At 67.6% G+C, this 115,343-nt stretch carries 99 protein-coding genes and 3 tRNA genes (1 of these 102 running past the window's edge); 52 read left to right on the top strand and 50 right to left on the bottom strand.

Going from position 1 to position 115,343, the window contains the following annotated elements:
* The 3 genes from panB to IEY70_RS07495 form a co-directional block, all read right to left on the bottom strand.
* A protein-coding gene (panB, locus tag IEY70_RS07505; protein WP_189064385.1) for a 3-methyl-2-oxobutanoate hydroxymethyltransferase crosses the window boundary here: on the bottom strand, positions 1-326 show its start. The gene continues 496 nt to the left of window position 1, outside the view; 326 of the gene's 822 nt are visible here — the first part of the coding sequence; its start codon is at positions 324-326; its stop codon lies off the left edge, out of view.
* Positions 327-443: 117 nt separating this feature from the next.
* The gene (locus tag IEY70_RS07500) at positions 444-1,688 is read right to left on the bottom strand and encodes an MFS transporter (protein ID WP_229777732.1); all 1,245 of its coding nucleotides are present in this window, start codon (positions 1,686-1,688) and stop codon (positions 444-446) included.
* A gap of 140 nt (positions 1,689-1,828) precedes the next feature.
* Positions 1,829-2,311, bottom strand: coding sequence for a DUF420 domain-containing protein (locus IEY70_RS07495; protein WP_189064384.1), 483 nt, complete (start codon positions 2,309-2,311; stop codon positions 1,829-1,831).
* Positions 2,312-2,519: 208 nt separating this feature from the next.
* Between IEY70_RS07495 and IEY70_RS07490 the strand changes: the two genes are divergently transcribed.
* From IEY70_RS07490 to IEY70_RS07455, 8 genes are all read left to right on the top strand, one after another.
* Positions 2,520-3,539 carry a COX15/CtaA family protein gene (locus IEY70_RS07490; RefSeq protein WP_189064383.1) on the top strand — a complete coding sequence of 340 codons (1,020 nt, stop codon included), beginning with the start codon at positions 2,520-2,522 and terminating at the stop codon, positions 3,537-3,539.
* Positions 3,536-4,471: a heme o synthase gene (locus IEY70_RS07485; protein WP_189064382.1), complete on the top strand. Its 936-nt coding sequence runs from the start codon at positions 3,536-3,538 to the stop codon at positions 4,469-4,471. Before IEY70_RS07490 ends, IEY70_RS07485 begins: the two co-directional genes overlap by 4 nt.
* A 470-nt stretch (positions 4,472-4,941) precedes the next feature.
* A complete protein-coding gene (gene coxB, locus IEY70_RS07480) occupies positions 4,942-6,174 on the top strand; it encodes a cytochrome c oxidase subunit II (protein WP_229777731.1) in 1,233 nt (410 codons plus the stop codon).
* Positions 6,171-8,627 (top strand): cbb3-type cytochrome c oxidase subunit I, encoded by a 2,457-nt coding sequence (locus IEY70_RS07475; RefSeq protein WP_189064380.1) that lies wholly within the window; start codon positions 6,171-6,173, stop codon positions 8,625-8,627. Before coxB ends, IEY70_RS07475 begins: the two co-directional genes overlap by 4 nt.
* A 153-nt stretch (positions 8,628-8,780) precedes the next feature.
* Positions 8,781-9,476 (top strand): SCO family protein, encoded by a 696-nt coding sequence (locus IEY70_RS07470; protein ID WP_189064379.1) that lies wholly within the window; start codon positions 8,781-8,783, stop codon positions 9,474-9,476.
* A gap of 76 nt (positions 9,477-9,552) precedes the next feature.
* Positions 9,553-10,548, top strand: coding sequence for a Holliday junction branch migration DNA helicase RuvB (gene ruvB / locus IEY70_RS07465; protein ID WP_189064378.1), 996 nt, complete (start codon positions 9,553-9,555; stop codon positions 10,546-10,548).
* Positions 10,549-10,570: 22 nt separating this feature from the next.
* Positions 10,571-10,930, top strand: a complete 360-nt coding sequence (locus tag IEY70_RS07460; RefSeq protein WP_189064377.1) for an ArsC/Spx/MgsR family protein — start codon at positions 10,571-10,573, stop codon at positions 10,928-10,930.
* On the top strand, positions 10,927-11,307 hold the full coding sequence (locus IEY70_RS07455) for a DUF1801 domain-containing protein (RefSeq protein ID WP_229777730.1): 381 nt from the start codon (positions 10,927-10,929) through the stop codon (positions 11,305-11,307). The genes IEY70_RS07460 and IEY70_RS07455 overlap by 4 nt, the downstream gene beginning before the upstream one ends.
* On the opposite strand, the gene IEY70_RS07450 is transcribed toward IEY70_RS07455, so the two are convergent.
* From IEY70_RS07450 to IEY70_RS07415, 8 genes are all read right to left on the bottom strand, one after another.
* Positions 11,304-11,846: a dihydrofolate reductase family protein gene (locus IEY70_RS07450; protein WP_189064376.1), complete on the bottom strand. Its 543-nt coding sequence runs from the start codon at positions 11,844-11,846 to the stop codon at positions 11,304-11,306. The two genes, IEY70_RS07455 and IEY70_RS07450, sit on opposite strands and share 4 nt — an antisense overlap.
* A gap of 11 nt (positions 11,847-11,857) precedes the next feature.
* Entirely contained in the window at positions 11,858-13,903 is a 2,046-nt protein-coding gene (locus IEY70_RS07445) for a molybdopterin oxidoreductase family protein (RefSeq protein WP_189064375.1), read from the bottom strand.
* A 72-nt stretch (positions 13,904-13,975) separates the two neighbouring features.
* A complete protein-coding gene (locus IEY70_RS07440; RefSeq protein WP_189064374.1) occupies positions 13,976-14,641 on the bottom strand; it encodes a Type 1 glutamine amidotransferase-like domain-containing protein in 666 nt (221 codons plus the stop codon).
* Complete coding sequence (locus IEY70_RS07435; RefSeq protein WP_189064373.1) at positions 14,638-15,018, bottom strand: VOC family protein; 381 nt, start codon at positions 15,016-15,018, stop codon at positions 14,638-14,640. Before IEY70_RS07435 ends, IEY70_RS07440 begins: the two co-directional genes overlap by 4 nt.
* Positions 15,018-15,425, bottom strand: coding sequence for a VOC family protein (locus IEY70_RS07430; protein ID WP_189064372.1), 408 nt, complete (start codon positions 15,423-15,425; stop codon positions 15,018-15,020). The genes IEY70_RS07435 and IEY70_RS07430 overlap by 1 nt, the downstream gene beginning before the upstream one ends.
* Before the next feature lie 295 nt (positions 15,426-15,720).
* Positions 15,721-16,830, bottom strand: a complete 1,110-nt coding sequence (locus tag IEY70_RS07425) for an oxidoreductase (RefSeq protein ID WP_189064371.1) — start codon at positions 16,828-16,830, stop codon at positions 15,721-15,723.
* A gap of 251 nt (positions 16,831-17,081) precedes the next feature.
* The gene (dkgB, locus tag IEY70_RS07420; RefSeq protein ID WP_189064370.1) at positions 17,082-17,909 is read right to left on the bottom strand and encodes a 2,5-didehydrogluconate reductase DkgB; all 828 of its coding nucleotides are present in this window, start codon (positions 17,907-17,909) and stop codon (positions 17,082-17,084) included.
* An 82-nt stretch (positions 17,910-17,991) separates the two neighbouring features.
* On the bottom strand, positions 17,992-18,192 hold the full coding sequence (locus IEY70_RS07415; RefSeq protein WP_189064369.1) for a hypothetical protein: 201 nt from the start codon (positions 18,190-18,192) through the stop codon (positions 17,992-17,994).
* 87 nt (positions 18,193-18,279) lie between these two features.
* On the opposite strand from IEY70_RS07415, the gene pnp reads away from it, so the two are divergent.
* Positions 18,280-20,445 carry a polyribonucleotide nucleotidyltransferase gene (gene pnp, locus IEY70_RS07410; RefSeq protein WP_189064368.1) on the top strand — a complete coding sequence of 722 codons (2,166 nt, stop codon included), beginning with the start codon at positions 18,280-18,282 and terminating at the stop codon, positions 20,443-20,445.
* Positions 20,446-20,532: 87 nt separating this feature from the next.
* Here the strand turns inward: pnp and IEY70_RS07405 are convergent, their stop codons facing one another.
* The 4 genes from IEY70_RS07405 to IEY70_RS07390 all read right to left on the bottom strand — a co-directional run bounded on the left by IEY70_RS07405 (position 20,533) and on the right by IEY70_RS07390 (position 29,999).
* Positions 20,533-20,772 (bottom strand): hypothetical protein, encoded by a 240-nt coding sequence (locus IEY70_RS07405; RefSeq protein WP_189064367.1) that lies wholly within the window; start codon positions 20,770-20,772, stop codon positions 20,533-20,535.
* Between the two features lie 28 nt (positions 20,773-20,800).
* Complete coding sequence (locus IEY70_RS07400) at positions 20,801-24,526, bottom strand: GEVED domain-containing protein (RefSeq protein ID WP_189064366.1); 3,726 nt, start codon at positions 24,524-24,526, stop codon at positions 20,801-20,803.
* Positions 24,527-24,584: 58 nt separating this feature from the next.
* Positions 24,585-26,885: a hypothetical protein gene (locus IEY70_RS07395; RefSeq protein WP_189064365.1), complete on the bottom strand. Its 2,301-nt coding sequence runs from the start codon at positions 26,883-26,885 to the stop codon at positions 24,585-24,587.
* Positions 26,886-27,530: 645 nt separating this feature from the next.
* Entirely contained in the window at positions 27,531-29,999 is a 2,469-nt protein-coding gene (locus tag IEY70_RS07390; protein ID WP_189064364.1) for a transglycosylase domain-containing protein, read from the bottom strand.
* A gap of 294 nt (positions 30,000-30,293) precedes the next feature.
* Here IEY70_RS07390 and ttcA point away from each other — a divergent pair, with 294 nt between their 5' ends.
* The 3 genes from ttcA to IEY70_RS07375 are packed head-to-tail and all read left to right on the top strand — an operon-like array spanning position 30,294 to position 32,879.
* Positions 30,294-31,205, top strand: a complete 912-nt coding sequence (ttcA, locus tag IEY70_RS07385; RefSeq protein WP_189064363.1) for a tRNA 2-thiocytidine(32) synthetase TtcA — start codon at positions 30,294-30,296, stop codon at positions 31,203-31,205.
* 37 nt (positions 31,206-31,242) lie between these two features.
* Positions 31,243-32,187, top strand: a complete 945-nt coding sequence (locus tag IEY70_RS07380; protein ID WP_189064362.1) for a WD40 repeat domain-containing protein — start codon at positions 31,243-31,245, stop codon at positions 32,185-32,187.
* Entirely contained in the window at positions 32,184-32,879 is a 696-nt protein-coding gene (locus IEY70_RS07375) for an HAD family hydrolase (RefSeq protein WP_189064361.1), read from the top strand. The genes IEY70_RS07380 and IEY70_RS07375 overlap by 4 nt, the downstream gene beginning before the upstream one ends.
* Here IEY70_RS07375 and IEY70_RS07370 read toward each other — a convergent pair.
* The 4 genes from IEY70_RS07370 to IEY70_RS07355 form a co-directional block, all read right to left on the bottom strand.
* Complete coding sequence (locus IEY70_RS07370; RefSeq protein WP_189064360.1) at positions 32,874-33,509, bottom strand: LysE family translocator; 636 nt, start codon at positions 33,507-33,509, stop codon at positions 32,874-32,876. The two genes, IEY70_RS07375 and IEY70_RS07370, sit on opposite strands and share 6 nt — an antisense overlap.
* Positions 33,510-33,587: 78 nt before the next feature.
* Complete coding sequence (locus IEY70_RS07365) at positions 33,588-34,562, bottom strand: acetyl-CoA carboxylase carboxyltransferase subunit alpha (protein ID WP_189064359.1); 975 nt, start codon at positions 34,560-34,562, stop codon at positions 33,588-33,590.
* Positions 34,559-35,413, bottom strand: a complete 855-nt coding sequence (gene accD / locus IEY70_RS07360) for an acetyl-CoA carboxylase, carboxyltransferase subunit beta (protein ID WP_189064358.1) — start codon at positions 35,411-35,413, stop codon at positions 34,559-34,561. The genes IEY70_RS07365 and accD overlap by 4 nt, the downstream gene beginning before the upstream one ends.
* A 158-nt stretch (positions 35,414-35,571) precedes the next feature.
* Positions 35,572-36,021 carry a LapA family protein gene (locus tag IEY70_RS07355; RefSeq protein WP_189064357.1) on the bottom strand — a complete coding sequence of 150 codons (450 nt, stop codon included), beginning with the start codon at positions 36,019-36,021 and terminating at the stop codon, positions 35,572-35,574.
* A gap of 141 nt (positions 36,022-36,162) precedes the next feature.
* On the opposite strand from IEY70_RS07355, the gene cutA reads away from it, so the two are divergent.
* Positions 36,163-36,486: a divalent-cation tolerance protein CutA gene (gene cutA / locus IEY70_RS07350; RefSeq protein WP_189064356.1), complete on the top strand. Its 324-nt coding sequence runs from the start codon at positions 36,163-36,165 to the stop codon at positions 36,484-36,486.
* A 365-nt stretch (positions 36,487-36,851) separates the two neighbouring features.
* Here the strand turns inward: cutA and IEY70_RS07345 are convergent.
* Positions 36,852-36,927: transfer RNA gene (locus IEY70_RS07345), tRNA-Trp, on the bottom strand.
* A 93-nt stretch (positions 36,928-37,020) separates the two neighbouring features.
* Complete coding sequence (locus IEY70_RS07340; protein ID WP_189064355.1) at positions 37,021-37,242, bottom strand: hypothetical protein; 222 nt, start codon at positions 37,240-37,242, stop codon at positions 37,021-37,023.
* Between the two features lie 87 nt (positions 37,243-37,329).
* Here IEY70_RS07340 and nth point away from each other — a divergent pair, with 87 nt between their 5' ends.
* The 4 genes from nth to IEY70_RS07320 all read left to right on the top strand — a co-directional run bounded on the left by nth (position 37,330) and on the right by IEY70_RS07320 (position 40,466).
* Positions 37,330-38,004, top strand: coding sequence for an endonuclease III (gene nth / locus IEY70_RS07335; RefSeq protein ID WP_189064354.1), 675 nt, complete (start codon positions 37,330-37,332; stop codon positions 38,002-38,004).
* A complete protein-coding gene (locus IEY70_RS07330; RefSeq protein ID WP_189064353.1) occupies positions 38,001-39,251 on the top strand; it encodes an MFS transporter in 1,251 nt (416 codons plus the stop codon). The genes nth and IEY70_RS07330 overlap by 4 nt, the downstream gene beginning before the upstream one ends.
* 35 nt (positions 39,252-39,286) lie before the next feature.
* Complete coding sequence (locus IEY70_RS07325) at positions 39,287-40,009, top strand: zinc ribbon domain-containing protein (RefSeq protein WP_078301875.1); 723 nt, start codon at positions 39,287-39,289, stop codon at positions 40,007-40,009.
* A gap of 211 nt (positions 40,010-40,220) precedes the next feature.
* Entirely contained in the window at positions 40,221-40,466 is a 246-nt protein-coding gene (locus IEY70_RS07320) for a hypothetical protein (protein WP_189064352.1), read from the top strand.
* Here the strand turns inward: IEY70_RS07320 and IEY70_RS07315 are convergent.
* The 3 genes from IEY70_RS07315 to hemC all read right to left on the bottom strand — a co-directional run bounded on the left by IEY70_RS07315 (position 40,463) and on the right by hemC (position 42,636).
* Positions 40,463-41,428: an asparaginase gene (locus IEY70_RS07315; protein WP_189064351.1), complete on the bottom strand. Its 966-nt coding sequence runs from the start codon at positions 41,426-41,428 to the stop codon at positions 40,463-40,465. The genes IEY70_RS07320 and IEY70_RS07315 overlap by 4 nt on opposite strands.
* Positions 41,429-41,525: 97 nt before the next feature.
* On the bottom strand, positions 41,526-41,705 hold the full coding sequence (locus IEY70_RS07310) for a hypothetical protein (RefSeq protein WP_189064350.1): 180 nt from the start codon (positions 41,703-41,705) through the stop codon (positions 41,526-41,528).
* A 1-nt stretch (position 41,706) separates the two neighbouring features.
* On the bottom strand, positions 41,707-42,636 hold the full coding sequence (hemC, locus tag IEY70_RS07305) for a hydroxymethylbilane synthase (RefSeq protein WP_189064349.1): 930 nt from the start codon (positions 42,634-42,636) through the stop codon (positions 41,707-41,709).
* Between the two features lie 244 nt (positions 42,637-42,880).
* Between hemC and IEY70_RS07300 the strand changes: the two genes are divergently transcribed.
* Together IEY70_RS07300 and IEY70_RS07295 are read left to right on the top strand one after the other, a co-directional pair.
* Positions 42,881-44,713: an ABC transporter ATP-binding protein gene (locus tag IEY70_RS07300; RefSeq protein WP_189064348.1), complete on the top strand. Its 1,833-nt coding sequence runs from the start codon at positions 42,881-42,883 to the stop codon at positions 44,711-44,713.
* A gap of 61 nt (positions 44,714-44,774) precedes the next feature.
* Positions 44,775-46,589, top strand: coding sequence for an ATP-binding cassette domain-containing protein (locus tag IEY70_RS07295; protein ID WP_189064347.1), 1,815 nt, complete (start codon positions 44,775-44,777; stop codon positions 46,587-46,589).
* Positions 46,590-46,857: 268 nt separating this feature from the next.
* On the opposite strand, the gene pyrE is transcribed toward IEY70_RS07295, so the two are convergent.
* A complete protein-coding gene (gene pyrE / locus IEY70_RS07290; protein ID WP_189064346.1) occupies positions 46,858-47,418 on the bottom strand; it encodes an orotate phosphoribosyltransferase in 561 nt (186 codons plus the stop codon).
* A gap of 92 nt (positions 47,419-47,510) precedes the next feature.
* On the opposite strand from pyrE, the gene IEY70_RS07285 reads away from it, so the two are divergent.
* The 3 genes from IEY70_RS07285 (at position 47,511) to IEY70_RS07275 (ending at position 51,189) form a co-directional block, all read left to right on the top strand.
* Positions 47,511-47,714: a helix-turn-helix domain-containing protein gene (locus tag IEY70_RS07285; protein WP_189064345.1), complete on the top strand. Its 204-nt coding sequence runs from the start codon at positions 47,511-47,513 to the stop codon at positions 47,712-47,714.
* A gap of 148 nt (positions 47,715-47,862) precedes the next feature.
* Positions 47,863-48,615, top strand: a complete 753-nt coding sequence (locus IEY70_RS07280; protein ID WP_189064344.1) for a ribonuclease H family protein — start codon at positions 47,863-47,865, stop codon at positions 48,613-48,615.
* Between the two features lie 108 nt (positions 48,616-48,723).
* The gene (locus IEY70_RS07275) at positions 48,724-51,189 is read left to right on the top strand and encodes a glycoside hydrolase family 31 protein (RefSeq protein ID WP_189064343.1); all 2,466 of its coding nucleotides are present in this window, start codon (positions 48,724-48,726) and stop codon (positions 51,187-51,189) included.
* A 208-nt stretch (positions 51,190-51,397) separates the two neighbouring features.
* On the opposite strand, the gene IEY70_RS07270 is transcribed toward IEY70_RS07275, so the two are convergent.
* The 6 genes from IEY70_RS07270 to IEY70_RS07245 form a co-directional block, all read right to left on the bottom strand.
* Complete coding sequence (locus IEY70_RS07270; RefSeq protein ID WP_189064342.1) at positions 51,398-51,952, bottom strand: VUT family protein; 555 nt, start codon at positions 51,950-51,952, stop codon at positions 51,398-51,400.
* A gap of 179 nt (positions 51,953-52,131) precedes the next feature.
* On the bottom strand, positions 52,132-52,644 hold the full coding sequence (locus IEY70_RS07265; protein ID WP_189064341.1) for a hypothetical protein: 513 nt from the start codon (positions 52,642-52,644) through the stop codon (positions 52,132-52,134).
* A 297-nt stretch (positions 52,645-52,941) separates the two neighbouring features.
* Positions 52,942-53,619 (bottom strand): arginase, encoded by a 678-nt coding sequence (locus IEY70_RS07260; RefSeq protein WP_189064340.1) that lies wholly within the window; start codon positions 53,617-53,619, stop codon positions 52,942-52,944.
* A gap of 111 nt (positions 53,620-53,730) precedes the next feature.
* Positions 53,731-54,687, bottom strand: a complete 957-nt coding sequence (locus IEY70_RS07255; RefSeq protein ID WP_189064339.1) for a GNAT family N-acetyltransferase — start codon at positions 54,685-54,687, stop codon at positions 53,731-53,733.
* The gene (locus IEY70_RS07250; protein ID WP_189064338.1) at positions 54,684-55,670 is read right to left on the bottom strand and encodes a GNAT family N-acetyltransferase; all 987 of its coding nucleotides are present in this window, start codon (positions 55,668-55,670) and stop codon (positions 54,684-54,686) included. The genes IEY70_RS07255 and IEY70_RS07250 overlap by 4 nt, the downstream gene beginning before the upstream one ends.
* Complete coding sequence (locus tag IEY70_RS07245; RefSeq protein ID WP_189064337.1) at positions 55,667-56,704, bottom strand: GNAT family N-acetyltransferase; 1,038 nt, start codon at positions 56,702-56,704, stop codon at positions 55,667-55,669. The genes IEY70_RS07250 and IEY70_RS07245 overlap by 4 nt, the downstream gene beginning before the upstream one ends.
* 266 nt (positions 56,705-56,970) lie before the next feature.
* On the opposite strand from IEY70_RS07245, the gene IEY70_RS07240 reads away from it, so the two are divergent.
* Entirely contained in the window at positions 56,971-57,636 is a 666-nt protein-coding gene (locus IEY70_RS07240; RefSeq protein ID WP_189064336.1) for a PIG-L deacetylase family protein, read from the top strand.
* A 170-nt stretch (positions 57,637-57,806) separates the two neighbouring features.
* Here the strand turns inward: IEY70_RS07240 and IEY70_RS07235 are convergent, their stop codons facing one another.
* Positions 57,807-58,103 carry a hypothetical protein gene (locus tag IEY70_RS07235; protein ID WP_189064335.1) on the bottom strand — a complete coding sequence of 99 codons (297 nt, stop codon included), beginning with the start codon at positions 58,101-58,103 and terminating at the stop codon, positions 57,807-57,809.
* A gap of 193 nt (positions 58,104-58,296) precedes the next feature.
* Between IEY70_RS07235 and IEY70_RS07230 the strand changes: the two genes are divergently transcribed.
* Positions 58,297-60,216: a putative bifunctional diguanylate cyclase/phosphodiesterase gene (locus IEY70_RS07230; protein ID WP_189064334.1), complete on the top strand. Its 1,920-nt coding sequence runs from the start codon at positions 58,297-58,299 to the stop codon at positions 60,214-60,216.
* Positions 60,217-60,244: 28 nt separating this feature from the next.
* On the opposite strand, the gene IEY70_RS07225 is transcribed toward IEY70_RS07230, so the two are convergent.
* Positions 60,245-61,408: a M20 family metallopeptidase gene (locus tag IEY70_RS07225; protein ID WP_189064333.1), complete on the bottom strand. Its 1,164-nt coding sequence runs from the start codon at positions 61,406-61,408 to the stop codon at positions 60,245-60,247.
* Between the two features lie 109 nt (positions 61,409-61,517).
* Positions 61,518-61,709, bottom strand: a complete 192-nt coding sequence (locus IEY70_RS07220) for a hypothetical protein (protein WP_189064332.1) — start codon at positions 61,707-61,709, stop codon at positions 61,518-61,520.
* Between the two features lie 353 nt (positions 61,710-62,062).
* On the opposite strand from IEY70_RS07220, the gene IEY70_RS07215 reads away from it, so the two are divergent.
* The gene (locus IEY70_RS07215) at positions 62,063-64,069 is read left to right on the top strand and encodes a S9 family peptidase (RefSeq protein ID WP_189064331.1); all 2,007 of its coding nucleotides are present in this window, start codon (positions 62,063-62,065) and stop codon (positions 64,067-64,069) included.
* Between the two features lie 58 nt (positions 64,070-64,127).
* Here the strand turns inward: IEY70_RS07215 and IEY70_RS07210 are convergent, their stop codons facing one another.
* The 4 genes from IEY70_RS07210 to IEY70_RS07195 form a co-directional block, all read right to left on the bottom strand.
* Positions 64,128-66,092 (bottom strand): beta strand repeat-containing protein, encoded by a 1,965-nt coding sequence (locus tag IEY70_RS07210; protein ID WP_189064330.1) that lies wholly within the window; start codon positions 66,090-66,092, stop codon positions 64,128-64,130.
* Between the two features lie 173 nt (positions 66,093-66,265).
* Positions 66,266-68,167, bottom strand: a complete 1,902-nt coding sequence (locus IEY70_RS07205) for a beta strand repeat-containing protein (protein WP_189064329.1) — start codon at positions 68,165-68,167, stop codon at positions 66,266-66,268.
* Between the two features lie 183 nt (positions 68,168-68,350).
* Entirely contained in the window at positions 68,351-69,202 is an 852-nt protein-coding gene (locus IEY70_RS07200) for a hypothetical protein (RefSeq protein ID WP_189064328.1), read from the bottom strand.
* A gap of 164 nt (positions 69,203-69,366) precedes the next feature.
* The gene (locus IEY70_RS07195; protein WP_189064327.1) at positions 69,367-69,570 is read right to left on the bottom strand and encodes a hypothetical protein; all 204 of its coding nucleotides are present in this window, start codon (positions 69,568-69,570) and stop codon (positions 69,367-69,369) included.
* A gap of 97 nt (positions 69,571-69,667) precedes the next feature.
* Between IEY70_RS07195 and IEY70_RS07190 the strand changes: the two genes are divergently transcribed.
* The 6 genes from IEY70_RS07190 to IEY70_RS07165 all read left to right on the top strand — a co-directional run bounded on the left by IEY70_RS07190 (position 69,668) and on the right by IEY70_RS07165 (position 76,067).
* A complete protein-coding gene (locus IEY70_RS07190; protein ID WP_189064326.1) occupies positions 69,668-70,615 on the top strand; it encodes an ABC transporter substrate-binding protein in 948 nt (315 codons plus the stop codon).
* 461 nt (positions 70,616-71,076) lie between these two features.
* Positions 71,077-72,003 carry an RIO1 family regulatory kinase/ATPase domain-containing protein gene (locus IEY70_RS07185; RefSeq protein ID WP_189064325.1) on the top strand — a complete coding sequence of 309 codons (927 nt, stop codon included), beginning with the start codon at positions 71,077-71,079 and terminating at the stop codon, positions 72,001-72,003.
* A gap of 10 nt (positions 72,004-72,013) precedes the next feature.
* Positions 72,014-72,424, top strand: a complete 411-nt coding sequence (locus tag IEY70_RS07180) for a VOC family protein (protein ID WP_189064324.1) — start codon at positions 72,014-72,016, stop codon at positions 72,422-72,424.
* A 97-nt stretch (positions 72,425-72,521) separates the two neighbouring features.
* Positions 72,522-73,358, top strand: coding sequence for an HpcH/HpaI aldolase/citrate lyase family protein (locus tag IEY70_RS07175; RefSeq protein WP_189064323.1), 837 nt, complete (start codon positions 72,522-72,524; stop codon positions 73,356-73,358).
* Between the two features lie 566 nt (positions 73,359-73,924).
* Positions 73,925-75,055 carry a carbohydrate kinase gene (locus IEY70_RS07170; protein WP_189064322.1) on the top strand — a complete coding sequence of 377 codons (1,131 nt, stop codon included), beginning with the start codon at positions 73,925-73,927 and terminating at the stop codon, positions 75,053-75,055.
* Positions 75,056-75,128: 73 nt separating this feature from the next.
* Positions 75,129-76,067 carry a pseudouridine-5'-phosphate glycosidase gene (locus tag IEY70_RS07165; RefSeq protein ID WP_189064321.1) on the top strand — a complete coding sequence of 313 codons (939 nt, stop codon included), beginning with the start codon at positions 75,129-75,131 and terminating at the stop codon, positions 76,065-76,067.
* Positions 76,068-76,133: 66 nt separating this feature from the next.
* Here the strand turns inward: IEY70_RS07165 and IEY70_RS07160 are convergent, their stop codons facing one another.
* The gene (locus tag IEY70_RS07160; protein WP_189064320.1) at positions 76,134-77,462 is read right to left on the bottom strand and encodes a dicarboxylate/amino acid:cation symporter; all 1,329 of its coding nucleotides are present in this window, start codon (positions 77,460-77,462) and stop codon (positions 76,134-76,136) included.
* A 446-nt stretch (positions 77,463-77,908) separates the two neighbouring features.
* Here IEY70_RS07160 and IEY70_RS07155 point away from each other — a divergent pair, with 446 nt between their 5' ends.
* The 16 genes from IEY70_RS07155 to IEY70_RS07080 all read left to right on the top strand — a co-directional run bounded on the left by IEY70_RS07155 (position 77,909) and on the right by IEY70_RS07080 (position 96,120).
* Positions 77,909-79,528 (top strand): ATP-binding protein, encoded by a 1,620-nt coding sequence (locus tag IEY70_RS07155; RefSeq protein WP_229777728.1) that lies wholly within the window; start codon positions 77,909-77,911, stop codon positions 79,526-79,528.
* Between the two features lie 5 nt (positions 79,529-79,533).
* A complete protein-coding gene (locus tag IEY70_RS07150; RefSeq protein ID WP_229777727.1) occupies positions 79,534-80,199 on the top strand; it encodes a response regulator in 666 nt (221 codons plus the stop codon).
* Positions 80,200-80,350: 151 nt separating this feature from the next.
* Positions 80,351-81,757: a dihydrolipoyl dehydrogenase gene (lpdA, locus tag IEY70_RS07145; RefSeq protein WP_189064319.1), complete on the top strand. Its 1,407-nt coding sequence runs from the start codon at positions 80,351-80,353 to the stop codon at positions 81,755-81,757.
* A gap of 173 nt (positions 81,758-81,930) precedes the next feature.
* Positions 81,931-82,005 (top strand) — tRNA-Glu (locus tag IEY70_RS07140).
* Positions 82,006-82,197: 192 nt separating this feature from the next.
* Positions 82,198-83,520, top strand: coding sequence for a nucleotide sugar dehydrogenase (locus tag IEY70_RS07135; protein WP_189064318.1), 1,323 nt, complete (start codon positions 82,198-82,200; stop codon positions 83,518-83,520).
* Positions 83,517-84,470, top strand: a complete 954-nt coding sequence (locus IEY70_RS07130) for a Gfo/Idh/MocA family oxidoreductase (protein WP_229777725.1) — start codon at positions 83,517-83,519, stop codon at positions 84,468-84,470. The genes IEY70_RS07135 and IEY70_RS07130 overlap by 4 nt, the downstream gene beginning before the upstream one ends.
* Complete coding sequence (locus IEY70_RS07125) at positions 84,467-85,054, top strand: acyltransferase (RefSeq protein ID WP_189064317.1); 588 nt, start codon at positions 84,467-84,469, stop codon at positions 85,052-85,054. The genes IEY70_RS07130 and IEY70_RS07125 overlap by 4 nt, the downstream gene beginning before the upstream one ends.
* Entirely contained in the window at positions 85,051-86,157 is a 1,107-nt protein-coding gene (locus tag IEY70_RS07120) for a DegT/DnrJ/EryC1/StrS family aminotransferase (protein WP_189064316.1), read from the top strand. The genes IEY70_RS07125 and IEY70_RS07120 overlap by 4 nt, the downstream gene beginning before the upstream one ends.
* 2 nt (positions 86,158-86,159) lie before the next feature.
* A complete protein-coding gene (locus IEY70_RS07115; RefSeq protein ID WP_189064315.1) occupies positions 86,160-87,416 on the top strand; it encodes a lipopolysaccharide biosynthesis protein in 1,257 nt (418 codons plus the stop codon).
* A 328-nt stretch (positions 87,417-87,744) separates the two neighbouring features.
* Complete coding sequence (locus IEY70_RS07110; RefSeq protein WP_189064314.1) at positions 87,745-88,707, top strand: O-antigen polymerase; 963 nt, start codon at positions 87,745-87,747, stop codon at positions 88,705-88,707.
* Positions 88,708-88,848: 141 nt separating this feature from the next.
* A complete protein-coding gene (locus tag IEY70_RS07105; protein WP_189064313.1) occupies positions 88,849-89,967 on the top strand; it encodes a glycosyltransferase family 4 protein in 1,119 nt (372 codons plus the stop codon).
* Positions 89,964-91,040, top strand: a complete 1,077-nt coding sequence (gene wecB, locus IEY70_RS07100) for a non-hydrolyzing UDP-N-acetylglucosamine 2-epimerase (protein ID WP_189064312.1) — start codon at positions 89,964-89,966, stop codon at positions 91,038-91,040. The genes IEY70_RS07105 and wecB overlap by 4 nt, the downstream gene beginning before the upstream one ends.
* The gene (locus IEY70_RS07095; protein WP_189064311.1) at positions 91,037-92,257 is read left to right on the top strand and encodes a glycosyltransferase family 4 protein; all 1,221 of its coding nucleotides are present in this window, start codon (positions 91,037-91,039) and stop codon (positions 92,255-92,257) included. Before wecB ends, IEY70_RS07095 begins: the two co-directional genes overlap by 4 nt.
* A 94-nt stretch (positions 92,258-92,351) precedes the next feature.
* On the top strand, positions 92,352-93,965 hold the full coding sequence (locus IEY70_RS07090; RefSeq protein WP_189064310.1) for a P-loop NTPase: 1,614 nt from the start codon (positions 92,352-92,354) through the stop codon (positions 93,963-93,965).
* A gap of 114 nt (positions 93,966-94,079) precedes the next feature.
* Complete coding sequence (locus IEY70_RS07085; RefSeq protein WP_189064309.1) at positions 94,080-95,603, top strand: O-antigen ligase family protein; 1,524 nt, start codon at positions 94,080-94,082, stop codon at positions 95,601-95,603.
* Complete coding sequence (locus tag IEY70_RS07080) at positions 95,593-96,120, top strand: hypothetical protein (RefSeq protein WP_189064308.1); 528 nt, start codon at positions 95,593-95,595, stop codon at positions 96,118-96,120. The genes IEY70_RS07085 and IEY70_RS07080 overlap by 11 nt, the downstream gene beginning before the upstream one ends.
* 224 nt (positions 96,121-96,344) lie before the next feature.
* On the opposite strand, the gene IEY70_RS07075 is transcribed toward IEY70_RS07080, so the two are convergent.
* From IEY70_RS07075 to IEY70_RS07060, 4 genes are all read right to left on the bottom strand, one after another.
* Positions 96,345-98,174, bottom strand: coding sequence for a polysaccharide biosynthesis protein (locus tag IEY70_RS07075; RefSeq protein ID WP_308425291.1), 1,830 nt, complete (start codon positions 98,172-98,174; stop codon positions 96,345-96,347).
* Positions 98,171-99,373 (bottom strand): DegT/DnrJ/EryC1/StrS family aminotransferase, encoded by a 1,203-nt coding sequence (locus IEY70_RS07070; protein ID WP_189064307.1) that lies wholly within the window; start codon positions 99,371-99,373, stop codon positions 98,171-98,173. Before IEY70_RS07070 ends, IEY70_RS07075 begins: the two co-directional genes overlap by 4 nt.
* 225 nt (positions 99,374-99,598) lie before the next feature.
* Positions 99,599-100,237 carry an acetyltransferase gene (locus IEY70_RS07065; RefSeq protein ID WP_229777724.1) on the bottom strand — a complete coding sequence of 213 codons (639 nt, stop codon included), beginning with the start codon at positions 100,235-100,237 and terminating at the stop codon, positions 99,599-99,601.
* Positions 100,227-100,880, bottom strand: a complete 654-nt coding sequence (locus IEY70_RS07060) for a sugar transferase (RefSeq protein WP_308425292.1) — start codon at positions 100,878-100,880, stop codon at positions 100,227-100,229. The genes IEY70_RS07065 and IEY70_RS07060 overlap by 11 nt, the downstream gene beginning before the upstream one ends.
* Before the next feature lie 69 nt (positions 100,881-100,949).
* On the opposite strand from IEY70_RS07060, the gene IEY70_RS07055 reads away from it, so the two are divergent.
* The 4 genes from IEY70_RS07055 (at position 100,950) to IEY70_RS07040 (ending at position 105,125) form a co-directional block, all read left to right on the top strand.
* Entirely contained in the window at positions 100,950-102,008 is a 1,059-nt protein-coding gene (locus tag IEY70_RS07055) for a glucose-1-phosphate thymidylyltransferase (protein WP_189064306.1), read from the top strand.
* A gap of 133 nt (positions 102,009-102,141) precedes the next feature.
* Entirely contained in the window at positions 102,142-102,747 is a 606-nt protein-coding gene (locus IEY70_RS07050; RefSeq protein WP_189064305.1) for a DUF177 domain-containing protein, read from the top strand.
* Position 102,748: 1 nt separating this feature from the next.
* The gene (gene moaC / locus IEY70_RS07045) at positions 102,749-103,234 is read left to right on the top strand and encodes a cyclic pyranopterin monophosphate synthase MoaC (protein ID WP_189064304.1); all 486 of its coding nucleotides are present in this window, start codon (positions 102,749-102,751) and stop codon (positions 103,232-103,234) included.
* 73 nt (positions 103,235-103,307) lie between these two features.
* The gene (locus IEY70_RS07040; protein ID WP_229777723.1) at positions 103,308-105,125 is read left to right on the top strand and encodes a polymer-forming cytoskeletal protein; all 1,818 of its coding nucleotides are present in this window, start codon (positions 103,308-103,310) and stop codon (positions 105,123-105,125) included.
* A gap of 83 nt (positions 105,126-105,208) precedes the next feature.
* Here the strand turns inward: IEY70_RS07040 and IEY70_RS07035 are convergent, their stop codons facing one another.
* Positions 105,209-105,598 carry a helix-turn-helix domain-containing protein gene (locus tag IEY70_RS07035; RefSeq protein WP_189064303.1) on the bottom strand — a complete coding sequence of 130 codons (390 nt, stop codon included), beginning with the start codon at positions 105,596-105,598 and terminating at the stop codon, positions 105,209-105,211.
* A gap of 365 nt (positions 105,599-105,963) precedes the next feature.
* Here IEY70_RS07035 and IEY70_RS07030 point away from each other — a divergent pair, with 365 nt between their 5' ends.
* On the top strand, positions 105,964-106,215 hold the full coding sequence (locus IEY70_RS07030; protein ID WP_189064302.1) for a hypothetical protein: 252 nt from the start codon (positions 105,964-105,966) through the stop codon (positions 106,213-106,215).
* Positions 106,216-106,278: 63 nt separating this feature from the next.
* On the opposite strand, the gene IEY70_RS07025 is transcribed toward IEY70_RS07030, so the two are convergent.
* From IEY70_RS07025 to IEY70_RS07000, 6 genes are all read right to left on the bottom strand, one after another.
* Positions 106,279-107,814 carry a carboxypeptidase M32 gene (locus tag IEY70_RS07025; RefSeq protein WP_373290763.1) on the bottom strand — a complete coding sequence of 512 codons (1,536 nt, stop codon included), beginning with the start codon at positions 107,812-107,814 and terminating at the stop codon, positions 106,279-106,281.
* A gap of 63 nt (positions 107,815-107,877) precedes the next feature.
* Positions 107,878-109,173, bottom strand: coding sequence for a bifunctional folylpolyglutamate synthase/dihydrofolate synthase (locus IEY70_RS07020; protein ID WP_189064301.1), 1,296 nt, complete (start codon positions 109,171-109,173; stop codon positions 107,878-107,880).
* A 226-nt stretch (positions 109,174-109,399) separates the two neighbouring features.
* A complete protein-coding gene (locus IEY70_RS07015) occupies positions 109,400-110,344 on the bottom strand; it encodes a manganese-dependent inorganic pyrophosphatase (protein ID WP_189064300.1) in 945 nt (314 codons plus the stop codon).
* Positions 110,345-110,479: 135 nt separating this feature from the next.
* The gene (locus IEY70_RS20960) at positions 110,480-113,485 is read right to left on the bottom strand and encodes an S-layer homology domain-containing protein (protein WP_229777721.1); all 3,006 of its coding nucleotides are present in this window, start codon (positions 113,483-113,485) and stop codon (positions 110,480-110,482) included.
* 360 nt (positions 113,486-113,845) lie between these two features.
* Complete coding sequence (tgt, locus tag IEY70_RS07005) at positions 113,846-115,015, bottom strand: tRNA guanosine(34) transglycosylase Tgt (protein ID WP_189064299.1); 1,170 nt, start codon at positions 115,013-115,015, stop codon at positions 113,846-113,848.
* A gap of 165 nt (positions 115,016-115,180) precedes the next feature.
* Positions 115,181-115,256 (bottom strand) — tRNA-Gly (locus IEY70_RS07000).
* Positions 115,257-115,343: the final 87 nt, after the last annotated feature.

The following is a 115,343-nucleotide window of genomic DNA, read 5'->3' as shown; positions in this document are numbered from 1 at the left end:
ATGGCGTCCGCGCCGGTCTCCTGAATGACCCGCACGGCGCTGCGCATGGCGTCCTGCACGCCCGTGTGGTACGTGCCGAACGGCAGGTCCACGACCATGAACGTGCCGGGCGCGCCGCGCCGCACCGCGCGGGCGTGGTGGATCATGTCGCCCAGCGTGACGGGCGCGGTGCTGTCGTAGCCCAGCACCACGTTGCCCAGGCTGTCGCCCACCAGGATCAGGTCCACGCCGGCCGCCTCGGCGTGCCGCCCGCCAGGGTAATCGTAGGCGGTGACCATCACCAGCGGCGCGGCGGAGTGCTGTAACTCCGGAATGCTGCGTTTCATGCGGGCAGGGTAGCAGGTCACGCCGCACGCTTCTGGACTGCGCCCCGCTGGCGGCGAGGGCGCGGCATACGGACTCCGATTGAATGGCTTTTGCAGTCCATTCAACCGGCGTCCGTGTCAGTCCTCGATGTCCGCGAGGTTCATGGCGCGCAGTTCGGGGGCCAGGGCGGCCGTGACGGCCACGACAATCAGCGTGACCACGCCACCCACCCACACGCTGCGGCCCGTGCCGAGCAGCCGGGCGGCGACGCCACTCTCGAACGCGCCGAGTTCGTTGCTGGCCCCGATGAACATGCCGCTGACGGCGTTCACGCGGCCGCGCATGTGGTCCGGGGTTTTCAGTTGCAGGGTGGCGCTGCGGATGACCATGCTGATCCCGTCGAACAGCCCGGCGGCGACCAGCGCGGCCACACTGAGCGCGAAGTTCTGTGACAGGCCGAACACCAGCATGCACACGCCGAAGCCCGCCACGGCCAGCAGCAGGGTGCGTCCGGCCCCCACGCCGGGCGGGCGGCGGGTGGCGTACAGCATGACGGCCAGGGCGCCCACGCTGGGCGCGGCGACCAGCACACCCAGCCCGGTCGGCCCGACCCGCAGGATGTCGCTGGCGAACACCGGCAGCAGGGCGACGGCGCCGCCGAACAGCACGCTGAACAGGTCCAGCGCCATGCTGCCCACCAGCACCTGCCGACCCAGCACGAAGGCCAGTCCGGCCTTGATGCTGTCCACGAACGGTTCGCCGGGCGTGAAGGCCGGGCGGGGTTTGGGTTTCACGTACGCCACGCACGCCAGCGAGACCCCCAGCAGCGCGGCCGCGAAGGCGTACGCTCCGGCCGGGCCGACCGACGCGTACAGCACGCCGCCCAGTGCGGGGCCGATGATCGCGGCGGCCTGCCACGCACTGGACCGCCACGCGCTGGCCCGCAGCAGCAGTTCACGCGGCACGACCTGCGCCTGGAACGCCGGGAGGGCCGGGTCGGAAAAGCCGCGCGCGACCCCCAGCGTGAAGATCAGTGCCAGCAGCGGCCAGATGCCGTGCTGCGCGGCGTGCGGGGCGTACAGCGTGAACAGCGCGGCGCACAGCACTTCTGCGCTGATGGTGGCCAGCAGGATGCGGCGGCGGTCGTTGCGGTCGGCGACCACGCCGCCCAGCAGCGCGAGGCTCAGGGCGGGGATCGCCTCGACCAGTCCCAGCACCCCCAGCGTCAGGGGGTCTTTCGTCAACTGGTACAGCTGGTACGCGACGGTCAGGGCAACGGCGCGGCTGGCCAGGGTGCTGGTCACGGCGGCGAGCAGCATGGCGCGGAATTCCGGCAGGTGCAGCACGTTGGCGGGCGGGGTTGGAGTGGGCGCGGACGTCACGGCCCGCAGTGTAGGCCCGCCCCGGAACGCGGCCGGCCGGCGTTCCGGGGGTGTCCGGTCCAGCGGAACAACAGCAGTGGCCACCACAGCAGAGCGGCACCCGGCGCCCGAAGGTTCCAGGTGCCGGAATGCGCCGGGGCCTACGCGCCCTTGATGACCTCGCCGTAACTGTGCAGCACGAGGTAGATGATCCAGCCGGTCACGGCCACGTACAGCCACACCGGCACCGTCCAGCGCACCCAGGCGCGGTGCTTGTTGAAGTACCCGCGCGCCGCCGGAGCGTCGATGTTGCCCAGGTTCCCGGCGGCCTGCAGACCCTTGACGGCGTTCCACAGGGCGCCCACGGCCAGCGGCAGGTTCGCGGCGGCCAGGATGATGTGGCTGATCAGCAGCACGAAGTACGCCGTGCGCCACTCCTCGGGTCCGGCGTACTTCTTCTCGTAGCCCAGGCCCAGGCGGGTCAGGTACAGCACTAGGAAGATGGTCGCCAGGGTCACGGCGACGGTCATGGCGCGCATGTGCGCTTCACGCATGCCGCGCCGGATGAGGTACACGCCCACGCACAGGGCCAGGCCGCTCAGGACGATCGTGATGACCGCCCACTGGTTGATCGTTTCCGCCATATCGGCCCCAGTGTACGGGGGTGGGTGCAGGGCAGGTGTCTCCCCTTCCCCCGGCGGGTGCAGGTGCGGGCGGCTCCTGCCGGGAAGAGCCAGCGGCGCCAGGGGCAGGCGGGAGCGGGGGGACAATCGGCTGCCAGGGGGGGCGGGTAGAATGCGAGGCGCTGACCGCCGCCCCGCCAGGGTGCTCTGGCGGCGAGGAAGGTGAAACATGAGTGGAACGCTGACAGTTCCCCGCGCGGCTGCGGGCGCTTGGCTCCCCCGGCTGGCCTGGGCGGCGCTGATCTACAACGTGCTGGTGATCCTGTGGGGCGCGGTCGTGCGCATCACGGGGGCCGGGGCCGGGTGCGGGGATCACTGGCCGCTGTGTAACGGCGTGGTCATCCCGCAGAGTCCGACGCTGCACACGGTCATCGAATACAGTCACCGCCTGACCAGTGGGGCCAGCGGACTGCTGGCGATCGCACTGGTGGCGCTGGCGTTCCGTTCCACGGGACGCGGGCACCCGGCGCGGTTCGGGGCGGTCCTGAGCCTGGGCCTGATCATCCTGGAAGGACTGGTGGGCGGCGTGCAGGTGCTGCTGGGCCTGACCGCCGACAGCACCGACCCGGCGCGCGGGTTCGTGCAGGGTATTCACCTGGCGAACACGTTCCTGCTGCTGGGCGCGCTGCTGCTCACGGCGCTGTGGGCGTCCGGCGCGCCGGGCCTGCGACTGCGGCGGCAGGGACTGGTCGGCGCCTGGAGTTACGTGGGCCTGGGCCTGCTGCTGGTGCTGGGCATGGCGGGCGCCGTCACGGCGCTGGGTGACCTGCTGTTCGCCCCGGCAGCCAGCAGCACGCCCATCGAGACGGTCAAGCGGGACTTCGGCGTGACGGCCAGCGTGATCGAGAACCTGCGCGTCGTGCATCCCATGCTGGCGGTGCTGACCAGCGCGTTCCTGGTATGGCTGGGCGTGTTCCTGCGCCGTGAACGACCGGGCGCCGGGACGAACCGCTGGAGCGCGGCCGTGTGGGCGCTGCTGGGCGCGCAGATGGTGGCGGGCTTCGCGAACGTGGCCCTGAAAGCACCGGGCTGGATGCAACTGACGCACCTGCTGCTGGCGTGCGCGCTGTGGCTGGCGACGGTTATGCTGGTGTACCGCGCCCTGAGCGCGCTGCGGGTGCAGCCCCGCGCGGCAGGCCGGAGTACCCCGGACGCCACGCCGAACCGATCAAGGGAAGTGAACGTATGACGACCGAATCCATCCCGGCGAACGCCGGAGCCCCGCAGGTGCGCGCCACGTGGCGTGATTACCTCGCGCTGACCAAACCGAAGGTCATCAGCCTGCTGCTGTGGACGACCGTGACGGCCATGTTCATGGCCGAGCGCGGCTGGCCCGGCGGGTGGCTGCTGCTGGTGGTCAGCGTGGCCGGGTACGCGTCGGCCGGGTCGGCGGGCGTGTTCAACATGATCATCGACCGCGACATCGACCTGAAGATGGCCCGCACGGCCAAGCGCCCCACCAGCAGCGGCCTGATCAGCACGCGCAGCGCCGCGATCTTCGGCGCCACGTTGCAGGTGCTGTCGTTCGCCATGCTGTGGGTGTGGGGCACGCCGCTGGCCGCCTGGATGAGCCTGGCGGGCTTCCTGACATACGTGGTGGTGTACACGCAACTGCTCAAGCGCAACACCTGGCACAACATCGTGCTGGGCGGCGCGGCCGGGTGCTTCCCGCCGCTGGTGGGCTGGGCGGCCGTGACGGGCGACCTGAACCTGTTCGCGTGGTTCCTGTTCGCGATCATCTTCTTCTGGACGCCCGTGCACTTCTGGGCGCTGGCCCTGATGATCAAGGACGAGTACCGCGAGGTCGGGATTCCCATGCTGCCCGTGGTGCACGGCGACCGGCTGACGGTCGCGCAGATCGGCCTGTACGCCATCTACACGGTGGTGCTGTCGGTGATGCCGGTGTTCTTCCGCGAGGTCGGCGCGATCTACTTCGTGGCGGCGGCCGGGCTGGGCGGGTGGCTGCTGGTGCTGTCGTGGCGGCTGTACCGGCACGTGATGGCCGGGAACAAGGTCGAGCGGCGCGTGGCCGTGCCGCTGTACCTGTACTCGATGCTGTACCTGGCGCTGCTGTTCGTGGCGGGCGCGGCGGACCGCATGGTGTTCGCGCACCTGCTGTAACCACACTGGTGCGCCGTGCAGGCCTCGCCGTTCTCCCGGCGGGGCCTGCCTCATACGGACTCCGATTGAATGGGCTGCAAAGACCATTCAATCCGAGCGGATGCGAGAAGGAGCAAAACGGGTTCCGGACGTGGAGTTGGCAACCCGGTGCTGTTCCGGGTTGTTAACGAAACAAACGGAATCCGTATCATTGGTGCTTCATGGTGGACGATGTGGGCGGGGGTTGCTGCGTCCCTCATGCACGGCGCGCGGCGGCTGGGCATGATAGCGGGGTTCGGAAGGCGCGTCCGCCGGGCCGACTGGCAGGCCATCAGGACACTTGCCCGTTCCTCATGGTGTCTCATGGGGGGTATGCCTGACCGGTCGGTAGAATTCGGGGCGTGTGTTGTGCTCTGGCAGGACGCATGTGGGCGTTCCGTGTGACGCGCACAACCCCGTATGACGCTTTAGACTGCAAGCAGAGGAAAGGAGTGAAGTTGAACACCACCAAACACCGCCACAGCGGCACACGGAGGCGACCCATCACGCGGCCCATCGCGGCGGCGGCGCTGGGCGCCACACTGCTCACCGGCTGTCAGCAGGCCAACCAATCCCTGTTCATCGGGGACATGTCGTCTGCTTACAACCGCGAAATCTGGTGGATGAGCGTCTGGGCGATTGTCCTGTCGATCATCATCTTCGTCGGCGTGTCGTACGCGCTGTTCTACACCGTGCAGAAGTTCCGCGAGGACAGGCACGACGCGCCCCCCGCGCAGTTCCACGGGAACAACCGCCTGGAGGTCATCCTGGTGGCCGTGCCCGTGGTGATCGTGTTCGGCCTGAGCATCCTGACGGTGCGCTCCATGGCGATCCTGAACCCCACGCCCGAGCAGGCCACCAAGATCGACGTGCTGGGCAAGCAGTTCTGGTGGAACTTCGCGTACCCCGAAACCACCAGTGACGCGGGCGGCGTGGTCACCAACGGCAACGAGTTCATCATGCCGACCAAGCAGCCGGTCGCGCTGACCATCACCAGCGGCGACGTCATCCACGGCTTCTGGGCGCCGAACATCGGTGGCCAGCGCGCCGCGATGCCCGCCGTCAAGAAAACCTGGCAGGTGGACACGGAACGCGCCGGGGTGTACCAGGGCAACTGCTCGCAGCTGTGCGGCGGTTCGCACGCCAACATGCGGTACAAGGTCATCGCGCTCGATCAGGACCGCTACGACGCGACCCTGGCCGCCATGAAGGCCTACCGCGCCCCCGAACCCGACCCCGGCAGCGCCGAGGCTCGCGGGTACGCGCTGTTCATGCAGGGCAAGGCCAGCACGGCCGCCGTGGCCTGCGCCGCCTGCCACCGCGTGCAGGGCACGCCCGCCGCCGGTGTGGCCGGGCCGGACCTGAGCTTCTTCGGCACGCGCCGCACCCTGGGTGCCGGCATGTGGGAAGCCATGAGCGCCGCGCAGTGGACCGAGCCCAAGGCCAAAGAGCAGCTGCACGAGTGGATCAAGCACAGCCCCACCGTGAAACCCGGCAGCCTGATGCCCTCCTACGACGGCAGCGAGTACCTCAGCAAGGGCCAGAAACTCAAGGGCGGCGTCCTGACCGACGACGAGATTGACGATATCGCCGCGTACCTGCGCAGCCTGAAACTGCCCGAGGAAGCGGACTACTGGCGGGAAACGCCGGTCATCGGCGCGAACGCCAGCGGAGGCACCCAGTGACCGTTCAGCACGCACCCCTTCAGGAGTCCAGCGCCCGCCCCGGCGTGTGGGCGGTCCTGAAGGACTACATGATGACCACCGATCACAAGAAGATCGGAACGCTCTACATCCTGACCAGCATCATCGGGTTCGCCATCGCGGGCCTGCTGGCCGTGGGCATCCGCCTGCAGCTGGCCGTGCCGGACAACACCTTCCTGGTCGGGAACACCTACAACCAGGTGCTGACCCTGCACGCCGCGCTGATGATCTTCTTCTTCCTGATTCCGATCGGTCTGTTCGGCTTCGGGAACTGGTTCCTGCCGCTGCAACTCGGTATCCGTGACGTGGCGCTGCCGCGCATCAACACGTTCGCGGTGTGGCTGTTCATCTTCAGCCTGGTTCTGGTCATCACGGGCCTCGCCAACGGCGGCGCGCCCGGCGTCGGCTGGACCTTCTACTACCCCCTGAGCGTGGACGCCAACCAGACCGGCGTGGCCGTCCTGATGGTCGCACTGACCCTGAACGGCATCGCGTCGCTGCTGGGCAGCGCGAACTTCGCGGCGACCATCGTGAACATGCGCGCCCCCGGCATGAGCCTGTGGAAGATGCCCATCTTCGTGTGGAGCATCTTTGCGACCTCGATCCTGCAGCTGATCTCGCTGGGCGGCCTGACCGCCGCGGCGCTCGTCACGTACCTGGAACTGAAGCTGGGCCTGAGCATGTTCAACCCCGGCATCGGCGGCGTGCCCGTCATGTTCCAGCAGTTCTTCTGGTTCTACTCTCACCCGGCTGTGTACGTGATGCTGCTGCCGTACCTGGGCATCGGCGCGGAGATCGCCAGCACCATGGCCCGCAAGCCGCTGTTCGGGTACCGCGTGATGGTGTACTCGATCCTGGCGATCGTGCTGGTCAGCCTGCTGGTGTGGGTGCACCACATGTTCGCCGTGGGCCTGCCCGACGCCTGGCAGATCGCGTTCATGATCGCCACGCTGATCGTGGCCGTCCCGACCGGCGTGAAGATCTTCAACCTGATCGGCACCCTGTGGGGCGGGCGGATCGTCATGAAGAGCCCCACGTACTGGCTGGTGGGCTTCATCTTCAACTTCCTGATCGGCGGGATCACCGGCGTGAGCCTGGGCATGATTCCCTTCGATTACCAGGTCACCATGTCGTACTACGTCGTGGCGCACTTCCATAACGTGATGATGTTCGGCACGGCGTTCCTGGCGATGGGCGGCCTGTACTACTGGTGGCCCAAGATGACCGGCCGCTTCATGAGCGAGAAGCTGGGCCTGTGGCACTTCTGGCTGTTCATGATCGGCTCGTGGATGACCTTCCTGCCGCAGTACATCCTGGGTCTGCTGGGCATGCCGCGCCGTTACTACACCTACCCCGAAGGGAACTTCGCCTGGAGCGAACTGAACCTGATCAGCACGCTGGGCGCCCTCACGCTGCTGGCCGGCGGGATCGTGTGGGTGTGGAACATGCTGCAGAGCTTCCGCGCGCCCGCCACGGCCTCCCCCAACCCCTGGGGCGGTTTCACGCTGGAATGGACGGCGGCCAGCCCGCCCGCCGCGTACAACTTCGCGCACGAGTTCCCCACCAACTTCCCCACCGAACGCCCCCTGTACGACTGGGAGCAGAGCGGTGAGACCCTGACCCCCGTGGACCCCAAGAGCATTCACCTGCCCGTGGACAGCTGGGGCCCCTTCCTGACGGCCGCCGCGCTGCTGCTGATGGGCTACGGCCTGAGCTTCGGTTGGTTCACCAACTACACGCCCACCGGCGGCCTGAAGCCCTTCTTCGACGCCGCGCCCGGCCACGTGTTCGCGTCCATCGTGCTGTACCTGAGCATCCCGCTGTTCCTGTTCGCGATGTTCAAGTGGGCCGGTACGCGCGAGTACGACGTGCCCGTCGCGCACCACCACCTGACCAAGTACGACAACGGCTTCATGGGCATGAGCTGGTTCATCATCAGCGAAGTCGGTCTGTTCGGCGTGCTGATCGCCGGGTACGTGTACCTGCGCGTGATCGGGGCCGCCGAGCCGCCCGCGCTGCGCCCGAACATCTGGCTGGCCGCGCTGAACACCCTGGTGCTCGTCACGAGTTCCTTCGTGATTCACCGCGCCGAGCAGGACAACCACCACGGCAAGCTGACCCGCTTCCGCCTGGGCCTGTTCATCACGCTGATCCTGGGCGCCGTGTTCATGATCTTCCAGGTGTACGAGTTCACGCTGTTCGGCGTGGAAAGCGACTGGAAACAGAACCTGTGGCAGGCGTGCTTCTTCACCATCGTCGGCCTGCACGGTCTGCACATCCTGATCGGCGGCACCGGCGTGGCCCTGCCCTTCTACCAGGCCATGACCGGCAAGATGGACAAGTACAACCACGGTTCCATCACGCCCGCCAGCCTGTACTGGCACCTGGTGGACGTCGTGTGGCTGCTGATCGTCGCGATCTTCTACGCCTGGTAACCACAGACCGTAGGAGCGAAAGGGGGACGCCTGAGAGGGCGTCCCTTTCGCGTTGTGTGGGAGGCATCGTGTGGGCGGCAGGTCGGCGCTGCCTGCGTCCTGCTCCCCCGCCGTGGGACACGCCACCCCGCGCCTCTCCCCTACCCTGCGGGCATGACGGTTTCGCGTTGGTTGACGGCAGTGCTTCTGGTGGTGGCGGCGGCGCTGGCGGGACTGCTGGTGTACCGGCAGGTGACACCGGGCGTGCTGGGCGGGGACGCGCTGGACGTGCCGCTGGCCCTGCCCGCCCTGCCGCTGGTGGATGACCGGGGGGCGACGACGACGCTGGCCGCGTCGGACGGGCGGGTGCGGCTGGTGTTCTACGGGTTCGTGCGCTGCCCGGACGTGTGCCCGGTGACGCTGGCCAGCCTGAAGAACAGCCTCGCGGCGCTGTCGCCGGAGCAGCGCGGGCGGGTGCAGGTGCAGTTCGTCACGGTGGACCCGGCGTTCGACACGCCGGACGTGGTGCGGGCGTACCTGGACCGCTTTGATCCGGCGTTCACGGGCCTGACCGGGAAGGCGGCCACCATCGACGAGGCGGCGCGGGTGATGTTCGTGGCGAACGTGGCGCCCATGCCGGCCGGGGATCACAGCGCGCACATGGGCGGCGCGGCGCAGGGCGCGGGGGGAGCGCAGAACGCGGCGGCGGTCGGTGCGGGTGCGTCGGCGGCGGCGCGGCTGCACGGGGATCAGGTGAGCGTGGTGGACGGCCGGGGGCGGTTCGTGCGGGTGTACGGGAACGGGGCGGTAGTGGACGGCACGCTGGACCGTGACCTGCCGGGCCTGATCCGCGAGTACGCAACCCCGTGACGCGCGGCCGGGACGCGGCCGCCCGGCTGAAAAGACCGTATTCCGCTAGCAGCGAAGTTGCGATACACTCTCTGTTATGACCGAACCGCTCGACGCTGCCCTGCGTCCCAAGACCCTGACCGAGTACGTGGGCCAGGAGAAACTCAAGGACAAACTCGGCGTGTACCTGCAGGCCGCGCGGGGCCGCAAGGAAGCGCTGGACCACACCCTGCTGTTCGGGCCGCCCGGACTGGGCAAGACCACCCTGGCGCACATCATCGCCGCCGAACTGGGCGTGAACATCCGCGTGACCTCCGGCCCTGCCATCGAGAAACCCGGTGATCTGGCCGCCATCCTCACGAACAGCCTGGAGGAAGGCGACGTGCTGTTCATCGACGAGATCCACCGCCTGGGCCGCGTGGCCGAGGAACACCTGTACCCCGCCATGGAGGACTTCAAGCTGGACATCGTGCTGGGCCAGGGACCGGCGGCGCGCACCATCGAGCTGCCGCTGCCGCGCTTCACGCTGGTCGGCGCGACCACCCGCCCCGGCCTGATCAGCGCGCCCATGCGCAGCCGCTTCGGGATCATCGAACACCTGGAGTACTACACGCCCGAGGAAATCGCCCAGAACCTGACCCGTGACGCGCGCCTGCTGGGCTTCGGCCTGAGCGACGACGCCGCGCTGGAAGTCGGGGCACGCTCACGCGGCACCATGCGCATCGCCAAGCGCCTGCTGAGGCGCGTGCGCGACTACGCCGACGTGGCAGGCGAGACCACCATTGAACTGGGCCGCGCGCAGGACGCCCTGGACCGCCTGGGCCTGGACAGCGCCGGCCTGGACGACCGCGACAAGAAGTACCTGGAAACCCTGATTCACCGCTTCGCGGGCGGCCCGGTCGGCGTGGACACCCTGGCCACCGCCATCAGCGAGGACGCCCTGACCCTGGAAGACGTGTACGAACCGTACCTGATCCAGCTGGGCTTCATCAAACGCACGCCACGCGGCCGGGTGGCGACCGCGCACGCCTACGACCACCTGGGCCTGCCCGTCAGTGGCGCGGACGGCGACCTGGGCTTCTACACCAACTGAACGCCTCCCCTACACTTGAGGCATGAGTGAGTTGCAGGTACAGGTGTTCGGCACCCGCAAGAGCAAGGAGACGCGCGCCGCCGAGCGGTTCTTCAAGGAACGCAAGATCAAGATTCACTTCGTGGACCTGAACGAGCGGCCCATCGCGAAGGGCGAGCTCGGCCGGTTCGTGCAGAAGTTCGGCCTGAACGCCCTGCTGGACCTGACCGGCAAGGCGTACGAGCGCAGCAACCTCGCGTACCTGCGCACCACCGAGGACGGCGTGATCGCCAAGGTGATCGAGGACCCGGCGCTGCTGCGCCTGCCACTGGTGCGGGCCGGGAAGCACCTGACCGTCGGAGAGGACCTGGAAGGCTGGAAGGCCATGCTGGCCGGATCGTGACCCACCCCGACCCGGTGACAACCGACTGGCGGGGCGACACCCTGCGCCACGTGCGGGGGCTGATCCGGGAAGCGCTGCCCGGCGTGCAGGAGAGCGTGAAGTGGGCCAAACCCACCTCGCCCGGCGTGCCGGTCTGGGAGCACGCAGGGATCCTCTGCACGGGCGAGAGTTACGCGCGGGCCGTGAAACTCACGTTCCCGCGCGGGGCCAGCCTGCCCGACCCGGCGGGGCTGTTCAACGCCAGCCTGGACGGAAAGGTGCGCCGCGCCATCGACCTGCACGAAGGGGCCGCCCTGGACGACACTGCGTTCCGCGACCTGATCCGCGCTGCCGCCGCCGCGAACGAGCAGGCGCAGGCGGCGCGCAAACGCCGTTAGCCGTCCGGCGCGGCCGTCGGCCCGTACGTGAGGAGCAGCACGCCCGCGCCCAGTGAGCGGGTCTCCAGCAGGGTCAGGGGCAGGTGTTCCAGCGTGTCGAGAAGGCGCTTGCCGCGCCCCAGCACGACCGGGAAGACCATCAGGCGCAGTTCGTCCACCAGCCCACGGCGCAGGAGCGTCTGGGCGAGGGTGCCGCTGCCGTACACCAGCAGCGGGCCGCCCGGCTGCGCCTTGAGCGCCTGCACGTCTGCCAGCACGTCCGGCCCGAGTGAAGTGGCGTTCCACGCCAGCGGGCCGGGGCGGGTGGTCGCCACGTACTTCGGCAGGGCGTTCATGCGGTCCGCGAACGCGCCCGTCGCGGTCGGCCAGTACACGGCGAATTCCTCGTAGGTGGTGCGGCCCAGCAGCAGCGCGCCGCTGGCGAACAGTTCGTCGCGTTTGAACGGCCCGTCGTCCGGGTCGTACGGGGCGCGCCACGGCGAGTGTTCCTCGTAGACGCCGTCCAGGGACACGAACTCGGTGACGATCAGGGGACGCATGCGGTCTCCCCTCAGCCCTGCGCGGGCTCGATGCGGATACGGGTGTTGTGGAAGGTGCTCCCGCCGCCCAGGTCGGTGAGGGTCTGCGCGGTGAGCTCGTTGATGCTGCGCCCGTCCGGCGCGCTGAGGCCCCACCACGTGCCCTCCAGGATGGCCGCGCCGGGCTGCGCGGCGTCCGTGACCTTCACGCGGCGCTGCACGCTGCCGGTCTCGCTGGTCAGCGTGGCGAGCGCCCCGTCAGTCACGCCGGACGCCTGCGCGTCACTTGGGTGCAGCAGCAGGTGCGGTTCACCACCCTCGGCGCGGTTCAGGTTCGCCAGGTTGCCGTACGTGCTGTTCAGGAAGTGATGCGCGGGCGGCGTGAGCAGCCGCACCGGGTACTCGGCACTCAACGCCGCCAGGGGTTCACGGTGGGCGGGCGCGGGGCTGAGCTGCACCCGCCCGCTGGGCGTCTCCGCGCCGTGCGCGTACGGCAGGAACCCCTCGGGGAGGTTCAGGCGGACGCTGCCCTCGGCCTTCAACCTCTCGGGCGTGATGCCCGCCACGAGGGGGTGGTCGGTGGTCAGCAGCTCGGCCAGCAGGTCGTCCACCGTCCAGTACACGCTGGGCTCGGTGACGCCCAGGCGGCGCGCGAGTTCCTGGAACACCCAGGAGTTCGGGCGCGCCTCGCCGGGGGCGTCCAGCGTGGCGGGGTTGTAGCCCAGCCAGTGGTGCCCGTAGCTGGTGTACACGTCGGCGTGCTCGGCGAAGGTCGTGGCGGGCAGCAGGTAGTCGGCCAGCCGCGCCGTCTCAGTCATCGCCTGTTCCAGCACGACGACCAGCAGGTCATCGCGTTGCAGGCCCGCGCGGACCCGCCCGGCATCCGGGGCGACGACCGCCGGGTTGCAGTTGTAGATGAACGTCGCCCCGAAGCCCCGGTCCGGGTGCAGGGCGGCGGCGTACTCGTTCATGTTCACGCGCGCCGCGTCCGGGCGGATCAGGTGCGCGGCCCCCAGGCGGGCGCGGTTCAGCCGGAACGCGCCGCTGGTGCTCAGGGTGCAGCCTCCACCCCGATGCCGCCAGTCGCCGGTCAGGGCGGGGATCAGCGTCACGGCGCGGAGGTTCGTGCCGCCGTGCTCGTGGCGGGTCATGCCGTACCCCACCCGGAAGTACGTGGGCCGCGTCGTGCCGACCGCGCGGGCGAACGCACGGATCACGTCCGCGTCCAGCCCAGTCACCTGCGCGGTGCGCTCGGGGGTCCACTCGCGGGCCGCCTCACGCAGCTCCTCCACGCCGGTGGTCGCCTCGGCGATGTACGCCTCGTCCGTCCAGCCGTGCGCGAACAGTTCGTGCATCACGCCCAGCGCCAGCGCGGCGTCCGTGCCGGGCCGGATCTTCAGGTGCTCGTCCGCGAACGCCGCCGTGCGGTTGCGGTACGGATCCACGCACACGATCCGCGCCCCGGCCTTGCGGGCCGCCGTCAGGTGCGGCGTCAGGTGACTGTTCGTGCTCAGGGAATTGATGCCCCACAGCACGATCAGCCGCGCGTGCGCCACGTCCGCCGGGTCCACCCCGAAGCGCGTGCCGTAGCCCAGGCTCCAGGCCTCGGTGCCCGCCGTGGCGCAGATCGTCTCGTCCAGTTCCGGGGCGCCCAGCGCGCGGAACAGCGCGTGCACGTGCGTGCCCTCCATCAGGCCCATGGTCCCGGCGTAGTTGTAGCGCAGGATGCTGCCCGGCCCACGCGTGTCCAGCAGGGTGCGCAGACGCGCGGCGATGTCGTCCAGCGCCTCGTCCCAGGTCACGCGCGCCCAGACCGGCTCGGCGTCCGTCTTGGCGTTCACGCGTTTCAGGGGGTACAGCGGCCGGTCCGGGTGGTTCGCGCGGGCCGGGTAATGCACGGTCTTGGCGCACGCGAAGCCCTTCGTGACCGGGTGCGCGGCGTCCCCCGTCACCTTCAGCATCCGCTCCGGCCCGCCCGGCGCGGCGCGGCCCACCGTCACCTTCAGGCGGCAGGCGTCCGGGCAGTCCAGCGGGCAGGTGAGCAACACATCACGCGAAAGGGAATCGGGCGCGGTCATACCGGGAGAATACGCGCCCCCGCACCAAGTCGGGAGGGCCGGTTCAGGCGGACGGAGGCGGTGAGGTGGCGATCACGGGAACGCCCGCCACTCCCCTTCCGAGATGACCTGGGTGACGCCGTCCACGATCCGCAGGGCGCTCTGGTCGTCCAGGGCGTAGGCGGGCCCGCCGATCTGCGCGGCCCAGGCCTCGGCGTTGGGCATGCGGTTGTCGGGGAAGTCCGGGTAGTTCAGGTGCGGGAAGATCGAGACGTCCACGAGGCCCAGCCCGCGGTCGTCACCGTCCGCCCCGGCCCACGAGACGAACTGCGAACCGACGCGGGGCGTCAGGGCCATGCTGCCCGCACTGACGCCCACCCAGACGGTGTCCTTGAGCTCGGGGAGCAGGTCGGCCAGCCCGGACTGGCGCAGCCAGTGGGTCAGGAAGGTCGCGTCGCCGCCGTCCACGAGCAGCACGTCGGCGGCGCGCACCCACGCCTCCCACTGCTCGCGGGGGCGGTGCGGCAGCGCCAGGAGTTCCAGCAGGCCCACGCTGGCCCAGCCCAGGTCCACCATCGGGGCGGGGCTGCGTCCGGCGACGAAACGCCACGCGGTGTCGGGCGTGCACCAGGGGTGGCCGTGCTGCGCGGTGGGAATGCACAGCGCCCGGCACTCGGCGATGGGTCTGCTCAGCATCTCCACGAGCGCGGCGTGAATGCTGGCGTTCGTGACCCCACCGGAGGTCAGCAGCAGCTTCATGGGGAGCGGGGCAGGTTCACCTGCCAGGACACGCCGTGCGGGTCGTTCAGCCACGCGAAGCGGGTGCTGAAGCCGTAGTCGTCCGGGGGCATCAGGTACGCGCCGCCCGCCCCGAGCGTGTCGCACACCCGGTCGAATTCCTCGCAGGTGTCGCAGTCGAGGAACAGGGACGTGGACGGCGTGAACGTGAAGGCGTGCGGGATGGGCGAGTCGGTGATGCGCACGCGCTGCCCGCTCAGTTCCAGTTCGGCCATCTGCACGCGCCCGTCTGGGGTGTCCTGGCGGTGCAGGAGGCGCGCGCCGGGCAGGGTGAGGTACAGCGCCAGGGCGGGCGTGGCCTCACCCTGAAACATCAGGAAGGGCGTGACGGCCCGCATCAGCGGGTGGCGGGGAGGACGTTCATCATCCAGTGGTGCCCGTAGCGGTCGGTCAGCTGCCCGAAGGTCCCTTCCCAGAACGAGGGGCTCAGGGGGTGCGTGACCGTGCCGCCCTGCGCCAGCGCGTCGAAGACCTGCCGGGCGTGTTCGAGGTCGTGGCTGGTCAGGGCCAGGGTGACGCTGTGGGTGCGGCCCACGTCCTCGGTCATGTCCGAGGCACTCAGGGTCAGGGCGCCGCTGGTGAGGCTGCCGTGCAGGATGCGGTTCTGCTTGTCAGGGGGGAAGTGCGCGGCGACCGGGGATTCCGCGATGGTCATGAGGTCCAGGGTGCCGCCCAGGCAGGACCGGTAGAACTCCAGGGCCTCACGGGCCTGTCCGTCAAAGCCGAGGTAGGGGTGCAGCTGCATGGGTGACCTCCCGGCGGGAGGACGTCCCGCCTGAATGTGGTGAATCTGACGATGCAGGATTAGCCTAGAACAGAATCAGCCTGATCGCAAGCGGTGACAGCAAACTGGGAGAGAAGCCCGCGCCGCCTCTCCCCAGCCTCATACGGACTCCGTTTATTTCGCCCTCCACCCGGAAGGGCGCCGGGTTGCCAACTCCACGTCCGGAACCCGCTTTTCTCCTACTCGCTCTTCTACGAAGCTCTACGAGTCCGCTCATATTGAATAGGCTGCAAAGCCCATTCAACCGGAATCCGTGTCAGACCGTGAAGGTCACGCCGGTCAGGCGTTCGGACAGCGCCCAGAGGTTCGCGGCGTCCTGCGTGTCGTGCGAGCGGGCGTTCGAGTCGACCTGCTGAGGGTTCCCGCCGAGTTGCAGCAGGCCGCTGGGGCCGTAGTACGCGCCGCCCGTCACGTCCGGGGCGGTCGCGGCGTACAGGCTGGGCAGTGCGCCCATCGCCTGCGGCTGCGCGAACAGGCGGTTGGCGAGATTCGAGCCCTGGCTGTCGCCCTGCAACCCGGTGGCGGCCCAGCCGGGGTGTGCGGCGACGGCCAGCACGTCCTTCCCGGTGGCGTTCAGGCGGCGTTGCAGTTCGTGCGTGAACAGCAGGTTCGCCAGTTTGCTCTGCCCGTAGGCGGGCATGGGTACGTAGGGCCGGGCATGCCAGTTGGCGTCCGCGAGGTTCAGCTCCCCGAAGCGGTGCGCCATGGAACTGACGGTCACGACCCGTGCGCCCGCCGTGCGCTCCAGCGTGGGCATCAGCTGCGCGGTCAGGGCGAAGTGGCCCAGGTGGTTCACGCCGAACTGCGTCTCGAACCCCTGCGCGGTGCGGCCCAGGGGGGGCACCATGATCCCGGCGTTGTTCACCAGGATGTCCAGCCGGTCGTACCGCGCCCGGAAGGCGTCCGCGAAGGCCTTCACGGAGTCCAGGTCACCCAGGTCCAGGGGCATCAGGACAACCTCGCCCTTCGGGTTCAGGGCGCGGATACCGGCGGCGGCCTTCTCTGCTTTCTGGGCGCTCCGGCAGGCCATGATCACGGTCGCGCCGCGCAGGGCCAGTGCACGCGAGGTTTCCAGGCCCAGGCCGCTGTTCGCGCCGGTCACGATCACGACCCGGCCGGTCTGGTCCGGCACGTCGGCTTCCGTCCACGCGCTGCCGGTCCGGCCCTTCAGGAGGTACGCGAGCGGCCCCAGCGTGTTCACGAACAGGCCCGCGCGCCACGCCGCCTTGCTGCCGCGCACGGCGTCCGGGCGGCGCAGGTTCAGGTCGGTCCACGCGGCGGCGAACAGGCCTGCCTGCACCAGTCCGGCCGTGATCAGGCCTGCTTTCTGAGAGGTGGAGAGGTCATTGAATCGCTTGATGGGCATGCCCGGCATCCTGGCAGGGTCAGATGAAGGCGTGGGTGCCGTTCACCTGAAGGAACGCTGGGAATCCGGGGATGCCCTTCCCGGCGGCGCGGTCATACGGACTGCCGTTTATTTCGCCCGCAGATCGGAACACCACCGATCTGCCAACTCCACGTCCGGAATCCGTTTCTCTCCTACTCTGCGGAGCAGCTCTACGAGTCGCATCCACTCGGACCCAGCGGGCTTTGCAGCCCATTCAATCGGAGTCCGTATCAGTCCCAGACCGGCCGGGCGCTCTCGGGGTTGGCGAGGCGCGCGGACTCGCCCTGCTCCAGCCCGGCGATGCGCGTCATGTCCTCGTCGGTCAGGCGCAGGGTCAGGGCGCCCAGGTTGCTCTGCAGGTTCTTGCGTTTGGTGCTGGACGGAATCACCGAGTACTCCTGCGCCAGCGCCCAGGCGAGCGCCACCTGCGCGGGCGTGGCGCGGTGCGCGCGGGCGATGTCCTGCATGACCGGGTCGTCCATGACCTTCCCGACCGCCAGCGTCATGTACGACGTCAGGTGAATGCCCTCGCCCCGCGCGAACTCCGCCAGTCGGCGGTTCTGGAGGTACGGGTGGATCTCCACCTGGTTCGTGGCGATGGGCACGTCACCCAGGATGGCGCGCGCCTGCTTCAGGCCCTCGATGTTGAAGTTCGACACGCCGATCTGCCGCGTCAGGCCCTGATCCAGCCCGTCCGCCAGGGCTTTCAGGTACTCCTCGGGTTTCACCGGGCCGTTCGGGACGGGCCAGTGGATCAGGGTCAGGTCCACCGATTCCACGCCCAGTTTCTCCACGCTGTCCTGCAGGCTGGCGACCAGACTGCTGCGGCTGTAATTGTCGGGTTTGATCTTGGTGGTCAGAAAGAGTTCGTCACGGTGAATGCCGCTCTCGGCCAGCACCTCGCCGATCTCGGCCTCGTTACCGTAGCCCTGCGCGGTGTCGATGGCGCGGTACCCCACGTCCAGCGCGGCGCGCACGGAATCCATCACGACCTGATTCTTCAGGCGGAACGTGCCCAGACCGAACTTCGGAACGGAACCAAACTTGTCGGTGCTCATACGGCGCACTATCCACCTGTGCGGGCCGGGAACTCAAGGTGCGCGCCGCGTGCATGAAGGGAGCGTGACGGGAGGCCTCCGGTCAGCGGTCACGCAACCGCCACAGCAACCGCAGCGAGAACAGCAGTCCGCCCACGACACTGACGGCGTCCCGGTGCAGCAGCAGTCCGGCCAGCAGCGCCAGCGGCCCGACCAGCCAGCCGGTCAGCCACACCCACGTCCGCCAGGGCAGCCGGACGCTGCCCAGCAGCTCGAACAGACCGTCGGTCAGCAGATCCCACATGGTAATCAGTACGCAGCGGCGGGCGGCCGAGTTGCGGGGCCGCGCCGCCCCGGTTCTCGCGTGTCCGGGCGGGATAGACTGCCCCCTATGATCGGAAAGACTTACAAGACGATGCTGGGTGACCGGGAACTGAGCATCGAGACGGGCAAACTGGCCAAGCTGGTCAGTGGCAGCGTGACCCTGCGCTACGGGGACACCATGCTGCTGGTGACGGCGCAGGCGCGCGAGGAGCGCAGCACGCTGGACTTCCTGCCGCTGACCGTGGAGTTCGAGGAGCGTCACTACGCGGTCGGGAAGATCCCCGGTAGTTTCCACCGCCGTGAGGGTCGCCCCGGCGAGAAGGCGATCCTGTCGGCGCGCATCACGGACCGGCAGATCCGCCCGCTGTTCCCCAAGGGTTACCGTCACGAGACGCAGGTGATCATCACGGTCATCAGCGCCGATCAGCAGAACCTGCCGGACGTGCTGGGGCCGATCGGGGCGTCGGCGGCGCTGAGCATCAGCGATATTCCCTGGGCGGGGCCGACCGCCTGCGTGCGTGTGGGGCAACTGGACGGTCAGTTCGTGCTGAACCCCACCGCCGATCAGCTGGAGCGCAGCACCCTGGATCTCGTGGTGGCGGGCACGCGTGAGGCCGTGATGATGGTCGAGGCGGGCGCACAGGGGGCCAGCGAGGAGGACCTCGTGGCGGCCATCGAGTTCGCGCACGCGGGCATGCAGGGTGTCATCGACCTGATCGAGACGATGCGCGCCGAGCTGGGTCAGGAGAAGTTCAACATTCTGGCCGAGGGTGACCTGAGCACCGACCTGGTGCCCGAGGTGGCTGAGGCCGCCCGCGCCGCCGGTCTGCGCGACGCGCTGCTGACCGTGAAGAAGAAAGACCGCAGCGCCCGCACGAAGGCCGTGCGTGACGCCGTGATCGCCGCGCGCGTGCCGAACCCCGACGCCGAGGGCGCCGCCGAGCAGACCGCGGCCCTGAAGGCGGCGTTCGGGAAGGTCGAGAAGCAGGAACTGCGCCGCCTGATCCTGGAAGACGACCTGCGCGCCGACGGCCGCAACAGCCGGACCGTGCGGCCCATCTGGATCGAGGCCCGCCCCCTGCCCCGCGCGCACGGCAGCGCGATCTTCACGCGCGGCGAGACGCAGGTGCTGGGCGTGGCGACACTGGGCACCGAGCGTGACAACCTGCTGGTGGACGACCTGACCACCGACGAGAACGACAAGTTCCTGCTGCACTACAACTTCCCGCCGTACTCCACGGGCGAGGTCAAGCGCATGGGCGGGCAGTCCCGCCGCGAGATCGGGCACGGGAACCTCGCCAAGCGCGCCATCCGCGCGGTCCTCCCGACCTTCGAGGAGTTCCCGTACGTGATCCGACTGGTGGGCGAGGTGCTGGAATCCAACGGCAGCAGCAGCATGGCGACCGTGTGCGCCGGAACGCTGGCCCTGATGGACGCCGGCGTGCCCATCAAGGCGCCGGTGGCGGGCGTGGCGATGGGCCTCGTGATGGAAGGCGAGAAGTACCGCGTCCTGACCGACATCCTGGGCCTGGAAGACGCGCTGGGCGACATGGACTTCAAGGTCTGCGGCACCGCCGAGGGCGTCACGGCCCTGCAGATGGACATCAAGGTGGGCGGCATCACCCCGCAGGTCATGCGTGAGGCGCTCGCGCAGGCCCGCGACGGCCGCCTGCACATCCTGGGCAAGATGGCCGAGGTGCTGGCCGCGCCCCGCACGGAACTCAGCCCGACCGCGCCGCGCATCGTGAGCCTCAAGATCAACCCGGAACTGATCGGGAAGGTCATCGGGCCCGGCGGCAAGCAGATCCGCGAACTGGAGGCCATGGGCGCCCAGGTCACGGTCGAGGAAGACGGCACCGTGCGCATCTTCAGCGCCGACGGCAGCGCCGCCGAGGCCGTGAAGGCGAAGATCGAGAGCATCACCCGCGAGGCGAAAGTCGGCGAGGAATTCGACGGCACCGTCGTGAAGACCGCGCCGTTCGGGGCGTTCGTGAACCTGTACCCCGGCCAGGACGGCATGCTGCACATCAGCCAGATGAGCGAGGAACGCATCAATGCCGTCGAGGACGTCCTGAACGTCGGCGACAAACTGCGCGTCAAGATCGCCGGAATCGACGACCGGGGCAAGATCGACCTGATCCGCCCGGAACTCGAAGGGAAGATCGCGCCCCGCGAACCCCGCGCGCCCCGCCCCGGCGGGGACCGTGGCGGCCGCCCGCCCCGCCGCGACTGAGGTTCATGGTTGAACGTTGATGGTTGATGGACGGGGGGCTGCGGCTCCCCGTTCTTCCATGACTAGCTTCTGTGGCCTGCTGCCGCCTCAGCGTTTCAGCAGGCGGCCCAGGACCAGCGCGGTGCCCAGGCCACCCGCGAGCAGCACCGCCAGCAGGGCGTACAGCGGCGCGCCCTGGGTCAGCAGCACGCCCATCAGCGCGAAGGTCAGCAGTTCGCCTGCCACGCCGGGCCAGGACACGCGCGGCAGGCTGCGGCCCAGCAGGATCACGCTGCTGAACGCCAGGGCGGCGGCCAGCAGCGTGATCAGCCAGTGCAGGAAGCTCATGCGCCCAGTGTAGCGGGGGTGGGGGGCGTCAGCGGATGGTGGTCTGGAAGCAGGTGGTGACGGTCTCTCCGGCGGTCAGGACGCCCAGGTTCACGCTGAGCGCGCCGCTTCCGAAGGTGCCACCCACGCCGGTCAGGGTGGCCGCGTCACTCTTCAGGTAGCTGGTGAGGGCGCCGCGCGTGAGCTTCACGCCGAAGCCGGTGTCGGTGCCGGGCTCGTCGGCGTCGTAGCCGTCCAGGCGGGCGGCGACGTTCCCCGGCACGGCGTCCTTCACGACGTACCCGGTCGGGGCGCCCAGGTCCGCGCCGCCCAGGTTGCGGGTGGTCAGGCAGTACTCCAGGATCTCGCCGGGCTTGCCGCCGCCGCTGGTGCCGAACGCCGTTCCCGTGCTGACGTTCCGCACTTCCTTGCTGACGCTGGTCAGGATCAGGCGGGTGTCGGTGGGGGCCGAGGTGTTGTTCCCCAGGACCGTCTCGCCGGGCAGGGCGACGCTGGCCGTGTTCTGCACGCTGGTCAGGCCGCCCGTGACCTGCGCCTCGCCGGGCGCGGCGGCCGTGACAGTCAGGGTCTGCTGGGCACTCCCGGCCAGGGACAGCAGGGACCACGTGACGGTGCGGGTGGCGCTGTCGTACGTGCCGCCGTTACTGGCGCTGGCGAAGGTCAGTCCGGTGGGCAGCGTGTCGGTCACGGTGTACGCGGCGGCAGGCAACCCCAGGAGGTTCGTGACCGTGATCGTGAACGTCAGGGCCTCGCCGGGCACGGCGAAGGCAGGGCCGGTCTTCGTGACGCTCAGGTCCGTGATGGAGGACACGGGCACGGTGTACGTGGCGGGCGTGAGGTCGGTCGCCCCGTTGTTGTCGGTGGCAGTGAAGGTGAACGTGGCGTTCCCGGAGAAACCGGGGGTGGGCCGGAAGGTCAGCGTGGAGGCCTGCGCGGGCGTCAGGACGGCCCCAGCGGTCACGGGGGTCAGGCCGTCCGCGAACAGCAGCGTGCCCTGCGTCGCCAGAGGCAGCGTGGAGACCGTGAACGACTGGATGGTGCCGCCCGCGACGTCCGAGGCGCTCAGCGGGGCGATGCTGGCCGCGCCGGTGCCGGTCAGGGCCGCGTTCGTCACGTCGAGCGCCGTGGGCGGCACGTTGCAGCCCTTGGCTTTCAGCATGAAGTCGTCGAACAGGACCATGTCGCCCGGGTAGGGGGTGCCGTTGTCGTAGCCGGTCGCGCCCGGTGCGTAGGGATACACGCGCACGTAGTAGGTGGTGGCGGGTTGCAGCGCGATCAGGTTGTCGGCATTCCAGTGCAGGAACGTCTGCGCGTAGTTGCCCTGGTTCGAGTACGACGCGGCGTCGGCGGTGCTGGCCAGTCCGTTGTCGAAGCTGATGGCGGCCCTGAGGACCGTGGGGCCTGTGAAGGCGGCGTTCGTGGCGATCTCCAGGCGGACGCGGTACGCGCCGGTTGCCTGCACGTTGCTGGGGCTGCTGTAAACCATGGCGCCCAGGCCGTACAGTTCGACGTACTGCCCGCCGAAGTTGGAGGTGGTCGTGAAGGCGTACTGGAGGTACTTGCCGGTGTTCACGCCAGCGTCCAGGGTGCTGCGCCGCAGGTTCAGGTCGTAGGAGTTGATGGCGGCGGTGACGCCCGTGACGGCCTCGTTCGCGGCGGACGCGCCGACCGCGCCGGCCGGGTTGTTCACGGCGGGTTCGATGACCCCGGCCGGGCTGGTGCCGCCGCTGCCGTTGTGGTCCCAGCGGGCGAAGATGTCGGCGTAGGCGTTCGTGCCGGGGTTCGGGCGGCACAGGCTGGCCGGGAAGGGGTCGGTGGGTGTGGGGTTCACGGTGTTGGTGTCGGTGGCGCTGTTGTTGCCGGGGGTGGGGTCCACGGTTCCGCTGGGCGCGGTGATGGTGGCGACGTTCGAGACGCTGCCGGTGGCCGTCACGTTGGTGGTCAGGGTCAGCTCGTAGAACTGCCCGCTGTTCAGGGTGGGCAGCGCGTACCCGGCCTGCAACTGGGCGGTGGTGGGGGTCGTGCCGGACGTGCACTGGCCCGGCGTGCCGGAGCAGGTCAGGTTCAGGACCGTCAGGCCGCTCACGGCCGCATCCCGCAGGACGGCGCCGGTCACGCTGCTGGGGCCGTTGTTCGTGACCCGGATGGTGTAACTGGTGGGGGTGTTCGCGTTCACGCTGGTCACGCCGTCGGTCTTGGTGACGCTCAGGTCGGCGGCGGGCGTGATGGTCAGGCGGTAATCCTCGACCTCGCCGCTGTCCAGGCGGCCGGTGGGGTCCTGCACGCCGGTCGTGTCGTAACTGGCGCGCAGGCGCACGTAGTTCGTGCCGGCGCTCAGGCCGCTCAGGCCCGACCAGTTCAGGGTGACGCTGGTCGCGCCGGACGCGAACGCCGCGCAGGCCCGCTCGCCCGTGTCGAAGGTGCCGCCCCGGTCGAAGTCGATCCAGCCGCACACCTGCCCGGCGGCGCTGGCCCCGCTGATCGGGACGGTCAGGGCGTAACTGGTGGCGCTGGCATTGATGGCTGGGAATGTCGTGACCGCGTCCTCGTCGGCGCCGTCGCCGTTCGTACCAGTGTTGTCTGCGCCTGCCGTCACGGCGCTGGGGCTGGGCGTGACGGCCGTCCCACCGTTCAGGGTGTCGGGATTCTCGGCGTCGATGGTCGCGCCCAGTTTCAGGTCGCCCAGCACGTGGCTGGCGGCGGCCACCGGGTCGTAACTGGCGGGCGCATCCCCGAAGTCCTCGGAGACGCTGACCGCGAAGTTGGTGGCGTCGGCGCCGATGCTGGCGTTGCGGGTCGATCCGGCCGCGTAATTGACACTGTCGTACCCGGGGATGGGGTACACGCGGCTGGCCGTGCCGCTCAGGACGCGCACGATGGTCATGGACACGTCGAAGTTCAGCTGGGTGTACGTGCCGTTCACCTGCACGCTGCCGCACCCGGCGGCCAGTCCGGTGGCGGGCGTGCAGGTGCCCTGGATGTAGTCGCTGCCGGAGCGGAACGCGGCGGCTCCCAGTTGCGGCTGTCCTCCGACGGTGGTGATCGCCAGGTTGGCGGGCGTGCCGAGCAGGGTCATGCTGCCCCCGGCGTTCGTCAGGCGGAAGTTCGTGGCGATCCCCCAGGCGTCCACCGTTCCGACAGAGGAGTTCCCGCCCAGGCCGGACAGGTGCAGCACGGGGTTGGTGACGGGCCGCGTGAACGTGACGGTCAGTTTGCCCCGGTCGCAGGTGGCGGCGCTGTCGAGCGCACTGCTGCCGGGGTAGCAGGTCGTGTCGGCGTAGAAGCGGATGTACTGCACCTGCGACGTGTTGTTCGGGTTGGTGACGGAGTACGTGCTGAACGATCCGTTCTGGCGGGTGTCGCGGGTCAGCAGCGCCACGCCGTCCACGTCACTGGTCGTGAAGTTCGGCGAGTACCCCGTGTACGTTCCGGCGCGTGCACTGATTGCGGTCTTGATGGCGCCTGCGCCGTCGTTCACGTACAGGGAGTTCTGGTTGGCGGCCGTGTCCCTGGCAGCCGTGAAGGTGGTGCCCAGGCCCGAACGGAAGGTTGCGGAGGCCGTCCCGCCGGTGTAGTTGCTGGCGGTCGTCTGGAAGGTGCCGGCCGTGCCGCTCCAGGTGGTGGCCGTGGGGCTCAGGTCGCCGACGATCTGGTAGGCCCCGGCAAGGCTGGTTACGGTCAGGGCGGCGGCGGTCAGCAGGGTGCGCCAGACTGGGCGGCGGGCCGGGCGGGTGGGTGAGGGTGTCGTCGTCACGGGCCACTTCCTTGCGTGCTGGGAATGTGAGGGTCACGGGCAGGGGCGTGCGGGCGGTTCACTGCACAGTTACCACGAAGTCGGCCGTGAGGGTAGTGCCGGGTGCGACCGGGTCGGGCAGGTTGTTGCTGTCGGTGTCGGGGGCGATGTCGATGATGGTTCCGGCGGGCAGTCCGGCGGCGGGGGGCGTGGCCGTCCAGGTGCCGGTGTTGCCGCCGACGCGGTAGATGGTGCGGGTGGGCAGCGGGTTGACGCTGAAGCTTTTCAGGGTGGTGTTGGTGGGGACGGTGTCGCGCAGGAACAGCGGGACGGGGGTGTTGTAGTTGTTCTTGGCGATGATGCGGTACGCGATGTCTTCCTGGGTGCGGGCGCCGGTCAGGCCGGTGGCGGTGTACCCGGCGGGGTTGTCGATGCCGTTGCGGGGGTCGCTGCCGGCCGTGACGCCGGTCTTCGCGGCGAATTTGGCGACGGCGACGTTCCCGGTGGGCGTGACGCGGATCAGGTCGTTGGGGTCGGTGACGCTGGTCTGGCTGTAGTTGCCGGTGGCGGTCTGCGTGACGGTGTAGTCGGCGGCCCGCGTACCGGCGGGGATGGTCACGGCGGCCACGAAGGTGCTCTCGCTGCCGGCGGCCAGGACGGGCGTGATGAAGGTGTTGTAGTCGGGGCTGGCGGGGTTGGTGTTCAGGCGGGGCAGCAGTGTGGTGCCGTCGGCGGCGTAGTACTGGATGGGCAGGGTGGTCGTGGCGCCCGTGACGGCGTCGGTGACGGTCACGCTGCCGCTCAGGGCGTAGCTGTCGTTGTACTGGCCGTTGTTCACGACGTCCATGGGGAAGGCGGCGGTGGCGTCGGTGCTGACGCTGCTGCTGCCGTCGGTGGCGGCGCCGCTGGGGTCCACGGTCTGCACGGGGGTGGGGGTGGCGACCGCGCCGAGGGTGGGGGTGGTGTCTCCGAACTGCGCGGCGGGCGGCACGACCGTGTCGCGGGTGGAGTTGTTCGAGGTGAGGTCGGCGTCGTTCAGGGAGTCCGCGCCGATCAGGACGCTGTACGAGGGGATGGCGGCGCTGTCGTCGGGGTCGGGGAAGGTGACCTCGGTGCGGTACACGGACTGGGTGCCGCTGGGGACGATCAGGGTGGGATACGTGGCGACCGTGGGGTTGGCAGGGTCGGTGGAGGGCAGGATGACGCTGCCGGTCACGGGGTCCAGGAAGCGGACGGTCACGCCGGTCGTGGTGTTCGTGAAGGTGCCGGTGGCGGCGTCGAAGGTGTAGGCGGGGTCGGCGGTGCCGTCGGCCAGCGCAGGGAACAGTTGCACGCGGTCTTCGAGGATGCCGCCGTTGGACAGGGTGTTCGTGAACACGACGGTGTCGGCGGTGGTGTTGGTGTCGGCCTGCGGGTACGCGATCTGCTCGTCGCCGGAGATCCGGGCGATGGGCGTGCCGCCGGGGGTGGGGTCGGTGGTGGGCGTGCCGGGCGTCACGTAGCCGCTGCTGGGCAGGACCGGGTCGGGCGTGTCGGCGGTACCGGCGGTGACGGTGGGCACCGTGACGCTGCTGATGGGCGGCAGCAGGGCCGGGTTGCTGATGGGCGTGCCGACCGAGTCGACGGGCGTGGTCGCGCCGCCGCCAGCGGTGTTGTCGAGACTGGGGGTGTACACGGTGACGCGCGTGAATTGCAGGTCGGTGTTCACCGTCTTGCTCTCTTCCTGGTTGGTGGTGCCGCTGGCGTAGCCGTTGCCGGGCGTGACGAGCGGGTCGGCCCCGGCAGTGCCGAGCACGGTGCCTTCGGGGGACGCGCCGAACACGCTGTCCTTGTTGATCTGGCTGGGGCTGGTGGGCAGGGTGATGACCTGCACGATCCGCACGCGGCCCTCGTCGGTGCCGCTGGTGGCGGGGTTGTCGGCGGGAACGGTCACGGCGCTGCCCAGGGTGATCTCGCTGCCCCGGGTGCCGTCGGCGTTCAGGCGGTAGTACTGGACGGTCGCGCCGGTGTCGCTGCCGGTGGTGTCGGCGTTCAGGATGATGTTCAGCGGGACGTTCCCGTTGTTCAGCAGGGCGTAGTCGGTGGTGATGACCTGTCCGGGAACGGCGTTGGCGGTGACGACGGTGGTGGTGCCCAGCACGGTCTGCGTGCCGCCGTCGGTGGCGCCGCTCAGGTAGGTCACGTCGAAGTCGGGTCGGGGCAGCACGACGGTCGAGACGGTGTTCGAGGCGCTGCTCAGTTGCGTGGCGGTATTGCGGGGGTCGGGGAATTCGGCGGTGGCGGTGTTGGTGATGGTCGTGCCGGCCAGGGTGCCGGCGGCGTGCGCAGAACCGGCGGCCAGGGCGGCCAACAGGGCGAGGATTCGGGGAGTGTGTTGCATGGTGTTCCTCCGGTTCTGCGGCGCGGGTGTCTGAGGGTGGAGCCAGCAGGGTGTGGGGTCTGCCTGGGCAGTGAGTGGGCGGCGAGGGGGGCGGTGGGTTCCGGGCGGGGGGGGCGCGCAGTCGGGGCCTGGGGGCCGGGCGGCCGGTGGGCGGCGGTGTGGCCGCGCGTCTCATGAAGGGTAGGCCAGTGGTTCTTACCTCTGAGTTGCGGGCCGGGCTGCATGAAGGCGGCGTCCGCACGGGAGGCCGAATCCGTTTTTCTGCGTCCCAGTGGGCGCCCGGCACCTTCATTCCGGTTTTGTAAGACGGACTGACAGACGGATGAAGACCGCCTTCATGGTGGGCTGGCCTGATCTGGCACGCAGGTGGTGGCGGCCTGTCAGGTCGCCCATTCCGCTGTTTTTTTGATCCGGTTCAAACAACGCCGCCCTGGTCGGTGCCGGGCGCCTGCCTCTCTCATGAACGCCCGTCTGGCCCACCCCGGGGGGGGTGGGGGGTATAGGGGGTATTGGCCCAGCAGGGCCGCCCCCAGGCCATCCTGTGAACACGGGGAATGGGGGGTATCCCGCCCGACGTGGGGGCAAAGAAGAGGGCGTCACCGCAGACGTGGTCCACGGTGACGCCCACCCGCAGGGGCGCGGTGATCAGTTCAGGGGTTGAATCTCGTCCGGTGAGGGGGCAGGCGTGCCGGGCAGGGGGGTCAGTTCATCCGGGTCCGGCAACGGTTCCGGCGGCGCGGGGTCCGGGATCGCGGCAGGCAGGTCGGAATCCGGCAGCGGTTCCGGCGGGGCGGGGTCCGGGAAGGGCTGGGGCGCGCCGTCCTGACCGGCACCGCTCCGACCCGCAGCGTCCTGTGCGCCCCCGTTCTGGGCAGCGCCGTCCTGGGCACTGCCGTCCTGTCCGCCGTCCGGTAGGGCAGGAATGTCCTGCACGCCGACCTCTGTGGACGGGTCGTCCGGCAGGGCGCTGTCCGGTTGCGTGTCGGGCGGCGTGTCCGGCGTGGCAAGGTCCTGACCGCGCGTGTCCTGGCCGGGCGTGTCCTGCACCTGCGGGGCGGGTGCCTGCGCGGGGGTGTTGCGGCGCGGGAAGAACCCGCTGCGCGTTCCGCCGCTGCCGTCGCGGGCCACGGGTTCCTGATCGGCCTGATCGGCACGGAAGGCCATGTTCACCTGCCGCACCACGCGGTACGTGATGCCCGGCGGTTCCCGGAACGAGACGGGCGACTGCCCCTGGAGCGCCCCGGCGACCGCCTGTTGCCAGATGGGCGTGGGAATCTCGCCGCTGTACGCCCAGGCGGGCAGTGACCCGCCCTCCTGACGACCCACCCAGACGGCCCCGGCGACGGTGGGGGTCACCCCGGCGAACCACAGGTCCTTGATGTCGTTGGTGGTGCCGGTCTTCCCGCCGACCGGCCAGCCCGGAATCTGCGCGCGGGTGGCCAGGCCTCCCTGGGCGGGCGTCAGGTCGTTCACGACGCCGCGCAGCATGTCCAGGCCCAGCCAGGCGGTCTGGGCGTCCCAGACGCGGCGGGGCGTGGGGGCGGGGCGGGCGTACAGGACCTTGCCGCGCGGGTCCTCGACCCGGCGGACCAGGCTGGGCGCGTAGTACAGGCCGCCGTTCGCGAAGGTGGCGTACGCGGCGGCCATCTGCAGCGGGCTGGCTTCCAGCGTGCCGATGGTCAGGGACAGGCCCCCGTCGGCGGGCGGCGTGAGGCCCAGTTCACGCAGTTTCGCCTCGAAGGTCGGCACGCCGAGTTCCTGCCCGATCCGCACGGTGGGCAGGTTCAGGCTGTGATCCAGCGAGTACCGCATGGTCACGTAGCGGCCGGTCCAGCGGCGGTCGTAGTTCATGGGCTGGTACGTGCCGCTGATGGGTGCGTCGAGGACCGTGTCGCTCTGCTTCCAGCCTTTTTGCAGGGCCAGGGTGTACAGCAGCGGCTTGATGGAACTGCCCACCTGCCGCCGGGCCTGCGTGGCATTGTTCCAGTCGCCGGGGCGGCCGTCCGTGAGTTTCTGCCCGACCAGCGCCAGCACCTCGCCGCTGTCCGGGCGGACCAGGGCGGCGCCCAGGGTGGCACCGTCCGGCAGGTCGGCGCTCCGGCTGGCCTGCTCGGCCGCCGCCTGCGCCTGGGCACTCATGCCGGTGTAGATGCGCCCCCCGGCGTACAGGGCCTTGCGGCCGATGATGGGCAGCAGTTCCTTCTCGACGGCCTGCAGGTAGTACTGGTTCGGGTAGCGGCGCACGCCCTCCAGCAGCGTCAGGTTCTCCCCGAGGCGGGAGGGGCGTTCCAGCACGGCCGAGCGCAACGTGCCGTCGTCGTTCCAGCCGATGCGCCACCCGGCCGGGTAGATGGGGGTCTTCCAGGCGGCGTTCGCCTCGGCCTGCGTGATCTGGCCGTCCTCGACCATGCGCGACAGCAGGTCCTTCATCAGGGGCCGGTACGCCTGGAAGCTCTTGTAGCGGCTGTTCGGCGCGGGAATCAGGGTGGTCAGGTACACGCTCTCGGCGAGGTTCAGTTCGCTGGCTTCCTTGCGGAAGTACGCGTGCGCCGCGCCGCCCGCCCCGATGATGTCGCTGCTGCCGCCGTCCCCCCAGTAGATGACGTTCAGGTACGCGTTCAGGATCTGGTCCTTGTTGAAGTTGCGTTCCAGCTGGAAGGCCAGGATCGCCTCCTTGAACTTGCGTTCCGGGGTGCGGGCGCCCTGAAGGTCGGCCAGCAGGGTGTTCTTCACGACCTGCTGCGTGATGGAGCTGCCGCCCTCCAGGTCGTTTTTCAGGACGCCCTTGACCAGCCCGCGCGCAATGCCGATGTAATCCACGCCGTGATGCTGGTAGAAGCGGCGGTCCTCGCTGGTCACCACGGCCTTCTGGAGCCACGGGCTGATCTGCGAGGCTTTCAGCAGGTTCCGGTTCACGCTGCCGCCGCTGCTGAGACTGGGCGACAGCGTGCCCACCAGACTGCCCGCCCGGTCGTACACGCGGGTCTGCCCGCTGTACTCCAGCACGTCCAGGTCCGACACGCTGGGCAGGTCGCGGCCCCAGGCGTACCACACGCCGCCCACCCCCGCCGCGCCGATCAGCAGGACGCCACCCAGGACATTGAAGAACTTCATCCGGCCCACTCTAGCGGCTGCGGCCGGGTGGCCGCCGGACGCAGGTCACGCTGCGGCGCGTCGGGAGCGGGGCGGGCGGCGGGGGCCGTCATGCCGGGCAGTATGCCGCCCGCCCCGGCCCCGCCACGTCCTCCCAAAGCATGAGCAGCCCAGAGCATAAGCGGCCCAGAGGATGAGCGGCGCCCGCACGGCGGCGGGAAGCGGGTACACCCCCGGGCGCCCGGCAGCGTTTACCATGCTGGCACGGACCTGCGGGCACCCCACCGCGAAGCGACACGGACCACGACACGCACCATGACCCACACTGCCTCCCCCACTCCTGCCAGCACGCCCGACACGGGCACCGCCCCCGCAACGGCCCGCCTGCTGCAACCGATCGTCCGGGCAGCCGGGCAGGCCATCAGCGACTACCGCATGATCGAGAGCGGCGACCGCGTCATGGTCTGCCTGTCCGGCGGCAAGGACAGTTACACGCTGCTGGACGTGCTGCTGCACCTGCAACGCAAGGCGCCCATTCCGTTCGAGATCATCGCCGTGAACCTCGACCAGGGCCAGCCGGGCTTCCCGACCGACGTGCTGCCCCGCTACCTGACCGAGCGGGGCGTGCCGCACAGCCTGATCCGGCAGGACACGTACAGCGTGGTCCAGGAGAAGACGCGGCCCGGCAAGACCACCTGCGCGCTGTGCAGCCGCCTGCGCCGGGGCGCGCTGTACCGGCACGCCCGCGAGATCGGCGCCACGAAGATCGCGCTGGGCCACCACCGCGACGACATCCTGGAAACGCTGTTCATGAACCTGTTCTTCGGCGCGCGCCTGAAGGCCATGCCGCCCAAACTCCAGAGCGACGACGGCACGAACGTCGTGATCCGCCCCCTGGCGTACGTGCCCGAGGCCGACATCATCCGCTACGCGCAGGCCCGCGCCTTCCCGATCATTCCCTGCAACCTCTGCGGCAGCCAGGAGAACCTTCAGCGCAAGGTCGTGGGCGAGATGCTCGAAGGCTGGGAGCGGGAGCATCCGGGTCGCCTGACGAACATCGCCCGCGCCCTGACCCGCGTGACGCCCAGCCACCTGATGGACCGCACCCTGTTCGACTTCGCGTCCCTGAGCGTCACACCCGCCGAGGGTGACCGCGGTTTCGACCCGGACGAGTACCCGCAGCGCGAGTTCCTGAGCGGCGTGCAGGAACTCGACATGCTCGGCTGAGGCGGCACGCACGAGGTGGGGCGGGTAGGCTGACTCCATGCGAATCTGCCTGCTGATCCTGGGTCTGCTGTGTCAGGCCGGTGCGGCCCGCTGGAGTCTGCCGGTGTCCCTGCTCGGGTTCGACGCGCAGGGACACGCGGTCACCACCAGCACCAGCGATGGGGTGACGCGGCTGGAGGTACGGGACACCGGCACCGGTCAGCTGCTGCGCGCCGCGCCAGTGGACGATCCGGGGCCGGGCGTGGCGTTCAGCGCGGACGTGACCGTCGCCGCGTGGGTCCGGGCGGACACCCTGCACGTGTGGAGGGCCGGGCAGGATGTGGCGGTGCCCGCCGCGCAGAACGGGCTGGCCGGGACGCAGGTGCTGGCCCTCAGCCCAGACGGGACGCAGCTGTACGCCGGGAATTTCAGCGGGTACGTGCAGGTCTGGAACACGCAGACCGCCACGCGCGAACGTACACTCCCGCAGCGGACGTGGGGCGTGAACCGCCTGCGGGTCAGCCCTGACGGCCAGCGGCTGTTCGTGGGCACCCAGGGTGGGGACAGCCGCGTGTACGACACGCGCGAATGGTCGTTCACGGCCCTGCCGGACGTGTTCGCGAAGACCGTCCATTCGGTGGCGTTCAGCCCGGACGGCACGCAACTGGCGGTGGCCGACGGGGTGGACCCCGCGCGGCTGCTGAACCTGCGTGACCCGGCGCAGTCACGGACGCTGCCGCGCCCCACCGCGCCGTGCGACGTGACGGTCTGGCGGGGCCGCTGCGCGACTGGCCCGGTCACCCTGAACTTCAGCGCGGACGGGCAGACGCTGCTGATCGCGCACATGAACGGCCTCGCGGTGCTGTATGACGTGCAGACGGGCCGACCCCGCACGCAGGTGTCCGGGACCGAACCCGGCCAGACCCTGCTGAGCCCGGACGGCCGCACCGTGCTGTCCGGCGGCATCTGGCACCCACCGCTGCGCGCCCTGAACGTCCCGTGACCGCAGGCCCCCTGCGCTTCCTGGCCTTCGATTTCGACGGCACGCTGACAGATTTCGTCGCGGCGGACATTCACGCGCTGGACACGCTGCGGCGCACGGCGTGCACGGACGTGCCGCAGGCAGCGTTCGAGGAACGCGCGGTCGAGGAGATCATGGCCTTCCACGCGCGGGTGGAGGCCGGACTGGACGATCCGCTGCGGCAGGACACCGAGCGGCTGGGGCGGACGCTCGCGGCGTACGGTGTGACGCTGACGGAGGACCACCTGAGCCTGTACACGCGGGCGCTGGTCGCGGCGACGGTGCCCATGCCCGGCGCGGCGAAGCTGCTGCGCGACCTGCGGGGGGCGGGGGTGCGGCTGGCTCTCCTGTCGAACGCGTACGACGGCCCGGCGCAGCGGGCGCGGGTGCAGGCCTGCTTCCCGGACGTGTTCGAGGTGGTGGTCATCGCGGGCGAGGTCGGGGCGTTGAAACCCGATCCCCTGCCCTTCCGGGTGCTGCTGGACGCCCTGGGTCTGCCTGCCGGGTCGGGGGCGTACGTGGGGGACAGTCCGGAGCATGACGTGCGCGGCGCGGTCGCGGCGGGCCTGAGCGCGTGGCACGTTCACGCGCACCCGCGCGTGCGCGAGCGGGCGCTGGCGGGTGGCGCGGCGCTCAGCGTGGCGGCGCTGGCGGACCTGCCCCGACCCTCATGACCCGTGGGGGATCAGGGCGGTACCCACGCCCAGCGCGAGGTACACCCCGCCGGACACCTGCTGCTGCCGCCGGGCGAAGGTGTGACTTCCCTGCCAGCGCTGTCCCAGGCTGCCTGCCAGCAGGGCGTATGCGCCGTCACTCAACGTGGCGAGGCCCAGGAACACCAGCCCTAGCATGAGCGTCTGCGCCCACACCGGCCCGTGACCGGGGTGCACGAACTGCGGCAGGAACGCCAGGAAGAACAGCGCGGTCTTGGGGTTCAGGGCGTTCACGACCGCGCCCTGCCGGTAGATCCGCGTCAGGGGCGGCGCGTCCGGCACGGTGACGGTCAGGGCCTCCGGGGTGGGGGCGCGCAGGGTGCGGAGGCCCAGCACGATCAGGTACGCGGCCCCCGCCCATTTCAGGACGCTGAACAGCAGCGCGCTGGACAGCACGAGCGCGGAGACGCCCAGCGTGGCGGCCAGGACGTGCACCAGTCCGCCGGTCTGCACGCCCAGCGCGGACACCAGTCCGGCGCGCCGGCCCTGGTGGAGGCTGCGCGCCACGATGTACAGCACGCTGGGGCCGGGAATGACGATGAGGGCCAGTGCCGCGACGCTGAAGGCGAGCAGGGTGGGCAGGTCAGGCATGCCCGAGCATAGCCGCGCCCTGCCAGAACAAACGCGGACCGCCCGGTCAGGGGCGGGTCCGCGCCGGGCGGGAGTGGGTCAGGTCGTTTCGGTGTAGGCGCCCAGGCGGCGGAAGCGGGCGGCGCGGCCGGATTTCAGGTCGGTGGGCGCCTGCTGCATCAGGTCGCGCAGGTGGCGGGTCACGGCCTCACCGACTGCGTGGGCGGCCTGCTGGGGGTTCAGGTGCGCGCCGCCCTCGGGTTCCGGGATGACTTCCTCGACGATCCCGAGTTCCAGCAGGTCCGGGGCGGTCAGGCGCAGCGCCTCGGCGGCCAGGGGGGCCTTGCTGGCGTCCTTCCAGATGATGCTGGCCGCACCCTCGGGCGAGATCACGGAGTACCAGGCGTTCTCCTGGATCAGCACGCGGTTGCCCACGCCGATGGCAAGCGCGCCGCCGGAACCGCCCTCGCCGATCACGACGTTCACGACCGGCACGCGCAGGTTCAGCATGCGGCGGATGCTCTCGGCAATCGCCCAGCCCTGGCCGCGTTCCTCGGCTTCCAGCCCGGGGTAGGCGCCCTGGGTGTCCACGAGCGCCACGACGGGCAGCCCGAACTTGTCCGCGAGGTCCATCAGGCGCACGGCCTTGCGGTACCCTTCGGGGTTGGCGCTGCCGAAGCGGCGTTTGATCTTGCTTTTCGTGTCGCGGCCCTTCTGTTGCAGCAGCAGCATGACGGGCACGCCCTGCCAGCGGGCCGGGCCGCCGATCAGGGCGGGGTCGTCGCCGTAACGGCGGTCGCCGTGCAGTTCCGTGAACTCGGTGCACAGGTGCTCCACGTAATCCAGCGCGGTGGGGCGGCCGGGCGCGCGGGCCAGTTGCACCCGTTCCCAGCGGGTCGGGGCGGCTTTCGGGGCGGGTGGCTGCGCCGGGTTCTGGGCGGCGCGCAGGCGGTCCACCTCGGCGCGCAGCGGGGTGATGGCCGCGTCGAGGTTCTGCCCGGTGCGCTGCGCGGTGACTTCCAGGTCACGCACGCGCGCCTCCAGTTCCTTCAGGGTATCGATGGGAGCGGTCACGCGCTCACCTCCCGGCGGGTCAGCAGCCCCAGCAGCGACGCGAGGTACTCGCGCTGCTCGCGGCGGTCCACGACGGCGTCCACCATGCCGTGCGACAGCAGGAACTCGGCCCGCTGGAAGCCTTCGGGGAGGCTCTGGCGGATGGTCTGCTGAATCACGCGCGGTCCCGCGAAGCCGATCAGCGCGCCGGGCTCGGCGAGGATCACGTCGGCGATGGTGGCGAAGCTGGCGGTCACGCCGCCGGTGGTCGGGTCGGTCAGGACGCTCACGTACGGCAGGCCCTGCTCGGCCAGCGTTTCGAGGGCGACGGTGGTCTTGGCCATCTGCATCAGCGACAGCGCACTTTCCTGCATGCGGGCGCCGCCGCTGGCGGTCACGATGACCAGCGGCAGGCCGTGCCGGGCGGCGTGCTCTGCGGCGCGGGCAATTTCCTCACCGACGACGCTGCCCATGCTGCCGCCAGAGAAGGCGAAGTCCATGACGGCCAGCGTGAGCGGCACGCCCAGGACGGCGCCGGTGCCGGTCAGGATCGCGTCCGGGCGTCCGGTTTTCTTCTGCGCGCGTTTCAGGCGCTCGGGGTAACTTTCGGTGTCCTGGAAGGCCAGGGCGTCGGTGGGGTGCACCGCGCCGGACAGCTGCACGAAGCTGCCGTCGTCCAGCAGCACCTGTACGCGCTGCGAGGCGTCCAGGCGCAGGTGGTGGCCGCACTTGGGGCAGACGAAGGCACTGGCCTCCAGGTCACGGTTGTACAGCCCTTCCTTGCAGTTGGGGCACTGGGTCCACAGGTCGGGCACGTCCGCGCCGGTCTGCTGCTGTGGGCGGCGGCGGCGGAAAAATCGGTCAAGCGCCATTCGGTGAGTCCTCCCGGATAAACATCCTTACCCGCGCATTCTAGTAGTCCCCCCCGCAAGAGTTTGCACCGGGTCCAACGGAATGCGGTGCAGCAGGCGGCACCCGGCCCGTCCAGGCCGAATCCGGCTCGGCCGAATCGGTGTCAGCCGAGTCCGTGTCAGCCGAGTTTGCTTTTCAGGTAATCGTCCATCTGCGCCAGTTGCAGGTTCATGTCCTTCTGCAGGGCGTCCACCCGGCCAGTCAGGGCACTCACGTCCGCGCCCGCCCCGCCACGCGCCGCTTCCAGCGCCCGGAACCGCTCGTCCAGATGCGACTGCAGCAGCGCGAACCGGTTGCCTTCCTGCTGATCCAGACTCACGCGCAGGGCCTCCATGTCACGCAGCAGCTTGGCGCTGTCCGCCTGCGCCCGCAGGCCCGTCAGGCCCGCCCAGAAGTAGAACACCAGGGTGCACACGACCGCCACGATCAGCAGGATCAGCCCGATCGGCACCTCGCGGTACGTCACGAAACCCAGGCTCAGCGTGTGGGGAAACATCAATGAATTGGTGTTCAGCATGGCAAAAATCGCCAGCAGCACCAGCACGATGATCAGGACAATGGTCCGCATGTCCCCACCCTAACACCCGCCCCTCATGAGAGCCTGCGCGGCAGGTTGCGGGAATATTCACGCACGTACCCCCACCCGCCCCCCCAACCGGGCGCGCCCGGGGGCCGGAGTGTGCTGAGGGCCGGAGTATGCTGAGGCCCTATGTCACTCGTCGTTCTGGTCACCCTTCCCCCCGAACGGGCGCATGACCTGGCCCGCACCCTCGTCTCCGAGCACCTCGCCGGTTGCGTGAACGTCGTGCCCGGCCTGCTCAGCGTGTACCGCTGGCAGGGCGAGGTCGCCGAGGACCCCGAGAGCCTGCTGCTGATCAAGACCAGCGGCGAACAGTACCCGGCCCTGGAGGCACGCATCAAGGCCCTGCACCCCTACGAAGTGCCGGAGATCATCGCCCTGCAATACGACCGCGCCCTGCCGGAATTCCAGGCGTGGCTGCGAGACGCCCTGACCACCCCCCCCAGAGGCTGAGCGGCGCACACCCCCGGCCCGCACAGACAGGCAAAGCCGCAGCGCCGCCCCTGCATGTGGGCGGCGCTGCCGTCAGAGAGAACGTGTCGGCGGGATGTTCAGCTGAAGTTCGAGAGGATGACCTTCACGCCGCTCAACTTGAAGGACATGGTGCAGTGCAAGATTCCTCTGATACCGACTCCGATTGAATAGCTTACAAAGCCGCTGGGTCCGAACGGATGCGAGTAGGAGCAGGGCGCCCCTCCGGACGTGGAGTTGGCAATCCGGCGTTCTCCCGGGTTGTCAACGAAACAGACGGAATCCGTGTCAGGGTGCTCCGTTCCGACACAATGAACACGCCCCCGCACGTGGCGGGGGCGTTTCTGTGGCGGGCCCTGAAGGACTTGAACCTACGACCCTCGGTTTTGGAGACCGATGCTCTACCAACTGAGCTAAGGACCCTGGGACTGCGTGCGCGGGGCACGAGCGCATGCAGAGTAGCAGAGCTTTCCGGGGGGCGCAAGTGCGCGCAGGGGGTTCGGGGTGGGCCGGATCTCAGATCAGGCCGCCGCCCAGCATCAGGCGTAGCGCCCCGAGCAGCGCGACGACGGCGTTCAGGGTGATCGCACCCCGGTCGCGGGCGAGGGAACCGAGGATCAGGCCCAGCACGGCGGGCGGCAGCACCAGCAGCCAGTTCAGCCAGCCGAGCAGCGGCAGGAAGCCGACCAGCAGGCCGATGGCGGCGAGGATGCCCAGGATCAGGGAAGCGAGTCTCATACCTGTTCATACGCGCCCTGACCGGCGGGGGTTGCGTGTCTGTTCCGCGCGGACGGGCGTGGGGGGTGGGGTGTAGCTTGGGCTGCGATGACTCTCAAACCTTCCAGATCGACTCCGGCGCGGTTGCCGGCAGGCGCGCGGGCACGGGCGCCGCTGGTGCTGGGCGCGCTGGAGACGCTGTACCCGGACGCCCGCACGGAACTGGAATTCCGCACGCCGTTCGAGCTGCTGGTGGCGACGGTCCTGAGTGCGCAGGCGACGGACGTGAGCGTGAACGCGGCGACGCCCGCCCTGTTCGCGGCGTACCCGGACGCGCAGGCCATGAGTGCGGCGCAGCCGGAGGACATCGAGCCGTTCATCCGCCGGATCGGGCTGTTCCGGGGGAAGGCCCGCAACCTTGCGGCGCTGGCGCGGCTGCTGGTCGAGCGGCACGGGGGCGAGGTGCCGAACGATTTCGGGGCGGTCGTGGCGCTGCCCGGCGCGGGCCGCAAGACCGCGAACGTGGTCCTGAGTAACGCGTTCGGGTACCCGGCCATCGCGGTGGATACGCACGTGGGACGGCTGGCGCGGCGACTGGCCCTGAGCGTGCAGACCAACCCGGATAAGGTGGAGGCGGACCTTCAGAAGCTGTTCCCGCGCGGGCGGTGGGTGTTCCTGCACCACGCGCTGATCCTGCATGGGCGGCGGGTGTGTGCGGCGCGCAACCCGGCGTGCGGGGCGTGCGTGATGGCTGACTTCTGTCCGAAAGTTGGCGTGGAGTGAGCGGGCCGGGTCGGGGGCAGTCGTGGCGGTTCTCGCGGCAGGTGTGGTTGTTCCTGGCGGCGGTGTTCTCGTTCGGGCTGTCGCAGGCGTTCACGGGGCTGTTCCTGAACTTCTACCTGCGGGCGCTGGGCCTGGGCCCCGAGTGGCAGGGCGTCCTGAACGCACTTCCGGCCGTGACGCTGGCCGCCCTGAGCCTGCCGGCGGTGGCACTGGCGCGGCGGATCAGCAACGCGCACACCCTGAAGGTCGGGGCGGTCCTGAGTCTCGCGGGGACCGTGCTGCTGGCCGCGGCGGGCGGGCCGGTGCTGGTGATCGCCGGGGCGCTGGTGCAGGGGGCAGGCGCGGCGCTGACGGTCGTGGCGTCCTCTCCGTTCATGGCGAACAACAGCGACGAACGTAACCGCGTGACGCTGTTCAGCGTGCAGAACGCCCTGATGACCGGCGCGGGCTTCCTGGGGAACCTGCTGGGCGGGCAGGTGCCGGGCCTGTACGCCGCCTGGACCGGCACGCCCGCCGACGGGCTGGGCGCGCTGCGCACGGCGCTGCTGGTCGCGGCGGCCCTGCAGCTGGCCGGGCTGCTGCCGGTGCTGGGCCTGAAACCCAGCGGCAAGACAACCCGCGAGGGCCGCAGCTTCAGCATTCAGGACAGGAGCACCATGGCGCGGCTGGTCGCGCCGAACATCCTGGTGGGCCTGGGGGCCGGGGCGACCATTCCGTTCCTGAACGTGTTCATCGAGGGGAAATTCCAGATCAGTTACGCGGGCCTGGGCACCCTGTTCGCCTGGACGAGCCTCGCCACGGCCGCCACGGCGCTGCTGCAACCGCTGCTGGTGCGGCGCCTGGGACCACTCCAGGCGGTGCTGGTCGTGCAGGCCAGTTCGCTGCCGTTCCTGGCGGCGCTGGGCTTCGCGCCGAGCCTGTGGCTGGTCACGGCGGCGCTGTTCACGCGCGGCGCCCTGATGAACGCCGCCGGGCCGGTGTACAGCGCGTACGCCATGAGCGCCCTGCCGGAACGCGACCGGCCCATGTACTCGGCCGTGAACGTGATCGCCTGGGACCTCGGATGGGCGCTCAGCAGCGTCCTGTCGGGCGTGGTGCGCGGCGCGCTGCCGTTCACGCTGGCGTTCAACCTGCTGTTCGCCTGGACGCTCCTGATGTACGCCGGGAGCGTGCTGGCCATCTACCTGGGCCTGTACCGCCCCGCCCGCATGAACGCCGCCGTAACCTCACGTCCACCGGCCGCGTGAACCTCCCTCACGGTTCGGGGGGTAGACTGCCAGTGATGAGTGACTCCTCCCCCCTTCGCCGCCTGCACCACGTTCAGGAACTGGATCTGAACCTTGATCGCCTGCGCGACGAGGAAAGCAACATTCCTGACGAGCTGCGCGCCGCCCGCGCCGAGCAGGAACGCCTGAACAACGAACTCGAGGACACCGAGATCACCCTCGAAGGCATCGACAAGCGCGTGCGCCAGCAGGAACTCGACCTGGCCGGCACCCGCGAGCAGATCGCCCGCGCCGAGGAGGAACAGGAGAAGAACGCCTTCGACGCCCGCGCGCAGTCCCAGTACGGCAGCCGCATCCAGATGCTCAGCGAACGCGCCGACGAGATGGAAGAAGACCTCGTGCCGCTGCGCGAGCGTCAGCGCGAACTGAACGAACGCGCCGCCGACCTGCGCGCCCAGCACCGCGCCCTGCGCCCCAACCTGAACACCCTGGAAGAACAGGACGACGCCCGCGTGCAGGACCTGCGTGCCCAGGGCGAAGCGGACCGCCAGGAACGCGCCCGCCTTGCCGGGGAACTCGACACCCGTACCGTGCGCGAGTACGACATGATCCGCCGCGCCAAGAAGGGCCTGGGCGTCGTGGAGATCAAGGCCGGACGCTGCAGCGGCTGCAACGTCATGCTGCCCGTCAACGTGCAGCAGAAAGCCGCGCTGGGCAAGCTGCCCCCCGTGAAGTGCCCCAGCTGCGGCCGCTTCCTGATCCGCCTCGACCTCGCGTAAACCGTTCGATGCGCCCCCCACCCAGGCCAGAGCGGCGGGTGGGGGGCGTTTTTGGCTGTGATACGGACTGCCGTTTGTTTCGCCGACAATCCGGGACACCACCGATCTGACAACTCCACGTCCGGAACCCGTTTTTCTCCTACTCGCTTCGCTCGGATTGAACGGCTTTGTAAGCCATTCAATCGGAGTCCGTGTGTTCTATGCTTCAGGCATGTCCATTGAACAGTTCCAGGGAATGAAGGCGCAGGGAGCCGATCCGCTGGAAGTGGCGCGAGCAGCTCGGGCTCAGGGGGCGGGGCCGGTCGAGATCATCCGACTTCTCCGGTCCCTGTTTGAGCTGCCCTTCGCGGAAGCGAAAGAGCTGGCGACCAGGGTGGTGTTTGGCCTGACGCTGGATCAGTACCAGCAGAGGTTCATCGCGCCTCTACTGGAGGAACTGGAGCGGGAAGGTCTCTAGAACTCGTCGCGTTCGAACACCGCGCGGATCTGCTCTCGCGTCAGGCCCTGTCCCAGCAGGATCAGCAGCAGCAGGCGGGCCTTGTGGGCGTTCAGGAAACTGGCGGGGATCGCGCCGGCCCCCACCAGGGTCGCGCCGCCGCCCGCGTAGCCGTACACGGGCAGGACCGGCCCGGCGTGCGTGCGGGTGGCGATGATCACGGGTTTGTCTGTCGCGTGGATCAGGGGCAGCAGTTCGGCCGGGAGGTTCCCGGTGCCCAGGGCCGCGATGACCAGCCCGTCGGCACGCGCCTCGGCCTCGGCGTAGCCTTCGCCGGTCCAGCCGGCGTAGGCGTACAGGATTTCCACGCGGGCGTTCAGGTGCGCGGGGCGGTACGTGGCGCGGGGTTCGGGCCGCGCGAAGTAGTGCAGGCGGGGCGTGCGGCCCTCGCGGTCGATGCGGCCGATGGGGCCGGGGTACCCGCCGAAGGCGTCCACGGCGGTCGTGTGGATCTTGGTGACGGTGCGTGCGTCGAAGATGTCCCCGCCGATCACGACGAGCGGCCCGCGCTCGCGGCTGCTGGGGTGCAGGGCGACGTGCGCGGCGTCCAGCAGGTTGGCGGGGCCGTCCCAGCTGACTTCCTCGGCGTGGCGCATGCTGCCGGTCAGGACGACCGGGACGGGCACGTTCAGGGTCAGGTGCAGCGCGAACGCCGTTTCTTCCAGGGTGTCGGTGCCGTGCGTGACCACGATGCCGTCGTGGTCGGGGGCGAGCGTCTCGATCAGCGCGGCCAGTTGCCCCATGTGCGCGGGGGTCATGTGCGGGCTGGGCAGGCTGAAGGGCTGCACGTCATGGACCTGCACGCCGTCCAGGCCGGGCACGCTGGGCGCCTGCTGCGGCGTCAGGCCGCGCCCGTCGGGGCTGGGGCGGCTGGCGATGGTGCCGCCCGTGTGAATGACCGCGAGTCTGGGTGGGGTGGGCATGCCCGTGATGCTAGAGCAACCGCGCCCCGCCGCTCCCCGGTCTGTGCGGACGGGGGCGGCGGGGCGCAGTCTACGGGGTCCGGTTCCGGGGGCCGGGTCAGCGGCGGCGCAGTCTGGCCCACACGAACGACAGCCCGAACACGGCCAGCGTCAGGGGCAGTTCGGCGATCAGGGCGGCGTTCAGGGGCGTACCGGCGGCCGTGCGTTGCCACAGGCCGATGCCCAGCCACAGCAGCGCGGCAGCCAGCGCGATGGCCAGCGGGGGCAGGCGGTTCACGTCAGCTGTGGGCGGCGTCGATCAGGGCCTGGGCGCCCTGGGCGAGCATGTCGCTGGCCAGTTCGGCGCCCATGTCGGCGCACTCACCCGGGTCGCCCTGCGTGGTGGCGCGGATGACCTGCGAGCCGTCCAGGGCCGCGACCCAGCCTTCGAGGGTCAGGATGCCGCCCTTGACGCTGGCGTGCGCGCCGACCGGGGCCATGCAGCCCGCGCCGAGGCCCGCGAGGAATTCGCGTTCGGCGGTGATGCGGTCGTCGGTGGTGTGGTCGTGAATGGCGTACGCGACCTCGATGGTCAGGTCGTCGTCCGAGCGGGTTTCCAGGGCCAGGGCGCCCTGGCCGGGGGCGGGCAGCATGATGTCGGGTTCCACGAACTCGTCGATGCGGTGGCGCATCTCGGTGCGGATCAGTCCGGCGGCCGCGAGGATGATGGCGTCGTACTCGTCACTGGCGAGCGCGGCGAGGCGCGTGTCGATGTTGCCGCGCAGGTCCACGACCTGCAGGTCCGGGCGGTACGAGAGCAGGAACGCCTTGCGGCGCACGCTGCTGGTGCCGATGCGCGCGCCGTGCGGCAGGTCCGCGAGGCGTTTACGGCCTTCCTTGCCGATCAGGACGTCGCGGGCGTCCACGCGGCGCGGAATGGAACTGATTTCCAGGCCTTCGGGCTGCTCGGTGGGCAGGTCCTTGAGAGAGTGCACGGCAATATCGATGCGTTTTGCCGTCAGGGCCTCCTCGATCTCGGTGATCCAGAAGCCCTTGTCGCCCTTCTGGGCCATGGCCGCGAGACTGCCGCGGTTGCGGTCGCCTTTCGTGCTGATGGTCTGAATGCGGAAGTCTGTGTCCGGCCATTCTTCCTTCAGGCGGCCAACCACCCACTGGGTCTGTGCGAGCGCGAGAGTACTGCCGCGCGTTCCTACCGTCACCATCCGCATAACCCGCACATTATACGGGTTGAGGGGTGAGGGGCGTCCCGGATGCACCGGACATGAAGGTCGCGGGGCAGGCGCCGCCCGGAACGGCGCAGGCACTGGGGGTGCCCGGAGGCGTGCTGGACGGCGCCAGCCGGGCCTGACAGCCTGAACGGACTGAATGGGGAGGGGGGGGCGGGGCGGTCATGGCCGCACATGCGCCACTCGGCGGATGCGTCCGCCCGTGCGTTCGGCCTAGCCTGTGAGCATGACGGCGTCTGCCTCCCCTTCCCCCCTGCAACCGGACGCACCGCAACCGGACGCCCCCCGGCCCGAACGGCCCTCGACGGCGCTGGGCGTGCTCGCCACGTACCTTGGCCCCCTGAAATGGCAGGTGATGGCCCTGGCGGCGCTGCTGCTGACCGGCACGGCCCTGAACCTGAGCCTGCCGCAACTGCTGCGGCAGTTCGTGGACAACGCCAAACTGGGCGGCGCGGCCGATCCGGGCCTGCTGGCGCGGCTGGCGGGCCTGTACATCGCGCTGGCGGTCGGCGTGCAGGTCATGACGGCCGGAGCGACGTACGTGGGCGCGCGGGTCGGCTGGACCGCCACGAACCGCCTGCGCGCCGACCTGATGGACCACCTGCTGTCGCTGGACATGCGCGAACACAAGGAACGCACGCCGGGCGAGATGATCGAACGCATCGACGGGGACGTGACGGCGCTGAGTAACTTCTTCTCGCAGTTCGCGGTGCGGGTGTTCGGGGCGGCGCTGCTGCTGACGGGCGCGCTGATCATGTTCTTCCGCGAGGACTGGCGCGTAGGCCTGGGCGTGACGACCTTCACGCTGATCACGCTGATCGCCATGAACCGCGTGCGGAAACTGGGCGTGGAACCCACCCGCCTGGAACGCGAGAGCAGCGCCCGCCTGTTCGGGTTCGTGGAGGAACGCCTGACCGGCCTGGAGGACATCCGCAGCCTGGGTGCCGGCGGCCACCACCTGAACCGCTTTCTGAGCGTGCAGCGCGAGTTCTTCACGCGGTCCATCAATTCCTGGCGGCGGCGCAGCGTGGTGTGGCAACTGAGCATGCTGCTGTTCGCCGTGGGGTACGTGGCCGTCCTGAGCACCGCCGTCGGCCTGTACGCCGCCGGGACGATCACGCTCGGCACGGCGTTCCTGATGTACCAGTACATGACGCTGGTGGAAGAACCCATCGATCAGCTCACGCAGCAGCTTCAGGACCTCCAGAAGGCCGGGGCGAGCATCGGGCGCGTGTCGGAACTGCTGGCCCTGCGCACCGCCGTCACGGGCGGCGACACGCCGCTGCCCGCCGGGCCGCTGGCGCTGGACTTCCGGGACGTGTCGTTCACGTACGCGCCCGAGGACCCCGAGGCGCGCGGCGTGCTGAGCGGCGTGACCTTCCACCTGCCCGCCGGGCAGACCGTGGGCCTGCTGGGCCGCACCGGCAGCGGCAAGACCACCCTGACCCGCCTGATCTCGCGCCTGTACGACGCCACCGCCGGAGAGATCACGCTGGGCGGCGTGAACATCACCCACGTGCCCCTGAAGGAACTGCGCCGCCGCGTGGCCGTCGTCACGCAGGACGTGCAGCTGTTCCAGGCGAGCGTGCGCGACAACCTGAGTTTCTTCGACCCGACCGTCACGGACGCGCAGGTCGAGGCGGCCCTGCACGAGGTCGGCCTGGGCCTGTGGCTCTCGCGGCTGGAACAGGGCGTGCGCACCCCGCTGCCCACCGGCAGCCTCTCGGCCGGGGAGGCGCAACTGCTGGCGTTCGCGCGCGTCATGCTGCGCGACCCGAGCGTCATCATTCTCGACGAACCCAGCAGCCGCCTCGACCCCGCCACCGAGGCCCTGCTGACCGCCGCCATGACCCGCCTGCTGAGCGGCCGCACCGCCATCATCATCGCGCACCGCCTCGACACGGTTGCCCGCGCCGACCGCATCCTGGTCCTGGGGGGCGGCGAGGTGCTGGAAGACGGCCCGCGCGCCGACCTGGCCCGCGACCCCAGCAGCCACTACGCCGCCCTGCTGCGCGCCGGAACCCTGAGCGAGGACGCGCCGGAAGGAGTGCTGGCATGACGGTCCCCTCGGCCTGCCCACTGCCCGCCCACCGCCCACCACGCACCCCCTGGAGTCCCGCATGACCACCTCTCCCCTGCCACCCGCACCCGCGAAGGAACGCACGTTCGCGCTGTCACGGGAACTGTTCCGGTACAAACCCGGCCTGTTCGCGTTCAACCTGCTGATGTGGGGCATGGTGCACGCCAGCCCTGCCCTGCTGACCCTGGCCGTCAGCGGCGTGTTCCGCCACCTGGAAGAAGCCGACGCCCTGAAGACCGGCGGGCAACCCCTGAACCCCGCCATTGCGGCCGCGTGGGTGGCGCTGGCGTGGTTCGCGTTCGTGCGCCTCAGCCGCTTCGGGATCTTCTACGGCGCGTTCCGCGCGTGGATTCAGCTGTGGTACACGCTGGACGCCCTGGTGCGCCGCAACCTGCTGGGCTACCTGCTCACCGCCCGCCGCTCCCGCCGCCTGCCCGACACGCCCGCCGAGGCCGTCAGCCGCTTCAGGGACGACGTGGACGACGTGGCCGGGTACACGGAAGTCTGGGTGGACGGCGCGGGCTTCGTCGCGTACTCCCTGATCGCCATCACCCTGATGGCCCGCGTGGACCCCCTGATCACGCTGCTCGTGTGCGCGCCACTGCTGCTGATGATCGCGTTCGTGCAGCGCCTCTCCCCCACCATCCGCACGTACCGCCGCCGCATGCGCGAGGCGACCGCCCGCGTCACGGACTTCATCGGCGAGACCTTCGGAGCAGTCAGCGCCGTGAAACTCGCCGCGCAGGAAGACCGCATGGTCACCCACCTGCGCTCCTTAGGCGAAACGCGCCGCCACGCCGCGCTGCGCGACGTGCTGCTGACCGAACTAATCCGCGGCGTGAACACCAACATGGTCAACCTCGCCGTGGGCCTCGTGCTGCTGCTCGGCGCGAACAAGGTCCGGGGCGGCGCGCTCGACGTGGCCGACTTCGTGCTGTTCATCGGCCTGCTGCCCCGCCTGACCGGAAGCATGGGCTTCTTCGGCGACGCCATCGCCCGCCACCGCCGCACCGGCGTCAGCTACGACCGCATGACCCGCCTGCTGCAGGACGCCCCGGACACCACCATCGTCGCCCACCACGACGTGCACCTGAACGCCGACCCGCCCGCCCCCGACCCCGCCCCACCCCACATCCCCCTGCAGGAACTGCGCGTGGAAGGCCTGAACGCCACGCACCCCAGCGGCCTCGGCGTTCACGACATCAGCTTCAGCGTGACGCGCGGCGAGTTCATCGTCATCACCGGCCGCATCGGCAGCGGCAAAAGCACCCTGCTACGCGCCCTGCTCGGCCTGATCCCCACCCAGAGCGGCCACACCTACTGGAACGGCCAGCCCATCGACGACCCCGCCACCTTCCTCGTCCCCCCCCGCAGTGCCTACACCGCCCAGATCCCCAACCTGTTCAGCGACACCCTCCAGGAAAACATCACCAGCGGCAGCCCCGACACCAACCTCAGCCGCGCCGTGAAACTCGCCGTCCTCGAACCCGACCTGCACACCCTCGGCAGCGGCCTGAGTACCCCCGTCGGCGCGCGCGGCGTGAAACTCAGCGGCGGACAGATCCAGCGCGCCGCCGTCGCCCGCATGCTCGCCCGAGACGCCGACCTCCTCGTCTTCGACGACGTCAGCAGCGCCCTCGACGCCCGCACCGAAGCGCAACTCTGGCAGGGCCTCGCCAGCACCGACGCCACCTGCCTCGTCGTCAGCCACCGCCGCGCCGCCCTCCTGCGCGCCGACCGCATCCTCCTCCTCCAGAACGGCACCCTCACCGACCACGGCACCCTCCCCGAACTCCTGGAACGCAACGAAGAAATGCGCGCCCTCTGGCACGACGACGCGGCAGAGGGAGAGTAGGAAGGGCGACCCCTCAGTCAGCTTCGCTGACAGCTCCCCTCAAGGGGAGCCTTGAGAGCGAACGTCGTGACCACCGAGCCCGTCGTGCGCGCAGCGCGCGGGGCGCACGCGGCGGGGGCGGAGGATGGCGTCCAAGAAGTGGCCGTCCCCGCCCACTTCCACCACTAACGCCCGAGAAATACCTGCCCAGTGCAACGCTGCTCCCCCTGCCCCCCTGGGGTAGGGGGCTGGGGGGTGGGGCAGCACACGGGAAGCCCGTCAGGAACTCTCAGATCTCCTGCAAGGGAATGGCCGCCAGCCACGCGGGCACCTCGTCCGGGGCGTACGTGTCGAACACGAGCCGAGTGAGGGACACGAGCGGGTAGCCCTCCAGATCGCCTTCGACGGGGCGGCGGTCGACGATGCAGGCGATGGCGGCGCAGTGGCCTCCGGCGGCTTCGGCGGCGCGGACGGCCTTCAGGACGCTGCCGCCGGTGGTGAGGACGTCCTCGACGGCGATGAAGGTCTCGCCGGGGTTGATGGTGAAGGCTTCGCGGATTTTCATGCCGCCGTGGCCGTCTTTCTCGGCGAAGATGGCGCGGGTGCCGTAGTGGCGGGCGGTTTCGTAGGCGAGGACGACGCCGCCCATGGCGGGGCCGATGAGCAGGTCGGCGTGGACGCCTGTTTCCTTGAGGCGCTGGGCGAGGGCCTGTCCGATCTGTTCGGTGAGGTGGGGGTGCTGGAGGAGGGTGGTGCTCTGGAGGAATTTGGGGCTGTGGCGGCCGGAGGCGAGGAGGAAGTGGCCTTCGTGGTACGCGCCGGCCTGCTGGTAGAGATCCAGGACGTTCATGGGGGTCAGTATTTCATCCTGGGCGGCCGGAGCGGTGCCGGTTGGGGGGCTGGGTTCCATTGCGCGGGGGTGGGGTGGGGGCATGATGGTGCATGGATTCAGTGACTTTTCCGGGGGCGGTGACGGTGGGGGCGCGGCGGCGTCTGCTGGGGATTTCGCTGGTGGCGTTGGCGCGGGAGGCGGGCGTGTCGCCGGAGGTGCTGCGGTTGCTGGAGGCCGGTGAGTACGATCCGCGCAGTCTGCACGTGCTGGCGCGGCGGGTGCTGGCGCACCGGCTGGACATCACGCTGGAGTGACTGGCGGGGTGGGCGTAGGCGTGCTGGCCGATGCGCGGCCCCGGCGTGGCGCGCTTGAATGGCGTGTGAAGGAAACGTGGGGCGCAGGCTGGGCCTTCGCCGTGAAGAATGACGGTCAGCGCGCGGTGCGTGTGGGGGGTGGTGCGGCGTGAATCAGGCGTTCGTGGATGCCAGCTGGAATGAGGGACCGGACGCCGAGGGGCGGCTGGTGGGCGTGGGCGGCTGGGGGCTGGTGCTGATCGTGCCGGGGCAACTGCCGGCGCGGTTTCAGGGGCAGCTGCGCGCCCCGGACAACAACGCGGCCGAGGTGCGCGCGGTGCTGGAGGCCGTGCGGGCCGCGCCGGTCGGCGAGGCGCTGACGGTGCATACGGATAACGAGGCGGTGATCGCGTCGGTGGGGCGCGGGCGCGGGCCGGAGGTGCTGACGGACGCGGCCCGCGAGGTGCTGGAGGAGGTCGCGGCGCGGGGCGTGGGGCTGCGCGTGCGGTACGCGCCGCGCACGCGGCGGCACATGCTCACGGCGCACGAGCTGGCGAACGACGCGCGGCGGGGCCTGGGCACGCCTGGCCTGACCGCCACCCGGTCGGACGTGCTGATCGAGCAACGCGCGGCGGGCGACGAGGCCCGCGTGAGCCTGCGCCGCCCCGGAGAGCGCGTGACGGCGCACGTGCCGCTGGACGTGATGTCCGAGGTCCCGCCGAGCGCGCAGGCGCTGCTGGCCGCCGTGGGGCTGGCCCTGCCGGGCGAGGTCCTGGTGGTGCGGCGCGCCAGCCGGGTCGCGCAGGCCCTGTGGCACCGGCCCGAGCGGGCGCTGCGGGCAGGCGCGCAGGCGACGCTGCAACTCGCGCGCCGCGCCGCCGACGAGAACGGCGTGCAGGTCGAATTCCTGGGCGTCGGCTGAAGGGCACGGTGATGGTTGAAGGTTGATAGTCGATGGAGCCGCGCTTCTTCTGACTGTCAACCATCAACTTTCAACCATTGACTCCCGGCGCGCTACGCTGGGTTCATCATGAGGTTCTCTTCGTTCGCGGTGGAAAGTGGTGGGGTGGCGGCGGCTGGTGGGCAGGGGTCCGAGGTGCGCGTGTGGGGCGAGTCGGATGTGCTGGTGGTGTCGGCGCCGCTGCCTGGGGTGCTGCGGGTGCGGTTGATGCCGGAGGCGCGGGCGAACTCGCTGGGCTTTCCGCGTGCGCCGGTCAAGCAGAGTTTCGCGGTGCGGCCGGACCTGCCGGGGGGCCTGAGCCTGAACGCGGCGGACCTGGATGACGAGTTGCTGGTGATCGGGGGTGGGTTGTCGTTCCGGCTGGACCGCGTGTCGGGGGCGTGGCAGGTGCTGACGGGAAGTGGTGCGTCGGCGCGGGTGCTGGTGTCGGCGCCCGTCTGGAGCGGCGAGGCGCCCACGCAGCGGCCGGCGCTGGATGCCGAGCGGTTCAACCTGCGCCGCTCGCGCCTGAGTCTGGAGGCTCCGGAGGGCGCGGCGTTCCTGGGGTTCGGGGAGCGGGTCGGGCCGATCGATAAGCGCGGCATGCACCTGACGTTCTGGAACACGGACTGCTTCCCGCACCATACCGAGACGGACCCGCTGTACGTGTCGGTGCCGTTCACGACGGTGCTGCATGAGGGCCGGGCGCACGGGGTGTTCGTGGACGAGTCGTGGCGGATGGAGGTGGACGTGGCGCGCGCGCATCCGCAGGAGGTGCGGTGGGCGTCGGCGGGGCCGGAGCTGGACGTGTACGTGCTGTCCGGGCCGCGTCCGGCGGATGTGCTGCGGCGCTACGCGGACCTGACGGGGTACGCGCCGATGCCGCCGCTGTGGGCGCTGGGGGCCGGTCAGAGCCGCTGGGGGTACCGTTCGGCGGAGGACCTGCGGGCCGTGATTCAGGGCTACCGGGACCGGAACCTGCCGCTGGACAGCGTGTACGTGGACATTGATTACATGGATGCGTACAAGGTGTGGACGGTGCAGCGCGCGAACTTCCCGGACCTGCGGGCGTTCGTGCGCGAGGCGGGCGCGCAGGGCGTGAAGCTGGTGCCGATCATCGATCCGGGCGTGAAGGTGGAGGCCGGGTACGACGTGTACGAGGAGGCCGCGCGTGGGGATCATCTGGTCCGCACGGCGCGCGGGGACGTGCTGGTCGGCGAGGTCTGGCCGGACCCGGCGGTGTTCCCGGATTTCACGCGGCCCGAGGTGGTGAACTGGTGGGCGGGGCGGCACAGGTTCTTCGCGGACATGGGCATTCAGGGGCAGTGGAACGACATGAACGAACCCGCGTGCTTCAGCCTGCGCGAGCCGCGTGAAACCGAGGGCAAGACCCTGCCGTACGACGCGCGGCACGGGAACCGCTCGCACCTGGAGGTGCATAACGCGTACGCGAACGGCATGAGCGAGGCCAGCCGCGCCGGGTACGCGAAGTTCAGTCCGCAGGTCCGCCCGTGGATTCTCACGCGGGCCGGGTACGCCGGGATTCAGCGGCACGCGACCGTCTGGACCGGGGATAACACGGCCACGTGGTCGCACCTGTCCCTGAGCCTCCCCATGATCCAGGGGCTGGGGTTAAGTGGCATTCCGTTCGCCGGGGCGGACGTGGGCGGCTTCGGCGGGGACACGACCGGGGAACTGCTGGCCCGCTGGTACCAGGCGGCGGTCGGGTACGCGTTCCTGCGCAACCACTCGGCGCTGGGCACGGCGGATCAGGAACCCTGGCGGTTCGGGGACACCTTCACGGACGTGATCCGCGCGGCGCTGGAACTGCGTTACCGGCTGCTGCCGCACCTGTACACGCTGGCGCAGGCGGCGACCCGCACGGCCCTGCCGGTCATGCGGCCGCTGGCGCTGCACTGGCCGGCCGACGAGGACGCCGTGCGTGAGGACACGCAGTACCTGCTGGGCGAGGGCCTGATGGTCGCGCCGGTCCTGCGGGCCGGGCACCGGCGCCGACTGGTGTACCTCCCGGCGGGCCGCTGGGCGGAGGTGTTCAACCTCTCGGAGTTCGGGGCGGTGCACGCGGGCGAGCAGCACGTCGTGGCGAACGCGCCGCTGCACACGCTGCCCATGTACCTGCGGGCCGGTGAGGCCATCCCGGTCACGGAACCCGCGCCGCACACCACCTCGGCCCGCTGGGAGCGGCTGTCGTGGCTGGTGCACGCGGGCCGCGACGGCTTCATCGGGCAGCTGTTCGAGGACGCCGGGGACGGCCCGGCCGGGGGTCGCCTGACCCGACTGGTCGGGGAGCGGCAGGGCGCGCGCCTCGTCATCCGCCGCGAGGCCGAGGGGGACACCCCCTCCTTCGAGCAGCGTGAGGCGCTGCACATCCTGGGCCTGTCGCACGTGCGCGAGGTGCAGGGCGCGGCCAGTTTCGCGTACGAGGACGGCGTGCTGCGCCTGACCCTCCCGGCCCGCTGGCAGAGCGTGACGCTGCACCTCGAAGAGGAAGACGACGACGAGGCGCTGCCCGGCGACCTGCTGCCCATCGACTGATCCGATCAGAGCAGCACCCCGCCGACTGAACTGGCGGGGCGCTCTGCTGGACTGAGCTGGACTGATGAGGTCATACGGACTGCCGTTTATTTCGTTGACAACCCGGAAGGGCGCCGGGTTGCCAACTCCATGTCCGGAACCCGCTTCTCTCCTTCTCGCATCCGCTCGGACCCAGTGGTCTTTGCAGTCCATTCAATCGGAGTCTGTATCAGGTGGCGTTGCGGGTGGCGTGCCGGAACCGGAAGGCGAACAGCGCGGCGATCAGGTACTTCGCGAGGATGTCCGCGAAGATGATCTGCGTGATCTGCGCGGGCGGCATGTCGCCCCAGAAGGCCAGCAGGTTGAACAGGACGCTGTCCAGCGGGACGCTCACGGCGTTGCTGGCCAGCACCCGCGTCCACCAGCTGCGCTGGATCAGGCGCTGGTACACGGCAGTGTCGGCCAGTTCGCCGGCCAGGATCGCCAGGAAGCTCGCGCCGATGAACCGCCACGGGGTGCCCGTGATCAGGGCGACGGCGGTGTTCACGATCAGCGCGGCGGCAATGGCTACGTACACGGCGTTCAGGCCGCCCGCGCGGTGAATGCGGTCACGCAGCGTGAACACCGCCGCGAAGAAGATCGTGCCGACGCTCAGCAGGCCGTACAGCGGCAGCGGAATGAAGGTGTTCAGCGTCAGGTTCGCCAGCAGGATGCTCAGGGCGTACAGGGCGATCAGCAGCAGGGGCAGCGGGGCGAGCAGGCTCCGCGCGGGGGGGGATTTCATAGGGGTGACCTCCGGCCGCAGCGACAGCACAGGTCACGGGCCGCCCCAGAGCGTACCGCATTCCCGCGTACCGGCGCGCCCCCGGCGTGTGGGTTCACCGGGGGCAGACTGGGCAGGATCACCGGGCCGCGCCAGCGCCCATTCGGGTCAGCGCCCGTTCAGGTCAGCGCCCGTTCGGGTCAGCGGCGGCGGCCGAAGCGAAGGCGTGACGGAGCAGGTTCGGCGGGCGCGGCGGCACCCTGGGTGGTTTCGAATTCGCGGACGGCGGCGGCCAGCCACTCGGGGTACGCGCCCGCTTCCAGCAGCTCACGCTGCGGAATCCAGTCGGCGGCCGTGATCAGGTCCGGGTCGGGCGCCAGGATGCCCGCGCTGTACTCGGTGCCGAAAATCATGTTCAGGCGGGCGTCCGCGCCGCTGTCCTGCGGTCCGCGCGACGCGTGCGACCCGATGAGCTTCAGGTCGCTGACGACCAGTTTCACCTGTTCGCGGATCACGCGGCGCAGGTTCATCTCGACGAGGTTCTGGCCGCTGCTCAGGCCCAGCAGCAGGCCCGGCAGGCCGTGATCCCCGCCGGGCAGCAGCGGCTCGTGCGGCCGGACGATCAGGTACGCGCCCTGGTGGCGGATCAGGGCGAACACACCCAGTTGAAAGGTGGCGGGCGCGGTCTGGTCTGCGGTGTGGATGCTGGTCACGGGAACTCCTGTACTGCCCGGAGGCGGGGCGTGGTGATGCCGGCGCCCGGTGCTGCGCCCATTGTAGTGGCTGCCTGCCGCGCCTGCCGACTGACCTGCCGGGGGGGGGAGGGAGGGTCGCGGGGCCTCCAGGCGTGACTCATACGGACTCCGATTGAATGGACTGCAACGGCCACCGGGTCCGAGCGGATGCGGGTAGGAGAAAAACGCCCCTCCGGACGTGGAGCTGGCAGGGGCGGTGTGAGGGCGGATTGTCAGCGAAACACACGGATCATGCGGACTCCGATTGAGTCCGTATCAGGAGCGGTTCAGGGGCGGAACGATGGGAGCAGCGTTCAGTGTACAGGCCAGTTCACTGAACGCGGTGTCATGCGCGGGGTTCGTCCAGGCGGGGGACTGCACCAGCAGCACGCTGGTCACGCGGGCCGGGTCGGGCAGGGCCGCGCCGGGCCGGGCCTGCCGGGTCAGGGTCACGCGGTCCAGCAGCGCGGGCGGCAGCAGGTCGCGGATCTCGCCGCGCGTGCGGTCCAGATCGTGCCCCTCCGCGACCGGCAGGTCCGCGTGCCAGTCCGGGTACAGCGTCGTGACGGTGCGGATCAGGCCGCGCGCCAGCCCCAGCCCCGCCCAGTTGCCGGGCCGCACCCGCGCGGGGTCGCCGCTGCGGCTGCCCAGGTCATGGTGCGAGTCGATGTTCAGGACATCCAGGCCCGGGTACCGTTCCAGCCACCTCCACGCGTCCGCGTGACTGAGCGTCACGAACGCCGGAACGCACGCGTACGCACGCAGGGCCTCCCAGCCGGGGTACAGCGGGAAATCGGCTTCCAGCGCTGTCCAGGCGTCCCCGCCACGCTTCCGGACCCGCGCGGTCCAGGCGTCCAGGCGATCCTCCTCCCGGTCGCGGGTGCCCCAGATGGGCGCGTCGAACACCAGTTCACGCGTCCCCGAGAAGGCGTCCCAGTCGATACTCAGCAGCACATTCCCAGCTTACGCGGATGGCGGATGGCGGATGGCGGATGGTCAACAGCGTGTGCGCGGCGTACCCGCTCAGGTCAAGCCGACCCACTGTCCACAATCCACTCCCCTCCTTCACCCGAAGCGGATCACGTACGACACGCTGGCGGGGTCGCGTTTGAAGCCCAGGCGGTCGTTGATGGCGAGCATGGGGGCGTTGTCGCTGGCGTTGTCGGTGCGGATGGTGGTGGCGCCCAGGGTGCGGGCGGCGCGGATCGCGGCGAGTTTCAGGCCGGTGGCGATCCCCTGCCCGCGCCAGGGGCGGGTGACGCCGGTCAGGCCGGTCAGGAGGTCGGGGCTGGCGTCGCTGCGGAACAGGACCGTTTGACCGATCCACTGCCCGTCTGCCTCGGCGATCAGGTACGCGTCCTCGATCAGGCCGGGGTCGCCGAGGATGGCGTCCTCGAACACCTCTCGGCTCAGGGGCGTGGCGGGTTCGGCGCGCGGGACGTCCTGCCGCACGTCGCTCATCAGGGCGTGCAGCCGCCGCGCGAGGTCCGGTGTACCTGCGGCACGTAACTCGGCGAGGCTGCGGATGCGGACGCCCTGGTCGTGCAGGCGGCCTTCCAGCGCGGCGTACGGGGCGGGGTCGAAGTCCGGGACGTGCAGGGCGGACATGAAGTACCGTTTGTCGCCGTTGAAGCCCCGGCGGGTCAGGAAACCGGGCGCGACCGGGTGGTCCTCGCGGGCGAGGATGCGGGCGGATTCGGCGTTCCGGGCGCGCAGGGCGGCGTCCAGGGCCGTCCAGAGGGCCGCGCCCGCGCCCCGACTCTGTGCGTGCGGCGCGACGGCGAGGTCCAGCGTGTAGCGGTCTGGGTGGAACGCGCCGGGATTCTGGTAGTACAGGGCCACGCCCACCACATCGGTGGCGTCGTGGGCGACGAGCACGGCCCAGCCGTAGCCCCAGTCCTGCTGTTCACGCATCTGGCGGCGCAGGTCCTCGCCGGTCAGCGGGTCGTTCGGGTTCGCGCCGGTCAGGATGGCGGCGGCGGCGTCCCACTCGTGTTCGGCGATGGGCGTGACAGTGATCATACGTCCACCTGACCGCGCTGCATCTCGACCCACGCGACGCGCGGGCGGAAGCCCAGGCGGTCGTTCAGGGTCAGCATGGGCGCGTTGGTGGTGGCGTTCCCGGTCCAGACCTCGCGGGCACCCAGGTCCCGCGCGACGCGCAGCGCGGCGACCTTCAGCGCCAGCGCCAGCCCCTGCCGTCGCCACGCGCGGGTGGTACCGGTCAGGCCGGTGTTCAGCCGCTGCGGGTCGTGCAGGTCGCGGTGCAGTTCGGACAGGGCCGCGACCTCGCCCGCCGGGGTGACGGCCAGCAACGTCCCGTGGGGCAGGTGTTCCGGGCGGTCCAGGCGCGTCAGGAAGTCCTCGAAGGCGACCGGGGTCGCGGGGGCGGTGCGGGGCACGTCCTCCCGCGCGGCCAGCCAGCCCGCGTAGAACGCGCGCCGGGCGGCGTCCTCGCCCAGTTCGGCGCTGAGGTCGGCCAGGGTCACGGCTCGCAGCCCGTCAGGCAGGGGCGCCCGGTCCGTCCAGGCGTCCGCGTCGAAGTCGGCCATGTCGAGCACGTTGTCGAAGAACCGCATGACCTCCCGGAACCCCCGCGCCGTCAGGAAGTGCAGGCTGAGCGGTTCGTCCTCGTACGCCCCGGCCAGCACCTCACGCGCGCCCCGCTCCTCCAGGTGCGCGGTGACGTGCGCCGCGAGCGCCGCGCCGACTCCCTGGCCGCGCGCGTCGGGATGCACCGCCACCTCGGCGTGGTAGCGGTCCGGGTGGTACATCCCGCCGAACTGCAACGCCGACGCCGCGCCCAGCAGCGTCCCGTCCGGGATGTGCGCCACCCACTGCGCGACGTGCAGCCCCAGCGGGTGCGCCCGCAGCGAGTGCAGGTCGTGCGCCAGCGACTCGGCGGTCTGCGGATGGCGGGGATTCACGGCACTCAGCAGGTCCGCAAGGGCGCCCAGGTCGGCGTCCGCAGCGGGCCGCAGCGCGAAGGGTCGCGGGGCGGTCACGTCAGCTCCGAAGGCACGGGCACGGGGCGCCGTTCGCCGGTCACGGGGTCCAGGTGCAGTTCGTAGCGGCTGCGGGTCGGGCCGCGCCGGAAGCCCAGCGCGCGGTTCATGCCCAGCATGGCCTTGTTGGGCGGGTCGTTGAAGGTGCGGATCTCACCGCCCCCGGCGGCGGCCAGGGCGCGCATCGCGGCGACCTTCAGGGCCTTCGCCACGCCGCGCCCGCGGTCCTCGCGGCGCACGCCGGTCATGCCGATGACAAAGAAGCCTGCCGGGTTGCTCATCAGGGTGCTGTAGCCCACGTACGGGCCGGTTTCCGGGTCGTTCACGTCGGGGCGCACGGCGACGAAGGACAGCTCGTGGCTGAAGGTCGGGTCGTCCAGTTCCTGCTTCACCCACGCCTCAAAGGGTCGCCGGGTGAGCGTCTGTCCCATCGGCACGTCCTGAAACAGGCGCCAGTCGAGTTCCCACAGGCGCCGGTTCCGCTCCGGATCGCCCGCCAGTTCCGCGATGGACCGCAGCTGCACGCCGTCCTGCTCCACGGCGTTCATCAGGTCGTCGAAGGCGCTCAGGTCCACCTCGTCCGTGTGAATGCGGGACTCGAAGCGGTCCCAGGTCTTCGTGAAGCCCCGCGCCGCCAGGAACGCCCGGCCCGGCGCGTCGTGGTCCTGATCGCTGAGCATGGAGCGGATGTCCTGCGCGCCCCGCTCCCGCAGCCGCGCCATCAGTGCGTCGTACAGCGCCGTCCCGACCCCCTGCCCGCGCGCGTCCGGGTGAACGGTCAGCCCCCCGAAGTACCGCCACTCCTCGAACGCGAAATCGTCGTGCCCGACGTTCCCCACGCCCACGATCCGCCCGCCCTGCTCGGCCAGCAGTTCAAGGCGGTACAGCGCCGGGTCGTGCGCCTCGTCCCAGGTGACCAGCATCTCGGCCGTGACCGGCCACTCGGGATCGGCGGCGCTCAGCAGGGCCGCGATCTCGGCGAAATCGTCGGGTTTGCGCACCTCGCGGAGCGTGAAGGGCTGTGGGTCGGTCATGCGCCCATCATGCGGGCCGCGCGGCCGCAGATGCATCCGCCAGCACGCCTACGCCCACCCCACCCGGTGGGCGGCGTGCCCCACGCGGTGACGGGCGGGCAGGCCTATGCTGGGTGGATGAGCAAGGGACTGAACAGGACTCCGGTGGAATGGCTGGTCCAGGCCATTCCATCCGAGCGGATGCGAGTGGGAGAAGAGCGGGCGCCGGGCGCGGAGTGGGCAGATCGGTGGTGTTCCGATCTGTTCACGCAGCAGACGGAGTCCGCATGAAACTGCTGCTGATCGTGCCGCACCCGGACGACGAGGTGTACGGCGCGTCCGGGACGCTGATGGGCCACCTGGAGGCCGGGGAGGCCTGCGGGCTGGTCACGCTGACGCGCGGTGAGGCGGGCCGCACGCTGGGCCTGTGCGACACGCCGGAGGAACTGGCGCGGATGCGTGAGGTGGAACTCGCGGCTTGCCTGGACGTGATCGGCCTGACGGGCGAGGAAGCGCGGGCGAACGGGAGCGTGTTCGAGCATCACCGCTTCCCGGACAAGTACCTGAAGGACCAGCCGCTCTCGGCGCTGACCGAGGTGGCGCGCGAGGCGATGGTGCGCCTGCGGCCCGAGGTGGTCCTGACCTTCCCGCCGAACGGCAGCAACGGGCACCCGGACCACGTGACCACGCACCGCGCCGTGAAGGCCGCCTGGGACGCCCTGCCGGACGGCGAGCGGCCCCGCCTGTGGTACTACGCCAGCGACGTGCCGCCGGAGAACGAGGCGCTGCGGGCCGAGTGGCTGCCGCCGAACGTGCGCCACGACGTGACGCGCTTCATCGTGCGCAAGTTGCAGGCGATCGCGTGTCACCGCACGCAGGCGCTGAGCACCGTGGATTTCATCCGCAAGTTCCCGGACCGCGTGACCGAGGAGACCTTTCACGAGGTGAGGTGATACGGATTCCGTTTGTTTCGCCGACAATCCGGAAGTTCACCGGATTGCCAGCTCCACGTCCGGAACCCGTTTCTCTCCTTCTCGCATCCGCTCGGACCCAGCGGGCTTTGCAGCCCATTCAATCGGAGTCCGTATGAGGGCGCGGGGAGTGCTCCCCGCCTCTCCCGCTCCTATTCCCAGTCGCTGACGGGGATGAAGTCGACGTTCTCGCCGTCGGTGGCGGTGACGCGGTAGCTGCGGTCGAAGCGGACGATCAGTTCGCCCCGGTCGAAGTGCTGGGGGCTGACGACGGGTTTGCGGTACAGGTAGCCGCCGTCGTCGTCCACGCCGATGTGCGCGCCTTTCGTGAAGCGGAACTCGACGACCTCGGCGTGCGGGCGGGTGCGGACGCGGACGCGGTACGTCTGCGCGTCGTCCTGTTTCACGTTCGGGTTGGCGGGTGGCTTCTTGCTGAACAGGTTGAACATCTGACCCGCAGCATACCGCACGCCCGGCGCATGTTCCGGCGCGTTCCCGGCGTGCCCGTGATCCGGCAGGCAGGTTCGGGAGCGTGCTGGACGGCGTGAACCGGGTTGCGTGCCGGGGCGGTGGCCTGACCGGGTTCTGAAGCTGGACGGCCGGTATGAAAACTGTGTGGAAACGGTTCCTACACTGACTGGGATGAGCACCGCCGACCATCCGACTGCCGCTGAACAGCCACTCGCGTGGCGGACGGCGGCGTTGCTGGCGTTGCCGCTGGTCATGCTGGGGGTGTACGGCGCGCAGTCCTACTCCCGGCATGACCTGTGGGACCGGGTGTACGACCCGGCGCTGTACCTGGGCCTGAACCTCGTCGTGCTGTTCTGCTGGGTGGGCACGCTGCTGGGCCGCCTGACCATCCAGCAGCTGAGCCTGATCGTCCTGACCGGCAGTACCGTGTTCCTGACCCTGAAACTGACGTTGCTGGGCGTGGTCGTGAACGACCCGCAGGTGCTGCTTCAGGAGTTCATGGAGAGCATGGTCTGGCTCTCGCCCATCCTGGTGTGGCGGATCATCACGCAACTGTCCCGCGCGGCGCGGTTGACGCTGAACGCCCTGCTGCTGAGCATGCTGCTGGGCGGGGTGTTCGTGGCACTCAAACCGCTGCTGACCGGGGGGCCGCTCCAGCCGGTCGTGCTGATGACGCTGCTGCAACTGACGCTGACTTCCGGCGTGATTCTGCTGATCACGTCCGTGTTTCAGCGGTACGCCTCCCAGAGCAGTCAGGTGGCGGGCGAACAGGCCGCGCTGCGGAAACTGACGTTCACGGACATCCTGACCGGCCTGCCGGGACGCGCGCGCCTGCAGGAGCAACTGCATGAACTGACGCAGGGAACCGCGCCGTTCGCGCTGCTGTACGTGGACGTGGACGGCTTCAAGGTCGTGAACGCCACCCTGGGTCACGCGGCCGGGGACGAGTTGCTGCGCGTCCTGGCGGGGGAACTGCGGCGACTCAGCGGCCCGGACTCCCAGGTGTACCGGCTGAGCAGTGACGAGTTCGTGGTCCTGCTGCCCGGCGCGGACGACAGTCAGGCCGAGTGGACCGGGCAGGTGCTGCTGCACGAGGCGGCCATCGAACCGAGCGCGCGGGTGGGCGTGGAGACCACCCTGAGCCTGGGCCTGAGCCTGTACCCGCAGGACTCCACGGACGGCGCCGAACTGATGCGGCACGCGGACAGCGCCCTGGCCGCCGTGAAACGCGCCGGTCGCCGTCAGTTACGCCGCTACCACCCCGAACAGGACGCCGTCACGGAACGCGAGCAACTCCTGGCCCGCGAACTGGGGCACGCGCTGCCCCGCCAGGAACTGACGCTGGCGTTCCAGCCGGTCCTGCGCCTGCACGACAGCCGGATCGTGAAGGCCGAGGCGCTGCTGCGCTGGACGCACCCGGCGCTGGGCCGCGTCTCGCCCGCCGAGTTCATTCCGGTGGCGGAACGCAGCGGCCTGATCAACCCCATCGGGTCGTGGGTGCTGCGCGAGGCGTGCCGCGAGGCGCTGGCCTGGCCGGACCTGATCATCAGCGTGAACGTCAGCGCGGTGCAACTGCTGCAGTTCGAGTTCCGCGCGACCGTGCACGACGCCCTGACCCGCACGGGCCTGAACGCCAGCCGCCTGGAACTGGAACTGACGGAAACGGCGGTGCTGTACGAGGATGAACGCGCCGCCCGCACGCTGCAGGAACTGCGGGACCTGGGCGTGCTGGTCAGCATCGACGATTTCGGGTCCGGGTACTCGAACCTGATGCGCCTGCGGACCCTGCCCATCACGGGCGTGAAGATGGACCGCTCGATCACGTCGGACCTGACCAGTCCGCAGGCGGGGCAGTTCGCGCGGGCCCTGACGCTGGCCGTGCGCGGCATCACCCGCAACCTGGGCGTGGACCTGACCGCCGAGGGCATCGAGACGCCCGAGCACCTGCGGGCCGTGCAGGACCTCGGCTGCCAGCTGGGACAGGGCTACGGGCTGGCGATGCCCATGACCGCCGGGCAGCTCACGGCGCGGCTGGCACGGCCCGCCACCTGCCCGGACGACCAGGGCGCGCCCCGCCACGCCTCCCACTGAACCGCCTCCCACTGAACCGGAGTCCGGTTCAGATTTCGCGCAGCAGGCGGGCCAGCAGGCGCACGTGGTCGGCCCAGCGGTCCAGGCGGACGTGTTCGTGCTGGGCGTGCGCGCCGTCGCCCGGGGCGCCCAGGCCGTCCAGGGTGGGGACGATGGGGGCCGTGAAGTTCCCGTCGCTGCCGCCGCCCACGACGGCGTGCGTGAGGTCGAAGCCGAGGTCCCGGGCAATCTCGCGGGCCTGCGCGTACAGGGCCAGGGTGCCCTCGCTCTGCTCGAAGGGGGGGCGGTTAAGACCGCCCGTGACCTGCACGGTCACGCGGGGGTCGCTGGGCGTCCAGGCGCGCACGGCGGCGTCCACCCGGTCGGCTTCCGCCAGGGTGCTGACGCGCAGGTCGATCTCCAGGGTGGCGTGCGCGGGGATGACGTTCACGGCGCTGCCGCCACGGATCAGGCCGACGCTGACGGTGGTGCCCAGGTCCGGGCGGGCGAGGGCCTGAAGGTCCAGGGTGGCCTGCGCGGCGGCCGTGACGGCACTGGCGCCTTCTTCCGGTTTGTTTCCGGCGTGGCTGGCGACGCCCGTGAAGGTCAGAAGGTAACTGCCGGTGCCTTTGCGGCCGGTTTTCAGGGCGTGGGTGTCCGCGACGGGCGGTTCGACGACCAGCGCCACGCGGGCGCAGCGGGCAGCGTTCTCGATGTGCGCGCGGCTGCTGAGGCTGCCGGTCTCCTCGTCCGGGGACAGCAGGACCTGCACGCCGCCCTGCGGCCACTCGCCGCGCAGGGACCGCAGCGCGTGGAACAGGCCCACGATTCCGGCTTTCATGTCGTACGTGCCGGGGCCGTACAGGCGCACGCCGTCCTCGCGCAGCGGCATGTGCTCCAGCGTGCCGTGCGGCCAGACGGTGTCGGCGTGCGTGAGGACCAGCACGGGGCGGCGGTGGCCCTGCAGGCCGGGCGTGGTCTGCCCGTGCGCGGAGCCGCCGGCGCCCGCGCTGTCCACACCGAAGTTGAACAGGCGGGTGCCGCCGCCCAGGGCGTGCGTGTCGGCGCCCAGGTCGCGCGCCCAGCCTTCCACGACGTCCATCACGCGGGCGATGGCGGCCGGGTCGGTGGACGGCGATTCGATGCGGGCCAGGGCGTGCAGGTCGGCCTGCATGGCCTTCAGGTCAGGAGTGAAGTCAGGCATGAGCGTCATGCTACGCCCCGCAGCGTGAGGAGCCCGTCCCGGCACAGGCGTTCGTCCGCCCCGCACGGATGGCGGTGGCGGACGAACGGCAGCGGACAAACGGGATCAGCGGAGTGGGTCAGCCGAGCAGGGCGACCTGACTGGCATCGACCTTCAGTTTGGCGCTGCCCTTGAGGTACAGGTCATGCAGCGCCTGCGGGCCGAACAGGCGCGTGACGCGCGTGGCAGTCATCTCGACGGTCTGACCGGCGACTTTCAGGCGGACGATATCGAAGGTTCCAGGAACCCAGGTGCAGGACAGTTCTTGCATGACAGACCTCCAGAAGAAAAAGAGCGGGCGGTGAACGGTACAGAAACCCACGGAAGAAGGACAGGTCCGGCGCGCTGACGAACAGGACAGTTCAGTATTCAGTTGACCACAGAGAAAAAAACCTCAACCAACCCGGCGGTTCGTTGACGATGGTTTTTTATCTCTTGGCCTGCTGGGCCGGTGTACACAGAATAAGTCGGGAACCTGTACGAAACGGGAGAAATCACCCCTTTGTGCGTTAAGCCAGTCATCATGAACGCCGTGCTCACCGGGCCGCGCGATGTTCACCGTGCCCGGACGCCGCCTACCACCCCGGCACCCATACCGCGCGCCCATGTGCTTGACTGGAGTGCATGACACAACCCAGCCCAGACGCACGCCCCGGCCCCGACTCGCTGCTGCCGCTGGTGTTCCCGTCGGACCCGCAGGTCAGCCCGGACGGCAAGCGCGCCGCGTTCGTCCTGACCCGCATCGAGGAGGACGACCCCCACAAGCCTGACGCGGCGTTCGCCAAACCCCGTTACAAATCGCAGATCTGGCTGTCGGACGCGCAGGGTACGCGCGTCCTGACGCGCGGCGAGGGCCGCGACGCCACTCCCCGCTGGTCCCCGGACGGGCAGACCCTGGCCTTCACCCGCAAGGCTGGCGAGGGCGCGCAACTGCACCTGCTGCCCCTCGCGGGCGGCGAGGCGCAGGTCATGACCCGCTTCCGGAACGGCGTCTCGGACATCCAGTGGAGCCCGGACGGGCAGTACGTCGCGTTCATGACGACCGCCGACGACGAGGACAAGCGCGACGAGCGCGGCGAGGCCCGCGTCATCACCAAGCCCCGCTACCGCTTCAACGGCCGCGACTGGCTGCCCGAGCGCGCCGCGCGCCTCTACCGCCTGCACGTCCCCAGCGGCGAGCTGCGCGAGTGGCACGCGCCGGAGATCGAACTGGGCGGCGTGACCTGGCTGCCCGACAGCAGCGGCGTGCTGTTCATCGCCGCGACCGACGAACTGAGCGGCGCGCACTGGCAGCAGGAGGTCTGGCACCTGTCCCTGCACGGCACGCCCCGGCAGGTCACCCGCTGGGCGTCCGCCGTCAGCGCCGTCATCCCCCACCCGGACGGACAGCACTTCGCGCTGGTGGGCCGCCCCGCCGGGCAGGGCAACACCGAGCACACCCACCTGTACCTCCTGTCCCTGGAAGGCGACGCGGCCCCAGTACGCCTGGACGCCGGGCACGACCACCCGGTCGGGAACGGCGTGGGCGGCGACTGCCACGTGGGCGCCATGCCCGAGAAACCCGCGTGGCTGGACGACCGTACCCTGCTGTTCAGCAGCACCGTGCGCGGCAGCTGCGGCCTGTTCACCGCCACCCTGACCGCCGACGGGCAGTCCGGTTCGGTGCAGGCCCACACGCACGACCCGCAGGGCGTCATCCCCGCATTCACCGCGCGCGGCGGCGGCCTCGCCCTGATCCGCGAACGGGCCGACCAGTTCCCCGAGGTGATCCTGAACGGCCAGCCGGTCACCGACCTGCACGCGAACCTCCCCTTCACGCCCCGCACCCCGGTCCGCGTGCCCTTCCCCACCGAACTCGGCGAGGGCGAAGGCTGGATCATCCTCCCCGACGGCACCCACTCCGTCCCCGCCCTGCTCAGCATCCACGGCGGCCCCCACACCGACTACGGGCACGCCTTCACGCACGAATTCCAGCTGTACGCCGCGCGCGGACAGGCCATCTGCTACAGCAACCCCCGCGGCAGCCTCGGCTACGGACAGGCCTGGGTGGACGCCATCCATGGCCGCTGGGGCACCGTCGACGCCAGCGACCTCCTGACCTTCTTCGACGCCTGCCTGGACGCACAGCCCCGCCTGGACCGTGCCCGCACCGCCGTCATGGGCGGCAGTTACGGCGGCTTCATGACCAACTGGCTCACCGCGCACACCACCCGCTTCCAGGCCGCCATCACCGACCGCAGCATCTGCAACCTCCTGTCGTTCGGCGGGACCAGCGACATCGGCCTGCGCTTCTGGGACGACGAACTCGGCCTGAACTTCCACCGCCGCGCCGACACCCTGAAACTCTGGGACATGAGCCCCCTCCAGTACGTCGAGAACGTCCGGACCCCCACCCTGATCGTCCACTCGGTCCTCGACCACCGCTGCCCCATCGAACAGGCCGAACAGTGGTACGCCGCCCTCACCCTCCACGGCGTACCGGTGCGCTTCGTGCGCTTCCCCGGCGAGGACCACGAACTGTCCCGCTCCGGCCGCCCCGACCGCCGCCTCACCCGCCTGACCGAATACCTGAACTGGCTCGACCGGCACCTCGCGCCCAGCACCGCACCCGCCGAAACCGTCACCGCCTGATCCAGGCAGCACAGCGGGGCGGAGGTTCACGGCGAACCTCCGCCCCGTGTCATGGCACTCAGGGCACGTTGTACACGTTGTCCGGGTTGTTCCCCGACACACTCCCACCCGTCTGCGAGTACAGACCGATCCGCGTGTTGTACACCCCCGCCCCCACACGCGCCGTGTTCCCCGTCACGCTCCCCGCCGTGATGCTCAACGACCCGTCATTCCAGAAGCCACCCGCCACGTTGTTGTCATCCGCCCGGTTCCCACTGACCGTCGCGCCCGACAGCACGAACGTCGACCGCCCCGACTGCTGGTACGGACCGTCCAGCTTCACGCCACTGCCATACCACGCCACGTTGTTGCTGATCGTCCCACCACTGGCCGTCATGCTCGCCCCCGCGTACAGCCGCACACCCCCACCACTGCCGTCCTGCCTGTCGATCCGGTTGGTCACGGTGTTCCCCGTGATGCTCCCGCCGGTCATCTCGACCCGGGCTCCGCTCCCCACCACGATCCCACCACCCGTCGTGACGACGGTATTCCCCGTGATCGAGCCGCTCACCAGCTTCAGCACCGAGCCGGTCCACACCGCCACGCCACCGCCCGCCACCTGCGCCGTGTTCCCCTGAACGGTCGCGCCCTGAATGACATGCGTGCCGACACCCTGATCCGCCGAACCGATCGACACACCCCCACCACGGTCCGCGCGGTTGTTCCGGATGACCAGCGTGCCCCCCAGCGTGACCGTGGGCTGCGTGCCGGACTGCGCGTACGTGGCGATGCCACCCCCGACACCCGGCGTGGTGTTGTCCTCGATCACGCCGCCCGTCAGGGACATGGTCGCGTCACTGTTGATCCCACCACCCGCCAGTGTGGCGCTGTTGCCCCGGATGGTCCCGCCGGTCATGGTGAAGCCCTTGGCAGTCGAGGACAGGGTGAGTGCGCCGCCATACCGCGTGGCCGTGTTCCCTTCGAAGGTCCCACCTGTGATCTTCAACGTCCCGTCCGTGTAGAGGTTGATGACCCCGCCATTATCGGCGGTGTTCCCGGAGAAGGTTCCTCCACTGATGTTCAGCGTTCCTCCGTTGTACGTGTTGATGGCCCCGCCGTTGGCAGCGGTATTCCCGGAGAACGTGCCCCCGGCGATGTTCACCGTTGCCGTTCCACCCAGGCGAATGACTCCGCCTCCACCCGAGGGGTTCGTGGCGTTCTTCGAGAACGTCCCCCCCGTGATGGTCGTCTGGCCCTCGTACGCGACGAGTACGCCACCACTGCACCCGGTGAGGGGATTCGTGCAGGTGTTGGAATCGAACGTGCCCCCCTTGATGGTCAGGGTGCCCCCGGTCTGGCGGATGACCCCGCCGGTGTACACGGCACTGTTGTTCTTGAAGGTGCCGCCATCGATGGTGAGCGTGCCGTCGTTGGCGATCGCGCCGCCCGAGCCGGTGCTCTCGTTGTCCAGGTCCGGTGTGGGGATGGTGGCGCGGTTGCCGGTCATGGTGACGTTCTTCAGGGTCAGGGTCGCGCCGGGCACGTTGAAGATGCCGCCCCCGTTGAACGCCTGCCCGTTCTGGATGGTCACGCCGTCCAGGGTCAGCGTGCCGGAGTTGATCAGGTTGCCACCCCAGGTGCCAGCCGTCGCGGCGGCCGGCGCGAGGGTGAAAATCGCCGTATCGACAGTGCCGCCCGTCCCGCCGGTGATCGTGCCGCCCTGCATGGTGACGGTGGCGCCCTTTGCGATGTCCAGTGCCCGTCCCTTCCCGGCGGCGTCGATGGTCACACCCGTCGCGATGATCGTCACATTCTTGTCGATACTCAGCGGACTGGCCAGTGTCAGCGTTCCCGTGCCGGTCAGGCGCAGCGTGTCGCCACTCTTCGCGGCGGCCAGCGTGTCCCGCAGGCTCCCCGCCCCGCTGTCCGCGAGACTCGTCACGGGCGTCCCGACGGGCGTGGGCGTTCCTGTTCCACCTCCTCCGCAGGCGGCCAGTGTCAGGGTCAGCAGCAGCAGGGCGGGCATCCGGGCATTCATGGTCATGGTCTTCCCTCCATGCCCCCAGGGCGGCCGGGCGGAGGGAATGAGGCCCGCCCGCGCGCTGAAGGTAAACGGAGTGTGCTGGGCGGGCAGTGACCGCACCGTGACCGCTCAGAATCAGGGCACAGCAGAGCGGGGCGGAGGTTCGCGGCGAACCTCCGCCCCGCTTCATGCATTTACTGGGAGTTGAACACGTTGTCCGGGTTGTTCCCAGTAACGCTCCCGCCCGGCTGGGCATACACGCTGCCACTGGTGTTGAATACTCCACCACCGTTCCGTGTGGTCGTATTACCCGTCACGCTACCTGAGATGATGGTCAGTTTCCCACGATTGAGGAATCCTCCCCCGTCCCGACCGTCGGCACGGTTCCCGGTGATCGTCGCGCCCGAGAGGATAAACGTGGACATCGGAGCAGTCTGATTTCCAGCGTTGGTTTCCACCCCACCACCCAGCCACGCGGTATTCCCACTGATCGTCCCACCGCTAGCGGTCATGCTGCCACCCGAGTACAGTGTCACGCCGCCGCCGCCTCCACCCTGTCCACTGGTGCGGTTTGTCACGGTGTTCCCGGTGATGCTGCCGCCTGTCATGTTCATCGTCCCGTCCATAGCAACTCCACCCCCCGATTTCACAGTAGTGTTGCTTTTAATTTCCCCGCCAGCCAAGGTGAAGACCGTTCCCGTGAGTACCCGGACGCCGCCGCCGCCGTCTGCGGTGCCGGTCACGCTGTTCCCGCTGATGCTCCCCCCATCCATGGTGACCTGTGCGTTCTGCACGATGGTCACGCCGCCGCCGGACCCTGTGGCGGTGTTGCCGCTGATCTGGGCCGTGCCGCCGATGCGGTAGGTGCGGCCGGGCCGGACGAAGATGATGCCGCCGCCGCTGGCGGTGGCGGTGTTCTTCTCGATCGTGCCGCCGGTGATGGTCAGGTCACGCCACGTGTCGATGCCACCGCCGTACATGCTGCTGTTCCCACGGATCGTGCCGCCGCTGATGGTGGATTTGGCGTTCAGCCACAGGCCGCCGCCGCCGTTATCAACCTTGCCGGTGGTCCGGTTGTTCTCGACAGTGCCGCCGGTCATGGTGAAGGTGGGCGTGATGATCGTGGTGCATTCGGTGCCAACGCAGCTGGAGAGGACGACGGCGCCACCCCCGAAATGCGTGGCGGTGTTTCCGGAGATGCTGGCACTGCCGAGGGTCAGGTCACCTGCCGTGTACAGGCCGCCGCCCGCGCAGCCGGCGGCGTCGGCGTTGGTGGTGCCGGTCAGGGGGCGCGTGCAGGCGTTGTCGTTCACGCTGCCCGAGGTGAGGGTCGTGACGCTGCCCACCTCTCCGAAGATGCCGCCGCCGCTCCAGGTGGCCCTGTTCCCGTCGATGCGTCCTCCTGCGAGGGTCAGGGTGCCCTTGTTGAAGACGCCGCCGCCGCGGCCCTGGTCGAAGGTGTCGACGTCGCTGTTCAGGGCGGTCGCCTCGTTGCCGGTGACGTTCGTGTTGCCCTTCAGGGTGAGGGTCGCGCCTTCGGTGTTGTAGATGCCGCCGCCCGAGTTTGCTTTCCCGCCCGTGACGGTCACGCCGTCCAGGGTCAGGGTGCCCGCGTTGCTGAGCACGCCACCGTAGGTCAGGGGGGTGGCCTGGGGGTTCAGGTTCGCTGTCTGCAGGCGTGCGCGGGCCGCCTTGTTCATGTGTTCGGGCAGGGCTGCGCTGCGGAGGCTGGCGGGCAGCGCCCCTCCGGTGCCACCCTTGAGCGTGCCGCCCTGCATGGTGACGGTGGCGCCCTTGTCGATGTCCAGCGCGCGTCCCTTCCCGGCGGCGTCGATGGTCACGCCCGTCGCGATGATCGTCACGTTCTTGTCGATGCTCAGTGGACTGGCCAGTGTCAGCGTTCCTGTACCCGTCAGGCGCAGCGTGTCGCCACTCTTCGCGGCGGCCAGCGTGTCCCGCAGGCTCCCCGCCCCGCTGTCCGCGAGACTCGTCACGGGCGTCCCGACGGGCGTGGGCGTTCCTGTTCCACCTCCTCCGCAGGCGGCCAGTGTCAGGGTCAGCAGCAGCAGGGCGGGCATCCGGGCATTCATGGTCATGGTCTTCCCTCCATCCCTTCAGGGCGGCCGGGCGGAGGGAATGAGGCCCGCCCGCGCGCTGAAGGTAAACGGAGTGTCCGAAATGGGCAGTGACCGCACCGTGACCGGCTGAATGCGGGGCAAACGAGAAGGGCCGGACGCTGTGGCCCGGCCCCCTTCAGATGTGGGTGTTACTTGTCTGCGTTACTCGTCGTCGCGGCGGTTGTTCCAGCCGCGGTCCGCGCGGGCGCGGGGGCGGTCGGGGGTCGCGTCGGGCGCGGCGCTTTCGCGGGGGCGGAAGCCGCCTTCGCTGGGGCCGCGGTCGTCACGGGGACGGAAGGCGGGGCGGTCGCCACGGTCGTCGCGGGGGCGGAAGCCGCCACGGTCACCGCCACCCTGGTAGCCGCCACGGTCGCCGCCGCGGTCGTCACGGGGACGGAAGCCACCACGGTCGCCGCCGCCCTGGAAGCCGCCACGGTCGCCGCCGCGGTCGTCACGGGGACGGAAGCCGCCGCGGTCGCCGCCACCCTGGTAGCCGCCGCGGTCTTCGCGGGGACGGAAGCCGCCACGGTCGCCGCCGCCCTGGTAGCCGCCGCGGTCCTCGCGGGGACGGAAGCCGCCACGGTCGCCGCCGCCCTGGTAGCCGCCGCGGTCCTCGCGGGGACGGAAGCCGCCGCGGTCGCCGCCACCCTGGTAGCCGCCACGGTCTTCGCGGGGGGCGGGTGCGGGGCGCTGCTCGCCGCTGCGCAGGCCGCCCTGGCCCTGGGCTTCGCGCATTTCGCGCATCTCGCGGCGCAGGCCACGGATTTCCTTGCCCTGAGCTTCGAGCAGTTCTTTCAGTTCGGCCAGGACGCCGAGCAGTTCGTCGGCGTCGATGTACTCTTCTTCCTCTTCGCCTTCGGCTCCGTCGGCGCTGACGCCGCCTTCGGTTTCAGTTTCGGCTTCCTGGGCGTCCAGCACGGCGTCCTCGTCGGGTTCGCCTTCCAGCTGGGGGATAATGTCGCGCAGTTCTTCTGGCGTCTGCTCACCGGGGCGCAGCTCGTTGTTGTCCGTCATCTGGTTTGCTCCTTTTTCCTGCATCTGGCCCGTCTCTTGCGGGCGCTGCTCCGGACACCGGTGGGGGTCACCGTGTGCGGGCGTGCCCCCGAGTGTACCACCCGTACCGCCCGGAACCGTTCTGCGGGCGTTCACGGTTCGGGGGCGGAGCGGGCCTGCGCGGGTCAGCGGCGCAGCAGGCGGCGCAGCAGTGCGAACGCGGCGGCCCACACGATCACGCCGGTCAGGACGGCGGTCAGCAGGGCCAGCAGCGGGTGCCACGCGGCGCCCAGCCACAGGGCCATCAGGCTGAACATGGCCGCGCCCACCGCGATCAGGGTGGCGAGGCGGCGGGCGTTGTCCACGGGTGTCCAGGATTCCAGGTCCATGCGGCCAGCATGACACGGCAGGGCGGGCGCAGATGCCCCGGCGCGGCGTGCGGCAGGCGTCACAGACGCGTCATGCAGGCCGCCTATACTCGTTCTCATGAAACGCGCTTTCCTTCTGCTGCTGGGCCTGATGGCGACCTCCGCGTCCGCGCAGCGCACCGTGAATATCGGCCTGGGGTACAACCCGGACGTGCAGTTCACGCCGTTCTACGTGGCCGACAAGCTCGGGTACTTCGGCGCGGAGGGCCTGAAGGTCAACTACCAGCACGGGTACGTGTCGCAACTGCTGCCGCTGCTGCTGCAGGGCAAACTGGATTTCGTGGTGGGTGACCCCGAGGACGCCATCTTCGCCCGGAACCAGGGCGCGGACGTGCGGTACGTGATGACCATGTACCAGAAGAACCCGGTGACGGTGTTCAGCCTCTCGCCCCTGAACGGCGCGGCCAGCCTGAAGGGCAAGTCGGTGGGCATTCCCGGGCCGTTCGGCAGTTCGTACCACGCCATCCAGGCGCTGCTGGACAGCGCGGACCTAACCGAGGGCCGGGACGTGCGCCTGAACTTGATCGGGTTCACGCAGGTGGACGCCGTGCGCGCCGGACGCGTGGACGCCGCCGTGGGGTACTCGAACAACGACGTGCTGCAACTGGCCCGCACGAGCGGCAAGCGGGTGTACACGCTGGACATCAGCGGCGCGTACCCGATGGTCGGCGTGGGCCTGATCGGCACCGGCAAGAGCCTGAGCGGCGACCTGGCGAAGAAGGTCGTGCGGGCCAGTCAGCGCGGCCTGAAATTCACGGTCGCGGACCCCGCCCGCGCGTTCAAGCTGGCGCAGCCGGTGTTCGGCGCGAGCGGCAACCTGGACGTCCTGAAGGCCAGCACGCCCCTGATGACCGGCGCGTACAGCCGCGCCAACGGCATCGGCGCCATGGACCCCGCCGCGTGGACGAAAGCGGTCGCGGCCCTCGTGAAGCAGGGCAAACTGCCGGCCGGAGCGAAAGCCACCGATTACTACACGAACGCGTTCATCAGCAAGACGCTGAAGTAATACGGACTCCGATTGAATGGGCTGCAAAGCCCGTTCGATCCGAGCGAAGCGAGTGGGAGCAAAACGGGTTCCGGACGTGGAGCCGGCAATCCGGTGAAGTTCCGGATTGTTGGCGAAACAAACGGCAGTCCGTATAAGGACGCGCACAGGGGGGAGGCGGGGCTCAGTGCGGGCTCCGCCTCCCGCTTTTATTTGCCTTCTGTTGTCAGGGGCGTGCGCATCGGCCGGGTGTGCTAGGCGTGATGGCCTACCGCGCCCGGAGTTCGTGACACGCGCCGCTTTTGGCTGCTACGCTGAGGGTCAATCACCGAAAGGAGGTGCCTGTTATGACCAACATCACTGATGTCCAGACCGCCGCACACGGAGTCTTCGTTCCTGCAACCTGGAGTGATTTTGACGCACCAACACCGGCCACCTCTGCCTTCGGGCTGGCCTCCCTGCACTGACCGAACGGGGCGCCCATGAGCGCCCGCACCCACACCGACTGGCCCCACGACGACTGGCCCCACGACGACTGGACTGACACATCCTGGGACGACGAACGCTGGGATACCCCGCCGCCCCGACGCCGTGAGAAGCGCAGTCCGACTGGCCGTCGCCAGCTGGCCCACCTGACCGCCAGCGACCCCGAGGACGTGCAGGACGACGTGATCCGCCGCCTGACCGACCGCGGGTACATCACCGAGGTCGTCGCGGAACTCAAGAGCGGCAAGGAAGCCACCGCGTACGTCGCGCGCGGCCCGCGCGGCAGCGTCCTCGTGAAGCTCTACCGCGACCTGCAGGCCCGGTCGTTCAGGAACGATCAGGTGTACCGCGAGGGGCAGGTCATCCTCGACGTCCGCGCCGCGAAGGCCATGCAGAACCGCACCCGCCTGGGCCTGGAAATGCTTCAGCAGGACTGGGTCCTGAGCGAGTACGCGCACCTGTGGACCCTCTGGAAAGCCGGACTGACCGTCCCGGAACCCCTGGCCGGGCCGCACCCGACCGCGTACGCCGAAACCGTTCCCGCCGTCGTCATGCGCCTGATCGGCACCGAGGATCACGTCGCCCCGCGCCTCAGTGACGCCGCCCTGACCCCCGCGCAGGCCCAGCGCGCCTGGGAGCAGAGCCTTCAGGGCATGGCCGACCTGCTCCGGCTCGGGTACGCGCACGGCGACTACAGCACCTACAACCTTCTCTGGTCGGAGGACACCGTGACCATCATCGACTTTCCGCAACTCACCACCCGTCAGAACCCCAACTTCCAGACCCTGCTGGCCCGCGACGCGCAGAGCCTCGCCACCAGCTTCCGCAAGCACGGCATCCAGACCGACGGGCAGAGCGTCCTGCGGGACGTGCAACGCCGCGCGCTGGGTCCCGCACCGGAACCCCGCCTGCTGCTCCCGTAAACTGCCGAGCATGCGCGTCCTGGAAACCTGCCTGTACGTGGACGACCTCGACCGGGCCGAGCAGTTCTACACCCAGGTGCTCGGCCTGACCCTGCACAGCCGCGTGCCGGGTAGGCACCTGTTCTACCGGCTGGACGGCAGCATGCTCCTGATCTTCGACCCGCGCGCCAGCGCCCAGCCGGGCGACGTACCCCCGCACGCCGGAGCGCCCGGCGCGCACGCCTGCCTGACCCTGCACCCCAGCCAGACGGACGCCTGGGAAGCCCGCCTGCGTGCCGCCGGCCTGACCGTCACCCGTTACGCCTGGGGCGACCGGGGGGAGAGCCTGTACTTTCACGACCCGGCCGGGAACGTCCTGGAACTCGCCCCGCCCCGCATCTGGGGACTCGATGCGGGGCGGCGTACTACCGTGAACGCATGACCCGCACCCTGCCCCGCGCGCTGCGCTTCATCGCGGCGCTGCTGCCGTTCCTGCTCGCCACCAGCGCCGCCCGCTCCCGCACCCGCAGGCGGCCCGCATGAACCCCCTGCGCTCCGGGCTGCCCCTGCGCTCCGTGCTGTACGTGCCGGGCGATAAACCCCGCGCCATCGAGAAAGCCCGCACCCTGCGCCCCGACGCCATCATCCTCGACCTCGAAGACGCCGTCGCCCCCGAACACAAAGTCCAGGCCCGGCAGCACGTCCGGGACGCCCTGCGCACCCCCTGGACCGTCCCCGTCCTGATCCGCGTCAACAGCCTGAACACCCCCTGGGAACACGACGACCGCGAACTCGCCCTCACCGCAGGCGCCGCCGGCATCGTCCTGCCCAAAGTCGAGGACGCCCGCACCGCACGCGACCTCAGCCTCGGCCTGCCCCTCTGGGCCATGATCGAAACGCCCCAGGGCATCCTGAACGCCCCCAGCATCGCTGCCGTGCCCGGCGTCACCGCCCTCCTCGTCGGCGCGAACGACCTCGCCCGCGCCCTGCGCACCCGCCCCCACCCTGACCGCACGCCCCTGCTGCACGCCCTGAGCAGCGTCGTCCTCGCCGCCCGCGCCCACGGCAAAACCCCCCTGGACGCCGTCTACAACGACATCCGCAACCCCGACGGCTTCCAGCGCGAATGCCAGCAGGGCCGCACTCTCGGCTTCACCGGCAAGACCGTCATCCACCCCGACCAGATCGAAGGCGCCAACACCACCTTCGGCGTCACCGCCGCAGAAGCCGGAGCGGCGCGGGAACTGATCGCCGCGTGGGAACAGGCCCGCCGCGAAGGCAAAAGCGTCGCCACGCACCGGGGCGCACTGGTCGAGCAGATGCACGTGGACGAGGCGCAGGAGGTTCTGGCTCTGTGGGGGGTTACGGAGGGGTAGGTGGGCGCCTGCGGCGGGCTGCCCCTCCCCCCAGCCCCCTACCCCAGGGGGGCAGGGGGAGCAACGTTGCACTGGGCAAGAGTTTGTTTCGGCGCGGCGGGGTTGCTGTGGGCGGTGACGGGTCCGGCCTCGACGCCATCCTCCGCCCCCCTCGCAGGCCCGCGCGCTGCGCGCACGACGGCCGGTGGTGATCTGCGGTGGCTGGCTGGGTGCCTTGCTGAACGCCGCTGATCGACTCTGAAAACCATGCTCTGGCAAAAGCCCAGAAAGTAGAACCTTCCAGCTCGCACCAAGTTGGCTGGCCCGCCCGGCGTCGTGGCAGCCGAGCCCGTCGTGCGCGCAGCGCGCGGGGCGAACGCGGCGGGGGCGGAGGATGGCGTGTGAGCCGTGGCCGTCCCCGCCGATCACCCGCCATGCAAGCCCGCAAAATACCTGCCCAGTGCCAACGTAAGCTCCCCCTGCCCCTCTGGGGTAGGGGGCTGGGGGGTGGGGCCGCACCCAGAAACCCCGCCGCAGACACCCCCACCTTGATTAATCACAGAAAACGCCTTTATCATAGAAAACAGATGCCCCTGACCGACACCGAATCCGCCCTCCTCGCCCTGATCCGCGAGACGCCGCTGGCGACCCCGGAGGAACTGGCGCGCCGCCTGGGGTCCACGCGGGCGTCCGTGAACGTGCACGTGAGCAATCTGGTGAAGAAGGGCGCGCTGCTGGGCCGGGGCTACCTGCTGCCCGAGGCGGGCGGCCCGGGCCGCGTGGTGGTGGTGGGCGGCGCGAACGTGGACGTGAAGGCGCGAACCATCCAGGCAGCCGTGCCGGGGACGAGTAATCCGGGCGTGTCGGCGCAGGCGCCGGGGGGCGTGGCGCGGAATGTCGCGGAGAATCTGGCGCGGCTGGGCGTGCCCGCGTCGCTGGTGAGTGTGGTGGGCCGGGACGCGCTGGGCGACTGGTTGCTGCGGGAGACGGAGGCGGCGGGTGTGGATGTGCGGGCGGTGCTGCGCGCGCCGGACGTGACGACGGGGACGTACACGGCGGTGCTGGATGCGAGTGGGGAGCTGCTGGTGGCGGTGGCGGCGATGGCGGCGGTGGAGGCCCTGACCCCGGCGGCGTTGCAGGAGCGGCGTGGGGTGCTGCGGGGCGCGGCGTGGGTGGTGGCGGACGGGAACCTGCCGGAGGGGTCGCTCTCTCACTTGCTGTCCCTGGCGGCCGAGGCAGGGGTGCCGGTGGTGTTCGAGCCGGTGAGCGTGCCGAAGGCGGCGCGGTTGCGTGCTGCGCTGGCGGCGGGGCTGGTGCCGCAGGTGGTGACGCCGAACGTGCCGGAACTGGGCGCCCTGCTGGGCCGGGACGTGCCGGACGAGCCGGAGGCGCTGCGCGGGGCGGCGGCCGAGTTGCACGCGCAGGGGGTGCGGCTGGTGTGGGTGCGGCGGGGCGCGGCGGGCAGCCTGCTGTCCACGCCGGAGGGCGTCACCGAACTGGCGGCCCTGCCCGCCGACGTGCGGGACGTGACGGGCGCGGGGGATGCGATGCTCGCGGCGTTCCTCGCGGCGCTCGCGTCGGGCCTGCCACCCGCCGAGGCGGCGCGGCATGGTCACGCGGCGGCGGCGATCACGGTCGAGAGTGACCACGCGGTCTCCCCCACCCTCACCCCGGCGGCCATCCAGGCGCGCCTGACGGGGGCCGCCACGACCGGCTAGCCGCACCATCCTCACTCCGTTTCACCCTCTCACCACTCATCATTCCGGGCTGACTGCCCCAGCGAGGTTTCCCATGACTCACGACATCAACCCGACCGTTGCCGCCTACCTGGACATTCACCCCGAAGTCGCCTCCGCGCTGGCGGCGGGGCGCGCGGTGGTGGCGCTGGAGAGCACGATCATCAGTCACGGCATGCCGTTCCCGCAGAACGTGGAGATGGCGCGCGGCGTGGAGGACGTCGTGCGCGCGCACGGCGCGGTGCCCGCGACGATCGCGGTGCTGGGCGGGCGCCTGAAGGTGGGCCTCACGCCCGAGGAACTGCACCTGCTGGCGACCGACAAGGGCGTGGAGAAGATCAGCACCCGTGACCTGCCGGTGACGGTGGCGCTCGGGAAGCACGGCGCGACGACGGTGGCGAGCACCATGCGCGTGGCGGCGCTGGCGGGCATCCGCGTGTTCGCCACGGGCGGCACGGGCGGCGTGCACCGGGGCGCGGAGCGCAGCATGGATGTCAGCGCGGACCTGCTGGAGCTGGCGCAGACGGACGTGTGCGTGGTCAGCGCGGGCGTGAAGAGCATCCTGGATATCGGCCTGACGCTGGAGGTCCTCGAGACGCACGGCATTCCGGCCCTGACGCTGGGCAGCGAGGAGTTCCCGGCGTTCTACTCCCGCCAGAGCGGCTTCAAAGCCCCCCTGACGGTCGCCACGCCCGAGGAGGCCGCGCGGGTCCTGAAGGCGAAGTGGGATCTGGGCGTGTCGGGTGGCGTGATGCTCGCCAACCCCATCCCCGAGGACGCCGAGATTCCCGCCGGGGAGATCAACCCGCAGATCGAGCAGGCGCTGCGTGACATGGACGCCCTGGGCCTGACCGGCAAGGACACCACCCCGTACCTGCTGGGCCGCATGGTCGAAATCACCGGGGGCCGCAGCCTGCAGGCGAACATCGCCCTCGTACGCCACAACGCCATGGTGGCCGCGCAGGTGGCCGTCGCGTACGCACAGCTGGGCTGATGGCTCAAGGCAGATGGCAGATGGCCGCGCCCTGGCCATCTGCCATCTGCCATCTGCGTCCTTCCCCTACGCGGGTTGTGCGCTGCCCAGCTTGCGGCCTTCGCCGTGTTCTTCGGCCTGGACGTCGGCGGTGGCGGGGGGGAGTTGTTCGCCGTTGAGGACGCGGGTGAGGCGGGTCATGTCGAGTGCGTTCTCGCTGCGGGCGACGACGAGGGTGGCGACGCCGTTGCCGATGATGTTGGTGATGGCGCGTCCTTCGCTCATGAAGCGGTCGATGCCGAGGATCAGGGCGAGGCCCGCGACGGGGACGGTGCCCAGGGCGGCGAGGGTGCCCGCGAGGACGACGAAGCCACTGCCGGTGACGCCCGCGGCGCCCTTGCTGGTGAGCAGGAGGATGCCGAGCAGGGCGACTTCCTGCGCGAAGCTCAGGTTGGTGTTGGTGGCCTGGGCGATGAACACGGCGGCCATGGTCAGGTAGATGCTGGTGCCGTCGAGGTTGAAGGAGTACCCGGTGGGGACGACGAGGCCGACGACGCTCTTGTTCGCTCCGGCGTGTTCGAGTTTGGCCATGAGGCGCGGCAGGGCGCTCTCGCTGGAGCTGGTGCCGAGCACGAGCAGCAGTTCTTCCTTGATGTAGCGCAGGAATTTCAGGAGGCTGAATCCGGCCAGCTTGGCGATGACGTTCAGCAGGACGAAGACGAACAGGGCGCAGGTGACGTAGAAGGTGCCCATCAGGTACGCGAGCTGCTGGAGGCTGCCGACGCCGTACTTGCCGATGGTGAAGGCCATCGCGCCGAATGCGCCGATCGGGGCGAGTTTCATGATGAAGCCCAGGATCTGGAACACCATGACGCTGACCGCGTCGATGCCTTTCAGGATGCGCTGGCCGAGGTCGCCCATGCGGATCAGGGCGAAGCCGCTCAGCAGCGCGATGAGCAGCACCTGCAGCAGGTCCCCCTCGGTGAAGGCGCTGACGAAGGTGGTGGGGATGACGTGCAGGATGAAGTCCGCGACGGTCTGCTCGCCGGCGGCGTCGGTGTACTTGGTGATGGCGCTGGTGTCGAGGGTGGCGGGGTTGATGTTCATGCCGCGTCCGGGGCCGACGAGGTTCACGACGACCAGCCCGATCAGGAGGGCGGCGGTGGTGACGACCTCGAAGTACAGCAGGGCCTTGCCGCCGACGCGGCCGATCTTCTTGGTGTCGCGCATGCTGGCGACGCCGCTGACGACGGTGCAGAAGATGATGGGGCCGATGACGACCTTGATCAGTTTGATGAAGCCGTCCCCGAGGGGCTTGAGCCCTTCCCCGACGGTGGGGAAGAAGTGGCCGACGAGCACGCCGATCACGATGGCGATCAGCACCTGCGCGTAGAGACTGCGGAACAGTTTGGGCATGGGGTGTCCTCCGGTGCGCCGCCTGCGGGCGCGGATAGGGGGGGCGCGGGTGGGGGCGCCGTGGTGGGGGGTGAGCCTGCGCGGGTGCAGGGCCGGGTGGGGGTTGTGGTGCCGCTCAGCATGCGCGCGGCGCGGGACGCCTGTCCCCGGCGGGGCGCGGCGGCGACCGGGTGAGGTGTGGCTGGAGGCCGTCCTGCCGGGCGCGCAGGGCCTGCCTGGGTGGGGTGGGGATTCGTACACCCGGTGAACACAAGGGCCGTGGAGGGTGGTTCATCAATGGTGCGGACAGGTTCATCACTTCAGGGCAGACCAGCGAGAAATACGCAGTGTTGACCCCTCCCCCTTGAGGGGGGAGGCCGGGAGGGGGTGAGCAGGAATGGCGTTACAGAAGACGTTTCAATCGGAGTCCGTATCAGGGGTCGGGGTGGGCCTACACTGCGGTCACCGTGCCCTCCCGCCTGCCTGCCCCGTCCCGCGTGCCGCCGCTGGCGCGTGAGGTGGCGCTGCCGCACACGCCGCGCCTGCTGCGGGTCGGGCCGCGGCTGTTCCTGACGACGCTGGGGGCGTTCCTGCTGCTGGGCCTGCCGGTGGCGGGGCTGGTGAGTCAGGGCGTGTCGGGCGGCATTCACCGCTCGTTCGCGGAGCGGTCGCTGCGCGAGTCGCGGCTGGTGGCGACCCTCCCGCCGGTCGTGGCGGCCCTGTCGGGGAACGCGGCCGAGCGGGCGAACCTGAACGCCCTGATGAACCGCTACCGCGATCAATTGGGCGCGGATTACGTGGTGGTCACCGACCGGGACGCGCGGCGGCTGACGCACCCGAACGCGGCGCAGGTGGGGCAGCGCATGCAGGGCGGGGACTTCACGGCGTTCCTGCGGGGCCGGAGCGTCACGGAGACGGTGCAGGGCACGCTGGGCCGCTCGGTGCGGTCGAAGGTGCCGGTCGTGGACGGCGCGGGGCGGGTGCTGGGCCTGGCGAGCGTGGGCTTCCTGCTGCCCCGGTTGCGGGACGTGTTTCTGGAGGTGCTGCGCGCGGGCCTGCCGTGGTACCTGCTGGCCCTGGGGCTGGCTCTGGCGCTGGCGCTGGGTGTGGCGCGGCGCGTGAAGACCGAGATGCTGGGCCTGGAACCCGAGCAGATCGCCGGGGGCCTGCGGCAGTACCGGGCGGTGCTGAACACCCTGGAGGAGGGCGTGCTGGTGGCCCGCGCCGGGCAGGTGTTCGTGATGAACCCCCAGGCGCGCGCGCTGCTGGGCACCCCGGACGCCGCGCTGCCGCTGCCGTGGCCGCCGGGCCTCCCGCTGCCCGTGCCGGGGGCCGGGCCGGTCACGGCCGAGGTCGGGGGCCGCCCGGTGCTGCTGGCCGCGCAGGAGGCCGGAGAGGGCGCGGTGGTGGTCACGCTGCGGGACCTGGCGCGCGTGCGGGCGCTGGCGGACGAGTTGACGCAGTCGCAGCGTTACGCCGAGCTGTTGCGGGCGCAGACGCACGAGTTCACGAACCGTCTGCACACCCTGGCGGGCCTGCTGCACCTGGGCGAGACGCGCGAGGCCCTGGCCCTGATCCACGCGCAGTCGGCGCGGCACGAGGCGCACCTGCAGGCGGTGGGGGCACTGCGGCACGTGCGGCTCTCGGCGCTGCTGCTGGGCAAGTTCGACCGCGCGGCTGAACTGGGGGTGACCCTCACCCTCGATCCGCTGTCGGCCCTGCCGGGCACGCTGCCGCCCGGCGTGCTGGACCTGCTGGAGCTCGCGGCAGGGAACCTGATCGAGAACGCGCTGGAGGCCGCGAGCGGCACACCGGACGCCGAGGTGCGCGTGCTGATCGCCACCGACCCCGAAGGCCTGATCCTGGAGGTGCGCGACACGGGCGATGGCGTGCCTCCGGCGCTGGTAGACACCCTGACCGTGCGCGGCGTGAGCAGCAAGGGTGCGGGGCGCGGCGTGGGGCTGGCACTCGTAGCGGACCGGGCGCAGGCGCTCGGCGCGACCCTCTCGCACGACCGCGTGCAGGCGGAGGGGCGGGAGTGGACGCGCTTCACGCTGGACGTGCCCCTCCCCGAGGCCGAAGAATGATGGGCGTGACCTCTCCCCCACTGCTGCGCGTGCTGATCGTCGAGGACGACCCGCAGATCGCGGCGCTGCACTGGCGGCTGCTGGAGCGCGCCGGGGGCTTCACGGTGCTGGGGCAGGCGGAGTCGCTGCGGGTGGCGCGGGCCATGCTGCGCACTCTGCACCCGGACCTGCTGCTGCTGGACGTGCACCTACCCGACGGGCGCGGCCTGGACCTGCTGCGCGAGGCGCGCGTGAATGGCGCGCGGGTGGACGCGATCCTGGTCACGGCCGCCAGTGACGCGCCCAGCGTGCAGGACGCGCTGCTGCACGGCGCGGCGGATTACCTCGTGAAGCCCGTGACGCCGGGGCGCTTCACGCTGGCGCTGGAGCGGGCGCGGGAGCGCGCGGCGCTGTGGGCGCAGGGGGACGTGCGCCAGGGGCACCTGGACGCCCTGTTCGCCCCGCCGTCCGCCCCGGACGCCGCGGGCCTGGACGGGGACACCCTGCGCCGCGTGCGCTCCGCCCTGCGTGAGGGCGGGGCGGTCAGTGCCGCCGAACTCGGCCTGAGCCTGGGCCTGAGCCGCGTGACCGCGTGGCGGTACCTCGAACACCTCGTGGCGTCCGGCGAGGCCACCGTCAGCACCGACGTCCGCACGGGCGGCAGACCCGCCAAGCGCTACCGCCGGGCGTGAAGCTGGGTCATGGGTGATGGTCGATAGACCAGCTCAGGCCTCGGCTTCAGCAGAAGCTTCTATCAACCATCCACCATCAACCATCCCCTGTCCCTGACGGGGGAACGGGTCACCCTGGGCGTTTCGGGGGGGTGGTACGCTGCAAGGTGCTATGGATTCTTTCGACGTACTGGTGATTGGTGGCGGCCCCGCGGGGTACGTGGCAGCGATTCGCGCGGCGCAGCTGGGCTTCAAGACGGCCTGCGTGGACGCCTTCGAGCGGAACGGCAAGGCCAGCCTGGGGGGCACCTGCCTGAACGTGGGCTGCATTCCCAGCAAGGCGATGCTGGACAGCAGCGAGAAGTTCGAGGTCATGCAGCATGACTTCGCCGAGCACGGCATCAACGTGCAGGGCGCGTCCCTGGACATCGCGAAGATGCTGGGCCGCAAGAACGGCGTGGTGGACAAACTGACGGGCGGCGTGGCGTACCTGTTCAAGAAGAACAAGATCACGTCGTTCTTCGGGCTGGGCAAACTGGTCCGCGCGGACGGTGACGGCTGGATCGTGGACGCCGCCGGCACCGAGGTCCGCGCCGCGCGCGTGATCGTCGCGACCGGCAGCAGCCCCCGCGCCCTGCCGCTCGCCCCGTTCGGCGGGCACATCGTGGAGAACAGCGGCGCGCTGGAATTCACGGCCGTCCCGGAGAAACTCGGCGTGATCGGCGCGGGCGTCATCGGCCTGGAACTCGGCAGCGTCTGGCGCCGCCTGGGCGCCGACGTGACGGTGCTGGAAGCCATGCCCGGCTTCCTGATGGCCGCCGACGACGCCATCGCCAAGGAGGGCCTCAAGCTCTTCAAGAAGCAGGGCCTGGACTTCCACTTCGGCGTGAACATCACCGCCGTCGAGCAGGACGACAGCGGCGTCAGCGTCACGTACACCGAGCAGGACAGGGAAGTCACCGCCCGTTTCGACAAGCTGATCGTGTCCATCGGCCGCGTGCCGCACACGCAGGGCCTCGGGGCCGACGCGGTGGGCCTCGCGCTCGATGAACGCGGTTTCGTGAAAGTCGACCAGCACTACCGCACCAACCTCCAGAACGTGTATGCCATCGGCGATGTGATCGGCGGCGCCATGCTGGCCCACAAGGCCGAGGAGGAAGGCGTGGCCCTCGCCGAGATGCTGGCCGGGCAGGCCGGGCACGTGAACTACGACGTGATCCCCTGGGTGATCTACACCAGCCCCGAGATCGCCTGGGCCGGCCTGACCGAGAAGCAGGCCAAAGAGAAGGGCCTGAGCATCAAGACCGGGCAGTTCCCGTTCAGCGCCAACGGACGCGCCCTGGGCCACGGCGACACGCGCGGCTTCGTGAAGATCATCGCCGACGCGCAGACTGACAAACTGCTGGGCGTGCACATGATCGGCGGCGGCGTCAGCGAACTGATCGGCGAGGTCGTGGCGATCATGGAATTCGGCGGCAGCAGCGAGGACCTCGCCCGCACCGTCCACGCCCACCCCACCCTCAGTGAAGTCGTCAAGGAAGCCGCCCTGGCCACCGACAAACGCGCCCTGCACATGTAAAAACCGCACTCCGGGCGGGGCGTGACCAGCGAGGTCCGCCCCGCCCTTCATATGCGCCGCGCAGACCACTTGACGAATTCACGCCAACCCTGTATCTTTCTGTGCGTGCCGGAAACGGCGCCCCTTGAAAGGCAGAAAGCGAAGGCGAAAGCCAACGACAACTGAAGTGGTGTGGCCCCATCGTCTAACGGTTAGGACACTACCCTTTCAAGGTAGCGATACGGGTTCGAATCCCGTTGGGGTCACCAGAAAGAACGCCTCCGTTCACGCGGAGGCGTTCTTTATTTTTACTCACCTCTGTATTACATGCAGGGTATGATGCCTGGACGCACCGCAGTGCGGAGCACAATCTCCCACTCATGAGCACGCGATATAGAACAGCTTAGTGCTCTGCTCCTGCTCATCACGGGCGGCCATTCCACTCTCACTCAGAGGATCCAATGACAGAAACCACCGTTCAGTCCACCCCACTTGAGCAGCAGATCCTGACCCGCGAGGCACGCATCGGCGTGGTGGGTCTCGGGTACGTCGGCCTGCCCTTCCTGGTCGAGAAGGCCAAGGTCGGATTCCACGTGACCGGCTTTGACCGGAACGAACAGCGCGCCCAGCAGGTCCGCACCGGGCAGAACTACATCAGCGACGTCAAGGATGAGGAATTGCGTGACGTCGTGGAACGCGGTCTGGTCGACGCGACCACCGACATGGCCCGCCTGGCTGACATGGATGTCATCGTGATCTGCGTGCCCACGCCGCTGGATCAGAACCTCTCGCCCGATCTGAGTTTCGTGCGCAGCGTCACCGAGGAGATCGCGCGGCACATCCGCCCCGGACAGCTGATCAGCCTGGAAAGCACCACTTACCCCGGCACGACCGAGGACGTCCTTAAACCCATCCTGGAACGCAGCGGCCTCAAGGCCGGGCAGGACTTCTACCTGGCGCACTCCCCCGAACGGGTGGATCCGGGTAACAAGCGTTACAGCACCAAGAACACCAACAAGGTCGTGGGCGGGAACGATCCCGAGAGTCTGCGTGTCGCCGTCACCTTCTACCAGCAGGCCATTGAGCACATCGTTCCGGTCAGCAGTGCCAAGGCCGCCGAGATGGTCAAGGTGTACGAGAACACCTTCCGCGCCGTGAACATCGCCCTGGCGAACGAGATCGCCCTGCTGTGCGACCGCATGGGCCTGAACGTCTGGGAAGTCCTGGACGCTGCGTTCACCAAACCCTTCGGCATCATGCCCTTCTACCCCGGCCCTGGCGTCGGCGGGCACTGCATTCCCCTGGACCCGCACTACCTGGAATGGAAAGCCCGCGAGTACAACTTCCAGACGCACTTCATCGCGCTGGCTGGCGAAACCAACCGCAAGATGCCCGAATTCGTCGTAGAGAAAGCCGCCCGCGTCCTGAACATGGACCGCAAGGCCCTGAACGGCAGCCGCGTCCTGCTGCTCGGCATGGCCTACAAGGGCGATCTGGACGACTACCGCGAGAGTCCCGCCATTCACATCTACCGCCTGCTTCAGGAGGCCAGCGCCGACGTCATCTTCCATGACACCTGGACTCCGGAAGTCAACGAGCACGGCGTCGTGGCCAGCAGTGTCGACCTGACCGACGACCTGCTCGACACGGTCGATCTGGTCATCATCACCACACAGCACAGCGACGTCGACTACCAGAATGTCGTCAACCGCGCCCAGCGCGTCCTCGACACCCGCAACGCCACCCGTACGCTCAGCGGCAAAGACCGCGTGGTGATGCTGTGAGCGCTCCCACCAACCTGCGCTTCGGCCTGACCGGCGCCAGCGGCTACATCGCCCCGCGCCACATGAAAGCCATCAAGGACACCGGCAACGTCCTGACCGCCGCACTCGATCCCTTCGACTCGGTCGGCATCATGGACAGCTACTTCCCCAGATGCGAGTTCTACACGCAACCCGAGAAGTTCGAGCAGTACCTGCACGCCGCACGCCGCGCCGGGACCGGCCTGGACTACCTGAGCATCTGCAGCCCCAACCACCTGCACGACCCGCACATCCGCATGGCCCTGCGAGCCGGAGCCGACGCCCTGTGCGAGAAACCCATCGTCCTGAACCCCAGCGACCTCGACAGCCTCCAGGATGTCGAACAGGAAACCGGGCGGCGCGTCTGGACGATCCTGCAACTCCGCGCGCACGCCGCTCTCGTCAAACTGAAAGAACAGCTTGACGCCGCTGGCGATCAGGGCCAGAAGGACGTGGACCTGAGTTACGTCACCAGCCGCGGCACCTGGTACCTGCGTTCCTGGAAGGGCCGTGTGGATGAAAGCGGCGGGCTGGCCACCAATATCGGCGTGCACTTCTTCGACATGCTCACCTGGCTGTTCGGTGACCTGAAACACGTCGAGGTCCACACCCGCACCGACACCCTCACCAGCGGCTACCTGGAACTCGAACGCGCCCGCGTCCGCTGGATGCTTGCCATCGACGAAAGCTACGTCCCGCAGGACCTCCAGGCCAAGGGGCAACGCACCTACCGTTCCATCACCATCGATGGACAGGAAATCGAGTTCAGCGAAGGCTTCACGGACCTGCACACCGACGTGTACCGCCGCACCATTGCCGGGAACGGCTTCAGCCTGGAAGACACGCGCGGCGCCATCGAAACCGTCTCCCGCCTGCGCAACCTGCCACTGGTCACGCCGACCGCGCAGACCCGTCACCGCCTGCTGCCATGAGCGAGAACGCCTACACCGCCCACCCCACCGCCACCATCGACGACGGCGCGCAGATCGGGGCGCGCACTCGCATCTGGCATTACAGCCACGTCAGCCCTGGCGCACAGATCGGCGAAGGCTGCAGCCTCGGGCAGAACGTGTTCGTGGCCCCCGGCGTCACCATCGGCAACGGCGTGAAAATCCAGAACAACGTCAGCATCTACGAAGGCGTCATCCTCGACGACTACGTGTTCTGCGGCCCCAGCATGGTCTTCACGAACGTCCGCACCCCCCGCAGCGAATTTCCCCGCAACACCAGTGCCGACTACACCGTCACGCACGTCAAACGCGGCGCCAGCATCGGCGCGAACGCCACCGTCGTCACCGGCATCACCCTGCACGAAGGGGCGTTCGTCGCCGCCGGAGCTGTCGTCACCCGCGACGTCCCCGCGTACACCATCGTGGCAGGTGTTCCCGCCCGACCCATCGGGTACATGAGCGCCAGCGGCGACCGCCTAGACTTCACGGACAGCGATACCGTCACCGACAGCACCGGTCACACCTACCAGAAACTCAGCGACACCGACATCAGGAGACTCTCTTGACCACCCAGACCCAGATTCCCATCCTGGACCTCAGCCCCGAAATCGCTGAACTGCGCCCCGAGATCCTCGCCGCCATCGGCCGCGTCCTAGACCGCACCGACTTCATCATGGGCGAAGACGTCCACGCCTTCGAACAGGAAGTCGCCACGTACCTCGGCGTCAAACACGCCATCGGCGTCAACAGCGGCACCGACGCCCTCGTCATCGCCCTGCGCGCCCTGAACATCGGCCCCGGCGACGAGGTCATCACCACCCCCTTCACGTTCTTCGCCACTGCCGAAAGCATCAGCATGGTCGGCGCCACCCCCGTGTTCGTGGACATCGACCCCACCACCATGAACATTGACCCCGACCTGATCGAAGCGGCCATCACTCCCCGCACCCGCGCGATCATGCCCGTCCACCTGTACGGCAACCCCACCGACATGACCCGCATCCAGGCCGTCGCCCAGCAGCACGGGCTGCGCGTCATCGAAGACTGCGCCCAGAGCTTCGGCGCCCGCTGGAACGGCCAGCACACCGGCACCATCGGCGACATCGGCGCGTACTCCTTCTTCCCCAGCAAGAACCTCGGCGCGTACGGCGACGGCGGCCTCATCGCCACCAACGACGACACCCTCGCCGACACCGCCCGCATGCTCCGCGTCCACGGCAGCCGCAAGAAATACCACAACGAAACCGTCGGGTACAACAGCCGCCTGGACACCATCCAGGCCGCGATCCTCCGCGTGAAACTCCCACACATCGAACGCTGGAACACCCACCGCCGCGCCGTCGCCCAGGCGTACAACGACGCCCTGCAGAACGTCCCCGGCATCGTCACGCCCACCATCACCGACGGGCACGTCTTCCACCAGTACACCATCCGCGTGCAGAACGGCCGCCGCGACGCACTGCAACAACACCTCGCCGCGCACGGCATCGGCACCATGGTCTACTACCCCATCCCCCAGGACCAACTGCCCATCTACAAAGGTCAGTACCCCACCTACCCCCACAGCGCCCAGGCCGCACAAGAAGCACTGAGCCTACCCATGGGACATGTGATGGATACAACCCTGATTGATCACGTCAGCCGCTCCGTACAGAATTACGTACGGTGACCGTGAAAAAAATCGTCAGCAGTCCCACCTTAAAGAGAATCAGCACTCTCATGGGTGGGACTGTCATGGGTCAGTTGGCAGTTATTGCGACTACTCCTTTGGTTACAAGATTGTACTCACCTGAAGCATTTAGTGATTTAGGTATTTATATGGCAATTGCTGGTATTTTTTCCGTAATAGCCACTCTGAGGCTTGAAGCAGCAGTGCCCGCCGCATCAAACAAAGTCCAGGCAGTCAGTATAGTTCACGCAGGATTGATTAGCTGTGTTGCTTTCTCCATAACAGCGTCGCTATTATCATTCCTTTTCTTCGAGGCCAATGTATTCAGAATATCAAGCAGTCATATTCTAACCTCAATACTCATAGGATTGTCTGTTCTGTTTATTGGCGGCTTTCAGATATTATCCTCCCTACAAATATATCACGAGGATTTCGGATCTATTGCCAAAGCAAAACTAATTCAAGGCATTGCACTGGCAATACTTCCCGTTCTGCTAGGCCTATTTGCTCCTAACTCAATAAATTTAGCATCTTCAGATGCCGCAGCAAGAGTTTTTGGGGCATTAAAATCATTTAAACTATACAGAACTGAATTAAAAAATCATACCACCGAAAGGGTATCAGAGGTTATGGTAAAATTTAAGGACTTTGCATTTTACAGCACGCCAGCATCAATAGTCAATGCCGTCTCGCAATACATACCAGTATTAATCTTCAACTCTCAATTTGATATAAAAACCGCCGGTCTATTTGTTTTTGCAAATCGAGTTTTAGCTGTGCCTATTGGAGTAATTGCTCGTACATTAAGCCAAGTATTCCTCGGCGAGGCCGGTGCGGTGCTCAACAGTGGGAAAAAGGTTAAACCAGTCATTAAAAAGTATTTCATTTATTCGTCTCTTTTAGCAATAGCGCCAGCCGTATTGCTGTTTTTTTATTCTGACAAGTTAATTTCTGTTTTTTTTGGTAGTGAATGGATAGCATCTATTCCTATGATCAAATCGCTTTTAATTCTATCTATCGTACAGATCTCTTCTTCTGTCATTTCACAAACACTGAATATTGTTCAAAAAAACTCATGGCAGCTATTCTGGGATATATTCAGGATGATAATTGTATCATTGTCTATCATTATTTCACTACATATGGGGGGAAACATATTTTACTCGGTAGAAGCATATGCTTTTTCAAATGCAATATGCTATATAATCATGTTAATCATGGTCTTTAGGGCTGCCCAAATTAGAGATAGGGGTATCTAGAAAAATGTCGCACAAAGATAAAAAGATGCTTTTCTATCTGTGGCTGCTTTTATATATTACCGCAATTCACTTTTCATACACCCAGATCATCGCACCCAAATTTTCCTATATGAGCTACACGATTAATCCCGATGTATCCATATATCAATTGACTATCATGCTTATAATGATGGCTTTACCCGTCTTTTTCCTCAGAATGGATGGAAAATACATATCAAATTTCGTAATTCTTCTATTATATATAATTATATATATTCCAACTCAATATATGGCCACATTTATCGATCGGGATCTCAATAATATATTTTACCTCAGAGTATACTTACTTGTGTCCATTTTCATAATTTCACTCGTTTCAAAAACAGACAAGAAGATAAAGATGAAAACAAAAATCAGCCAGGGTGTCTTCAGATTGATGATACTCGCAATGTTTTTTATTTTATTAGCGATAGTTGTGTCAGAATTTGGCTTTTCACTGCAATTGATCAGCATATTTGACGTCTATGACGTAAGAAGCGAGTACAAAATTGATGCGGCGGGCGCTGGGAGGTTAATTGCCTACTCAGTTCCTTATCTTGGAGTCATTAGCTCATTTATGCTGGGTTATGGGTATATTTATAGATTCACGCCATTTATAATGTTGGGCGCTATTTCTTTATTTTATATATTTGGATTTACAGGGCAAAAAAGCACGCTATTTTCTATCACGCTGGTACTCGGTATTATTTTCATATATAGAAAGAGTATATCCAGCATTGGCATCCGCCTAATAAATTATTCAGCTATCGCGACGATTCTCGCATTTGCCATAGACAGTTTTGCACAACAGGCGGTTCTAACAAGCATATTCACAAGACGCGTTCTTATCACACCAGGCCTATTAACGATATATTATTTTGATTTCTTTTCAAAAAACGATCCAGTTCTTCTATCACACAGCTTTTTAAGCAGTCTATCAAATTACCCTTACGATTTAAAGCCCCCTTTCCTGATTGGAAGAGAATACTTTAACAGCTCATCAATGAGCGCTAATGCCAATTTCCTGGCGGATGGTTATTCAAATTTCAGATACTTTGGGATGCTGTTGTTCTCGATATTTTTGGGATTTATTCTAAGATTTATTGAAACGTATTCCAATATTTCAGAGCGTAAAGTTGTTATCTTATGCGGGATAGCGCTTCCAGTATTCGCACTAACCAACAGCGCTCTATTTACAAGCATTCTGACCCATGGCCTAGCCTTTGGAATAATAATCACATTCATTTATGCGACAAGTCAGCAAAAAAATTAGACTAAGCAAGATTTTTCCCAACCATTAAAGAACAGTTATTTTTTGAGATCACTTTCACTGAATATCGAAAACACATAAATAGCCACCGCATATGTTGATTTGCGAGTCGTCGTCAGATTTATCTATAGAAGGAGTGAGTATATGAAAATTGCAGTCCTAACAACTGTCCATCCTGAAAATGATGTCAGAATCTATCACAAGCAGGCAATTTCAATTTCAGCGCAACACGAAGTTACCTTAATTGCCCCAAAAAAGACTAAGGAAAAGTTAAAACTAGAAAACTACATACCCCTCAAAAATTCAAAATCCAGATTTTCCAGATTAGCCATTCAAAAACAGGCTTACAATGTAGTTATTAAAATCCGCCCAGATGTAATCCATCTACATGATCCAGAATTAATATTCTTGGGCATCCTTCTAAAATTAGGCGGCTATAAAATAGTTTGGGATGTCCATGAGAGTCTTCCTGGTCAGGTCCTTAATAAAAAATGGATACCAAGACACCTCCGCCGTCCAGTTTCTATGATAGCGTCAGGGATTGAATTTCTAGCCGGGAAATTTTTTGATCGCATCATAGTTGCAACACAATCAATTGGCAAGTCTTTCCCAGCAGAAAAGACTTTTGTAATACAAAATTTTCCCATTTTAGGCGAAATGCACAGCCATGACAGCAATAGATTTAGCAGATCGACGCCCATTTTCTTTCATGGCGGCGGATTGACCGAGATAAGGGGCATTAAAGAAATAATCGAGGCTATATATATATTAAACAATGAATTCAAATATCCTGGCATTCTCCGGCTTGTTGGAAAATTTGAATCAGCTTACTTTGAGGACATATGTAGAAAATCTAGGGGATGGAAATATGTCGACTATCATGAGTGGGTTGGACGAGAAGATTTAGCAAAGCTTCTAGGCTCTGCCGATGCAGGAGTCATAACCTTTCTCCCCGCGCCCAACCACATAGATTCACAACCAAACAAAATCTTTGAATACATGTCTGCTTCATTGCCGATAATAGTATCAGACTTCCCATCATGGAAGGAATTAATAGGGTCAGACGAAGTATCCGGATTAGCAGTTGACCCAAAAGATCCATACAAAATAGCTCAAGCAATGAAGTATCTGATAGACAATCCAGAAGAATCTAAATCCATGGGAGAGCGTGGATATGAGAAGGTCGCCAACTACTTTAACTGGGGCGCCGAGTCAGAAAAGTTGAAAGATATATATTCATCACTGCAAAGGACAATCAAATGAAAATAATCACAGTGATTGGCGCTCGCCCGCAGTTCATCAAAGCATCCGCTTTTTCCAAATCAGCGAAAGTATCAGGGATCAGCGAAATTCTTGTTCACACGGGGCAGCATTACGACAAGAATATGAGCGACATCTTCTTTGATGAATTGGGAATTCCTACCCCTCAGTACCATCTGGGTATTGGTTCTGGAAGTCACGGTGCTCAGACTGGTGAAATGCTAGCCAAGATCGAAGAGGTTATCCTCAAGGAACAACCCGACTGGCTTCTCGTCTACGGAGATACGAACAGTACACTGGCAGGTGCTCTGGCCGCCTCGAAACTCCATATCAAGGTGGCTCATGTCGAGGCAGGGTTACGCTCGTTCAATAAGCGTATGCCTGAAGAAATTAACCGGATTCTGACTGATCATGTCAGCACGGCACTGTTTGTTCCCACCGAATCTGCCGTGCGTCACCTTCGGGCAGAAGGGATTCAGGGGAATGCCGTTCATCTGGTCGGGGATGTCATGTTCGATGTTTCCAGGATCATGGCAGACAGGGCCAGAAGCGTGAGTACTATTCTTGAGACTCTGGGTGTTCAGGAAAGTGAATTCGTGCTCAGTACAATTCATCGTGCAGAAAACACCGACGTTCCCTCACGTCTTTCAGCTATTGTCGGGGGACTGCGGGAAGTTGCTCAGGAGATCCCTGTTGTTTTACCTTTGCATCCCCGCACCAGAAAGATTGCGGGGGAAATGGGACTGGATTTCGGAAACATCCAGGTCATTGAACCGATTGGATACCTTGACATGATCAGGCTAGAGCAGAGTGCTGCTCTGATTGCAACGGATTCTGGCGGTGTTCAAAAAGAGGCATATTTCTATGGTATTCCCTGTGTGACCCTCAGAGATGAAACAGAGTGGACCGAGTTGATCGAGAGCGGATGGAATGCACTCACCCCGCCTGATAGCGCAGAAGCAGTGAAGAACTCCATTATGCGCCAGATGAACACTGTCGGGAAACCCGAATCGCTCTATGGCGATGGTCATGCCGCCGATAAAATACTCAAATTGATGCAGGAGTGGACTCAGTGAAACAAGTATGGATCGTCAATCATTATGCACTCCCTCCCGAGCAATCAGGCGGAACAAGGCATTATAATTTGGCCTCTTTAATGCTTGAGCATGGCATAGAGTCTACTATATTTGCATCTAACACCAATTACTCAACCGGGGAGAATTTAAGAGATATTGGATCAGATGGATACACGGAAACCAAGGAGGGCAACATCAGATTTATCTGGTTTAAAGCAAAACCGTATTCAGGTAATAGCTTCAGTCGGCTTTTCAATATGCTTGATTATTCAATCAGAGTCATCAACCCCAGGATATCAAATAGACTACCGCCTCCCGACATCATAATCGGATCTTCGCCACACTTATTTGCGGCATTAGCAGCATATCTGCTTTCAAGAAAATATAAAATTCCCTTTGCTCTTGAAGTACGTGATATATGGCCAAAATCAATGCTTTCCCTCATGGGCCTAAGTAAATTTCACCCACTTATAATCCTTCTTTCCGTAATTGAGAAATTCCTCTACGAAAGAGCCAAATTGGTCATTGGACTGTTGCAAGGAGTAGGCAATCACGCAGAAAAGGTAGTCGGCCATCCTATTCCGTGGATGTGGATTCCAAATGGAGTTACACTTGAAGATTATCCTGAAACTTCCTTCCACGTGAAGGGCGATGTTTTTAATGTGGCTTATACCGGCGCACATGGCATCCCCAATAGCCTAGATACAGCATTAGACGCTGCTCTTATCCTACAGGAAATAGGGGAGGATCGCATTCATTTCAATTTTACAGGAGATGGGGTCAACAAGAACGAACTTATCAGAATTGCCTCCGAAAAAGGCTTGAGAAATGTTAAATTTTTCAAGCCAGTCCCAAAATCCTCCATACCCTCCATACTCTCCAATGCAGATGCACTTCTCCTTCTTTTTAAACAGACAGACCTTTATCATGACGGCCTGAGTCCGAACAAGATGTTTGATTATCTGGCAGCAAGCCGTCCGGTCATCATGGCTGTCGATTCCCCTCATGATCCTATTGCGCAGGCGAATGCGGGTGTATCGATTCCTCCTGAAGATCCGCAGGCGCTGGCAGACGCGATTCTGCACCTGTCGAAATTGCCCGCGGCAGAGCGTCAGGCCATGGGTGAACGTGGACGCGCGTACGTCATGGAACACCACGACATGAAGGGACTGGCGGCGAAACTGGCCAATGCGCTCCATGTCCTGGCCGGTAAGTAGCCTTCTGATAAGGTGAGATTCATTCCCTGTCTTTCGGGGTGGAACGATACATCTCTGCGCTCCCACACGCAGACTCAACGATAAGGCGGTATGAATGACTGGGGAGATAAAACGGGATGAACTTGATCTGGCGCAGGTGTTCCGCGCGGTACGGCGGCACTGGCTGCCTGTCCTGGCTCTGACACTGCTGGTTGTCTTCGGTGTGTACTTCGCGGCGCAGCGGCAGGCCCGTGTGTACGAGGCGACAGGCAGTGTCATGGCGGCGTCCAGTGACGTGGGGAACAGCGTGGCGAACACAGGTGTGGTGGCTACGCCTCAGTTGCCCCAGGGTGCGGTGGCAGAGGTTCTGCAGAGCCGGTCAGTGGTGTTGCGGATCATCGAATTGATTCGTGAATCGGAGTTACCTGAAGCAAACCGCACGGTGATCGCTGATCAGCTTCAGTCCGAGTTGAACCGAAACGGCTTCAAGTTGGTGACGGTACGTGCACGCGTGGACGCTCAGCAGCGCGGGATTTACGAGTTGCGAGCGTTGTCCGGTACTCCTGAAGGAGCGCGCGTGCTGACGGACTCGGCGATGAAGGCGTTGCTGGAGTGGGATGCGGCGCGTGCCAAACGTGGCATCACGCTTGCCAAGCAGACCTTACAGGGTCAGGTAGACAGTCTGGACGCGCAGATCGCAGCCTTACCAACCAGTGGTGCAGAGCGTGAAGCACTGGCTGTGGCGCGTGGGCAGGCGCGCCTGAACCTGTCGCAGGTGCAGGTGCTTGAACAGGTCGCGACCGGGAACCTGGTGCTGCTGTCCGAGGCGAACACGTCGAATAGCCCAATCTCGCCCAAGCCACTGCGGAACGCGGTGCTGGCAGGCGTGCTGGCCTTGATGGGTGGTTTTGGTCTGGCAGTGCTGGTGGACGCCCTGAGTCGCCGCGTGCGGTCGTCGGCGGATCTGCTGTCATTGAACGTGCCGGTGATTGGCGAACTGCCGAAGTTACGCCGCGCGCAGCGTTCCCTGGTGGTGAACGCGGTCTCGTCGGGTGAATTGTACGAACCGACTGGGTTCATCCGGGCGAACCTGTCCGCTGTCGTGAATGAGAATGCAGGGCGGGCGTCGACGTTCGTGCTGACCAGTGCCCGGCCGGGTGAGGGGAAGAGTACGGTGGTCGTGTCGCTTGCCACCAGCTTCGCCGCTTCTGGCAAGCGTGTGTTGATCATGGACCTGGACGTGCACAGGCCCACCCAGCATGAGTACTGGAATCTGACCGGGCGTTCCTGGGTGCCGCTCAGCGGATCAGTCCAGGCAGGGCAGACGACCTTGCTGCAGGCAGTGCAGCATCCGGAGCAGGCCAGCGCTGTGGATCTGGGGAACGGGGTCTTCCTGTTACCGGCTTCGCAGGCCACGCGGCGGGAGGCCGGGTTGTTGACCACTCGTGCCTTTGCTGAGCAGATCAAGGCCTGGACGGAAGGATTCGATGTGGTGCTGCTGGACAGCGCGCCGGTACTCTCTGTGGCTGACGCTCTGGTGATCGGGCCGCAGACGGACGGTATGGTACTGGTCGTGGAGGCCAATGGCACGTCGATGGTCGAGATTCAGCGCATGTTGCAGAGCGTCAACGTGGCCTCGGTGAAGTTGCTGGGGATCGTGCTGAACAAACTCAGCCGCAATCAGGGGTACGGCTACACGTATGGGCGCTCTTACACACGTGATGAATAACGACTGGAGTGCGCAGCATTGAGATCGGAACGCCCATCTGATCCTGCGTTCAGGGAACCCGCAGTTGGGCAGCCCGGAGGGACGTCTCTCCGGGCTTCACTGTGGCGTGACTGGATGCTTGGTGCCCTGCCGGTCTTCCCGCCCGTGTCGGTAGTGAGCCTGAGTGCGTTGGGTGCCTGGAAAACCGTTCCGGCAGGGTTGACCGTACCACTTGCTGTGTTTGCAGTGACGCAGCTGGCAGCGGCGCTGTTCACGTCGCAGGTGCTGCTGTCTCTTGGGCTGGCAGCCCTCAGGACGGCGCTGGTCTGCGCGTTGGTGCTGTACGGCGCGACTCGTGGGGCGTCGCTGAACTTAAAGTGGCTGGCGGGTGGTATCTCAATGGTCTGCGTGCTGGCCCTGGTTCTACAGTCACTCACAACCGGTTGGGTAGGCGTGCAGGGTGGGTTGCGCCCACTGGAATTCCTGTTCTCCAGTTCGAACGGCATGAGTGTTCTGGGTGTGGTGCTGGTATGGCTTGCCCTGCTGCAACGGGCCTGGGGGTGGCACTGGCGGGTTCCGGTGGGTCTGCTGGGCGTAGCTATCACTGTACTGGGTGACGGCCGGATGGCCTGGGCGGCCCTGCTGATCGGACTGTTGGCTGCGTGGCGTGGCCGCCTCGCGACAGCCGTCCGGGTTCTGCTTATGGTTCCACTGCTGGTCGTGGCCGTGTGGGACGGTGCTCGCCAGCCCGTGGCGGAGTTCATGGGGCCAGTCATCAGCGGCCGTGAGGAGGTCTGGACGAACGCGGCGAACGTGGCGCGCAGCCTACCTGTCGGTGGGGCCGGACCGTATCAGTTTGGAGGGCTCGCCGCTCCCTTTTCCGATCCCTGTCAGACGCTGGAAACGTTGCAAGAGGTGATGCCCGGTTGTCCTGCGTGGCTCTCTGGACTGCAACAGCCCTGGCTGATTGCACACAACGGAGTCCTTCAGGCGCTGGTCGAGACGGGGTGGGTGGGGCTGCTGGGCTGGGCGGTGCTGTGGGGGGCTCTGTTGTGGGGTGCGTGGCGGTCTGGTTGGGCTGTGGCGCGCGCCGCCGTCGCAGGATTGCTGACCTTGAACACCCTGGATAACGTGACGTTACTTCCTTCACCCGGGTACGCAGAGGTGTTCTTCATTCTTGGAGGGGCCGCATGGGGCGTCTGGGCCTCACAGCCGGAGCAGTTGCCGGGCACCTCGCGTTCGCTGCGGCACTGGCCTGTGGGCCTGGGGAATGCGCTGCTCCTTGGGTCGGCCCTGACGGTAACGACCATCTGGGTTCCGTGGACGCTGATCACTCCGGATCGTCTGCCGCCTGTGCAGGTGGGGCAGGTGCTGCTTCCGCCGCAGTATGAACCGGATGAGGTGTATGGCCTGTACGTTCAGTTGAAGACCAGCGAGCCGGGGGTGTACGTGGCTGTCGAGCAGTGTTCAGTGCAGAATATCTGTGTCCGTATCGGAGGCGCGCGGTTCAATGGGGTCACGCTGGAGGACTGGGTGTATGCGCGGGTGAAACCTGATCATCAGGATCCTGTCGTGCGCATGCGTCTGGTGATCTCGCGTGAGGTCCGTCCAGCATCCCGGCAGGTACTGCGGGAGTGGGAGGTGACACGTGCCCGCTGACGCGCAGCGTCAGTTCAGTGCGTTACGCCTGATGGTGGGCGTGATCAGCACCGTGGGGGTCGGCTCTGTAACGGCTCACCTGCTCGGGGACATTCCCGTCCGCGCCCAGGGGACCGTCCAGGTGCAGCCGCTCGGCATCTCTCCCACCGACTGCCAGCAGGTAACGGCGCTGACCAGCGACCGGCAACCGGTGCGCGCGGCACCTGCGGGCGAGTTATGGGGGTTCGGGCGGATGGGTGGCATTACGTTACGGGCGTGCAGCGCAGGCATCCTGTCTTTCAACGTGCAGCGCCGTGAAGTCATGAATACCCCGAGCCGCTGGGAAACTTACCTGGATGGGCAGTTGATTGCGTCTGGTCAGGTGTCCGGTAGCGCTCAGGCAGAGCAGGTGACCGTCAAGGCAGCGGGACAGTTGGCACTGATCTTCAGCAATGCCTTCACTGGCCCTGACGTGGCGAATCGCCGCACACTGTACTTCGGTGACGTAACCTACCGGTCCCAACCGGCTTCGCGGTAATCACTACGATGATACGGACTCCGATTGAATGGCCTACAAAGCCGCTGGGGCCGAGCGAATGCGAGTAAGAGAGAAACGCCCCTTCGGGTGTGGAGGTGACAATCCGGTGAAGTCCCGGATTGTCAGCGAAACAGACGGCAGTCCGTGTGAAGTGAAGAGGACCGGCAGGCTCCCCACCGGTCCTCTTTACCGCTTTACCGCTGCTGTCAGGTCGCCCGATGAACTTACCGGATGCTTCCAAACTTGTTTTCAGGAATCAGGGTGTTCAGCGCGCGGCGGATGGCGTCGGCGTCATTGGCATGGGCCATTGCCTGTATCTGGTCAAGTTGTCGTTGCAGGGCGTCGTGGTCTACCTGGGCGAGGTTGGCGCTGAAGATCTCGCTGTGGGTGGTGGCGTGAGTGCCTTCGGCGGTGGTCAGGAGTTCCTCGTAGAGTTTCTCGCCGGGGCGGACGCCACTGTAGACAACCTCGACGTTGCGGGCTCCACTCAGCCGGATCACGTCGTGTGCCAGGTCGGAGATCTTGACCGGGTCTCCCATGTTCAGTACGTAGACCCGGCCGTTCTCGGCCAGTCCACCGGCCTGCAGGACCAGTCGGGCCGCTTCGGGAATGGTCATGAAATACCGGACCATTTCCGGGTGGGTCACGGTGATGGGCCCCCCGGCACGAATCTGTGCCATGAAGGTCGGGACGACGCTGCCCCGGCTGCCCAGCACGTTCCCGAACCTGACAGACACGAAGGCCTGTGTTTCGCGGGCGCGGGTGGCCCCGGCCGAGACGGACATCTCTGCGAGGCGTTTGGAGGCTCCCATGACGCTGGTGGGGTTCACGGCCTTGTCGGTCGAGACGTTCACGAGGCGGGTCACGCCGTGCTTCAGGCAGAGATCCACGACGTTGCGGGTGCCCATGACGTTGTTCAGGATTGCCTCGGAAGGTGACTGTTCCATCAGCGGAACGTGTTTATGCGCAGCTGCGTGGAAGACCACTTCCGGGTGGTACTGCTCGAACACACTTTGCAGTCTGGAGTGATCGCGCACGTCGCCGATCAGGCCGATGTGCTTGATTTCAGGCCAGTTGCGGTGGAGTTCCTGCTGGATACTGAAGATGCTGTTCTCGCCCCGGCCGAACAGCAGGATGGTGCCGGGTGAGAAGGTCGAGATCTGCCGGACGATCTCCGAGCCGATGCTGCCTCCGGCGCCCGTTACGAGGATCACGCGGCCCCTGAGGTAGTTGGCAATCTCGGCTGTGTTCAGCTGCACAGGTGGGCGGCGCAGCAGGTCCTCGAGATTCACGTCGCGGATCTGGTTGATGTTCACGTCTCCGCTGAGGATCTCGAACACGCCGGGGATGATGCGGTAACGCATCTGGGCGTCACGGGACAGATCGACGACCCGGCGAACGAACTCGCCGGATGCGGAGGGTACGGCGATCAGGATCTCCTCGGCCCGTTCACGAGCGGCGACCTGCTGTAACTGTGCGACGGTACCGAAGACTGGAAGGCCGACCAGCCGCTGCTGCACTTTGCTGGGCTCGTCATCGAGAAACCCGATGGGAGTGAGTCCCGCTTCGGGGTGACGCTGCATCTCGCGGGCAATCAGAATGCCGGCTTCGCCCGCACCGATAATAAGGACCCGGCGTTGCTCGGTCGCAGTCTGGCGGGCGGCGGCCTCACTGACGAGGCGGGCGGCCAGACGGGTGGCGCCCATCAGCAGGAAGCCCAGCAGGCCGGCCAGCAGGGGGACGCTGCGTGGCAGTTGCAGCCAAGTCTGGAAGACGAACCCACTGGCAAACATGATCAGGGTGGTCAGTGCGCTGGCGTAGGCCAGACGTTGGAGGTCCAGGACTCCCACACGTTGCCACATCTGGCGGGCCAGCTTGTACCGCCACGACACGCCAGCCATCACCAGCCCGCTGAGCAGCAGGTAACCGAACACGCTGAGCGGAATGCCGTCTGCGATCAGTGAGGGTTTACGAAATGCATAGGCCAGCAGGCCGGCGCTGATCCAGAGCAGCAGGTCAATCAGGTATTTGCGCAGGAACGCTGTGACCATCATGCCTTCTGGGCCCGGAGCATGACCTCGTCGACCACGTCGGCCATGCGCTGCATGTCGTCGGGGCTGAGGGTCGGGTGCACCAGGAACATCAAGGATGTGTCTCCGAGTTCCTGGGCAACAGGCAGACGTTCCTGTGGGCCGTATCCTGCGTCCGTGAAGGCTTTCTCCAGGTAGATTTCCGAGCAGGAACCGCTGAAGCAGGGAACGCCCTGTGCGGTGACGGCATTCATGATGCGGTCACGGTTCCAGCCGGGGGCCAGTTGTTCCGGGCGCACGAACACGTAGTACTTGTAGTAGGCGTGGTGCACTTCGGTGTCGTCCGGAAGGGTCAGGCGCAGCGCGGCGTGGCGGGAGAAGCGCTCGTTGAGCACCTGCGCGTTGGCGCGGCGACGCTCAATCCAGGCGGGCAGTTTGCGGAGTTGAAGGCGGCCGATGGCGGCCTGAATCTCCAGCATGCGCCAGTTCGTACCGAAGGACTCGTGCAGCCAGCGAAAGCCGGGGGGGTGTTCAGTGTTGTAGACGGCGTCGTAGCTTTTGCCGTGATCCTTGAACGCCCAGGCTTTCTTCCAGGTATCGGTGTCGTGCAGGGCCAACAGGCCGCCCTCGCCGCCGGTGGTCATGATCTTGTCCTGACAGAAGGAGAAGGCGGCGGCGTGCCCAATGCTGCCGACAGGCCGGCCTTTGTAGAAAGCTCCGTGAGCCTGGGCGCAGTCCTCGATGACGACCAGGTTGTGTTCGGCGGCCAGGGCCATGATGGGATCCATATCGCAGGGCCAGCCGGCCAGGTGCACGGCGATGATGGCGCGGGTGCGGGGTGTGATCAACGGACGGATGGTCTCGGCCGTGACGTTCTGCGTCACGGGATCGATGTCGGCGATGACGGGAACGCAGCCACGCATGACGGCGGCGCTGGCCGAGGCGATGAAGGTGCGACTGGTCGTGATGACCTCGGCGCCGTCTCCTATGTCGAAAGCGTACAGGGCCAGTTCGAGCGCCAGCGTGCCGTTGTGCAGCGCAATGGTGTGCGGCACTCCCAGGTAACTGGCGTACTCGCGTTCGAATTCACGCGCCTGTGTTCCAGTCCAGTAGTTCACGCGACCCGACTGCAGTACGTCCGTGGTGGCCTGGATTTCATCCGGTTCAAAGACAGGCCATCCGGCGAATGCTGGGGTTACCTGCGGGGAAAGCACCTGCTTCATGATGACAGGATACGGCAAGAGCGGCGGTCGGCAGGCAAACTTTTCATCCAGTCCAGCTCATTTTATATGACTTCAGGTCATCTAAGGGGGTGCAGGGTCATCGGAAGACAGCGGAACGCTCCCTCCACCGTCCCGAGCAGCCCTGGCCCTCACCGAATTGAGCGGTGAGGACAGACCCGTCAACTGGATTGGACTGAATTGGATCACACTGCATCCCCAGGGCCGTCACCGGCCCCGCATCGGGCGTGCCGGAATACCCACAGCAGTCACACCTCCGGGTAGCGCGCCCGTGATGACAGCCCCGGCGCCCAGTTGTGCCCAGGGGCCAACAGTCACCCCTGGGATGAAACTGCATCCCACCCCCGCGAACACGCCGGTTTCCAGGTGAACGTTTCCGGCCAATCGGCAGCCCGGAGCGACATGCACGTAATCATCCAGACGGCAGTCATGATCGATGCCCGCAAGCGTGTTCACGATTACATGTGTGCCGATCCGCACGCCAGGTTGCAGCACGGCCCCTGCCATGACAACGCTCCCCGGCCCGACCACGACGTCCGGCGCAACCCAGGCCGCCGGATGAATCAGGGTGGCCCACTGCACCTGACGGAACTGCGCGGCCAGACGCTCGCGCACGGCGTTGCTTCCGATGGCAATGACAGCCCAGGTATCCACTGAGTCAGGAATGTCCCGCACGGAACCGGATACCGGGTGGCCCAGCAGGAGAGCGGGATTGGCAGGCTGATCGTCGAAGATACCGGCAATGCGGTAGCCGGCCGCCTGGGCCAGAGCCACGATCACGCGGGCGTGACCGCCCGCACCGATGACATGCAGGTCTGGTGTCGCCTTGGCCGGTTCAGGTATCACGGGCACTGCCCTGGAAGCGACTCATTGTTGCCTCTCCCTGCGCGCTGATGCCGTCGCGTTTCAGGACTTTCTGGAGGGTCATTGCAATAATCTGCAGATCGAGTTTCAGGGTGCGGTGCTCGACGTACCAGACATCCAGTTCAAATTTCTGCTCCCAGGAGATGGCGTTCCGGCCGTTGACCTGTGCCCAGCCAGTCAGGCCGGGTTTCACGTCGTGACGGCGGCCCTGCCGGGCACTATACAGAGGCAAATACTCCATCAGCAGTGGGCGCGGGCCGACCAGACTCATGTCTCCGCGCAGGACGTTCAACAGGCCCGGCAGTTCATCCAGGCTGGTTGAGCGCAGGAACCGACCAAAGCGGGTCAGCCGCTGAGCATCGGGGAGAAGTTGCCCGTCCGAACCGCGTTGATCGCTCATGCTGCGGAACTTGTACATCACGAAGGGCCGTCCGTGTCGTCCTGGACGCTGCTGTCGGAACAGGACCGGGCTGCCCAGTTTCCAGCGAATCAATGCGGCCAGTGCCACCATCGGCAACCCCAGGATGAGCAACCCGACCGCCGCGCACAGGGTATCCAGGCACCGTTTGAATATGAGGGAATTCAGGAACATGACTGCCATTGTTCCAGAAGTGCTGCGCTTCATCAGGGAACCTGCGTGGCACATCCGTCACGTTCAGCCCTGAATGCCGCGCCACTGCCTTACAGTAGGCTCATGAAAGCCATTATTCCTGCTGCTGGTCTGGGTACGCGTCTCCGTCCCCTGACGTATACACGTCCCAAGCCTGTGCTGCGGGTGGCGGGGCAGCCGATTATCGGGCATGCCATCGAGACGCTCCGCGCGGCGGGTATCTCGGAGATCGGTGTGGTGGTGTCGGATATCACGCGGGTGGAGATTCAGCATGCCATCCAGGAAATTTCGGGTGTGCAGGTCACGCTGATCAATCAGCATGAGCAGCTGGGGCTGGGGCACGCGGTGCTGGTGGCGCGCGAGTGGGTGGGTGAGGATGATTTCTGCGTGTACCTGGGGGACAACCTGTTCGAGTTCGGGGCGAAACCGTTCGTGGACCGGTTCCTGGCGGAGCGTCCGGCGGCGTTGATTGCGCTGGTGGAGGTGGAGGACCCGACGGCGTTCGGGGTGGCGCAGATGGACGGGACACGCATCACGCGCCTGGTGGAGAAGCCGAAAGTTCCGCCGAGTAATCTGGCCGTGGCGGGTCTGTACTGTTTCACGCCGCAGATTTTCTCGGTGCTGGACGGCATGGCGCCGTCTGCGCGGGGTGAGTATGAGATCACGGACGGCATTCAGGGGCTGATCGAGCGGGGCGCGGACGTGACGGGCCAACCGGTGATGGGCTGGTGGAAGGACACGGGTCGCCCGGCGGACCTGCTGGACGCCAACCGCCTGCTGCTGGAGCGGATCGTACTGGACGTGCAGGGCACGGTGGAGGATTCGCGGATCACGGGCCGGGTGGTGATTCCGGTGTCGGCGCGGGTAACGCGCAGCAAGATCGTGGGGCCGGTGATGCTGGGTGAGGGCGTGATCATCGAGGACGCGTACATCGGGCCGTTTACCAGCATCGGGCAGGGCAGCGTGGTGCGGGGCGCCGAGGTGGAGCACAGCGTGATCGACGCCGAGGCGCAGATCGAGAACCTGAGTAAGAGGTTGCAGGACTGCCTGATCGGTGTGCGGGCGCAGGTGCGGGGTGGGCGGACGGTGCCGCGCACGCACAAGCTGACCATCAGTGACGCGAGCGTGGTCGAACTGGCCTGAACTGATCTGAACTGGCCGGGTCTGGGCCGGTCTGGGCTGGCCTGATCTGCGCAGGGCACTCCGGGTGTGGCGGCCGGGGCACTTTGGGTGTGGCGGCAGGGTTCTGTCAGCCCGGCGGGCCTATCATGTGGGTATGACGGATTCACCTCGTATTCACCTGGGTTCCCTGCTGCGTTCCTCCACCGAGGACGCGCACGTGGAAGGCAACCTTGATCACCTCCAGTACGAGCAGGGCCGCGCGCAGCACACGCTGCGTTTCGCGGAGCCCGCGCCGTTCGAGGTGGATGTCAACGCTCTGGGCAGCAATGAGATGTACCTGCAGGGCACGTTCGAGCCGGTGCTGGTCATGGAGTGCGCCCGCTGCCTGCGGGAAGTGCATGTGCCGCTGGAGATCACGCTGGGCACGCTGCTGCGGTACGACCCGTCGGTGGACGCACCGTTCCTGGAGGAGGCCGAGACGGGCGAGGAGATGCTGGTGTTCGGCGATCCGGACCTGGACCTGAGTGCCTACCTCGCGGAGACGACGCTGCTGGGCGCGCCGCTGAGCGTGCTGCACGACGAGGCCTGCCGGGGCCTGTGTCAGGTGTGCGGGCACGACCTGAACGAGGGGCCGTGCGAGCACATGGCGCAGGTGCCGGTCGAGGAGATCGACGACGACCTGGGAACGCCGGTGGGGTCGCTGCACGCCAAGCAGAATCCGTTCGCGTCCCTGGCGGACCTGAAGCTGCCGGAGGAGTGAGGTGAGCGCGCCGGAACTGACGCATTTCCGTGACGGGTTGCCGCGCATGGTGGACGTGACCGGTAAGGTCGCCACGTCGCGCGAGGCGAGTGCCGAGGCGTGGGTGCGCCTGCCGCCGGAGGCCCGCGCGGCGCTGGAGGCTGGCACGAATCCCAAGGGTGACCCGCTGATCGTGGCGCGGCTGGCCGGACTGGCGGGCAGTAAACGCACGGCGGACCTGGTGACGCTGTGCCACCCGATTCCGGTGACGGGCGCGGACGTGCAGGTGACGCTGGAGGAGGCGGGCGTGCGGGTACGGGCGACCGTCCGGACGACCGCGCCGACCGGGGTGGAGATGGAGGCCCTGACGGCCGTGACGGTCGCGGCGCTGAACGTGTATGACATGCTCAAGGCGGCCAGCAAGGCCATCGAGATCACGGGCGTGCGCCTGCTGAGCAAGTCGGGCGGCAAGAGCGGCGATTTCGTGGCGCCGGACCGGGTGAGCTGAGGCGGGGGGACTGCCGGCCGGGCCGCAGGAAGGTCCGGGAACCCGGCGGGGCTGTTCAACGTAAAGGGAACGTATGGGCGCAGAACGTCACAATCCAGCTTCGGCCGACGCGCACCGGGCGTGGCTGGACCTGCTGCACCAGGAGGCCGACGGCACCCTGGACGCGGCCGGTCAGGGCGTGCTGGCGCGCCTGGAGAACGATCCGTCCGGCCCGCCGGTCAGGGCGTGGCGGCGGCAACTGGCGCGCGGCGTGACGCTGGTGCAGTCCCTGCCGCCCCCGGTGCTGCCGGTCAGTGTGGCGGCGCTGGTGGTCAGTGAGATTCAGGGGAGCGTGTGGCTGGCCGCGCCTGCACCGGACCTGCCTGCCTCGGTGGCGCAGGCCGTGGCGACCGGCGTCAGTCTGAACCGGCGCCTGACTCCTCCCCCGCTGCCGGCAGGGATGAGCGTGGCGGCGGCCGTGGGGCGGGACGTGTCGCTTCGGTCGGCGCTGGCGCCGGTGCCGCCCCTGCCGGTCAGTGTGGCGGCGCTGGTGGCGGGCGAGGTGAGCAGTTCCGTGCGTCTCGGCAGCGTGCCTCCCCGGCCTGTCCCGGACGGCGCGGGGAGCATGGCGGCGCAGCTGGCCGCCCGGATTGCCCGTGAGGCTGCGTCCGGCGGCCCACAGAGCATCCAGACCGGGGCGGGGGCAAGTGCGCCTCTCCCCTTCCCTGCCGCCCACCCTGGCGCGCAGAGCGTCGGCAGCGCGACCTCATTGGGTGCAACCTCCGGGGCAACCGCATTGGGGGCCGTCGCGTCTGGGTCCGCCGCATCTGGGTCCGCCGCGTTGCGGCCCGAGCCGTTCAACCCGCCGGACCGGCCGCTGCGGCACAATCCGGCCCCGCTGTTCATGGTGGTGTCGCTGATGGTCGCCCTGACCCTGATGGGCGTGACCAGCGTCTGGCCGAACCTCGCGGCGGGCGCGGTGGTCGCGCAGGCACTGCTGGCGCAGGTGTCGCCGGTGGCGGTGGCGGGACTGGCGCTGCTGCTGGTCACGAGCGCGCTGGTCAGCTGGCGGCCCGGCCCGCTCACGCAGCGGCTGGGCGCCGGGGCATTCACGCTGAGTGCCGCGCTGACCCTGCCGGCCCTGTACGGGGTGGTCAGCCACGGCAATGTGACCTTCGGTCAGGACCTGCAGGTCAGTGGACCGGTACGCGGGAACGTGATCAACGTGGGTGGCAGCGTGTACCTGCGGCCCGGCGCGCAGGTGCAGGGTGAGGTGATCGCGCTGCTGGGCGACGTGCACCGTGACGCCGGCGCGCAGGTCAGTGGGCGCGTGAACGCCCTGCTGGGGCACGCGCCGGACGACCGGGCCGCACTGCAGACGGGCGCGCCGCAGGGGCTGGCCGCCGTGACGGCCGCCGCGTTCCGTCCGGTGCTGGGGTGGCTGGGCAGCGCGGCGTGGCCGCAGGTGTTCGTGACCCTGACCGGCGGGGCGCTGCTGCTGCTGTTCGTGTCGGGGTTGGCGCCGATGCTGGCGCGGCGGCAGCGGCACGCGCCGGTCCGGACGCTGGCGCTGGGCGTGCTGGCCCTCGCGGCGCTGCTGGGACCGGCCTGCGGGCTGACCCTGGCGGGCCTGCTGGGACCGGCCCTGATCGCGCTGGCACTGACGGCGCTGCTGATCGCGCTGGGCCTGAGCGTCAGCGCGTACGACGTGGGCCGCGCCCTGGCGCTGCGGGTGCGACTGCCGGTGCCGGACGCGGTGGGCGCCCTGATCGGCCTGAGCGCTGTGGCAGCCACCCTGAGTGCGCCGCCACTGGCCTTCGCCCTCGCGCTGGTGGGCGGAGCGTGGGGCGCAGGGACCCTGCTCCTGACCCGTGGACGACCGGAACTGCTGGAAGTGGCGCAGGCCGCCTGATCAGGGCTGCCGTGCGGGGCAGGACGACAGAACCGGAGCTCAGTGAGGCTCCGGTTCCTGTCGTGCGGCATTGGCACTGAACGTCAGTTCAGGATGCGTTTGAGGTGCAGGTAGATCTCGTACCAGTCCTGCTTGTCGCGGGGGCGTTTACCGCGCAGTTCGATGCGGGACAGCGTGCGGACCCAGTCGGGCGTGATCTGCGGTCCCAGGGTTGGGTCGGCGACCAGGTCGGCGAGGCCCTTGGGCAGGGCGCCCTCGGTGGACGCGCCGTAGAATTCGACGCCCTCGAGCAGGTCGTGAACGGTGATGGCGTACGCGCCGGCCAGGGTCTGGAGGGTTTCCAGGCTGGGGTTGGTGCGGCCACGTTCAAGGTCGCTGAGGTACGGGACGCTGATCCCGGCGATCTCGGCGACGTCCTTGAGCCGCAGCCCGCGTTCGCTGCGCAGTTCGCGGAGTCTTTCGTGCAGTTTCATTGTTCACCTCCTTGGCTGCGGCGTGGCCTCACGCCGGGGGTCGGGCACGGGTGGGTGCCGACTCGGGGGCGCGTGCCGCCTGGGGCTGTGTATCCGGTCACGGGCGGGGTTTGCCTGTGGGCAGAATGGGGCAGCCTTGGTTGGAGTGTAACACCGCCCGTCGGTACGGTCAATACAGAATACGCGGCACAGCTTCTTGCCTCCCCTGATGCGTTCCTGCTACAATCTGCCAAGATCGTAATCAGACCAAGGATTCGTCCCCAGCAGAACACCTGTTCGAACGGCTCCCAGCGCACCTAACAGTCCCCACCGCTTCACGGCCCCACCGACCTCGCCGCCCACCGGGCGGGAAGGAGTGCCCTCCCATGCGCTCACTGGACACCATCACCGAAAGCATCCGCCTGGGTCACGCCCACCCCACCACGCTGCTGAACACCTTCATCGAACTGGAAAACGAGGGCGGATTGGTCGCCGTGCGCCGCATGGAACGGCAGTTACAGCAGGGCGTACGCGCCATGCGTGAACGCGGGCACCCGCACAGCGACCTCGCGCAGAAATGGCTGAACTCCGCACGCGCCTACCTGATCACCCGCGCCGAACGCCGGCAGGCCAGCTGACCCACCCAGAAGGCACAAGAAGGCCCCCGGCGTGAACGGCACCGGGGGCCTTTCACGTTGCTGTCAGTCCAGGCTGTAGATCTCGCCGTACTTGCGGTGCAGGTACGCCACGTACGGGTCGGCGCTCAGGGCCTGCCCGGTGGCCTGCACGGTCAGTTCGGCGGGCGTCAGGCTGCGCCCGTGCTGGTGCACATGCTCGACCAGCCAGGCGCGCAGCGGGCCGTACTCGGCGGCGGCCACCCCCTGCGCCACGGCCGGGTCGCGCTGCGCGGCCTCCAGCAGTTGCACGCTCAGCAGGTTCCCCAGCGTGTACGTCGGGAAGTACCCGATCAGCCCGGCCGACCAGTGAATGTCCTGCAACACGCCGCGCGCGTCGTCCGGCGGGGTCAGGCCCAGGTACGCCTGCATCTTCTCGTTCCAGGCGTCCGGCAGGTCCCGCACGGCCAGACTGCCTTCCAGCAGTGCCAGTTCCAGCTCGAAGCGCAGCATCACGTGGAAGTTGTACGTGACCTCGTCGGCCTCCACGCGGATCAGGCTGGGGTTCACGCGGTTCACGGCGCGGTACAGGGCGCCGGCGTCCAGACCTTCGGTCACGGCGGGCGCGGCCTGCTGCAACTGCGGGAAGTACCGCTCCCAGAACGGGAGGCTGCGGGCCAGCAGGTTCTCGAACATCCGCGACTGGCTCTCGTGCACGCCCAGGCTCGCCCCGGCCGACACCGGCGTGCGCGCCCAGCGTTCACTCACGCCCCGCTCGTACATGGCGTGCCCGGTCTCGTGCCAGGTACCGAACAGGCAGGCAGGCCAGTACGGCTCCACGCGGGTCGTGATGCGGATGTCGCTGCGGCTGAAGTTCGACTGGAACGGGTGTGCGCTCTCGTCCTGCCGCGCGAAACTGCCCTGCAGGCCGAACGCCTCGCCTGCCACGCGCCACGCGAAGTCCTTCTGAGCCTGCGGGGGGAACGGGCGGGTCAGGACACTGTAGTCGGCGGCGTCCCCGGCCGCGCGGATTCGCTCCAGCAGCGGCAGCGTGCGGTCGCGCAGGTCCGCGAACACCGCCCGCACCTGCGAGGCGCGCATGCCCGGCTCGTAATCGTCGATCAGGGCGTCGTAGGGATGCTCGTCGAACCCCACCAGGTCCGCCTGGCGGCGCGCGAGGTCCATCATGCGTTCCAGGTGCGGCGCGAACGTCCCGAAATCACTGTGGCGGCGGGCCTCGATCCAGGCGTGGTGCGCCTCGTTCTGCGCGCGGGTCTGCTCCTCGACGAACGCGGTGGGCAGGCGGGTGGCCCTGGCGTGATCGCGGCGGGCCACGCGCACCACGGCGCGGTCCGTGTCGTCCTGTGCCTGCGCGGCCGTCAGCAGGTCGCCCGTATCTGGTGCGGTGAACAGTTCGTGCGACAGGCCCGCCAGGGTCGCCAGTTGCTGCCCGCGTACCGGGGCGGCCTCCTCGGGCATGAAGGTCTCCTGCTCCCAGGAGAGCAGGCTGGCGGCGGCGTTCAGGTCGCTGACCTGACCCAGGCGGCGCCGGAGCGCCTGCATGGTCGGGTGGACCGGCGGAGTGAGGGGCGCATCGGTGGCCGTCTGGTCAGGCGTGGTCATGACCTCCAGGGTACCGCTGCCCGGCACGCCTAGGCCATCTGGCGGAGCAGCCGGGCGCCGCTGCTACTGCCAGCGCTCGCGGGCCTCGGCGGTCTCACCCAGCAGCAGGGGCCGCACCTCGCCCAGCAGGTAGAGGCTGCCGCACACCAGCGCCAGCGGCGCCTGCCGGGCCGCCAGTGCGTCCAGGGCCGCCGCCGGGGAGTCCGTCACCGTGACCGGCAGCCCCGCGAACAGGGGCGCCAGTGCCTGCGGATCGGCCGCCCGTGGGCTCAGGGCCGCGCGGGTCAGGATCACCTCGGACGCGCAGGAGCGCAGTGCCGCCGCCACCCCGCTGATGTCCTTGTCGCCCGCCGCGCCGAACACCAGCGGCAGCGGCCCGACACCCAGCTCTCTCAGTGCGGCGGCCAGTGCCAGTGCGCCGTCCGGGTTGTGCGCGCCGTCCAGCAGCACCCGCCCACCCTGCCAGGGAATGGCCTCCAGCCGCCCCGGCCACTGCGCGGCGGCCGCCCCGCGCGTCACGGCCTCTGCGGGCAGGCCCAGCCGCAGGGCCGCCAGGGCCGCCAGGGTCGCGTTACGGGCCCCATGCAGCCCCAGCAGCGGTGTGTGCAGGGTCAGGGGGCCAGCGGGGCCGCGCAACGTCACCTGCGCCCCCTGCCAGCCGCGCAGCTCCGTGCCGGTCAGGTGATCGTCCAGCGCCCACAGGTCCGCGCCCCGCGCCGCAAAGATGGCCTGCACCTGCGGCGCGACACCCACCACCGCCGGACGGCCCGCCCGCAGAATCCCGGCCTTCTCCCCTGCAATGGCCTCCAGCGTGTCCCCCAGGAACTCCGTGTGGTCCAGCGCCACGTTCGTCACGACACTCAGCTCCGGGTCCAGCGCGTTCGTGGAATCCAGGCGGCCGCCCAGCCCCACCTCCATCACGGCCACCTGCACGCCCGCCTCTGCAAACAGCAGGGCACCCAGCGCCGTCACGATCTCGAAGAACGACGCCCCGACCACCTCGGCCTCCGGGCGCACGCGGGCCAGCGCCGCCGCGACCACCCCTTCCGGCAGTTCCTGCCCGCCTACCACGAACCGTTCCGTGAACCGCGTCAGGTGCGGACTGGTGAACAGGCCCGCCCGCACCCCCCCCGCGCGCAGCATGGCGGCCAGCGTGGCGGCCGTGGACCCCTTGCCGTTCGTGCCGCCCACCAGCACCGTCCGGAACGCCCGCTGCGGGTCACCCAGCCGCGCCAGCAGCGCCCGCACCCGCCCCAGGCCCGGATGCACCCCGAACCGCTGCCGGGCGAACAGCCACTCCAGTTCCGCCTGCCACGCCTGAACCCTCACGTCTGCACTGCCGTCACGTCCTGCACTCATCCGCCCAGCATAGGCCGCGCACCCCGTCACGGCAGCGGGGAGGCGTGCAGGCCCGTGGCACCTGAACCCCTCCCCACCGGCCCCGCCGCCTTATACGGACTCCGATTAAATGGCTTATAAAGCCGTTCAATCCGAACGGATGCGAGTGGGAGCTGGGCGTGTTCCGGACGTGGAGTTGGCAACCCGGCGGCCTCCCGGGTTGTCAACGAAACAAACGGAATCCGTATTAGCCCTGGGGCGCGAAGTACGCTTCGAGTGTCGGCACGATCTGCTTCTTGCGGCTGATCCGCGCGCCCAGGTCCGCGACCGGCCCGTCCACACTCACGCCGAACGCGCCACTCAGCACCTGCGCTTCCGCGTCACCCAGCACCAGCGTGCGGTTCGTCTCGTTCAGGATATCCACAACGCTCAGCAGCACGCCCGCCAGTCCGTCGGCGGCCTTCACGTCCGCCATGGCGGCCAGCAGCTCGGCCTGACGACCGAACACGTACGCCGGGTTCGTCGTCTCGATCACACCGATCCCCCACTGCTGCGGCGCGGCCACATCACCGAACGGGAACACCTTGTAATCCATGCGCAGCAGCGCCTCGGCCGGCGTGTCACCCAGGTCGCTCTTGGCGGCGAACATGGCCAGGGCGTAGGCCTCCACGTCCTCGATGCCCGCCACTGGCGCCAGGAACGCCACCGCGTCACGGTCCTCCTGGGTGGTCGTCGGGCTGCGGAAGTGCAGCGTGTCGCTCAGAACCGCGCTCAGCATCAACCGGGCGTCCAGCGGCTCCACGCTCAGGCCCGCCTCACGGTGCAGTTTCAGCAGGATCGTCCCGGTGCAGCCCACCGGCTCGAAGCGCAGGTAGGGCGGCTGCGCGGTGCTCAGGTCACCCAGCTTGTGGTGATCCACGACGCGCGTCACGTTCAACTCCGCGAGGTTCGGCGCGGACTGCGCACTCTCGTTGTGATCCACCAGCGCCACCGCCGCGCCCGCCTCCAGCGCCGGCAATAGCGCAGGGGCGTCCACGCCCGCTTCACGCAGCACGAACGCCGTCTCGAAATTCAGTTCGCCCAGACGGAACGCCTGCGCGTCCACTCCCTGACGGGCAAGCAGGCGCGCGTACACCAGCGCGGCCGTGATGGCATCGGTATCCGGGTTCAGGTGACCAAAAACAGCAAGCATACCCTCAGTCTACCCGCTCACCGGCACGGCACACCCCGCACCCGACTGCACAGCCAGCGCCGCACCCGACAGGAAAAACCCCCGCACGCGGCGGGGGCTTCTCAGGTGAATCCCTGACGGGATTCAGGTCAGGCTTTAGAAGTTGACCTTGTAGTTGATCTTGAAGACGGAGCCGTTCTGGGGCTTGGGAGCGCCGTCCAGGCTGAGGGTACCGTAGCCGTAGCCGAAGCTCAGGTCGTAGTAGTTACCTTCCACGTACACCAGGCTCTGGCTGACGGTGCGGCCGTGGTTCTGGTTGTCGTAGTCGCCGGCCGTGTCCTCACCCTCGGCAGCGGTGGCTGCGGCGTAAGGAACGTAGATGCGGTTCTTGCCCTGGTAACCGGCGTAGTACACGGCCAGTTTGGTGTTGGGGAGCAGGAACTCGTTGAGCTTCACGCCGACGCGGTAGGTCACGTCGTTGGCGGTCCACTGGGTGGCGCCACTGGCGTTCGCCGTGCCGAAGGTCTTGCTGTAGGCCTTGACGTAGCCTTCGAGGCTGGGCTTGAAGACGGTGTTCAGGGTGTCGGTCTTGACATCCAGCGTGCCGTTCAGGGTGGTGGTGTTCTGAGCGGTGTCGGCTGCAGCGTAGGTGCTGTTGGTCACGCCGCCGTCGACGTTGATGTTGGCGATACCCAGCTTGGTGTTGTACTTGGCGGTGGCGTACAGCACGTTGTTGCTGTAGCCGAGGGTCGTGCCACGGTAGCGGGCAGCGTAGCCGAAGGTCAGGTCGAGGTCCTTGACCAGGGCGTCGGCGGCCTTGCCGTCGTGCTTGATCTCGGCGCCGTATTCGCTGTAGCAGGTGCTGCCGCAGGTGTTGGAATCCAGTTCGGTGGTGTTCAGACCGAACTCGTTGGTGCCGGCCGAGGTGCTCTTGGCGAACAGGCCGCCGTCGCTGTTCTGACGGACACCGGCACCGTTGGACACGTTGCGGTAGAAGCCACCGACGCTGAAGCCCAGGCCGGGGGTGACGTCTCCACGCACGGCGTAACGGGCGCTGTCCTGGCCACCGAAGTCAGCGGCGAGGGGGGAAGTTTTACCGGTCAGCATCTCGTAGTAGCCGCCGCGCACGGTGACGAAGTTGAACAGGCTGACCTTGCCGGCCACGCCACGGTCCACGACGGCCGTTTCGTCATTGTTCGTGTTCAGGGGGCTGTTGCCGTAGGCGACGCTGTTGTCCACGTACCCGCCGACGGACACGGGGCCCAGGCTGGCCTTGGCCTTCACGCCGAAGCCGGTGCGGCCAGCGCCGTACGGAGCGGTGCTGTTGGTGGCCTTGGGAGCGGCCTCCATGATGCCGGCTTCGGCGTTATAGCCAGCGCTGACGCTGCGGTAGTTCAGGGTGTAGACCTTGACGGGGCCGAGGCTGCCGCTGGTCTTGGCGTAGAAGGCGCTCTGGGTTTTCGTGTCACCGTTCAGCGGATCGATGGTGCTGGTCGCGTACTCGCTTTCCAGCTGCCAGCCAGCGACCTGACCGCGCAGGTCGGCGCCGTAGGCGGTGACATCCTGGGTAGCCTGGTTCCCGCCGAACGCGTCAGCGGCTTCCTGCAGAACGTGGACACCGGCTTTCAGGGTGCCGATGGGGGTGATGGTGGCGCGCACACCACGGTAGTACAGGTTGTCGCCGTTGGCGCCGCCCTTGCTGCCGTACACAGTGTTGATCATGGGCTTGAACGCACCGATCAGGGGCAGGGTGCTGCCGTCGATCTCGACGTTGAAGCCGTCGCCGCGGCCCACGGCGTCGTTGTCACCGATGTAGTCAGCGAACTTGAACTTCAGGTTCTTGCCGAAGGTGACCGTGACGGGCGCGTTGCCGACGGTGAAGTTGGCGGTCGCGCTCTTGAAGTAGAAGTACAGGGGCTTGTAGGTGTTGCCGTCGTAGGTGGTGGATCCACCCAGGTAATCGCCGGTGGGTTCACCGTCAGCATCGACGATAGGCATCATGGCGCCACTGGGCAGACCGGCACGAACGCCGAAGGTCACGTCGACCTTGTTGACGTTCAGGTTACCGGCGCTCTTGACGTAAGAACCGTTGGCCTGGCTGGTCACGGTATCCAGCTTGCCACTGGTGCCGAAGGTAATGCCGAAGCTGATGCTGGTGCTGCCTTCCGCAGTCACGGCCTTGTTGGGCAGGTTGCCGGCGCTGGAGAAGCCGTAGTAGTTGTCTGCCGTGGCGTCGACGATCTCGATCGCGTCGCCGGAGAAGTCGGTGTAGTCGACAGCGGTGTCGCTCGTGTCGGCGTCGCCGTCGTCACCGGTGCTGAAGATGGTGCCGGGCAGCAGACGGTCGACGTCCATGTCGCGGGTCGCGCGGCCCACGAAGTACGTGGCGGACAGGGTGGGGGTGATGTTGAAGGCGTACTTCTCGAGCTGCGCGACGCGGTTGTCGAGGCTGGTGACTTTCGTCTCGACGACGCCGACGCGGCCGGCGAGGTTGTCGTAGTCGGCGCGGGCGACAAGGTCGGCCTGGGCGGCTTCGACGGCGCTGACGCGGTCCTGGAGGTTCAGGATGTCCTGGTTCAGGAGGACGGTCAGGTCGTTCAGGGCGGCGATGGAGCTGGCGTTGTCGTCGACGTCGGCACGCAGGGTGTCGTAGTCGTCGGCGCGGGCGGTCAGTTCGTCGATCTGGCTGGTCAGGCCGGCGAGGGCTTCGGGGTCGCCGTTGGCCAGCGCGAGCTGCTCGACGCGGTCTTCGAGGCGGGCGAAGTCGTCGCGGCTGACAGCGTTCTCTTCGAGGTCGCTGACGCGCACGCCCAGGGCGGCGAGGTCGGCGGCGAGTTCCTGAATCGCGTTCTGCAGCGCGGTCAGGGTTTCGGGGTCGATTTCACCGACCACGACGTCGCCGGTCTTCACCTGGTCGAGCAGGCGGGCGATGATGACGGCCGCTTCGTAGCGGGTCAGGTTCTGGGTGCCGCGGAAGGTGCCGTCGGGGTAACCCAGGATGATGCCGGTGCTGACCAGCTTGTCGATGGCGTCCTTGGCCCAGTGACCGGCGGGAACGTCGGTCAGTGCGGGCACCTGGGGCGCGCTGGCAGGAGCCGCGGTCTGTGCGGCTGCAACGCCAAAGGACAGCGCAGCGGTGAGAACGAGCAGGCTTTTCTTCATATGAACCCCCAAAAGGTCGTCGCGCGTCGGAGTCACGTCCGGCTCTGAAGTTGACGTTGGGGCGAGTTGCCGGGTTTCCTCTCCCGGAGTGGTTCGCCGTCCTGTGTCCCTCTCGCGCAACCTGACGCTCGTTTCCTGTCGGATGAGAACTGTCAGATCAGGCGGATGATACAAGCATGAAAGAGACCGGGTCAAGCCTGAGAGCCTCATAAAATGCCCTTGTTACGCGACATTGCCTATTTCTGACGAAGGTATGAAGGTCACCGGTCACCCTGAACCGCCGCGCGGACCCCCCGAATCCTGTAAGAAGACTGTCAGGGTTCAGGGCGTGCCAGCGCGGTCCGGTGGGCGGCAGGTCACTCAGATGGCGGGGTCGGGCGTGGCGCTTCTTCCGGTATCAATGGCCTGCTGGAACCAGGCCGGAATCTGGCCTTTGAAGTAACGTTCCGCCCATTCCGAGGCCCACACGTGGTACTCACCTCTTTCAATGGCGGCGCGGGCGCGCTCGACCAGTCGGTGCAGGTACCGCAGGTTATGCAGCGACAGCATGCGGGGCGCCAGCATCTCCTCTGCCTTCACCAGATGCGCGAGATAGGCGCGTGTGTAGTTGCGGCAGGCGTAACAGTCGCAGTCGGCGTCCATGGGGACCAGCTCGCGGCGGGGCGCACTGGAATTCATGTTCAGTCGCCCATCGTCAGTCAGGGCGTACCCGAAGCGGCCCGTGCGGGTGGGGTACACGCAGTCGAACATGTCCACACCCAGCGCGATTCCCGCCACCAGGTCCTCCGGGTGGCCCACACCCATCAGGTAGCGCGGCTTGTGCTCGGGCAGGTGGGCGGCCGTGAAGGCCACCGCCGGGTACATCTGGTCCTTCGGTTCGCCGACGGCCAGTCCCCCGATGGCAAAGCCCGGCGTGTCGTACGGCAGTGTTAACGCCAGGCTCTGGCGGCGCAGGTCTTCATGGACGCCTCCCTGCACGATCGCGAACAGCGCCTGATGATCGTTCGTTTTGGCGCTCAGGCTGCGGCCCAGCCAGCGTTCCGTGCGTTCCAGGCTCCGCTGGATGTACTCCCGCTCGGCCGGGTAGGGGGGGCACTCGTCGAACGCCATGATGATGTCCGCCCCCAGTGCCTGCTGCACCTCGATGCTGCGTTCAGGTGTCAACTTGACCAGACTGCCGTCCAGGTGACTCTTGAAGGTCACACCCTCCTCGGTGATCTTGCGCATGTGCCCCAGGCTCATCACCTGGAAACCGCCTGAGTCGGTCAGGAAGGGGCCAGGGTAGGCCGTGAAGCCCGGCAGGCCCCCGTGCGCCTCCACGAGGGCCTCACCGGGCCGCAGCATCAGGTGATAGGTGTTGCCCAGGATCATCTGCGACCCGATCTCCAGCAGTTCCTGCGGACTGACGCCTTTCACGGTGCCCTGCGTGCCGACCGGCATGAACATGGGTGTGGTAACCGTGCCGCGCGGCGTGTGCAGTTGGGCCACGCGCGCGCGCCCGTCACGGTATTGAACGTCGAACTCGAACATACCGGGCATTCTGCCTGATCCACCGGGGGCAGAACGTCCACACAGACCCATCTGTCCCTTCGATTCAACTGGATGCACCACCTGGCAGCCGTCGTCCGGCCCGGCCCTGGATATCGGGAACACAACAAGAAACCCCCAGCACCGGTAAGGGTGTGGGGGGGGTTGTGGAGCGGGAGACGAGATTCGAACTCGCGACATCTACCTTGGCAAGGTAGTGCTCTACCAGCTGAGCTACTCCCGCGTGACGCTGCCCGTAGGCAGCGGTGCGTATAAGAAAAACCCCCGCGCTGACCGACTTTTCCGGGACCCTGCGGTCCGAGTATCATTG

This window comes from Deinococcus seoulensis (assembly GCF_014648115.1).
GTDB lineage: Bacteria > Deinococcota > Deinococci > Deinococcales > Deinococcaceae > Deinococcus > Deinococcus seoulensis.
The sequence above is the reverse complement of the archived record's forward strand: the minus strand, read 5'-3'. Positions and strand labels throughout refer to the sequence as shown.

Coding starts and splice junctions, on each gene's coding strand:
- IEY70_RS07495 (WP_189064384.1), bottom strand. CDS start 2,311: ATGGCGGAAACGATCAACCAGTGGGCGGTCATCACGATCGTCCTGAGC.
- IEY70_RS07490 (WP_189064383.1), top strand. CDS start 2,520: ATGAGTGGAACGCTGACAGTTCCCCGCGCGGCTGCGGGCGCTTGGCTC.
- IEY70_RS07485 (WP_189064382.1), top strand. CDS start 3,536: ATGACGACCGAATCCATCCCGGCGAACGCCGGAGCCCCGCAGGTGCGC.
- IEY70_RS07470 (WP_189064379.1), top strand. CDS start 8,781: ATGACGGTTTCGCGTTGGTTGACGGCAGTGCTTCTGGTGGTGGCGGCG.
- ruvB (WP_189064378.1), top strand. CDS start 9,553: ATGACCGAACCGCTCGACGCTGCCCTGCGTCCCAAGACCCTGACCGAG.
- IEY70_RS07460 (WP_189064377.1), top strand. CDS start 10,571: ATGAGTGAGTTGCAGGTACAGGTGTTCGGCACCCGCAAGAGCAAGGAG.
- IEY70_RS07450 (WP_189064376.1), bottom strand. CDS start 11,846: ATGCGTCCCCTGATCGTCACCGAGTTCGTGTCCCTGGACGGCGTCTAC.
- IEY70_RS07445 (WP_189064375.1), bottom strand. CDS start 13,903: ATGACCGCGCCCGATTCCCTTTCGCGTGATGTGTTGCTCACCTGCCCG.
- IEY70_RS07440 (WP_189064374.1), bottom strand. CDS start 14,641: ATGAAGCTGCTGCTGACCTCCGGTGGGGTCACGAACGCCAGCATTCAC.
- IEY70_RS07435 (WP_189064373.1), bottom strand. CDS start 15,018: ATGCGGGCCGTCACGCCCTTCCTGATGTTTCAGGGTGAGGCCACGCCC.
- IEY70_RS07430 (WP_189064372.1), bottom strand. CDS start 15,425: ATGCAGCTGCACCCCTACCTCGGCTTTGACGGACAGGCCCGTGAGGCC.
- IEY70_RS07425 (WP_189064371.1), bottom strand. CDS start 16,830: ATGCCCATCAAGCGATTCAATGACCTCTCCACCTCTCAGAAAGCAGGC.
- dkgB (WP_189064370.1), bottom strand. CDS start 17,909: ATGAGCACCGACAAGTTTGGTTCCGTTCCGAAGTTCGGTCTGGGCACG.
- IEY70_RS07415 (WP_189064369.1), bottom strand. CDS start 18,192: ATGTGGGATCTGCTGACCGACGGTCTGTTCGAGCTGCTGGGCAGCGTC.
- pnp (WP_189064368.1), top strand. CDS start 18,280: ATGATCGGAAAGACTTACAAGACGATGCTGGGTGACCGGGAACTGAGC.
- IEY70_RS07405 (WP_189064367.1), bottom strand. CDS start 20,772: ATGAGCTTCCTGCACTGGCTGATCACGCTGCTGGCCGCCGCCCTGGCG.
- IEY70_RS07395 (WP_189064365.1), bottom strand. CDS start 26,885: ATGCAACACACTCCCCGAATCCTCGCCCTGTTGGCCGCCCTGGCCGCC.
- IEY70_RS07390 (WP_189064364.1), bottom strand. CDS start 29,999: ATGAAGTTCTTCAATGTCCTGGGTGGCGTCCTGCTGATCGGCGCGGCG.
- ttcA (WP_189064363.1), top strand. CDS start 30,294: ATGACCCACACTGCCTCCCCCACTCCTGCCAGCACGCCCGACACGGGC.
- IEY70_RS07380 (WP_189064362.1), top strand. CDS start 31,243: ATGCGAATCTGCCTGCTGATCCTGGGTCTGCTGTGTCAGGCCGGTGCG.
- IEY70_RS07370 (WP_189064360.1), bottom strand. CDS start 33,509: ATGCCTGACCTGCCCACCCTGCTCGCCTTCAGCGTCGCGGCACTGGCC.
- accD (WP_189064358.1), bottom strand. CDS start 35,413: ATGGCGCTTGACCGATTTTTCCGCCGCCGCCGCCCACAGCAGCAGACC.
- IEY70_RS07355 (WP_189064357.1), bottom strand. CDS start 36,021: ATGCGGACCATTGTCCTGATCATCGTGCTGGTGCTGCTGGCGATTTTT.
- cutA (WP_189064356.1), top strand. CDS start 36,163: ATGTCACTCGTCGTTCTGGTCACCCTTCCCCCCGAACGGGCGCATGAC.
- IEY70_RS07340 (WP_189064355.1), bottom strand. CDS start 37,242: ATGAGACTCGCTTCCCTGATCCTGGGCATCCTCGCCGCCATCGGCCTG.
- nth (WP_189064354.1), top strand. CDS start 37,330: ATGACTCTCAAACCTTCCAGATCGACTCCGGCGCGGTTGCCGGCAGGC.
- IEY70_RS07325 (WP_078301875.1), top strand. CDS start 39,287: ATGAGTGACTCCTCCCCCCTTCGCCGCCTGCACCACGTTCAGGAACTG.
- IEY70_RS07320 (WP_189064352.1), top strand. CDS start 40,221: ATGTCCATTGAACAGTTCCAGGGAATGAAGGCGCAGGGAGCCGATCCG.
- IEY70_RS07315 (WP_189064351.1), bottom strand. CDS start 41,428: ATGCCCACCCCACCCAGACTCGCGGTCATTCACACGGGCGGCACCATC.
- hemC (WP_189064349.1), bottom strand. CDS start 42,636: ATGCGGATGGTGACGGTAGGAACGCGCGGCAGTACTCTCGCGCTCGCA.
- IEY70_RS07300 (WP_189064348.1), top strand. CDS start 42,881: ATGACGGCGTCTGCCTCCCCTTCCCCCCTGCAACCGGACGCACCGCAA.
- IEY70_RS07295 (WP_189064347.1), top strand. CDS start 44,775: ATGACCACCTCTCCCCTGCCACCCGCACCCGCGAAGGAACGCACGTTC.
- pyrE (WP_189064346.1), bottom strand. CDS start 47,418: ATGAACGTCCTGGATCTCTACCAGCAGGCCGGCGCGTACCACGAAGGC.
- IEY70_RS07285 (WP_189064345.1), top strand. CDS start 47,511: ATGGATTCAGTGACTTTTCCGGGGGCGGTGACGGTGGGGGCGCGGCGG.
- IEY70_RS07275 (WP_189064343.1), top strand. CDS start 48,724: ATGAGGTTCTCTTCGTTCGCGGTGGAAAGTGGTGGGGTGGCGGCGGCT.
- IEY70_RS07270 (WP_189064342.1), bottom strand. CDS start 51,952: ATGAAATCCCCCCCCGCGCGGAGCCTGCTCGCCCCGCTGCCCCTGCTG.
- IEY70_RS07255 (WP_189064339.1), bottom strand. CDS start 54,687: ATGATCACTGTCACGCCCATCGCCGAACACGAGTGGGACGCCGCCGCC.
- IEY70_RS07245 (WP_189064337.1), bottom strand. CDS start 56,704: ATGACCGACCCACAGCCCTTCACGCTCCGCGAGGTGCGCAAACCCGAC.
- IEY70_RS07240 (WP_189064336.1), top strand. CDS start 56,971: ATGAAACTGCTGCTGATCGTGCCGCACCCGGACGACGAGGTGTACGGC.
- IEY70_RS07235 (WP_189064335.1), bottom strand. CDS start 58,103: ATGTTCAACCTGTTCAGCAAGAAGCCACCCGCCAACCCGAACGTGAAA.
- IEY70_RS07230 (WP_189064334.1), top strand. CDS start 58,297: ATGAGCACCGCCGACCATCCGACTGCCGCTGAACAGCCACTCGCGTGG.
- IEY70_RS07225 (WP_189064333.1), bottom strand. CDS start 61,408: ATGACGCTCATGCCTGACTTCACTCCTGACCTGAAGGCCATGCAGGCC.
- IEY70_RS07220 (WP_189064332.1), bottom strand. CDS start 61,709: ATGCAAGAACTGTCCTGCACCTGGGTTCCTGGAACCTTCGATATCGTC.
- IEY70_RS07215 (WP_189064331.1), top strand. CDS start 62,063: ATGACACAACCCAGCCCAGACGCACGCCCCGGCCCCGACTCGCTGCTG.
- IEY70_RS07210 (WP_189064330.1), bottom strand. CDS start 66,092: ATGACCATGAATGCCCGGATGCCCGCCCTGCTGCTGCTGACCCTGACA.
- IEY70_RS07205 (WP_189064329.1), bottom strand. CDS start 68,167: ATGACCATGAATGCCCGGATGCCCGCCCTGCTGCTGCTGACCCTGACA.
- IEY70_RS07200 (WP_189064328.1), bottom strand. CDS start 69,202: ATGACGGACAACAACGAGCTGCGCCCCGGTGAGCAGACGCCAGAAGAA.
- IEY70_RS07195 (WP_189064327.1), bottom strand. CDS start 69,570: ATGGACCTGGAATCCTGGACACCCGTGGACAACGCCCGCCGCCTCGCC.
- IEY70_RS07190 (WP_189064326.1), top strand. CDS start 69,668: ATGAAACGCGCTTTCCTTCTGCTGCTGGGCCTGATGGCGACCTCCGCG.
- IEY70_RS07185 (WP_189064325.1), top strand. CDS start 71,077: ATGAGCGCCCGCACCCACACCGACTGGCCCCACGACGACTGGCCCCAC.
- IEY70_RS07180 (WP_189064324.1), top strand. CDS start 72,014: ATGCGCGTCCTGGAAACCTGCCTGTACGTGGACGACCTCGACCGGGCC.
- IEY70_RS07175 (WP_189064323.1), top strand. CDS start 72,522: ATGAACCCCCTGCGCTCCGGGCTGCCCCTGCGCTCCGTGCTGTACGTG.
- IEY70_RS07170 (WP_189064322.1), top strand. CDS start 73,925: ATGCCCCTGACCGACACCGAATCCGCCCTCCTCGCCCTGATCCGCGAG.
- IEY70_RS07165 (WP_189064321.1), top strand. CDS start 75,129: ATGACTCACGACATCAACCCGACCGTTGCCGCCTACCTGGACATTCAC.
- IEY70_RS07160 (WP_189064320.1), bottom strand. CDS start 77,462: ATGCCCAAACTGTTCCGCAGTCTCTACGCGCAGGTGCTGATCGCCATC.
- lpdA (WP_189064319.1), top strand. CDS start 80,351: ATGGATTCTTTCGACGTACTGGTGATTGGTGGCGGCCCCGCGGGGTAC.
- IEY70_RS07135 (WP_189064318.1), top strand. CDS start 82,198: ATGACAGAAACCACCGTTCAGTCCACCCCACTTGAGCAGCAGATCCTG.
- IEY70_RS07125 (WP_189064317.1), top strand. CDS start 84,467: ATGAGCGAGAACGCCTACACCGCCCACCCCACCGCCACCATCGACGAC.
- IEY70_RS07105 (WP_189064313.1), top strand. CDS start 88,849: ATGAAAATTGCAGTCCTAACAACTGTCCATCCTGAAAATGATGTCAGA.
- wecB (WP_189064312.1), top strand. CDS start 89,964: ATGAAAATAATCACAGTGATTGGCGCTCGCCCGCAGTTCATCAAAGCA.
- IEY70_RS07090 (WP_189064310.1), top strand. CDS start 92,352: ATGACTGGGGAGATAAAACGGGATGAACTTGATCTGGCGCAGGTGTTC.
- IEY70_RS07085 (WP_189064309.1), top strand. CDS start 94,080: ATGCTTGGTGCCCTGCCGGTCTTCCCGCCCGTGTCGGTAGTGAGCCTG.
- IEY70_RS07075 (WP_308425291.1), bottom strand. CDS start 98,174: ATGATGGTCACAGCGTTCCTGCGCAAATACCTGATTGACCTGCTGCTC.
- IEY70_RS07070 (WP_189064307.1), bottom strand. CDS start 99,373: ATGAAGCAGGTGCTTTCCCCGCAGGTAACCCCAGCATTCGCCGGATGG.
- IEY70_RS07060 (WP_308425292.1), bottom strand. CDS start 100,880: ATGAAGCGCAGCACTTCTGGAACAATGGCAGTCATGTTCCTGAATTCC.
- IEY70_RS07055 (WP_189064306.1), top strand. CDS start 100,950: ATGAAAGCCATTATTCCTGCTGCTGGTCTGGGTACGCGTCTCCGTCCC.
- IEY70_RS07050 (WP_189064305.1), top strand. CDS start 102,142: ATGACGGATTCACCTCGTATTCACCTGGGTTCCCTGCTGCGTTCCTCC.
- IEY70_RS07040 (WP_229777723.1), top strand. CDS start 103,308: ATGGGCGCAGAACGTCACAATCCAGCTTCGGCCGACGCGCACCGGGCG.
- IEY70_RS07035 (WP_189064303.1), bottom strand. CDS start 105,598: ATGAAACTGCACGAAAGACTCCGCGAACTGCGCAGCGAACGCGGGCTG.
- IEY70_RS07030 (WP_189064302.1), top strand. CDS start 105,964: ATGCGCTCACTGGACACCATCACCGAAAGCATCCGCCTGGGTCACGCC.
- IEY70_RS07025 (WP_373290763.1), bottom strand. CDS start 107,814: ATGACCACGCCTGACCAGACGGCCACCGATGCGCCCCTCACTCCGCCG.
- IEY70_RS07020 (WP_189064301.1), bottom strand. CDS start 109,173: ATGAGTGCAGGACGTGACGGCAGTGCAGACGTGAGGGTTCAGGCGTGG.
- IEY70_RS07015 (WP_189064300.1), bottom strand. CDS start 110,344: ATGCTTGCTGTTTTTGGTCACCTGAACCCGGATACCGATGCCATCACG.
- IEY70_RS20960 (WP_229777721.1), bottom strand. CDS start 113,485: ATGAAGAAAAGCCTGCTCGTTCTCACCGCTGCGCTGTCCTTTGGCGTT.
- tgt (WP_189064299.1), bottom strand. CDS start 115,015: ATGTTCGAGTTCGACGTTCAATACCGTGACGGGCGCGCGCGCGTGGCC.